The organism is Streptomyces sp. NPDC051684 (assembly GCF_044453445.1).
GTDB lineage: Bacteria > Actinomycetota > Actinomycetes > Streptomycetales > Streptomycetaceae > Streptomyces.
On sequence record NZ_JBITCS010000009.1, the window covers coordinates 1 to 113253 of the forward strand.

Annotated in this window: 100 protein-coding genes, 2 tRNA genes and 1 riboswitch (1 of these 103 only partly in view); of the genes, 49 read left to right on the plus strand and 53 right to left on the minus strand. The window is 70.7% G+C overall.

Annotated features, from left to right (window positions below; all coding sequences use genetic code 11):
• Positions 1-152 precede the first annotated feature (152 nt).
• Together ACIA8D_RS13120 and ACIA8D_RS13125 are read right to left on the minus strand one after the other, a co-directional pair.
• The gene (locus tag ACIA8D_RS13120) at positions 153-677 is read right to left on the minus strand and encodes an NUDIX hydrolase (RefSeq protein WP_399231531.1); all 525 of its coding nucleotides are present in this window, start codon (positions 675-677) and stop codon (positions 153-155) included.
• Entirely contained in the window at positions 674-2146 is a 1473-nt protein-coding gene (locus ACIA8D_RS13125) for a zinc-dependent metalloprotease (protein WP_399231533.1), read from the minus strand. Before ACIA8D_RS13125 ends, ACIA8D_RS13120 begins: the two co-directional genes overlap by 4 nt.
• A 192-nt stretch (positions 2147-2338) precedes the next feature.
• On the opposite strand from ACIA8D_RS13125, the gene ACIA8D_RS13130 reads away from it, so the two are divergent.
• From ACIA8D_RS13130 to ACIA8D_RS13145, 4 genes are all read left to right on the plus strand, one after another.
• Positions 2339-3451, plus strand: a complete 1113-nt coding sequence (locus ACIA8D_RS13130) for an SDR family oxidoreductase (RefSeq protein ID WP_399231534.1) — start codon at positions 2339-2341, stop codon at positions 3449-3451.
• 109 nt (positions 3452-3560) lie between these two features.
• Positions 3561-4025, plus strand: coding sequence for a molybdenum cofactor biosynthesis protein MoaE (locus ACIA8D_RS13135; protein WP_399231536.1), 465 nt, complete (start codon positions 3561-3563; stop codon positions 4023-4025).
• A 103-nt stretch (positions 4026-4128) separates the two neighbouring features.
• Positions 4129-4293: a hypothetical protein gene (locus ACIA8D_RS13140; RefSeq protein WP_266713872.1), complete on the plus strand. Its 165-nt coding sequence runs from the start codon at positions 4129-4131 to the stop codon at positions 4291-4293.
• A gap of 51 nt (positions 4294-4344) precedes the next feature.
• Positions 4345-5433, plus strand: a complete 1089-nt coding sequence (locus ACIA8D_RS13145; protein ID WP_399231538.1) for a PDZ domain-containing protein — start codon at positions 4345-4347, stop codon at positions 5431-5433.
• Between the two features lie 80 nt (positions 5434-5513).
• Here ACIA8D_RS13145 and ACIA8D_RS13150 read toward each other — a convergent pair whose 3' ends face one another.
• Entirely contained in the window at positions 5514-6056 is a 543-nt protein-coding gene (locus ACIA8D_RS13150) for a PPA1309 family protein (RefSeq protein WP_399231540.1), read from the minus strand.
• A gap of 146 nt (positions 6057-6202) precedes the next feature.
• On the opposite strand from ACIA8D_RS13150, the gene ACIA8D_RS13155 reads away from it, so the two are divergent.
• The 4 genes from ACIA8D_RS13155 (at position 6203) to ACIA8D_RS13170 (ending at position 11394) form a co-directional block, all read left to right on the plus strand.
• A complete protein-coding gene (locus ACIA8D_RS13155; protein ID WP_399231861.1) occupies positions 6203-9106 on the plus strand; it encodes a UPF0182 family protein in 2904 nt (967 codons plus the stop codon).
• Positions 9107-9153: 47 nt separating this feature from the next.
• A tRNA-Met gene (locus ACIA8D_RS13160) sits at positions 9154-9227 on the plus strand.
• A 227-nt stretch (positions 9228-9454) separates the two neighbouring features.
• The gene (locus tag ACIA8D_RS13165; protein WP_399231542.1) at positions 9455-11251 is read left to right on the plus strand and encodes a tetratricopeptide repeat protein; all 1797 of its coding nucleotides are present in this window, start codon (positions 9455-9457) and stop codon (positions 11249-11251) included.
• A 69-nt stretch (positions 11252-11320) separates the two neighbouring features.
• A tRNA-Met gene (locus tag ACIA8D_RS13170) sits at positions 11321-11394 on the plus strand.
• Between the two features lie 82 nt (positions 11395-11476).
• On the opposite strand, the gene ACIA8D_RS13175 is transcribed toward ACIA8D_RS13170, so the two are convergent.
• The 4 genes from ACIA8D_RS13175 to ACIA8D_RS13190 all read right to left on the minus strand — a co-directional run bounded on the left by ACIA8D_RS13175 (position 11477) and on the right by ACIA8D_RS13190 (position 14917).
• Positions 11477-12628 carry an ABC transporter substrate-binding protein gene (locus ACIA8D_RS13175; protein ID WP_399231544.1) on the minus strand — a complete coding sequence of 384 codons (1152 nt, stop codon included), beginning with the start codon at positions 12626-12628 and terminating at the stop codon, positions 11477-11479.
• A gap of 32 nt (positions 12629-12660) precedes the next feature.
• Positions 12661-13527, minus strand: coding sequence for an ABC transporter permease (locus ACIA8D_RS13180; RefSeq protein WP_399231546.1), 867 nt, complete (start codon positions 13525-13527; stop codon positions 12661-12663).
• A complete protein-coding gene (locus ACIA8D_RS13185) occupies positions 13524-14282 on the minus strand; it encodes an ABC transporter ATP-binding protein (RefSeq protein ID WP_399231548.1) in 759 nt (252 codons plus the stop codon). Before ACIA8D_RS13185 ends, ACIA8D_RS13180 begins: the two co-directional genes overlap by 4 nt.
• 215 nt (positions 14283-14497) lie before the next feature.
• Entirely contained in the window at positions 14498-14917 is a 420-nt protein-coding gene (locus tag ACIA8D_RS13190) for a Fur family transcriptional regulator (RefSeq protein WP_399231550.1), read from the minus strand.
• Between the two features lie 137 nt (positions 14918-15054).
• Here ACIA8D_RS13190 and katG point away from each other — a divergent pair, with 137 nt between their 5' ends.
• The gene (katG, locus tag ACIA8D_RS13195) at positions 15055-17265 is read left to right on the plus strand and encodes a catalase/peroxidase HPI (protein ID WP_399231552.1); all 2211 of its coding nucleotides are present in this window, start codon (positions 15055-15057) and stop codon (positions 17263-17265) included.
• A gap of 89 nt (positions 17266-17354) precedes the next feature.
• Here the strand turns inward: katG and ACIA8D_RS13200 are convergent, their stop codons facing one another.
• Positions 17355-17756, minus strand: a complete 402-nt coding sequence (locus tag ACIA8D_RS13200) for a cyclic nucleotide-binding/CBS domain-containing protein (protein WP_399231554.1) — start codon at positions 17754-17756, stop codon at positions 17355-17357.
• A gap of 203 nt (positions 17757-17959) precedes the next feature.
• Positions 17960-18760 carry a histidinol-phosphatase gene (hisN, locus tag ACIA8D_RS13205; RefSeq protein ID WP_399231556.1) on the minus strand — a complete coding sequence of 267 codons (801 nt, stop codon included), beginning with the start codon at positions 18758-18760 and terminating at the stop codon, positions 17960-17962.
• Positions 18761-18914: 154 nt separating this feature from the next.
• Between hisN and ACIA8D_RS13210 the strand changes: the two genes are divergently transcribed.
• Complete coding sequence (locus ACIA8D_RS13210; RefSeq protein WP_399231558.1) at positions 18915-19514, plus strand: TetR/AcrR family transcriptional regulator; 600 nt, start codon at positions 18915-18917, stop codon at positions 19512-19514.
• A gap of 454 nt (positions 19515-19968) precedes the next feature.
• Here the strand turns inward: ACIA8D_RS13210 and ACIA8D_RS13215 are convergent, their stop codons facing one another.
• From ACIA8D_RS13215 to ACIA8D_RS13230, 4 genes are all read right to left on the minus strand, one after another.
• Complete coding sequence (locus tag ACIA8D_RS13215; RefSeq protein ID WP_306323389.1) at positions 19969-20292, minus strand: multidrug efflux SMR transporter; 324 nt, start codon at positions 20290-20292, stop codon at positions 19969-19971.
• A gap of 118 nt (positions 20293-20410) precedes the next feature.
• Positions 20411-21421: a ribosome small subunit-dependent GTPase A gene (rsgA, locus tag ACIA8D_RS13220; protein ID WP_399231559.1), complete on the minus strand. Its 1011-nt coding sequence runs from the start codon at positions 21419-21421 to the stop codon at positions 20411-20413.
• A 12-nt stretch (positions 21422-21433) separates the two neighbouring features.
• Positions 21434-22759, minus strand: coding sequence for a 3-phosphoshikimate 1-carboxyvinyltransferase (aroA, locus tag ACIA8D_RS13225; RefSeq protein ID WP_399231561.1), 1326 nt, complete (start codon positions 22757-22759; stop codon positions 21434-21436).
• Between the two features lie 36 nt (positions 22760-22795).
• Positions 22796-23497, minus strand: a complete 702-nt coding sequence (locus ACIA8D_RS13230; protein ID WP_399231563.1) for a M50 family metallopeptidase — start codon at positions 23495-23497, stop codon at positions 22796-22798.
• A gap of 60 nt (positions 23498-23557) precedes the next feature.
• Here ACIA8D_RS13230 and ACIA8D_RS13235 point away from each other — a divergent pair, with 60 nt between their 5' ends.
• From ACIA8D_RS13235 to ACIA8D_RS13280, 10 genes are all read left to right on the plus strand, one after another.
• Positions 23558-24373 carry an SOS response-associated peptidase gene (locus ACIA8D_RS13235; RefSeq protein ID WP_399231565.1) on the plus strand — a complete coding sequence of 272 codons (816 nt, stop codon included), beginning with the start codon at positions 23558-23560 and terminating at the stop codon, positions 24371-24373.
• 108 nt (positions 24374-24481) lie between these two features.
• The gene (locus ACIA8D_RS13240; RefSeq protein WP_399231567.1) at positions 24482-25117 is read left to right on the plus strand and encodes an alpha/beta family hydrolase; all 636 of its coding nucleotides are present in this window, start codon (positions 24482-24484) and stop codon (positions 25115-25117) included.
• A 244-nt stretch (positions 25118-25361) separates the two neighbouring features.
• Positions 25362-26027, plus strand: coding sequence for a sigma-70 family RNA polymerase sigma factor (locus ACIA8D_RS13245; protein WP_399231568.1), 666 nt, complete (start codon positions 25362-25364; stop codon positions 26025-26027).
• Positions 26024-26320 (plus strand): mycothiol system anti-sigma-R factor, encoded by a 297-nt coding sequence (gene rsrA, locus ACIA8D_RS13250; RefSeq protein WP_351338991.1) that lies wholly within the window; start codon positions 26024-26026, stop codon positions 26318-26320. Before ACIA8D_RS13245 ends, rsrA begins: the two co-directional genes overlap by 4 nt.
• Before the next feature lie 144 nt (positions 26321-26464).
• Entirely contained in the window at positions 26465-27796 is a 1332-nt protein-coding gene (locus ACIA8D_RS13255; RefSeq protein ID WP_399231570.1) for an HD-GYP domain-containing protein, read from the plus strand.
• 56 nt (positions 27797-27852) lie between these two features.
• Positions 27853-29091 carry an HD-GYP domain-containing protein gene (locus ACIA8D_RS13260; RefSeq protein ID WP_399231572.1) on the plus strand — a complete coding sequence of 413 codons (1239 nt, stop codon included), beginning with the start codon at positions 27853-27855 and terminating at the stop codon, positions 29089-29091.
• Between the two features lie 126 nt (positions 29092-29217).
• Positions 29218-30198 carry a tetratricopeptide repeat protein gene (locus tag ACIA8D_RS13265; protein WP_399231574.1) on the plus strand — a complete coding sequence of 327 codons (981 nt, stop codon included), beginning with the start codon at positions 29218-29220 and terminating at the stop codon, positions 30196-30198.
• A 168-nt stretch (positions 30199-30366) separates the two neighbouring features.
• Positions 30367-31017 (plus strand): peptide deformylase, encoded by a 651-nt coding sequence (gene def, locus ACIA8D_RS13270; RefSeq protein WP_399231576.1) that lies wholly within the window; start codon positions 30367-30369, stop codon positions 31015-31017.
• Positions 31018-31358: 341 nt separating this feature from the next.
• Positions 31359-32456 carry a multidrug MFS transporter gene (locus tag ACIA8D_RS13275; protein WP_399231578.1) on the plus strand — a complete coding sequence of 366 codons (1098 nt, stop codon included), beginning with the start codon at positions 31359-31361 and terminating at the stop codon, positions 32454-32456.
• The gene (locus ACIA8D_RS13280; protein ID WP_399231580.1) at positions 32453-33838 is read left to right on the plus strand and encodes a cytochrome P450; all 1386 of its coding nucleotides are present in this window, start codon (positions 32453-32455) and stop codon (positions 33836-33838) included. The genes ACIA8D_RS13275 and ACIA8D_RS13280 overlap by 4 nt, the downstream gene beginning before the upstream one ends.
• A 12-nt stretch (positions 33839-33850) precedes the next feature.
• Here ACIA8D_RS13280 and ACIA8D_RS13285 read toward each other — a convergent pair whose 3' ends face one another.
• On the minus strand, positions 33851-34813 hold the full coding sequence (locus ACIA8D_RS13285; protein ID WP_399231582.1) for a helix-turn-helix domain-containing protein: 963 nt from the start codon (positions 34811-34813) through the stop codon (positions 33851-33853).
• A 94-nt stretch (positions 34814-34907) separates the two neighbouring features.
• On the opposite strand from ACIA8D_RS13285, the gene ACIA8D_RS13290 reads away from it, so the two are divergent.
• Positions 34908-35072, plus strand: a complete 165-nt coding sequence (locus ACIA8D_RS13290; RefSeq protein ID WP_399231583.1) for a hypothetical protein — start codon at positions 34908-34910, stop codon at positions 35070-35072.
• Here ACIA8D_RS13290 and ACIA8D_RS13295 read toward each other — a convergent pair.
• From ACIA8D_RS13295 to ACIA8D_RS13335, 9 genes are all read right to left on the minus strand, one after another.
• Positions 35054-35884 carry a class I SAM-dependent methyltransferase gene (locus ACIA8D_RS13295; RefSeq protein WP_399231585.1) on the minus strand — a complete coding sequence of 277 codons (831 nt, stop codon included), beginning with the start codon at positions 35882-35884 and terminating at the stop codon, positions 35054-35056. The genes ACIA8D_RS13290 and ACIA8D_RS13295 overlap by 19 nt on opposite strands.
• Before the next feature lie 79 nt (positions 35885-35963).
• A complete protein-coding gene (locus ACIA8D_RS13300) occupies positions 35964-36980 on the minus strand; it encodes a ribonucleotide-diphosphate reductase subunit beta (protein WP_399231588.1) in 1017 nt (338 codons plus the stop codon).
• On the minus strand, positions 36980-39337 hold the full coding sequence (locus ACIA8D_RS13305; protein WP_399231590.1) for a ribonucleoside-diphosphate reductase subunit alpha: 2358 nt from the start codon (positions 39335-39337) through the stop codon (positions 36980-36982). The genes ACIA8D_RS13300 and ACIA8D_RS13305 overlap by 1 nt, the downstream gene beginning before the upstream one ends.
• Before the next feature lie 148 nt (positions 39338-39485).
• A riboswitch (cobalamin riboswitch) is annotated at positions 39486-39564 on the minus strand.
• A 94-nt stretch (positions 39565-39658) separates the two neighbouring features.
• On the minus strand, positions 39659-40159 hold the full coding sequence (locus ACIA8D_RS13310) for a GNAT family N-acetyltransferase (protein ID WP_399231592.1): 501 nt from the start codon (positions 40157-40159) through the stop codon (positions 39659-39661).
• 103 nt (positions 40160-40262) lie between these two features.
• Positions 40263-41894, minus strand: coding sequence for a monocarboxylate uptake permease MctP (mctP, locus tag ACIA8D_RS13315; RefSeq protein WP_399231594.1), 1632 nt, complete (start codon positions 41892-41894; stop codon positions 40263-40265).
• Positions 41891-42163 (minus strand): DUF3311 domain-containing protein, encoded by a 273-nt coding sequence (locus ACIA8D_RS13320; RefSeq protein ID WP_399231596.1) that lies wholly within the window; start codon positions 42161-42163, stop codon positions 41891-41893. The genes mctP and ACIA8D_RS13320 overlap by 4 nt, the downstream gene beginning before the upstream one ends.
• Positions 42164-42289: 126 nt before the next feature.
• Complete coding sequence (locus ACIA8D_RS13325) at positions 42290-42493, minus strand: YbdD/YjiX family protein (RefSeq protein ID WP_399231598.1); 204 nt, start codon at positions 42491-42493, stop codon at positions 42290-42292.
• Positions 42462-44603, minus strand: a complete 2142-nt coding sequence (locus ACIA8D_RS13330; protein WP_399231599.1) for a carbon starvation CstA family protein — start codon at positions 44601-44603, stop codon at positions 42462-42464. Before ACIA8D_RS13330 ends, ACIA8D_RS13325 begins: the two co-directional genes overlap by 32 nt.
• 161 nt (positions 44604-44764) lie before the next feature.
• The gene (locus ACIA8D_RS13335) at positions 44765-45529 is read right to left on the minus strand and encodes a GntR family transcriptional regulator (RefSeq protein WP_399231600.1); all 765 of its coding nucleotides are present in this window, start codon (positions 45527-45529) and stop codon (positions 44765-44767) included.
• A 408-nt stretch (positions 45530-45937) separates the two neighbouring features.
• On the opposite strand from ACIA8D_RS13335, the gene ACIA8D_RS13340 reads away from it, so the two are divergent.
• The 4 genes from ACIA8D_RS13340 to ACIA8D_RS13355 all read left to right on the plus strand — a co-directional run bounded on the left by ACIA8D_RS13340 (position 45938) and on the right by ACIA8D_RS13355 (position 50692).
• Positions 45938-47242 carry a sugar ABC transporter substrate-binding protein gene (locus ACIA8D_RS13340; RefSeq protein ID WP_399231602.1) on the plus strand — a complete coding sequence of 435 codons (1305 nt, stop codon included), beginning with the start codon at positions 45938-45940 and terminating at the stop codon, positions 47240-47242.
• A 97-nt stretch (positions 47243-47339) separates the two neighbouring features.
• Complete coding sequence (locus ACIA8D_RS13345; RefSeq protein ID WP_399231603.1) at positions 47340-48347, plus strand: carbohydrate ABC transporter permease; 1008 nt, start codon at positions 47340-47342, stop codon at positions 48345-48347.
• Entirely contained in the window at positions 48344-49198 is an 855-nt protein-coding gene (locus tag ACIA8D_RS13350) for a carbohydrate ABC transporter permease (RefSeq protein ID WP_399231605.1), read from the plus strand. Before ACIA8D_RS13345 ends, ACIA8D_RS13350 begins: the two co-directional genes overlap by 4 nt.
• A 9-nt stretch (positions 49199-49207) precedes the next feature.
• Entirely contained in the window at positions 49208-50692 is a 1485-nt protein-coding gene (locus ACIA8D_RS13355; protein ID WP_399231606.1) for a glycoside hydrolase family 3 protein, read from the plus strand.
• A 122-nt stretch (positions 50693-50814) separates the two neighbouring features.
• Here the strand turns inward: ACIA8D_RS13355 and nagB are convergent, their stop codons facing one another.
• Positions 50815-51600 (minus strand): glucosamine-6-phosphate deaminase, encoded by a 786-nt coding sequence (nagB, locus tag ACIA8D_RS13360; protein ID WP_399231607.1) that lies wholly within the window; start codon positions 51598-51600, stop codon positions 50815-50817.
• 242 nt (positions 51601-51842) lie between these two features.
• Here nagB and ACIA8D_RS13365 point away from each other — a divergent pair, with 242 nt between their 5' ends.
• A complete protein-coding gene (locus ACIA8D_RS13365; protein ID WP_399231609.1) occupies positions 51843-52907 on the plus strand; it encodes an SIS domain-containing protein in 1065 nt (354 codons plus the stop codon).
• 343 nt (positions 52908-53250) lie between these two features.
• A complete protein-coding gene (locus ACIA8D_RS13370) occupies positions 53251-54717 on the plus strand; it encodes a sensor histidine kinase (protein ID WP_399231863.1) in 1467 nt (488 codons plus the stop codon).
• A 205-nt stretch (positions 54718-54922) separates the two neighbouring features.
• On the opposite strand, the gene ACIA8D_RS13375 is transcribed toward ACIA8D_RS13370, so the two are convergent.
• Positions 54923-55180 (minus strand): WhiB family transcriptional regulator, encoded by a 258-nt coding sequence (locus ACIA8D_RS13375; protein ID WP_016639615.1) that lies wholly within the window; start codon positions 55178-55180, stop codon positions 54923-54925.
• A gap of 321 nt (positions 55181-55501) precedes the next feature.
• A complete protein-coding gene (locus tag ACIA8D_RS13380; protein ID WP_399231612.1) occupies positions 55502-56470 on the minus strand; it encodes a diacylglycerol/lipid kinase family protein in 969 nt (322 codons plus the stop codon).
• A 126-nt stretch (positions 56471-56596) separates the two neighbouring features.
• Here ACIA8D_RS13380 and ACIA8D_RS13385 point away from each other — a divergent pair, with 126 nt between their 5' ends.
• Entirely contained in the window at positions 56597-57040 is a 444-nt protein-coding gene (locus ACIA8D_RS13385; protein ID WP_399231614.1) for a hypothetical protein, read from the plus strand.
• 82 nt (positions 57041-57122) lie between these two features.
• On the opposite strand, the gene ACIA8D_RS13390 is transcribed toward ACIA8D_RS13385, so the two are convergent.
• From ACIA8D_RS13390 to ACIA8D_RS13400, 3 genes are all read right to left on the minus strand, one after another.
• Complete coding sequence (locus ACIA8D_RS13390; protein ID WP_399231615.1) at positions 57123-58166, minus strand: RNA polymerase sigma factor SigF; 1044 nt, start codon at positions 58164-58166, stop codon at positions 57123-57125.
• Positions 58163-58576 (minus strand): anti-sigma regulatory factor, encoded by a 414-nt coding sequence (locus ACIA8D_RS13395; protein WP_266713954.1) that lies wholly within the window; start codon positions 58574-58576, stop codon positions 58163-58165. Before ACIA8D_RS13395 ends, ACIA8D_RS13390 begins: the two co-directional genes overlap by 4 nt.
• 265 nt (positions 58577-58841) lie before the next feature.
• Positions 58842-59102: a UBP-type zinc finger domain-containing protein gene (locus ACIA8D_RS13400; RefSeq protein ID WP_327671561.1), complete on the minus strand. Its 261-nt coding sequence runs from the start codon at positions 59100-59102 to the stop codon at positions 58842-58844.
• A 51-nt stretch (positions 59103-59153) separates the two neighbouring features.
• Here ACIA8D_RS13400 and ACIA8D_RS13405 point away from each other — a divergent pair, with 51 nt between their 5' ends.
• On the plus strand, positions 59154-60752 hold the full coding sequence (locus tag ACIA8D_RS13405) for a Na+/H+ antiporter (protein WP_399231617.1): 1599 nt from the start codon (positions 59154-59156) through the stop codon (positions 60750-60752).
• Here ACIA8D_RS13405 and ACIA8D_RS13410 read toward each other — a convergent pair.
• From ACIA8D_RS13410 to ACIA8D_RS13420, 3 genes are all read right to left on the minus strand, one after another.
• Positions 60731-61678 (minus strand): 1-aminocyclopropane-1-carboxylate deaminase/D-cysteine desulfhydrase, encoded by a 948-nt coding sequence (locus ACIA8D_RS13410; RefSeq protein ID WP_399231618.1) that lies wholly within the window; start codon positions 61676-61678, stop codon positions 60731-60733. The genes ACIA8D_RS13405 and ACIA8D_RS13410 overlap by 22 nt on opposite strands.
• 43 nt (positions 61679-61721) lie before the next feature.
• Positions 61722-62300, minus strand: a complete 579-nt coding sequence (locus tag ACIA8D_RS13415; RefSeq protein WP_399231865.1) for an N-acetylmuramoyl-L-alanine amidase — start codon at positions 62298-62300, stop codon at positions 61722-61724.
• 148 nt (positions 62301-62448) lie between these two features.
• Positions 62449-62682, minus strand: a complete 234-nt coding sequence (locus tag ACIA8D_RS13420) for a hypothetical protein (RefSeq protein ID WP_399231620.1) — start codon at positions 62680-62682, stop codon at positions 62449-62451.
• Between the two features lie 221 nt (positions 62683-62903).
• On the opposite strand from ACIA8D_RS13420, the gene ACIA8D_RS13425 reads away from it, so the two are divergent.
• The 3 genes from ACIA8D_RS13425 to ACIA8D_RS13435 all read left to right on the plus strand — a co-directional run bounded on the left by ACIA8D_RS13425 (position 62904) and on the right by ACIA8D_RS13435 (position 66250).
• On the plus strand, positions 62904-64310 hold the full coding sequence (locus ACIA8D_RS13425; RefSeq protein WP_399231621.1) for a family 2B encapsulin nanocompartment shell protein: 1407 nt from the start codon (positions 62904-62906) through the stop codon (positions 64308-64310).
• A 112-nt stretch (positions 64311-64422) separates the two neighbouring features.
• Complete coding sequence (locus tag ACIA8D_RS13430; protein ID WP_399231623.1) at positions 64423-65526, plus strand: family 2 encapsulin nanocompartment cargo protein polyprenyl transferase; 1104 nt, start codon at positions 64423-64425, stop codon at positions 65524-65526.
• 124 nt (positions 65527-65650) lie between these two features.
• Positions 65651-66250, plus strand: coding sequence for a GNAT family N-acetyltransferase (locus tag ACIA8D_RS13435; protein ID WP_399231625.1), 600 nt, complete (start codon positions 65651-65653; stop codon positions 66248-66250).
• 21 nt (positions 66251-66271) lie between these two features.
• On the opposite strand, the gene ACIA8D_RS13440 is transcribed toward ACIA8D_RS13435, so the two are convergent.
• From ACIA8D_RS13440 to sodN, 3 genes are all read right to left on the minus strand, one after another.
• Complete coding sequence (locus tag ACIA8D_RS13440) at positions 66272-67171, minus strand: NAD(P)-dependent oxidoreductase (RefSeq protein ID WP_399231627.1); 900 nt, start codon at positions 67169-67171, stop codon at positions 66272-66274.
• A gap of 48 nt (positions 67172-67219) precedes the next feature.
• Positions 67220-68044: a hypothetical protein gene (locus ACIA8D_RS13445; protein WP_399231629.1), complete on the minus strand. Its 825-nt coding sequence runs from the start codon at positions 68042-68044 to the stop codon at positions 67220-67222.
• Between the two features lie 168 nt (positions 68045-68212).
• Positions 68213-68608 (minus strand): superoxide dismutase, Ni, encoded by a 396-nt coding sequence (gene sodN, locus ACIA8D_RS13450; protein ID WP_306323441.1) that lies wholly within the window; start codon positions 68606-68608, stop codon positions 68213-68215.
• Between the two features lie 191 nt (positions 68609-68799).
• On the opposite strand from sodN, the gene sodX reads away from it, so the two are divergent.
• Positions 68800-69243, plus strand: a complete 444-nt coding sequence (gene sodX, locus ACIA8D_RS13455; RefSeq protein ID WP_399231631.1) for a nickel-type superoxide dismutase maturation protease — start codon at positions 68800-68802, stop codon at positions 69241-69243.
• Here the strand turns inward: sodX and ACIA8D_RS13460 are convergent.
• Positions 69147-69776: a CGNR zinc finger domain-containing protein gene (locus ACIA8D_RS13460; RefSeq protein WP_399231633.1), complete on the minus strand. Its 630-nt coding sequence runs from the start codon at positions 69774-69776 to the stop codon at positions 69147-69149. The genes sodX and ACIA8D_RS13460 overlap by 97 nt on opposite strands.
• A gap of 84 nt (positions 69777-69860) precedes the next feature.
• Between ACIA8D_RS13460 and ACIA8D_RS13465 the strand changes: the two genes are divergently transcribed.
• Entirely contained in the window at positions 69861-70631 is a 771-nt protein-coding gene (locus tag ACIA8D_RS13465; RefSeq protein ID WP_399231635.1) for a class I SAM-dependent methyltransferase, read from the plus strand.
• A 138-nt stretch (positions 70632-70769) separates the two neighbouring features.
• Here the strand turns inward: ACIA8D_RS13465 and ACIA8D_RS13470 are convergent, their stop codons facing one another.
• From ACIA8D_RS13470 to ACIA8D_RS13480, 3 genes are all read right to left on the minus strand, one after another.
• Positions 70770-71522 (minus strand): amino acid ABC transporter ATP-binding protein, encoded by a 753-nt coding sequence (locus ACIA8D_RS13470; RefSeq protein ID WP_399231867.1) that lies wholly within the window; start codon positions 71520-71522, stop codon positions 70770-70772.
• 17 nt (positions 71523-71539) lie between these two features.
• Positions 71540-72487, minus strand: a complete 948-nt coding sequence (locus tag ACIA8D_RS13475) for an amino acid ABC transporter permease (RefSeq protein ID WP_399231637.1) — start codon at positions 72485-72487, stop codon at positions 71540-71542.
• Positions 72488-72558: 71 nt separating this feature from the next.
• Positions 72559-73515 (minus strand): ABC transporter substrate-binding protein, encoded by a 957-nt coding sequence (locus ACIA8D_RS13480; RefSeq protein ID WP_399231639.1) that lies wholly within the window; start codon positions 73513-73515, stop codon positions 72559-72561.
• A 564-nt stretch (positions 73516-74079) separates the two neighbouring features.
• Between ACIA8D_RS13480 and ACIA8D_RS13485 the strand changes: the two genes are divergently transcribed.
• The 4 genes from ACIA8D_RS13485 (at position 74080) to ACIA8D_RS13500 (ending at position 77274) form a co-directional block, all read left to right on the plus strand.
• Positions 74080-75294, plus strand: a complete 1215-nt coding sequence (locus ACIA8D_RS13485) for an NADP-dependent malic enzyme (RefSeq protein WP_399231641.1) — start codon at positions 74080-74082, stop codon at positions 75292-75294.
• Positions 75295-75437: 143 nt separating this feature from the next.
• Complete coding sequence (locus ACIA8D_RS13490; protein WP_399231643.1) at positions 75438-76400, plus strand: zinc-binding dehydrogenase; 963 nt, start codon at positions 75438-75440, stop codon at positions 76398-76400.
• A 103-nt stretch (positions 76401-76503) separates the two neighbouring features.
• Positions 76504-76713 (plus strand): helix-turn-helix domain-containing protein, encoded by a 210-nt coding sequence (locus tag ACIA8D_RS13495; protein WP_399231646.1) that lies wholly within the window; start codon positions 76504-76506, stop codon positions 76711-76713.
• Between the two features lie 3 nt (positions 76714-76716).
• The gene (locus ACIA8D_RS13500; RefSeq protein WP_399231648.1) at positions 76717-77274 is read left to right on the plus strand and encodes a Clp protease N-terminal domain-containing protein; all 558 of its coding nucleotides are present in this window, start codon (positions 76717-76719) and stop codon (positions 77272-77274) included.
• 27 nt (positions 77275-77301) lie between these two features.
• On the opposite strand, the gene ACIA8D_RS13505 is transcribed toward ACIA8D_RS13500, so the two are convergent.
• On the minus strand, positions 77302-78294 hold the full coding sequence (locus ACIA8D_RS13505) for a helix-turn-helix transcriptional regulator (protein WP_399231649.1): 993 nt from the start codon (positions 78292-78294) through the stop codon (positions 77302-77304).
• Between the two features lies 1 nt (position 78295).
• A complete protein-coding gene (locus ACIA8D_RS13510; protein ID WP_399231651.1) occupies positions 78296-79279 on the minus strand; it encodes a DUF4097 family beta strand repeat-containing protein in 984 nt (327 codons plus the stop codon).
• A 201-nt stretch (positions 79280-79480) separates the two neighbouring features.
• Here ACIA8D_RS13510 and ACIA8D_RS13515 point away from each other — a divergent pair, with 201 nt between their 5' ends.
• Positions 79481-80320, plus strand: coding sequence for a hypothetical protein (locus ACIA8D_RS13515; RefSeq protein ID WP_399231652.1), 840 nt, complete (start codon positions 79481-79483; stop codon positions 80318-80320).
• A gap of 30 nt (positions 80321-80350) precedes the next feature.
• Here ACIA8D_RS13515 and ACIA8D_RS13520 read toward each other — a convergent pair whose 3' ends face one another.
• Positions 80351-80536, minus strand: coding sequence for a DUF6104 family protein (locus tag ACIA8D_RS13520; protein ID WP_037674049.1), 186 nt, complete (start codon positions 80534-80536; stop codon positions 80351-80353).
• Between the two features lie 178 nt (positions 80537-80714).
• Here ACIA8D_RS13520 and ACIA8D_RS13525 point away from each other — a divergent pair, with 178 nt between their 5' ends.
• The 8 genes from ACIA8D_RS13525 (at position 80715) to fxsT (ending at position 93982) form a co-directional block, all read left to right on the plus strand.
• Positions 80715-81170 carry a CU044_2847 family protein gene (locus ACIA8D_RS13525; protein ID WP_399231653.1) on the plus strand — a complete coding sequence of 152 codons (456 nt, stop codon included), beginning with the start codon at positions 80715-80717 and terminating at the stop codon, positions 81168-81170.
• Positions 81167-83263, plus strand: coding sequence for a trypsin-like peptidase domain-containing protein (locus tag ACIA8D_RS13530; RefSeq protein WP_399231654.1), 2097 nt, complete (start codon positions 81167-81169; stop codon positions 83261-83263). The genes ACIA8D_RS13525 and ACIA8D_RS13530 overlap by 4 nt, the downstream gene beginning before the upstream one ends.
• Before the next feature lie 121 nt (positions 83264-83384).
• On the plus strand, positions 83385-84404 hold the full coding sequence (locus ACIA8D_RS13535) for an AAA family ATPase (protein WP_399231656.1): 1020 nt from the start codon (positions 83385-83387) through the stop codon (positions 84402-84404).
• Between the two features lie 4 nt (positions 84405-84408).
• Positions 84409-87816, plus strand: coding sequence for an SAV_2336 N-terminal domain-related protein (locus ACIA8D_RS13540; protein ID WP_399231658.1), 3408 nt, complete (start codon positions 84409-84411; stop codon positions 87814-87816).
• 33 nt (positions 87817-87849) lie between these two features.
• Complete coding sequence (fxsA, locus tag ACIA8D_RS13545) at positions 87850-88056, plus strand: FxSxx-COOH cyclophane-containing RiPP peptide (RefSeq protein ID WP_399231660.1); 207 nt, start codon at positions 87850-87852, stop codon at positions 88054-88056.
• A 125-nt stretch (positions 88057-88181) separates the two neighbouring features.
• Positions 88182-89399, plus strand: coding sequence for an FxsB family cyclophane-forming radical SAM/SPASM peptide maturase (locus tag ACIA8D_RS13550; RefSeq protein WP_399231662.1), 1218 nt, complete (start codon positions 88182-88184; stop codon positions 89397-89399).
• Positions 89399-90829: an aKG-HExxH-type peptide beta-hydroxylase gene (locus ACIA8D_RS13555; RefSeq protein WP_399231664.1), complete on the plus strand. Its 1431-nt coding sequence runs from the start codon at positions 89399-89401 to the stop codon at positions 90827-90829. Before ACIA8D_RS13550 ends, ACIA8D_RS13555 begins: the two co-directional genes overlap by 1 nt.
• Positions 90830-90970: 141 nt before the next feature.
• Positions 90971-93982 (plus strand): FxSxx-COOH system tetratricopeptide repeat protein, encoded by a 3012-nt coding sequence (gene fxsT, locus ACIA8D_RS13560; RefSeq protein ID WP_399231666.1) that lies wholly within the window; start codon positions 90971-90973, stop codon positions 93980-93982.
• Between the two features lie 74 nt (positions 93983-94056).
• Here the strand turns inward: fxsT and ACIA8D_RS13565 are convergent, their stop codons facing one another.
• The 4 genes from ACIA8D_RS13565 to ACIA8D_RS13580 all read right to left on the minus strand — a co-directional run bounded on the left by ACIA8D_RS13565 (position 94057) and on the right by ACIA8D_RS13580 (position 100748).
• Entirely contained in the window at positions 94057-97866 is a 3810-nt protein-coding gene (locus tag ACIA8D_RS13565) for a multifunctional oxoglutarate decarboxylase/oxoglutarate dehydrogenase thiamine pyrophosphate-binding subunit/dihydrolipoyllysine-residue succinyltransferase subunit (protein ID WP_399231668.1), read from the minus strand.
• Between the two features lie 240 nt (positions 97867-98106).
• Positions 98107-99237 carry an ATP-binding protein gene (locus tag ACIA8D_RS13570; RefSeq protein WP_399231669.1) on the minus strand — a complete coding sequence of 377 codons (1131 nt, stop codon included), beginning with the start codon at positions 99235-99237 and terminating at the stop codon, positions 98107-98109.
• Positions 99234-99971, minus strand: a complete 738-nt coding sequence (locus ACIA8D_RS13575; protein ID WP_266714016.1) for a response regulator transcription factor — start codon at positions 99969-99971, stop codon at positions 99234-99236. Before ACIA8D_RS13575 ends, ACIA8D_RS13570 begins: the two co-directional genes overlap by 4 nt.
• Before the next feature lie 93 nt (positions 99972-100064).
• A complete protein-coding gene (locus tag ACIA8D_RS13580) occupies positions 100065-100748 on the minus strand; it encodes a spermidine synthase (RefSeq protein WP_399231671.1) in 684 nt (227 codons plus the stop codon).
• A gap of 195 nt (positions 100749-100943) precedes the next feature.
• On the opposite strand from ACIA8D_RS13580, the gene lon reads away from it, so the two are divergent.
• Positions 100944-103349 (plus strand): endopeptidase La, encoded by a 2406-nt coding sequence (lon, locus tag ACIA8D_RS13585; RefSeq protein WP_399231673.1) that lies wholly within the window; start codon positions 100944-100946, stop codon positions 103347-103349.
• 27 nt (positions 103350-103376) lie between these two features.
• On the opposite strand, the gene ACIA8D_RS13590 is transcribed toward lon, so the two are convergent.
• The 3 genes from ACIA8D_RS13590 to ACIA8D_RS13600 form a co-directional block, all read right to left on the minus strand.
• Positions 103377-104180 carry a hypothetical protein gene (locus tag ACIA8D_RS13590; RefSeq protein ID WP_399231675.1) on the minus strand — a complete coding sequence of 268 codons (804 nt, stop codon included), beginning with the start codon at positions 104178-104180 and terminating at the stop codon, positions 103377-103379.
• A gap of 70 nt (positions 104181-104250) precedes the next feature.
• Positions 104251-104607, minus strand: a complete 357-nt coding sequence (locus tag ACIA8D_RS13595; RefSeq protein WP_399231677.1) for a hypothetical protein — start codon at positions 104605-104607, stop codon at positions 104251-104253.
• Entirely contained in the window at positions 104604-104972 is a 369-nt protein-coding gene (locus ACIA8D_RS13600; RefSeq protein ID WP_399231678.1) for a hypothetical protein, read from the minus strand. Before ACIA8D_RS13600 ends, ACIA8D_RS13595 begins: the two co-directional genes overlap by 4 nt.
• A 196-nt stretch (positions 104973-105168) precedes the next feature.
• On the opposite strand from ACIA8D_RS13600, the gene ACIA8D_RS13605 reads away from it, so the two are divergent.
• Complete coding sequence (locus tag ACIA8D_RS13605; protein ID WP_399231680.1) at positions 105169-105441, plus strand: GntR family transcriptional regulator; 273 nt, start codon at positions 105169-105171, stop codon at positions 105439-105441.
• A 58-nt stretch (positions 105442-105499) separates the two neighbouring features.
• On the opposite strand, the gene ACIA8D_RS13610 is transcribed toward ACIA8D_RS13605, so the two are convergent.
• The 4 genes from ACIA8D_RS13610 to ACIA8D_RS13625 all read right to left on the minus strand — a co-directional run.
• Entirely contained in the window at positions 105500-107098 is a 1599-nt protein-coding gene (locus ACIA8D_RS13610) for an N-6 DNA methylase (protein ID WP_399231682.1), read from the minus strand.
• Positions 107095-108597 (minus strand): restriction endonuclease subunit S, encoded by a 1503-nt coding sequence (locus tag ACIA8D_RS13615; RefSeq protein WP_399231683.1) that lies wholly within the window; start codon positions 108595-108597, stop codon positions 107095-107097. Before ACIA8D_RS13615 ends, ACIA8D_RS13610 begins: the two co-directional genes overlap by 4 nt.
• A complete protein-coding gene (locus ACIA8D_RS13620) occupies positions 108594-112235 on the minus strand; it encodes a DEAD/DEAH box helicase family protein (protein WP_399231685.1) in 3642 nt (1213 codons plus the stop codon). Before ACIA8D_RS13620 ends, ACIA8D_RS13615 begins: the two co-directional genes overlap by 4 nt.
• 191 nt (positions 112236-112426) lie before the next feature.
• On the minus strand, positions 112427-113253 hold the 3' portion of the coding sequence (locus ACIA8D_RS13625; RefSeq protein WP_399231687.1) for a LuxR C-terminal-related transcriptional regulator. It continues 247 nt past the right edge of the window; 827 of the gene's 1074 nt are visible here — the last part of the coding sequence; the start codon falls outside the window, past its right edge; it ends in the stop codon at positions 112427-112429.

Genomic DNA, 113253 nt, shown 5'->3' on the forward strand with positions numbered 1-113253 from the left:
ACGCTCCGCGTCGCCTCCCTCCTCCGCCTTGCGATCGCACGCACCAGGCCCCGCTCCCTGATCCGGCCTGATCCAAACGACAAGCCCTAGCCGCTCCGGGGACATGCGTAAGGGGCGAGCACCATGTGTGCTCGCCCCTTACGCATGCCTCTCTAGAGCCGCGCCCGCGTGGCCTCCACGAGACGGACCACGGACGTGTCGGCGACGTCCGCCACCTCGTCGTACGGGAACCAGCGCAGGTCCAGGGACTCGTCGCTGATGGCCTCCGTGGCGTCCGCGGGGGCGAGCGCCGCGTACTGCACGTCCAGGTGTTGGGTGCACGGCCCCGGGATCGGATGCCGGTCCAGGCGGACCGGGCCGCCCGCGAGGAGCGTGAGGCCGGGGATGCCCGACTCCTCGGTCGCCTCGCGCAGGGCCGCCGCCGAGAGCGTCGAGTCGCCCGGCTCGCAGTGCCCGCCCATCTGAAGCCACATCTGCAGCTTCTTGTGGAGCGTCAGCAGCACGCGCCCGCGCGACGGGTCGACAACGAGGGCGCTCGCCGTGATGTGCCCCGCGGTGCAGGGCTTCCACAGGCCGTCGGCGTCGTGCTCCGACAGATGGTCCAGATACGTCTGGCGCAGGTCCGGCTGGTCCTCGTAGCTCTTGAGCACGAGGACCGTGTCGTCGTACAGGCTCACTTGTCGGAGTCGCCCTCGCCCTTGTCGCCCTCGCCGCTGCCGTCCTGGTCCTTCTTCAGGTCCGGCTTCTCGGTGGAGCGGCCGCTCGCCGCCTCGCCGAGCATCTTGTCGATCTCGGAGAAGTCCAGCTGCTCGTCACGGTGCACGAAGCCGTCCGGGTCGTCCAGGTCGGACGCCGTCGGCAGCATGTCCGGGTGCGCCCACAGGCCGTCCCGCCCGTCCACACCGCGCGCGTCCGTGAGCGAGGCCCACAGGCGCGAGGCGTCACGCAGGCGCCGCGGACGCAGCTCCAGGCCGATCAGCGTCGCGAACGTCTGCTCCGCCGGACCACCGGTCGCGCGGCGGCGGCGCAGCGTCTCGCGCAGCGCGTCGGCGGACGACAGACGCGGCTTCGCGGCCGCGTGGACCACCGCGTCGACCCAGCCCTCGACGAGGGCGAGAGCCGTCTCCAGGCGGGCCAGAGCGGCCTTCTGCTCCGGGGAGTCCTCCGGCTGGAACATGCCCTGCTGGAGTGCTTCCTGGATCTGCTCGGGGTTCTGCGGGTCGAACTGGCCGACCACGTCCTCCAGCTTCGAGGTGTCGACCTTGATCCCGCGCGCGTACCCGTCGACCGCGCCGAACAGGTGCGAGCGCAGCCACGGCACGTGCGAGAACAGCCGCTGGTGGGCCGCCTCGCGCAGCGCCAGGTAGAGGCGGACCTCCTCCATGGGGACCCCGAGGTCCTTGCCGTACGACTCGATGTTCAGCGGCAGCAGCGCGGCCTTGCCGGCCGGGGCCAGCGGCAGGCCGATGTCCGTGGACCCGACGACCTCGCCCGCGAGCACGCCGATGGCCTGCCCGATCTGCTGGCCGAACATGGCGCCGCCCATGGAGCGCATCATGCCGATCAGCGGGCCCGCCATGGCCTGCATCTCCTCGGGCAGCACATCGCCCATGGCCATGCCGACGCGCTCGGCGACCGGGTCGACGAGTTCCTTCCACACCGGGAGGGTCGCCTCGACCCACTCGGCGCGGCTCCAGGCCACCGACGAGTGCGCGCCCGAAGGCAGCGACGTCGCGTCGTCCAGCCACAGGTCGGCCAGGCGCACGGCCTCCTCGACCGCGGTGCGCTCGGCGGGGCCCACGCTGGCGTCCTTGACGCCGTCCTGCGTGCCCTGCGAGACCGTCTGGCGGGCGATGTCCTTGGCCATGTCCCAGTTCACCGGGCCGCCCTCGTAGGAGAGCATCTGCCCGAGCTGCTGGAAGGCCGCCCCCAGATCGTTCGGATTCATCGAGCCGAACATGGCCGCGAACGGGTTGTCCCCGCCCTCGCCTCCCGGGCCGCCCGCGCCGGGCAGGCCCGGGAACCCGAATCCGAACGGGCCGGCCGGTCCCTGACCGCCACCGCCCTGCTGGTCCTTCTTCTTGCCCTCGTCGCCGTCTTCCGGCTCCTCCGGCGGAAGGCCGAAACCGAATGGGGTGTCACTCACGGGATTCCTCGGCTGGTTGGGCCGCCGGTTTCTGGGCCCGGCGGCGACTGCCCGACTACACACCCAGCGTAGACACCATGACCGGATCGGGCCTCAGTGCTTCGCCGACGAATGGCCTGCGGCAGGATGGATGCCTCCTGGTACGTACGCGTCATACAGGTACGTACTGAAGACAACCGCTGGAGACGCCCGGTGAGTTCCCCAGATCCGCAGGTTCGCGCAGCGCGAAACCCCGCATCCCGTCCAGCCGTCCGCGGCCCCGTCGTCGCGGTCACCGGTGCCGCGTCCGGCATCGGCGCCCTGCTCACCGAGCGGCTCGCCGCGTCGGACGAGATCAAGCAGGTCCTCGCCATCGACGAGCGGCGCGGCGAGTGCGCATCGGCGACCTGGCACGTCCTGGACGTGCGGGACCCGGCCATCGCCGAGAAGCTGCGTGGCGCCGACGTCGTCGTGCACCTGGCCCTCGACCTCGACCTGGAGTCCGACCCCGCGGCCCGCACCGCGTACAACGTGCGGGGCACCCAGACGGTGCTCACCGCCGCGGCCGCCGCGGGCGTGCACCGCGTCGTCCTGTGTACCTCGACGATGGTCTACGGAGCCCTTGAGGACAACGAGCTCCCGCTCGCCGAGGACGCGGAACTGCGCGCCACCGCGGAGGCGACCGGAGTCGGCGACCTCCTGGAGGTCGAGCGGCTCGCCCGCCGCGCCCCGCGCGCGCATCCCGGCCTGAACGTCACCGTGGTGCGCCCGGCGGTGCTCGTCGGCGGCACGGACACGGCGCTCACCCGGTACTTCGAGTCGCCGCGCCTCCTCGTGGTGGCCGGTTCGCGGCCCGCCTGGCAGTTCTGCCACGTGGACGACCTGTGCAGTGCCCTGGAGCACGCGACCCTGGAGAGGGTCGACGGAGAGCTCGCGGTCGGCTGCGACGGCTGGCTGGAGCAGGAGGAGGTCGAGGAGCTCAGCGGCATCCGGCGCATGGAGCTGCCCTCCGCCGTCGCCCTGGGCGCGGCGGCCCGGCTGCACCGGATCGGCCTGACGCCCTCCCCGGCGGGCGATCTCGCCTACACGATGTACCCGTGGGTGGTCAGCGGGAGCCGGCTGCACGAATCCGGGTGGCGCCCCCAGTGGACCAACGAGGAGGTCCTCGCGGAACTGCTCGAGGAGGTCGCGGGCCGGCGCACGGTGGCGGGCCGGCGCCTCGGCCGCAAGGACGCGACGGCGGCCGGCGCCGCGGGCGCGACCGTGGCTCTGCTGGGCACGGCGGCCGTGGTGCGGCGCGTGCGGAAGGCGCGCCGACGCATCTGACACCAGGCCGTCCGCACGGCGCACCTGTAGGAGGCTCCAACCCGGTACTCGCGCGTGCCGGTCGAAAACGCTATTCACGGTTGTCGGCGGCGTGCGGCACGATGAGGGCATGGCACCCACCCAGCACGAGCACCCCGGCGAGCACGCGGCACAGGACCCCATCAAGCTGCTCGCCGTCCGAGAGACGCCGCTCTCCGTGGACGAGGTCTTCACGGCCGTCGGTGACGACGCCGCGGGAGGAACCGCGCTCTTCGTGGGGACCGTGCGCAACCACGACGGCGGGGCCGACGTGGACAAGCTCGGCTACTCCTGCCATCCGACCGCCGAGGCGGAGATGCGCCGCGTCGCCGAGAAGGTCGTCGCCGAGTACCCCGTGCGCGCACTGGCGGCCGTGCACCGAATCGGCGATCTGACCGTGGGCGATCTCGCGGTCGTCGTCGCCGTGTCCTGTCCGCACCGCGGAGAGGCCTTCGAGGCCTGCCGCAAGCTCATCGACGACCTCAAGCACGAAGTGCCCATTTGGAAGCACCAGACCTTCTCGGACGGGACGGAGGAGTGGGTGGGAGCCTGCTGAGGCTCCAGTTGCGTAACCGCCCCCCTGCGGCGAGCGTTGGGACTGCGGATGGTTAATCTGCTGATACGTCAGTGGCAGTCGCTCAAGGGGTCGGGAGGTCGGCATGGCAGCGCTCCTGTGGCTGCTCATCCCGGTTGTCGCTGCGGTGGCTGCCGGATTCTGGGGCATCTGGGCCGGCCGCCAGCGACACAAGACCGGTGACGTCACGGAACTCAGTGGGTACGCGCGCTTTCGCGAGGCGATGGAGAAGTCGCACCAGGGCACCTGACGGGCCCGGCCCCACAGGTGCGCCGACAGCGTCGTCCCGTACTGTCGTTCCATGCCACGCCGCACTGCGACGATGCTCGCCTCGACCCTGATTCTGATCGCGCTCTTGTGTGCGGGGGTACTCATCAAAGTGCCCTACGCCGAGATGTCGCCGGGACCGACGGTGAACACCCTCGCGGACCACGGCGGCGAACCCGTCATCCAGATCAACGGCCACAAGACGTACGACGCGTCGGGCCACCTGAACATGACGACGGTCCGGGTCACCAGCGCCGACTACAACATGAACCTGGTGTCGGCCGTCTACGGATGGCTCGCGCACGACAGCATCGTGGTGCCGCACGAGACGCTCTACCCGGACGGCCAGACCGAACAGCAGTCCTCGCAGCAGAACGCCGAGGAGTTCAGTCAGTCCCAGGAGAGCGCCAAGGTGGCGGCGTTGCAGGAGCTGGGCATCCCCGTGAAGTCCTGGGTGATCGTCTCCAGCGTCGTCAAGGACAGCCCGGCCCAGGGTCGGCTGCACGCCGGTGACGTCATCAAGTCCGTCGACGGCACCAAGGTCACCAAGCCCGCCGACGTCGCCAAGCTCGTCACCAAGCACAAGCCCGGCGAGAACGTCGTCTTCACGGTCGTGCCCGTCAAGGAGGCGGCCGCCGCCGAGAAGGCCGGCAAGGAAGCGACCCGCACTCAGAACGTGACGATCAAGACGGAGAAGGCCGAGGACGACCGCGCGATCGTCGGCATCCAGGCGGGGACCGACCACACCTTCCCGTTCGAGATCGACATCAAGCTCGCCGACGTGGGCGGTCCGAGCGCGGGCCTGATGTTCTCCCTCGGCATCGTCGACAAGCTCACCTCGGACGACCTGACGGGCGGCAAGTTCGTGGCCGGCACCGGCACGATCGACGACGACGGCAAGGTCGGCCCCATCGGCGGCATCGGCATGAAGACCGTCGGCGCGCGCGACAAGGGCGCCCAGTACTTCCTGACGCCGAAGGACAACTGCGCCACCGCGGCCAAGGACACCCCGGACGGACTGACGCTGGTCAAGGTGAACACCCTGGACGACGCGATGGACGCCCTGAAGGACATCCGCAGCGGCAACACGGCCGACCTGACCACGTGCACGGCCAAGGGCTGAGCGAGCGCAAACACCGCACTACGTAGAGGGGCGCCACCGGTCGGATCCGGTGGCGCCCCTCTACGTAGACGTGCGAAAGCTCAATCGGCGAACGTCACCGACAGGGCCTCCGCGAGACCCGGTACGAGGTTCGAGCCCGTGAGGACCTCGGTGGTCGCGTCCTTCTCGCGCAGCCGCAGCGCCGAGTCGCGGGTGCCGTCGCGCAGCACGCCGACCGTCATGCGGACCTCCTGGCGGTCCGGGTGCTCGGAGACCCACTTCGTGAGCTTCTTGCCGCTCAGGCCCTCCGGGACGGACGCCTCCGCGGACGGCGGCAGCATGAGGCGCTCGACCGTCAGCGCGCAGCCCACGACGGCGTCGGGCCACGCGATGGTGCCGAGGAACTCGTCCAGCGGCTTTCCGGCAGGAATCTCGTCCTGCTCGATCGGAGTGAGGCCGGGGGCCTCCTGCTCGCCCTCGAGCCCGAGCTGGGCGGCGAGAGCGGGTTCCTGGGCGCGCAGCGCGGCCGTGTCGACGAGGGCGAAGAGGCGAGCGGGCTGGTCCCAGCCAAGCCCGGCGGCGTACTCGTCGATCTCGAGTACGGCTCGGGTGAGGGGGCTCGCTGCCATGGGAGTGTTGGACATGGTCACAATCCTGCCTCGTTCCTGCCCCGAACCGGGAACTGAGTAAAGCGTGAGTAAGTTGCATAGGTGATGGGTCCGCGATCTCGGGGCCCGACCGACCGACCGATCGAATACCGAACTTCGAGGTGCACACCTTGGCTTTCCAGATGCCGGACCGCGGCGGGGGCCCGACGGGACCGCGGATCAGAGTCGGCCGACCCTCCCGGCGTGCCCGGACGCTGTTGTTGACGCTGGGCGTCCTGGCCGTGCTCGGCATGGCCTTCGTCATGTTCGCCGGATTCTGGACCGATTGGCTCTGGTACCGCTCGGTCAAGTTCTCGTCCGTCTTTACGACCCAACTGTGGACGAAGATCGGGCTCTTCTTCGTCTTCGGACTGCTGATGGCGCTCGCCGTCGGCGTCAACGTGTGGCTGGCGCATCGGCTGCGCCCGCCGCTGAGCGCCATGTCGATGGAGCAGCAGAGCCTCGATCGCTACCGGATGGGCATCGCGCCCTTCAAGCGATGGCTGCTCGTCGGCGTCACCGCCCTTGTGGGCCTGATCGCGGGAGCCTCGGCCGCCAGCCAGTGGCGTACGTGGCTGATGTTCGTGAACGGCGTGCCGTTCAACCAGAAGGACCCGCAGTTCCACATGGACGTGTCCTTCTACGCGTTCGATCTGCCCTGGTACCGCTTCCTGCTCGGCTTCGGGTTCGCGGCGGCCGTCATCGGCCTGGTGGCCGCGGCGCTGACGCACTACCTGTACGGCGGGCTGCGGATCACCAGCCCGGGCGCGCGTGCCACGGCCGCGGCGACGGGGCACCTCTCCGTCCTGCTGGGCGTGTTCGTGGCCCTGAAGGCGGTCGCGTACTGGCTCGACCGGTACGGGCTCGCGGTGAAGCAGAGCGACTTCAAGGCGACGGACAACTGGACGGGCCTGAGGTACGTCGACGCGAACGCGTATCTGCCGGCGAAGACGATCCTGTTCTGCATCGCCGTCATCTGCGCGATCCTCTTCTTCGCGACCCTGTGGCGGCGCACCTGGCAGCTGCCGGTCATCGGCTTCGGCCTCATGGTGCTCTCGGCGATCCTGATCGGCGGCCTGTACCCGGCCATCGTCCAGAAGTTCCAGGTCCAGCCGAACGAGCAGTCCAAGGAAGCCCCGTACATCAAGAAGAACATCGAGGCGACCCGTAAGGCGTACGGCATCGACGGTGCCAAGCCCGTGGACTACAAGGGCAAGGGTTCGGACGACGCCAAGAAGCAGCGCACGGAGTCCGACTCGGCGGCGAGCTACCGGCTCAACGACCCGAACATCGTGTCGCCCACCTTCCAGCAGCTCGAGCAGCAGCGGAAGTACTACCAGTTCCCGACGACCCTGGACGTGGACCGCTACAACGGCCAGGACACCGTGGTCGGCCTGCGCGAGCTGAACCTCAGCAAGCTCGACAAGCGCAACTGGATCAACGACCACTTCGTCTACACGCACGGCTACGGCGCCGTGACGGCGAAGGGGACGGAGACCTCCGGGGGCGCCCCGCAGTTCACCGAGTCGGGCCTGCCGACCACCGGCAAGCTCGGCAACTACAACCAGCGCATCTACTACGGCGAGAAGACCTCGCAGTACTCGATCGTCGGCGGTCCGCAGAAGGAACTGGACTACGAGCAGGACGACGGCACCCAGAAGACGACCAGCTACAAGGACAAGGGCGGCGTCAATCTGGCGAACCCGCTCAACCGCGCCGCGTACGCCGTCGCCTTCAGTGAGCCGCAGATCCTCTACTCGGGGGCCATCGGTGACGGCTCGCGGATCCTCTACAACCGCACTCCCAAGGAGCGCGTCGAGGCCGTCGCGCCGTGGCTGACGATCGACGGAGACCCGTATCCGACGGTCGTGAACGGCAAGATCAAGTGGGTCATCGACGCCTACACGACGTCGAACGGCTATCCCTACGCGTCCCGTACGACGCTGGGCGACAGCACCGCCGACTCGCTCAACGAGGCGGACAGCCAGCGCGCCGTGGTGGCCCAGCAGAACCAGGTCAACTACATCCGCAACTCGGTGAAGGCGACCGTCGACGCGGGCACGGGCGAGGTCAAGCTCTACACGTGGGACGACAAGGACCCGGTCCTGAAGACCTGGAAGAAGGCGTTCCCCGGCACGGTCGAGGACAAGAGCGCGATCCCGGCCTCCCTGAAGGAGCACCTGCGCTACCCGCAGGACATGTTCAAGGTCCAGCGTGAGCTGCTGAGCCTCTACCACGTGACGAACTCGAACCAGTTCTACAACGCGTCCGACGCGTGGCAGGTGCCGAACGACCCGACCAAGAAGGACAACAGCGCGGTCCCGCCGTACTACCTGTCCATGAAGATGCCGGGTCAGACCAGCCAGCAGTTCTCGCTGACGACGACGTTCACGCCGAGCGGCCGGCCCAACCTGAGAGCGTTCATGGCGGTCGACGCCGACGCGACCAGTAAGGACTACGGCGCCATAAGGCTCCTCAGAGTCACCGAGGACAAGGTCGCGGGACCCGAGCAGGTGCAGAACACGCTCAACTCCTCGAACACCGTGGCCAACTGGGTGCGCGACATGAAGGGTGCCGACTCGACGGTCCTGTACGGCAATCTGCTGACGGTGCCGCTCGACAAGGGCTTCCTCTACGTAGAACCGATCTACGCCCAGGGCCGCAATGCCGAGTACCCACTCATGCGCAAGGTCGCCGTCTCGTACGGCAACAAGATGGGGTTCGCGGACTCGTTGTCCGAGGCGCTCAACCAGGCCTTCGACGTGCAGGGGGATACGACGCCGGCCGAGCCGGAGAAGCCTGGCGGGGACACGAGCGAGACGCCGGAGAACTCGACGGTGAAGGAAGCGCTCGCGGACGCGGACGAGGCCTTCAAGGACGGCCAGAAGGCCCTGAAGGACAACGACTGGACCGCCTACGGCGAGGCCCAGGACCGGCTGCAGGAGGCCCTGCAGCGCGCCGAGGACGCCCAGAACAAGGCGGACAAGGCGGCAGGGGACAACAAGAACGACAAGGGCAGCGACAACAAGGAGGCGGCCGGCGGCTGACTGGTCGGGTGATCCCTCCGCGCCGTGGTACGGTTTCTGCACAACGGCGCGGGGTGGAGCAGCTCGGTAGCTCGCTGGGCTCATAACCCAGAGGTCGCAGGTTCAAATCCTGTCCCCGCTACTGATATCGAAGGCTCGGAAGCTAAGGCTTCCGGGCCTTCGGTGCGTCGGGGCCCCCTCCGTCATGAGTCCCTGGCATGTGCGAAGCATGTGCGAACGATGCTCCCCTCGGGGGGAGTTCAGGAATCCGTGTTTCACTTGTCTCCCTGTGGGCATGTCGACAAAACGCTGAAGTGACCTCACTGGCTGCGGTATACGAGGTGTACCCAGGTTGCAGGTGGTGCGACGATGGACGTTATGGGGGACAAGGCAACTCTGTTGGAGACAGGGCGGTTTGTGCAGCCGACGGATCGGGACGAACCCGGCGAGGCTGCGGAAGAAGCACGCCAGCGGCTGGCCGCGGAGGCCGGCGACGTCGAGGCGATGAGCGTCCTCGGCGCCATGCTGCTGCGCCGCGGAGATCTCGACGGAGCCGAGCCCCTCCTTCGTGCTGCCACCGGCGCCGGTGACCGGGCCGCGGCCAACAACCTCGGAGTCCTGCTCCACACACGCGGCTACGCGGACGAGGCCGCCGGATGGTGGCGCGTCGCGGCCGTCGCGGGCTCCGCGCCCGCCGCGCACGCCCTGGGCCGGCACTTCCGCGAGCGCGGCGACGAGCCCGCCGCCGAATACTGGCTGCGCCAGGCCGCCGAGCACGGCCACACCCTGGGCGCGTACGCGCTCGCCGATCTTCTGGAGCACCGCAGCGACGTCGGCGCCGAGCGCTGGATGCGGGTCGCCGCGGAGCGCGGCCACCGTGAGGCCGCGTACCGGCTCGCCCGCGCGCTCGACCGGAAAGGCGGTACCGACGTGCTCGTCTCCGGGGACGGCGGCAACCCGGCGGAAGAGGCCGAGCAGTGGTACCGGCAGGCCTCCGCGCGCGGGCACCGGCGGGCCGCGCTGCACCTCGGTTCGATCCTGGAGAAGCGCGGTGAGCTGAAGGAAGCCGGGCGCTGGTACCTGACGTCCGCCAAGGACGGGGAGGCGCGCGCCGCGTGCGCCCTCGCGTTCCTGTTGCGCGACGCGGGCGACGAGGAGAGCGCCGCCGTGTGGTGGCTGCGGGCCGCCCAGGACGGCGACGGCAATGCGGCGAACGCGCTGGGCGCCCTGCACGCCGAGCGAGGCGAGACGCAGACCGCCGAGCGCTGGTACCGCGCGGCCATGGACGCGGGCGACAACAACGGCGCGTACAACCTCGGCCTGCTCTGCGCCGAGCAGCAGCGCACCGCGCAGGCCGAGGGCTGGTACCGGCGCGCTGCCTACGCGGGGCACCGCGAGGCGGCCAACGCGCTGGCGGTGCTGCTCCTGCAGAACGGGGACGCGGTCGGCGCCGAGCCCTGGTTCTCCAAGGCGGCGGAGGCCGGCAGCGTCGACGCGGCGTTCAACCTGGGGATCCTGTACGCGAGTCGGGACGACGAGGCGGCGGCGCTGCAGTGGTACGAGCGCGCCGCGGCCGGCGGGCACACGGAGGCCGCGCTGCAGGCCGGGATCGCGCGGCAGCGCGAGGGCGACGAGCCGGCCGCCGAGCGGCACCTGCGGTGTGCGGCCGGGGGTGGCAGCGGAGAGGCCGCGTACCGGCTCGCCTCGCTGCTCGATGTGCGGCGCCCGCCTGCCGTCCGGCACGAGCTGGGGGAGCCCGTCACCGAGAAGAGCGAGTGCGAGGAGTGGTACGAGCGGGCCGCCGAGCACGGGCACCGGCGCGCGCAGGTGCGGGTCGGGATGCTGGCCGCCGCGCGGGGCGATGTGGTGGAGGCCGCGCGGTGGTACCGCGAGGCCGCGGAGGCCGGGTCGCGCAACGGGGCGTTCAACCTGGGGCTGCTGCTCGCCCGGGAGGGCAGCGAGCCGGAGGCGGCCCTGTGGTGGACGCGGGCGGCCGATGTGGGGCACGGGCGCGCGGCGCTCCGGCTCGCGCTGCTGTGCGCGCGGCGCGGTGATCTCGCCGAGGGGCAGAAGTGGGCGTCCCGGGCGGTCGAGCTCGGTCCCGCGGAGGTGGCGGAGCGGGCGGGGCGGCTGCGGGACGCGCTGCGGCAGGAGCTGTCGGCGTAGCCACGACGGTGATCGCCCATGGGATTTGCGCTGGTCGGGCGGCGTACCGTAAAGTTGTGAACACAACGGCGCGGGGTGGAGCAGCTCGGTAGCTCGCTGGGCTCATAACCCAGAGGTCGCAGGTTCAAATCCTGTCCCCGCTACTGAAAGTCCTGAGGCCCGGATCCCCTGTGGATCCGGGCCTCAGGCGTTTTCGCGGGTGTTCTCAGGGCTTCCCGGGCGTTCTCAAGACTTGTGGCCGACCGCCTCCTCGTACAGCTTCCTGTTCACCGTCTTCGACTCGGGCAGCGGATCGCCCTCGGAGACGCCGGCCGCCTTGTAGGCCGCTTGCAGCCGGTCGGTCGTGCCGGAGCGGATCTCCCAGTCCATCCGCAGCGAAGGCGTCTCCTCCAGGACCTTCTTGTCCGTCTTCAGGAGGCGCGCCAGCTCGGCGACGAACGCGGGGTCCTTCTTGTAGTCGCCCTGGAAGTACGTGTTCACCGTGCGGATGTAGGCGCGCAGCAGTGCGACGCCCGCGTCCGGGTCCTTGCTGAGCAGGTTCGGGCCGAACAGCATCCCGCCGAGGGGCTCACCCTGCGGCTGGCCGCCGAGGAACGCGTAGCGCTTGTCGCCGTCGACCTTGCGCCAGATCGGGTCGAGGAGCCAGGCCGAGTCGACGCCGCCGTTCTGCAACCCGGTCAGCACGTCCGCCGAGCCGAGCTGCTGGAACTGGATCTTGTCGAGCCCGCCGCCGTGCTCCTTCAGGGCGATGTTCATCGGATACGAGGCGACCGAGCCCTTGCCGATCAGCGTGCCCATCTTCTTGCCCGACATCCGGACCCGGTCCGCGCTCTGCCCCTTCTTGAGGCGTACCCACAGGCCACTCTTGGACTTGGGGTCGGGGGAAAAGTTGCCGGACACCCACTTGATGTCGAAGCCGCCGAGGATGCCGTTCATGACCGCGGCCTCAGGGGCGGCCCACTGGGCGTCGATGTCGCCCTTGGCGAGGAGGGGGAGGGCGTCGGGCGTGGGGAGGACCTTCAGTTTCACATCGAGGCCCTCCTTCTTGAACTCGCCCTTCTTGACGGCCATTTCGAGCGGGGCCACGTACTCGGCGCTGAGCGTGCCCGTCGCGATTGTCAGCTTGCGGGGCTTGCTCAGCTTCTGCGGGGTGGGCGCGCCCTTGTCGCAGCGGGCCGGCTCGCGGTCGGCGGAGCGGTCCGCCGGATCGGTCCAGGAGCCCTTGCCGCAGCCCGCGACCGCCTTGATAGCGCGGGGCTTGGCCGCGGTGTCCGACGACGTGTCGTTCTTCGCGCAGGACGTCGCGCCGAGCAGCAGGGCGCCGACCGTGAGCAGGGTCGTACCCAGGTATGTCGTACGTACGTATCTGGTGCGCATGGAGCCTCCGTACAAGAATGCCGATGCCGAGGTCAGGACTGGCCGCGACCGCGGTCGCGTGGGGCCCAGGGGGTGAGGAACCGGCCCGCGAGGCGGACCAGTTCGGAGAAGAGGACACCGAGGGCGGCGACGCAGACGATGCCGACGAACATCACGTCGTTCTGGAAGAGGGCGCGGGCGTCGAAGATCAGATGGCCGAGGCCGTCGTTCGCGGCGATCTGCTCCGAGGCGACGATGACCAGGACCGCGACGCCCGCCGCGATGCGCGCGCCGACCAGGACGGCGGGGAGCGAGGCGGGGAGGAGGACGTGACGGAACATCTGCCACGCTGAGGCGCCGAAGACCTGGCCGGCGTCCCGGTGGCCGGTGGGGACCGAGATGACCGCCGCCATCGTCGAGATCCACACGAAGAAGAAGACCGTCGCCGCGACGAGCGCGATCTGCGGGCCCTCGCCGAGGCCGAACATGTTGAGGAAGATCGGGAGGAGGGCGAGTTTCGGCACGACGTAGAGGGCGTCGAGGAGGGGTTCGAGTGCCGCGCGGACCAGGGAGATCGAGCCCATGAGGAGGCCGAGGAGGTAGCCCGACACCGTGCCGATGACGTACCCGGCGAGGACGCGCTTCAGGGTGGCCCAGACGTCCGGCCACAGTTCGCCGTCGGCCGCGCGCTGCCAGCCGTCGGCGAGGATCGTGGACGGGGCCGGGTAGATCCGCTCGTCGATCCAGGACTGGGAGGCCGCGAGCTGCCAGAGCAGGATCAGGACCACGGGGACCGCGACCGCGAGGGAGAGTTCGAGGGCGCGGCGCCTGCGCCGGGCGCGGGTGGGGTGGAGTTCCTCGGGGCCGGGAGCGCGGACCAGCAGGTCGTCGGTGGCTTTGGTCGAGGTGAGCGCACTCATGCCGGGACCGCCTCCTGGTGCACCTCGCCGCGCAGCAGGTCCCACAACTCGCCCTTGAGGGAGGTGAATTCGGGGGTGTCACGGATGTCGCCGGAGCGCGGACGTTCGAACGGCGGTTTGCGCTCCGCGATCACGCGGCCCGGGCGGGCCGACATCACCAGGACCCGGTCGCCGAGGACGATGGCCTCCTCCAGGCTGTGCGTGATGAAGAGCGTGGTGGTCCGCGTCGTCTGCGTGAGCGCAAGCAGCTCGTCCTGGAGGATCGTGCGGAGCTGGGCATCGAGGGCCGCGAAGGGCTCGTCCATGAGGAGGATCTCCGGCTCCACCGCCAGTGCCCGCGCGATGGCGACGCGCTGGCGCATGCCGCCGGAGAGGGCGGACGGGTAGGCGTCGGCGAAGTCGGCGAGGCCCATCCGGGCGAGCCAGTCGCGGGCGCGGGTGTTCGCCTCCTTGCGCGGGACCTTCTGGATGTCGAGGCCGAAGCGGACGTTGGCCAGGACGGTCTTCCAGTCGTAGATCCCGTAGTCCTGGAAGATCATGGCCGCCGGGCGGGGGCTGGTGGTGCGGATCTCCAGGGTGCCGCCGGAGGGGCGGGTGAGGCCCGCGGCGATGCGGAGCAGGGTGGACTTTCCGCAGCCCGAGGGGCCGACCACGCAGACGAACTCGCCGGGGGTGACCGTCAGGTCGAGCGGTCCGAGGGCGTGCGTGCTGCCGAAAGTCCTGGTGAGTGCGCGGGCTTGGAGCTTGGGATGCATGGGCCCTCCGGGGTGCGGCGGATTCTCGTGGGCGACCGCGAGAATATGACGACCCGTCAGATTGCGGAAGGGGGTGCGTGGTTGGCACATACATGGAGGGGGTGGGTGGGCGGCGGTGTGGCAGTCGGTGATCGCGCGACGGCCGGTGGTCGCACAGCAAAAGGGCCCGCACCTCGCGGTGCGGGCCTTGCGGAGCGGTCGACTGGAGGGTGGGGCTACGCCTTCGCGGCGCAGCTCGGGCACAGTCCCCGGTAGGTGACCTCGACGTCCGAGATCGTGAAGCCGAAGCGCTCGTCGGACGGCAGCGCCGTCAGCGGGTTGCCCGTCGGGTGGACGTCGCGGATCTGGCCGCACAGGTCGCAGACCAGGTGCTGGTGCGGGCGGTGCGCGTTCGGGTCGTAGCGCTTGGCGCGCTTGTCCGTCGCGACCTCGATCACCTCGCCGAGCGAGACCATCTCGCCGAGTGTGTTGTAAACGGTGGCCCGTGAGATCTCCGGCAGCTTCGCGGTCGCGCGCGCATGCACCTCGTCGGCGGTGAGGTGTACGTGGTCCCCGTCGAGAACCTCGGCCACGACGCGCCGCTGCGCGGTCATCCGCCAGCCGCGTCCGCGCAGCCGTTCCAACAGGTCACTCATAAGGACCAGCCTAACAGTCAGGGGGCCTTGGCCCCGATTGGATGTGACTTTGGAGCTTTCCTTGACTTAGACATTGTCCATTGTAGGATCAGGCTCGGCTATAGCCAAGCGACAGGACGACTCGGGAAGGGCACCCAATGTCCGAGAAGAACGAAGAATTTGTCACGGACCCCAACGCGGAGGCGGGCGGTTGTCCGGTCGCGCACGGCCGAGCCGCGCACCCGACGCAGGGTGGCGGCAACCGGCAGTGGTGGCCCGAGAGCCTCAATCTCAAGATCCTTGCGAAGAACCCGGCCGTGGCGAACCCGCTGGGTGAGGAGTTCGACTACGCCGAGGCGTTCAACTCCCTGGACCTCCCGGCGGTGAAGCGCGACATCGCCGAGGTCCTGACCACCTCCAAGGACTGGTGGCCCGCCGACTTCGGTCACTACGGCCCGCTGATGATCCGTATGGCCTGGCACTCCGCCGGTACGTACCGGATCAGCGACGGCCGCGGCGGTGCGGGTGCGGGTCAGCAGCGCTTCGCCCCGCTCAACAGCTGGCCGGACAACGGCAACCTGGACAAGGCCCGCCGCCTGCTGTGGCCCGTGAAGAAGAAGTACGGCCAGAACATCTCCTGGGCCGACCTCCTGATCCTCACCGGCAACGTCGCCCTGGAGACCATGGGCTTCGAGACCTTCGGCTTCGCCGGCGGTCGCGAGGACGTGTGGGAGCCGGACGAGGACGTCTACTGGGGCCCCGAGCAGATCTGGCTCGACGACAAGCGCTACACGGGCGACCGTGACCTGGAGGACCCGCTCGGCGCGGTCCAGATGGGTCTCATCTACGTCAACCCCGAGGGCCCCAACGGCAACCCGGACCCGATCGCCGCGGCCCGCGACATCCGTGAGACGTTCCGCCGCATGGCGATGAACGACGAGGAGACCGTCGCCCTCATCGCCGGTGGCCACACGTTCGGCAAGACGCACGGCGCGGGCGACGCAGACCTGGTCGGCGCCGAGCCCGAGGGCGCGCCGATGGCGCAGATGGGCCTCGGCTGGAAGTCCGGCCACGGCTCCGGCAAGGGCCGCGACGCCATTACCTCCGGCCTCGAGGTGACCTGGACCGAGACGCCCACCCAGTGGAGCAACTACTTCTTCAAGAACCTCTTCGAGTACGAGTACGAGCTCACGCAGTCGCCGGCCGGCGCCAACCAGTGGGTGGCGAAGAACGCCGAGGCGATCATCCCGGACCCCGAGGACTCCTCGGTCAAGCGTCTGCCCACGATGCTCACCACGGACCTCTCGCTGAAGTTCGACCCGATCTACGAGCCGATCTCGCGGCGCTTCTACGAGAACCCCGAGGAATTCGCGGACGCGTTCGCCCGTGCCTGGTACAAGCTGACGCACCGTGACCTGGGTCCGGTCGTCCGCTACCTCGGCCCGGAGGTCCCCTCCGAGGAGCTGCTCTGGCAGGACCCGCTGCCGGCGCGCGAGGGGGAGCCCATCGACGCCTCCGACGTCGCGGCGCTCAAGCAGCAGATTCTCGCCTCGGACCTCACGGTCCCGCAGCTGGTGTCCGCCGCGTGGGCCTCGGCCTCCTCCTTCCGCGGCGGCGACAAGCGCGGCGGCGCCAACGGTGCCCGGATCCGCCTCGAGCCGCAGCGCGGCTGGGAGGTCAACGACCCGGAGAGCCTCGCCCAGGTGCTCCGCGTCCTCGAGGGCATCCAGGAGTCCTTCAACTCCGGCGCCAAGAAGGTCTCCCTGGCCGACCTGATCGTGCTCGCGGGCTCCGCGGCCGTCGAGCAGGCCGCCAAGGACGGCGGCGTCGAGGTCGAGGTGGCGTTCACGCCGGGCCGTGTCGACGCCTCGCAGGAGCAGACGGACGTCGAGTCCTTCTCCGCCCTGGAGCCGAAGGCCGACGGCTTCCGCAACTACGTGGGCAAGGGCAACCGACTCCCGGCGGAGTTCCTGCTCACCGACAAGGCGAACCTGCTGACCCTGAGCGCGCCCGAGATGACCGTCCTCGTCGGCGGCCTGCGCACCATCGGGATCAACGCGGGCGGATCGAAGCACGGCGTCCTGACCGACCGTCCGGGCGTCCTGAGCAACGACTTCTTCGTCAACATCACCGACATCGACACCCAGTGGAAGTCGACGACGAAGGCGCAGGACGAGTTCGAGGGCACCGACGCCTCGGGTCAGGTCAAGTGGACCGGCACCCGTGCCGACCTGGTCTTCGGCGCCAACTCCGAGCTGCGCGCGCTCGCCGAGGTGTACGCGAGCGACGACGCCAAGGAGAAGTTCGTGAAGGACTTCGCCGCGGCGTGGGCCAAGGTCATGGACCTGGACCGGTTCGACGTGCGCTGAGTGCGTCTCTTGAGTGCGTGAGCACTTGAGTGAGTGAGTGAAGAGGGCCGGTTCCCTGCGGGGGCCGGCCCTCTTCGTCGTATCCGCGGCTACGCGGGGAGTGGTGCGTGGTCGCGCCGGGCCGGGGCCCAGCGGCGGATGATGTCGCGGACCGACACGATGCCGACCGGCTCCTGTCCTTCGAGGACGATGAGATGCCGGAAGCCGCCGTGCGCCATGGCGGCGGCGGCCTCGTCCACGGTCCACGACGGGGCGGCGAAGACGACGTCCGTCGTGGTGTGGGCGCCTGCGGTCTCCAGGTCCGGATTCTGGTTCTGGCCCAGGGCGTTGAGGATGTCGCGCTCGGTCAGGATCCCGATGCCGCAGCCGTCCGGGTCGAGGACGACGGCGGCGCCGATGTGGCGCGCGGACATCAGCCGGGCCGCCTGGCGCAGGGTGTGGTTGGGGCCGATGGTGAGGACCATCGTGCTCATGGCGTCACGGACGAGCATGGATGGAGCCACCTTCCTGTGTGAGGCACTCGTGGCACCGGTCCCGTGCGGTACGAGAAACGGTTCACAAGTTCACAAGTGGGGGGACTCTCAGAGTTGCAGGTAAAGGGAGTGTCAACAAGGGGGCGCGGGAGGCGAGTTCAGGCGCACGGGTGGCTCAACCCGTGGTGCGCGAGTGGCTCACCCCACCGCGTGCGGGTCGTTCACACCGAGGCGCGCAGGTAACTCAGCAGCTGGTCGTGGAGCAGGCCGTTCGAGGCCGCCGCGTTGCCGCTGTGCGGGCCCGGGCGTCCGTCGAGCCCGGTGTAGCTGCCGCCCGCCTCGGACACGACGATCGCGGGCGCCGCCATGTCCCACAGGGAGAGCTCCGGTTCGGCGCACATGTCGATCGAGCCCTCGGCGACCATCATGTACGGCCAGAAGTCGCCGTATCCGCGCGTGCGCCACACGGCGCGCGACAGGTCGAGGAACCCGTCGAGCCTGCCCTGCTCCTCCCAGCCGGTCAGCGAGGAGTACGCGAACGAGGCGTCCTCCAGGCGGCCCACCTTCGAGGCGTGGATGCGCGACGCGGAGGTCAGGCTGCGGCCCGTGTACGCGCCCGCTCCCTTCGCCGCCCACCAACGACGCTGCAGCGCGGGGGCGGAGACGACGCCGACGACCGGCTGGTAGCCGCCCTCGCCCGCCTCCATGAGGGAGATCAGCGTCGCCCAGACCGGGACGCCGCGCACGTAGTTCTTGGTCCCGTCGATCGGGTCGATGACCCAGCGGCGCGGGCCCGTGCCCTGAATCCCGTACTCCTCGCCCAAGATCGCGTCCCGCGGTCGCGCCCGTTGGAGGTTGCCGCGGATCAGCTCCTCGGCGGCCTTGTCCGCCTCGCTCACCGGAGTCATGTCCGGCTTGGTCTCCACCTTCAGGTCGAGCGCCTTGAACCGGTCCATCGTCGCGGCATCGGCGACGTCCGCGAGGACGTGGGCGAGCCGCAGATCATCTTGGTAGTCGGGCATGAGTGAACAGTATCGATCGTGGTACGCCGACTGCTACAGGGACCGATCCGACGGCAGGCCCGGTGTGCTCGGCGGGAGGCCTTGACACTGCGTACGGGCGCGTCAACTCTGGCCACACAGGCCTTACGAAACCCGGCGAACCGGGGAGGCGACGATGCCTGCAGCGCGGGAATCCCTATTGGACGCGGCCTACACGGCGCTCGCGCGGCGACCGTGGGGCGGCGTGCGGATGGTCGACGTGGCGGCGGTCGCCGGGGTCTCCCGGCAGACCCTCTACAACGAGTTCGGCAGCAAGGAGGGGCTTGCGCGGGCCCTCGTGCGGCGGGAGGCCGACGCGTATCTCGCGGGCGTGGACCGGGCGTTGAAGGAGGGCGGGCTCGATTCCGTGGCAGAGTGGACCGTCGCCAGCGCGCGGCGCAATCCGCTGGTGCGGGCCGTGCTCACCGGATGCTGGAGCGAGCGGTTGCCGTCGCCGACGTTGTCCGCCGTGCCGTCCTCGTCGTCCGTGCCGGCGCAGCGGCGGGCGGACGGGCCGTTGCCGGGGCCCGGTGACTTCGTGGCCTCGGTGCGGGATCGGAGTGTGGCCGCGCTCGGGGTGCCGGGGGTGGGCAAGAGCGAGGCGGAGGCGCTGGCGCGGGACTGTGAGGTCGCGGTGCGGTTGGCGTTGTCGTGCGTGTTGGCTCCGCCGGTTGGTGAGGGGGGTACGGGGCGGCTCGTCCGCGAGACCCTGAACCGGCCGCGCGGCGCGACCTGACCCCTGGCCGGGTCTCGTCGTCGCTCTGTTGCGCGGCACCGTGGGCCGCCTTGCCCACCCTGCCGCCCAAGGCGGGGTGGCGGTCGGCCGTCTTGGGTGGGGAGCCGTGGTGGCGGCAGGTTGCCGGCCGCGAGGTGCGGCGCCCAGTGGGGCCGATGCCCCTGCAGGGGGCGGGTGGGCAGTTCAAGCCTCTGCGGCGATTGAGCAGCGGGGTCCGGGGCGGAGCCCCGTGGTGTGAGGCGGAGGGGCGCGTCACGGCGCGCCCCCGTGGCCGGTGAACCCCCGGCAGGGGCTAGGGCCTGTCGTTTGGATCAGGCCGGGCTCGCGGGGCCTGGCACGCACGCTCGCGGCGTTGTCGTCGGTCGACGACGCTCCGCGTCGCCTCCCTCCTCCGCCTTGCGGTCGCACGCACCAGGCCCCGCTCCCTGATCCGGCCTGATCCAAACGACAAGCCCTAGTGGGCCGAACCCGAGAGTTGCAGGCCGATCACGCCCGCGATGACCAGGCTGATCGAGACGACCTTGAGGACCGAGACCACGTCGCCGAGGAAGATCATGCCGTAGATCGCCGTGCCGGCCGCCCCGATACCCGTCCACACCGCATACGCGGGCCCCACATCGAGCTTCTTCAGGGACAACGTGAGAAGCCCGAAACTGCCGAGTGCGAACGCGGCGAACGCGACCGTGGGCCACAGTCGCGTAAAGCCGTGCGAGAGCTTCAGGCAGACGGCGAAGCCGGTCTCCAGGATCCCCGCGACGATGACCAGCAGCCACGCCATGTCCTTGTGCCTCCCGCGTTCCACTGATCTCGTACGGCTTACGAGTTCGACGATCTTGCGTCCGGCTTGGTGCGATTATGCCCTTACCGAGGCGGCACGGCAGTAAACAAGGCTCAGCTCAGTCGCCCTCGCGCCGCTCGCGCGTAGCGAGCAGCCGCCGCAGCGAGTACAGCCGGGCCGGATCCGCGTTCCCCTCCGCCACGTAGACGTCCAGCGCACAGTCCGGCTCGTCGTGGCTGCACGCGCGCGGGCAGTTCTCCGTGCCCGGCTCCAGGTCGGGGAAGGCGTGGATGACGCGCGACGGGTCGACGTGGTGCAGGCCGAAGGAGCGCACGCCGGGTGTGTCGATGACCCAGCCCGCGTCCCCGGACAGGGGCAGCGCGAGGGCCGATGTCGTGGTGTGCCGGCCGCGGCCCGTCACCGCGTTGACATGCCCTGTCGTACGCCGCTGATCGTCCGGCACCAGCGCGTTGACCAGCGTCGTCTTTCCGACGCCGGAGTGCCCGACGAACGCCGTGACCTTCCCGTCGAGCTGCTCGCGCACCCGCTCCACGGCCGTGCCGTCCTCCAGCTCCGCGCGGCTGGTGACGACGTACGGGATGTCGAGCGCCCCGTACAGCTCCAGCATCTTGTCCGGCGGGGCCAGGTCCGACTTCGTCAGGACGAGGAGCGGTTCGAGGCCGCCGTCGAACGCCGCCACCAGACAGCGGTCGATCATGCGCGGACGCGGCTCGGGGTCGGCGAGCGCGGTGACGATGGCCAGCTGGTCGGCGTTGGCGACGACCACCCGCTCGTACGGATCGTCGTCGTCCGCGGTGCGGCGCAGCACGGAGCTGCGTCCCTCGATGCGGACGATGCGCGCAAGGGTGTCCTTCTTGCCGGACAGATCGCCGACGACGGAGACCCGGTCGCCCACGACCGCCGCCTTGCGCCCCAGTTCACGGGCCTTCATGGCGGTCACGGCGACGTCGTCGATGAGGACGGTGAGCCGCCCGCGGTCGACGGTGAGGACCATGCCCTCGGCCGCGTCCTCGTGCTTGGGACGGATGTTGGAACGCGGCCGGTTGCCCTTGCGGTTCGGGCGCTGGCGGATGTCGTCCTCGTCGGTGTGCTTGCCGTAGCGGCGCATCGCGGTGTGCCCCTACGCCCGGTCGGTCCCGAGCATCGCGGCCCACATGTCGGGGAAGTCCGGCAGCGTCTTCGCGGTGGTCGCCACGTTCTCGATCTGCACGCCGTCGACCGCGAGGCCGATGATCGCGCCCGCGGTGGCCATGCGGTGGTCGTCGTACGTGTGGAAGATCCCGCCGTGCAGCCTGCGGGGGCGGATGTGCAGACCGTCGGCGGTCTCCGTCACATCACCGCCCAGCTCGTTGATCTCCTTGGTGAGGGCGGCGAGGCGGTCCGTCTCGTGCAGTCGCAGGTGGGCGACGCCGCGCAGGGTGGACGGGGAGTCGGCCAGGGCGGCCACCGCGGCGATGCCGGGGGTCAGCTCGCCGACCTCGCTCAGGTCGACGTCGATGCCGTGCACGCTGCCGGAGCCGGTGAACTCGAGCCCGCGCTCGGTCAGTTCACAGCCGCCGCCCATCTGCGTGAAGATGTCGCGCAGCGCGTCGCCGGGCTGCGTGGTGTGCTCCGGCCAGTCCGGGATCGTCACCTTGCCGCCGGTGATCAGGGCCGCGGCCAGGAACGGCTGGGCGTTCGAGAGGTCCGGCTCGATGGTGATGTCCCGGCCGAGCAGGGCGCCGGGCGTGACCCGCCACACGTTCGGCTCGCCGCCCGACTCCGGGGTGTCGACCTGGGCACCGACCGCGCGCAGCATGTCGACCGTCATCCGGATGTGCGGCATCGAGGGCAGCGCCGAACCGACGTGCCGGACCTCGACGCCCTGGTTGAAGCGCGGCCCCGACAGCAGCAGGGCGCTCACGAACTGGGAGGACGACGAGGCGTCGATCTCGACCGGGCCGCCCTCCAGGGCGCCCCCGCCGTGCACGGTGAGCGGCAGCGCGCCGCGCCCCTCGTCGTCGATCCGGGCGCCGAGCGCGCGCAGCGCGTCGATCACGCCGTGCAGCGGACGCTCGTACGAACGGGGGTCGCCGTCGAAGCGGATCGGGCCGTCGGCGAGCGAGGCGACCGGCGGCAGGAAGCGCATCACGGTGCCCGCGTTGCCGACGTCGACCGTGGCCGGGCCCTGGAGGCCGGACGGGATGACGCGCCAGGCCTCACCGGACCCGTCGGGGCCCACGCCTTCCTCGATGCCCACGCCCATCTCGCGCAGCGCGGCCGCCATCAGCAGCGTGTCGCGGGAGCGCAGCGGGCGGCGCAGCCAGCCCGGCTCCGCGGCGAGCGCGGCGAGCACGAGCGCCCGGTTGGTGACGGATTTGGACCCCGGCACCTGAACAGTCGCGTCGACGGCTCCGCTCGCGAGAGGGGCGGGCCAGAGGGCGGTGTGGGCCGGGTTCGTGGTCATGCCCCAACTCTAGTCGGCCCTCGGGAAGGCACCTGCTCACAGCCCCAGCAGCCAGCGGCCCCCGCCGATCAGTGAGCACAGCGAGACGGCGTGGAAGAAAAACAGCCACATGCCCGCGGGGACATGCGTGAGGCGCGAGAGCTGATCCGCGTCGGAGTCACCCGCTCCGCCCCTGCGGCGCTTGCGCTGGAGCTCGAAGGCGGGACGTACGCCGCCGAGCAGCAGGAACCAGACGACGGTGTACGCGAAGGCGGCCTGCACCTGCGGCCCCGCGAGCCAGGAGACGAGGACGAAGGCGCCGCCGGTGATCACCACGGTCAGCGCCCCGTACGCGTTCCGGATCATCACCAGCATCACCACGAGCAGCGCCGTGGCCAGCCACAGCAGCAGCGTGATGCGCCCGTCGGAGAGCAGCGCCGCGCCGCCGAGGCCGAGCAGCGGCGGGGCCGTGTACCCGGCGGCCGCGGTCAGGACCATGCCGAGCCCGGTCGGCTTGCCCCGGCTGACGGTCAGGCCGCTGGTGTCGGAGTGCAGCCGGATGCCGTCGAGCTTGCGGCCCATGACGAGCGCGATCAGGCCGTGACCGCCCTCGTGGGCGATCGTGATGGCGTTACGGGTCAGCCGCCAGACGGCGTGCGGGACGATCGCGGCGAGCGCGACGACGGCTGTGGCGATCGTCACCCACTGGTCGGGGTCGGACTGGGTTCCGAAGATCCGGTCCCAGAGGCTGGAGTCCATGGGTGGAGGCTGCTCCCGTTCGGGTTCGGTGGCGGGTCGGCATCTGGCACTGTGGCACGTATGTGCGGACGTTATGCATCGAGTCGCAGGCCCGAGGATCTCGCAGGAATCTTTGAGATCGAGAAGTGGGAGCCGGAGGAGGCCTATGAGGCCGACTTCAACGTGGCTCCCACCAAGGAGGTCTACGCGGTTCTCGACCGCCCGGTGAAAGACGCCGACGACCGCCGTCCGGTTCGCCAGCTGCGCAAGCTCAAGTGGGGGCTGGTGCCGTCGTGGTCCAAGACCCCGGAGGGCGGCGCCCGCATGATCAACGCGCGGGCCGAGACCGTGGACGAGAAGCCCTCGTACCGCCGGGCCTTCACCACGCGGCGCTGCATCCTGCCCGCCGACGGCTATTACGAGTGGGTGACCGCGGCCTCCGAGCGCGACCTGGAGGTCGAGGGCAAGAAGAAGCGGCCCCGCAAGCAGCCGTACTTCGTGACGCCCGCGGACGGCTCGGTCTTCGCGATGGCGGGGCTCTACGAGTTCTGGCACGACCGCACGCTCCCGGACGAGCATCCGCTGGCGTGGTGGGTGACGTGTTCCGTGATCACCACGGAGGCGGAGACCGCTCCGCTCGGTGTCGCGCCGGAGGACGGGCCGCGCACGCTCTCCGACATCCATCCCCGGATGCCGTTGATGCTGACGCCGGACCGGTGGGACGACTGGCTGGATCCGGCGCGTACGGACGTCGAGGACCTCCGTACGCTCCTCGCCCCTCCTCCGGAGGGGCTGATGCGGGCGTATCCCGTGTCCACGGCGGTGAGCAATGTGCGCAACAACGGGCCTGAGCTGTTGAAGGAGCTGGAGGGGCCGGAAGAGGGCACGCTCTTCTGATGTGTGCGGTCGACCGGGGTTGACGTCTCGGGGCTCTGCCCCGGACCCCGCGCCTCAATCGCGGGCGGGGCTTGATTTGGCCGATCGGCGCCGGGGCACCATGGCCGGGTGACACGAAGCGAAATCATTGCCACCGAAACCGGCGACGCCCGCATCACCTGGCACTCCGCCAAGAATCCGACGCTCACGCTCGGCGTCAGTCACGGTGCCGGGGGCGGTATCGAGGCCCGTGATCTCGTGGCGCTCGCCGGCGTCCTGCCCGCCCACGGAGTGACCGTCGCGCTCGTCGAGCAGCCCTGGCGCGTCGCGGGGAAGAAGCTCGCGCCCGCGCCGAAGACGCTGGACAAGGGGTGGCGGGACATCTGGCCCGCCCTGGCGAAGCCGGGCCTCCCGGTCATCGCCGGAGGCCGCAGCGCGGGCGCCCGCGTCGCCTGCCGCACCGCGGGCGAGCTCGGGGCCGCCGCCGTCCTCGCGCTCAGCTTCCCGCTGCACCCGCCGGGCAAGCCGGAGAAGTCCCGCGCCGACGAACTCCTCGGCGCGGACGTGCCCACCCTCGTCGTGCAGGGCGGCAACGACCCGTTCGGCAAGCCCGCGGAGTTCCCCGAGGGCGGCACGTACGAGCTCACCGAAGTCCCCTACGGGGACCATGGCTTCGCGGTGCCGAAGCGCGCCGACATCACCCAGGACGAGGCCCTCGACGTCATCACCGGGGCCGTCGCGAAGTGGACCCGGTCACTCGTCTAGCGGCCGGGAATGTGGAGGCCGGGACTGCTGTTGTGCGGACTGTCGGTGCACAGAGTTCGTACGAGAGGAAGTCCGCCGCATGGGTTCAGTCGCTTGCCCCAGCCGTGCCACCGCTCCTGACCTGGAGTGGAGCGTGCTGAGCGCGGCCAAGACCGCTTCTGTTCGGGCGGCGGGCGGACCGGATCGTCGTCTATCCTCCGATTCGAGCGGGGTCTCGTTCGTCCCCGCGACGTCGCTTGAGGAGGTGGGTCCGGTCACAGGGACCGACGCAGGGACCGAGTACGGCCAGGCGGACGAGCGCCCGGAGAGCACGGCGGAGCGCAACGCGCGCTTCGAGCGGGACGCGCTGGAATTCCTCGACCAGATGTATTCGGCGGCCCTGCGCATGACGCGCAACCCGGCCGACGCCGAGGACCTGGTGCAGGAGACGTACGCGAAGGCGTACGCCTCGTTCCACCAGTTCCGCGAGGGCACGAACCTCAAGGCGTGGCTGTACCGGATCCTCACGAACACCTTCATCAACTCGTACCGCAAGAAGCAGCGCGAGCCCCAGCGCAGTGCCGCCGAGGAGATCGAGGACTGGCAGCTGGCCCGGGCCGAGTCGCACATGTCGACCGGTCTGCGCTCCGCCGAGTCGCAGGCGCTCGACCACCTGCCCGACTCGGACGTGAAGCGGGCCCTGCAGGCGATCCCCGAGGAATTCCGCATCGCGGTCTATCTCGCGGACGTAGAGGGCTTTGCGTACAAGGAGATCGCGGACATCATGGGAACACCTATCGGTACGGTGATGTCCCGGCTGCACCGTGGCCGTCGTCAGTTGCGCGGCATGCTCGAGGACTACGCCCGTGACCGCGGGCTCGTCCCGGCCGGTGCCGGTCAGGCGAACGAAGCGAAAGGCTCGGGCTCATGAGCTGCGGAGAGCCGCACGAGACGGACTGCAGTGAAGTCCTGGACCATCTCTACGAGTTCCTCGACCACGAGATGCCGGACAGCGACTGCACCAAGTTCGAGGTGCACTTCGAGGAGTGCTCCCCGTGCCTGGAGAAGTACGGCCTGGAACAGGCCGTCAAGAAGCTGGTGAAGCGGTGCTGCGGTCATGACGACGTGCCCACCGATCTGCGGGCCAAGGTCATGGGGCGGATCGAAGTGATCCGCTCCGGCCAGGCCACGCCCGAAGAGGGCATGGGCAACCCGCTCGCCTGAGCCGACGGGGCCCTTCAGGGCTCCGTTCACCCGATCGTGCGAATCCGGGGCCCGGGGCCCCGGCAATCCCCGCGATGCCCCGCGAGCGCCTTCCCGCCCGTCCTATCCTCCCTGAACTGGACGCCTTGGGGAGGGAGTTGGCGCATGCGGTCGGTTCCGCCCGTGGCCAGCGCGTATGTGCTCCTGACCGCCGGTGTCGCCGCGTTCTGCGCCGCGCCCGCGTTCTCCGCCGTCACATGGTGGCCCCGCGTCGCCCTGCTCGCGTTCCTCTACGCGGGCTGTGAGCAGCTCGGCCGCTGCCGGCTCGTCGGGCGGCGCGCACCCAAGGGAATGGGCACCTTCTTCCCCGTGCTGCTCGCCGGGGCCTTTCTGCTGCCTCCTGCCGCCGCCGCGCTCGTCGCCCTGCCCGGCGCACTGCTCGCCTCCGTCGAGCGGCGGCCCGCCTGGCTGCGCAAGCTGTGGCGCGCGGCCCAACTCGCCCTCGCCTGCTGGGCCGCGGCGCGCGTCTTCGGCGCGCTCGACGGACCCGAGGCGGTCGCCGACCCCCGGTTCCCGTACGCGCTCGCGCCCGGCGGCGCCGCGGTCCTCGCGTTCTGCGCCGTGCTCACCGTGCTCGACGGGGGAGTGCTCGCCACCGCGGAGCGGGTTCCGCTGCGCAGCGCCTGGCGCGGGCTCTTCCTGCGGATGCTCGCGCCGGTGGCCGCGCATGGGCTCGCGGGGCTGGTGATGGCGACGATGTGGACGAGTTCGTACGGCCCGATCGCCGCGCTGCTCGTGCTCCTGCCGATGTACATCTCCTGCTGGGTGTTCGCCCAGTACCAGCGCGAGCGGTCGGCCCACCAGGCCACGATCCGGGCGCTCGTGCAGGCCGTCGACATCAAGGACGGGTACACGCGCGGGCACAGCGAGCGGGTCGGCCAGGCGTCGATGATGATCGCCCGCGAGCTCGGTCTGGAGGGCGACCGGGTGGAGGCGCTGCGGTTCGCCGGGATCCTGCACGACGTGGGCAAGCTCGGCGTGCCCACGCGGCTGCTGCGCAAGGACGGGCCACTGACACCCGAGGAGCGCGAGGTCATTCAGCTGCACCCGGAGTACGGGCACGAGATGGTGCGCGGGATCGCGTTCCTCGGCGAGGCGCGGGCCGCGATCCTGCACCACCACGAGCGGCTCGACGGGAGCGGGTACCCGTACGGGCTCGCGGGGGCGCAGATCCCGGAGTTCGCGCGGGTGGTGGCGGTGGCGGACGCGTTCGACGCGATGACGTCCACGCGCACGTACTCGCGGGCCCGGCCGGTCGCGGTCGCGCTGGCGGAGCTGGAGCGGTGCGCGGGTTCGCAGTTCGACCCGGTGATGGTGGGGGCGCTGGTGCGGGTGCTCGAGCGGGACGGCTGGCATCCCGTGGTGACGGCGGACGAGGCGGCGGTGCCCGCGCCACGTCCGGAGAGCGTCGCCGCCCCGCCGGCGGCGTCCCTGTGACGGGGGCCGATCCGGAGCACCGCGCCGAAAGGGCCGCCCCGACCGGGGCGGGGCGGATGCCCGGGTTGCTCGTGGTGGTGTTCGGGATCGCCGTGGCGCTCGCCGCCGTGGCCGTTGGGGACACCGTGTGGCACGGCGTGGTCGAGCGGGGGAACGCGCTGGCGTTCGGGGTGCTCGTCGCCGTGGGGGAGCTCGCCCGCCGGGGCGGCGCCGAGGACCGGGAAGCCGCGCCGCTCGGGGCCGCGGGGGCGCTCGCGTACGCGTTGCTCGGGGAGGTCGCGGGGCGGCCCACGCACCACGGTGCGTTGCAGGTCGTCGCGATCGTCGCCGCGGGCACGCTCGTCGGCTGCATACCGCACGTGGCGCGCGGCAAGGGCGCCTCGCTCGACGATGTGACCCGGCGCCTGCTCACCGTCGCGTTCGCCGCCGTCTGCTTCCAACCGCTCTACAACCAAGGTGTGTTGGCGAAGTGGTTCGGCGACGGGGCGTACTACGCGCTGCTCATCGTGGGCCTGCTGGTGCTGACCGCGCTGTGCGACGCCGTGCTCGCCGCCGCCATGGCGCACGCCAGGACGCGCTGGCCGTTCGGCCCGCTGCTCCGTGACGAGCTGCGGGCGATGCTCGGGATCGGCTCTGCGGTGTGCGCGACGGGGGCCGTCATGGCGCTCGCCGTCGCCGTCGCCGGGCTGTGGGCGCTGCCCCTGATCAGCCTGCCGCTGCTGCTCACCCAGTTGGCGTTCCGGCGGTACTCCGTGGTCAAGGCCACGTACCGGCAGACCATCACCTCATTGGCCCGCGCCACCGAGATCGCCGGCTACACCCCGCACGGGCACGCCCGCCGGGTGGCCGCGCTCAGCCGGGCCGTCGGCCGCGACCTGGGGCTCTCCCAGCCGGACCTGTCGGTTCTGGAGTACGCGGCGCTGATGCACGACATCGGGCAGCTCTCGCTCGTCGACCCGGTGGCCGAGGGCGCCACCGCCGCGCTGCCGCCCGCCCAGCAGCGGCGGATAGCCCTGCTCGGCGGCGCCGTCGTCCGCCAGACCGGGGTGGACACCCAGGTGGCCGTGGTGGTCGAGCGGCAGGCCGACCCGTACCGCGAGCAGCCGCTCACCGCCCGGATTGTGCGGACAGCGAACGCGTACGACGAGATGGCGAGGGAACAGGGACCACAGGGGCCGCTCAGGGCCCTGGAGAGCCTGCGTCTGGCCACGGGCCGGGAGTACCAGCCGGAGGTCGTGGAAGCGCTGGCCAGAGTGGTCTGCACGCCCGGTCTGAGCCTAGGGTCGGTTGGGTAACCCATGGGTAATGAGCGGCCGTGCGACCGTACGTGGTTGGATGCGAAGCAAGGCAGGAAAAACGCAAGGCACGCGGAAAACTCGGCGTCCGGGGGCACAGGCCTCGAGTATCGGCAGGCGGGAATCGTGAGGATCTTCGGCAAGGGACGGCACCGGCCCTCCGCCTCCTGGCGGCAGGCCACGGATCGCGCGTTCACGCTGATCGGCGACGGCCGGTACGAGGACGCGGGGGCGCTGCTCACACGGGCCGCCGACCTGGAGCCCTGGCTGTCGGAGTCCTGGTTCAACCTCGCGCTGCTGCACAAGTTCCGGCACGACTGGGAGCAGGCCCGCACCACGGGCCTGCGGGCCGTCGCCCTGCTCGAGAAGGAAGGCGGGGCACCGGACTGGTGGAACGTGGGCATCGCCGCCACCGCCCTCCAGGACTGGCCGCTCGCGCGCAGGGCCTGGCAGGCGTACGGGCTGAAGGTGCCGGGTGGCGCCGCCGCTGCCGGGGAGCCGACCGGGATGGACCTCGGGAGCGCCGCCGTGCGGCTCTCGCCGGAGGGCGAGGCGGAGGTCGTGTGGGGGCGCAGGCTCGACCCCGCGCGCATCGAGCTGCTCTCCATCCCGCTGCCGTCGTCCGGGCGGCGCTGGGGCGAGGTCGTGCTGCACGACGGCGTCCCGCACGGGGAGCGGACCACGGCGTCCGGGCACTCGTACCCGGTCTTCGACGAGATCGAGCTGTGGGCGCCCTCGCCGGTGCCCACGTGGGTGGTGCTCCTGGAGGCCGCCACCGAGGACGACCGGGACGCGCTGGAGCGCCTCGCCGCCGACGCGGGCTTCGCCGCCGAGGACTGGTCGTCCTCCGTGCGGCTGCTGTGCCGTACGTGCTCGGAGTCGCGGATGCCGTCCGACGAGGGCGACGGCACGCATCTCGACCCGCACGACCACAGCGAGCCGGGGCATCCGGGGCCGCTCGGACACCGGACCGACGGGCAGCTGTGGGTGCCGGAGCGGGAGTGCGGGGTGGCCGCGCCGGCCTCGCTGGTGCGGGGACTGCTCGACGGGTGGGTGGCGGATTCGCCGGACTCCCGTGACTGGCGGGATCTCGAAGAGGTCTGTTAGGCGCGGGGCGCGTTCTCGGTGGTCGCCCCCCTCCGCCCCCTCTCGTCCCGTCCCCGGGGGCCGCGCCCCCGGACCCCCGAAAGATTGCGCAGTTCCCCGCGCCCCTGAGGGCCCCCGTACTCTGTAGGGGTTCGACCCTCGTATTTCCCAGGAAGGCTTTCGTCCCCCATGGCTCAGCAGGACACCGATCAGCAGCACGCCGGCGTGCTTCCCGTGGATGACGAGGGGTTTGTCGTCGACAGCGAGGACTGCGAGGCGCGGGAGGCGGCGTACCGGGAGCGCGGCACGTCGCGGCCGATCACCGTCGTCGGGAACCCGGTGCTGCACAAGGAGTGCAAGGACGTCACCGAGTTCGACGACGAGCTGGCCAAGCTCGTCGACGACATGTTCGCGAGCCAGCACACCGCCGAGGGCGTCGGCCTCGCCGCCAACCAGATCGGCGTGGACCTGAAGGTCTTCGTGTACGACTGCCCGGACGACGACGGCGTGCGGCACACCGGCGTGGTCTGCAACCCCGTCCTGCGCGAACTGCCCGCCGAGCAGCGGCGCCTCGACGACTCCAACGAAGGCTGCCTGTCCGTGCCGACGGCGTACGCCGAGCTCGCCCGCCCCGACTACGCGGTCGTCGACGGCCGGGACGAGAAGGGCAACGCGATCACGGTGCGCGGCACCGGCTACTTCGCCCGCTGCCTGCAGCACGAGACCGACCACCTGTACGGGTACCTGTACATCGACCGGCTGTCGAAGCGGGAGCGCAAGGGCGCGTTGAAGCAGATGGAGGAGGGGACGCCGCGTTACCCGGTGGTCCCCAACGCCTGAGCAACTGTCTTTTCCCCATGGGGGAGTTGAGGCGTCACCGCGGCGCCCGGTACGGAAGTGGCCTCCGTCCGGGCGCCGTTCGCATGTGCGGGCAGGGGTGGGGTGCCCGGTCGCGTACCGCCCGAATCCGGTCATGGCACGTGAAGAATCGGGAAGTGTGGGGTAGTGAGGGGAGCAAATGCGTTCCCACAGCGGTCAGTTATGGTGCTGAATAGAAAGCGCGGGGTTACACGACGGCGCGCGACCGGCACAGCGGGAGGCGCGCGCCGCAGGCCACAGAGAGGGGTTACTACGTGCCTGCTTTCTCACATACGTCGGTTCCGGCGGCTGTGGCGCTTCCGGTGATCGAGAGTGCGTTTCCTCGCCGGCTGCACCCGTATTGGCCGAAGCTCCAGGGAAGGACCAGGTCCTGGCTCCTCGAAATGGGGCTGATGCCGCCCGACAAGGTGGCCAAATATGCCGACGACCTGTGCTATTCGGACCTCGTCGCGGGCTACTACATCGGGGCGCCGGACGAACTGCTCGCGACGATCAGCGACTACAGCGCGTGGTTCTTCGCCTGGGACGACCGGCACGACCGCGATGTGATCCACGGCCGCGCGGCCAACTGGCGGCGGCTCGTCGCCCAGTTGCACGCGGCGACCGAGGCGCCCGAGCTCCATCTGGGCCATGGGGATCCGCTGGTCGCGGGCTTCGCCGACTGCCTCCAGCGGTTCTACGGCTCGCTGAGCCGTACCTGGAACGTGCGGTTCGCCCGCCACTTCCACCCGGTGATCGACGCGTACGACCAGGAATTCAGGAATCGGACGACGGGAACCGTGCCCGGAGTCGACGCGTACATAGAGTTGCGCCGGCAGACCTTCGCGCACTGGATCTGGATAGACCTGCTCGAGGCGACCGCGCAGTACGAACTCCCGGCATGGGTGCGGAAAACGCCGGCGTTCATGCGTGCGGCACTTGCCGTCCAGGACTTCTCGGCTTGGTACAACGATCTGTGTTCACTCCCCAAGGAACTCGCGGGAAACGAATTCCACAACCTCGGGATAAGCCTCATCGAGCACGAGGGGCTTTCCGTTGCCGAAGCCTCCGCGGAAGTGCGGAGCCGGGTCATCGGATGCGTCGACGATTTCCTTGAGGCGGAAGTCGAGGTCGCGAACATCGCGAACGGCGTCGAGACGCTCGGAGAAAAGGGGAAAGACCTCTCCGTGGCCATGAGGTCATGTCTGGAGAACATGCGGAACTGGTTCAGTTCCGTCTACTGGTTCCACCACGAATCGGGCCGCTATCAGGTCGACGACTGGGAGGACCGCAGCAATCCGCCGTACGTCAGCGACGAGCCGGGCGGCGTCGATGCCGTGCCCGGCGCGGGACGCATCCCGAGGCAGGCCCCCCACCGGATCCCCGACGGGGTCCCCGAACAGGCAGGTGAGTGCGCATGACCGTGGAATCCACGCTGCCGCCCCCGGCGCCCGGCCAGGCGGGAGCGTCGCTGCCGCCGCTCGCACCCGGCGGCGCGCCGCTGATCGGCCACGCCCCGCAGATGCTCCGCGACCCGCTGGCCTTCCTGACCCGGCTGCGGGAAGGCGGCGATCTGGTCCGGCTGCGGCTCGGCCCCAAGACCGTCTTCGCGGTCTGCGACCCCGTACTGGTCGAGAAGCTCCTGAAGAGCCCGGACTTCCTCATCGGCGGCGCGATGTGGGACGCCCTGGAGGTGCTCCTCGGTGAGGGCGTGGCGAGCAGCAACGGGCAGAAGCACCGGCGCCAGCGGCGCGCCATCCAGCCCGCGTTCCGTGCCGAGCGGATGGCCGACTACGCCACGTTGATGGCGGAGGAGGCGCGGGCGACGGCCGATCGCTGGCAGGACGGGCAGACCGTCGACATCAACGCCGAGATGTTCCGCCTGGCGGCCCGGATCACGGCCCGCGCCATGCTGCACATCGACGCGAAGGACGACCGCGCGGACCGCCTCGGCGAGACGATGGGCACGGTCTTCGCCGGCATGTACCGGCGGATGATCCTGTCGTTCGGGCCGCTGTACCGGCTGCCCCTGCCGGCCAATCGGCGTTTCGAGCGGGCGATGGCCGAATTGCACCGCATGGTCGACGAGATCATCGTCGAGCGAAGGGCTCAGGCGGCCGAGGGAATCGACACCGGAGACCTTCTCGCGGCATTGCTCGACGCGCACGACGATGACGGGGAAGCGGTCACCGACCAAGAGATCCACGATCAGGTTCTGGCCCTCCTGTTGGCCGGTGGGGAGAATGTCTCCAAGACGCTGGCATGGACGCTCGGACTCCTCGCCGAACACCCGGACCACGAAAGCCGGTTGTACGAAGAGGTTGAATCCGCTACCGGTGGTGGCAGGCAGGTGGCTTTCGGGGACCTGGGGAAGCTCGCATATATGCGTAATCTCCTTACCGAGTCGATGCGCATTCGCCCCAGCGTGTGGATATTCACGCGCATATCGGCGGTCGATACGACCCTCGGTGGCTATTGCATTCCGGCCGGGACGGACATCGTCTACAGCCCGTACGCGATGCAACACGACCCGCGCTCGTTCGACGACGTGGACGTCTTCGACCCCGACCGCTGGCTGCCGGAGCGTGTCACGGACGTCGCAAACGTGGCGCACCAGCCGTTCGGCACCGGCAACCGCAAGTGCCCGGGCGACCACTTCAGCATGGTCGAACTCTCCCTGATCCTCGGGACGTTGGTGTCCCGGTGGCGGTTCGAGACGGTCCCCGAGACGGAGGCGGTGGCGAAGCTCGGGATCACCATCGGCCCCAAGAACGGCAACCTGCGGGTGAGGGCCCGCGGCTGACCCCCTGGCGCCCTAGGAGGCGAGCTTCACCCGGAATGTCCTTCTGAAGGCGTTGGGGGTGGTCCCCAGCGCCTTCATGAACTGGTGGCGCATCGCCGCCGCGTTGCCGAACCCGGCGCGCGCGGCGATCGCGTCCACCGTCTCGTCCGTGCGCTCCAGCAACTCCTGGGCGAACAGCACCCGTTGGCGCAGCAGCCAGCGGTACGGGGTCGTGCCGGTCTCCTGCTGGAAGCGCCGGGCGAAGGTGCGCGGGGACATGTGGGCCCGCGCCGCGAGCTCCTCCACGGTGGCCGGTTCGTCCAGGTGCCGCTCCATCCAGGACAGCACCTCGCCCACCGTGTCGCAGCGCGTCGCGGGCAGCGGGCGCTCCACGAACTGGGCCTGGCCGCCGTCCCGGTGGGGCGGTACGACCATGCGGCGGGCGATCGTGTTCGCGACCTCGGCGCCGTGCTCGGTGCGCACGATGTGCAGGCAGGCATCGATGCCCGCGGCCGTACCGGCGGAGGTGATGACCTGACCCTCGTCGACGTACAGGACGTCCGGGTCGACGCGGGTGCGCGGGAAGCGGACGGCGAGCTCGCGCTCGTAGCGCCAGTGGACCGCGCAGCGGCGCCCGTCGAGCAGGCCGGCCTCGCCGAGCACGAACACGCCCGAGCAGACGCTGAGGACGCGCGCGCCCCGGTCGACGGCGCGGCGCAGCGCGTCGAGCAACTCCGGCGGATAGCCGTCCTGTGGCTGGGAGGAGGCCGGGACCGCGATGAGGTCGGCCTCGTCCAGGCGGTCGAGGCCGTACGGGGTGGAGACGGTCATGCCCGGCACGTGGGTGCCGAGCGTGGGACCCGCGGCGGAGACGGCCGCGAAGTCGTACACGGGTAGCCCGGCCTCGCTCCGGTCGAGGCCGAACACCTCGCAGACGACGCCGAGTTCAAAGGGGTGCACGCCGTCGAGCAGCACGACGGCCACGTTTTTCAGCATGCCTGCCAGTGTGCCGCAGGCGTGGCAGTAATTCGAGGGTTGCTGACAGTCCTGCCACTGCCGCGCGGTTCGGAACGGGCGGACAGTGGAGGACATGAACACAGCGATGAACTACCTCGCCGTCCTCTTCGTCTTCCTCCTCCTGTCCGCCCCGTCCCTCTACGGCATGGCGTACGACCGCCGCATCGACCGGCAGCTCCGGGCCGCGTCGGCCGGACGCGCCGACCACCGAGGCTCCCGCTACGAGAGGGCGGCCTGACCGGGCCTGTGCCCGAAGACCAGTAGATGCGAGCTCGCGACGAGCAGCTCCGGATGGGACTCGGCGAGCCTCGCGGCCGCCAACGCCGACACGAACAGATCGGATTCCTGAGGGACTTGCAGCCCGGTGGCGGCCTCGGCGGCCTTCAGCATCGAGTCACCGGGCCCCTCCACCCCGTACAGTCGGGCGCCGTCGATCCCGGCGCCCCGCACCTCCGCCGCCAGTTCCTCGGCGCGGTGGAAGTAGGCGAACGTGAACTCCCGCCCCTCGTTCACCCCGCTCGCGAGCACCCGCCCCGAGCGCTCCTCACGCCCGTCGAGATGCAGCCGCCCGTGCGCGGCGTGGTCGAACAGCGCCGCGAACCGCTGGATCCCTGAGGCCACGACAAGACCACCGGGCCGCACCACCCGCAGCGCCTCCGCCAACACCCGAGCTCGGTCAGGCAGTTCGGGCAAGTGGTACAGCGGGCCGAGCAGCAGCACGACGTCGTACGACGCGTCGGCGGCGCTCAGCGAACGGGCGTCGCCCACCTCGACGGTGCACCCGGCCCCCGCCGCTTCCCGTACGTGCCGCTCCACGGGGTCGACGAGATGGACGCGGTACCCGTCCTCGACCAGCCAGCGGGCGTGTGCGCCGGGACCGCCCCCGACGTCGAGCACCCTGGCGGGGGCGGTGGGCAGATATCTGCGCAACAGCTCTTGCGTACGGACGAGTTCGAGCACGCCCGCGGCGGAGGAGGCCAGCCGGGCGTGCTCGTCGAAGCGGGTGGAGTAGTAGGCGAGGACTTCGTCTGCGACCTGAGGTGTCGTCATGCCCCGCAAGTCTGACCAGGGGGTGGTGGGCGGCGCATCTCAATATGCGTCGCCCACCGAAGCACCCCGGCGGATCCGGTCAGAAGTCCTCGTCGAACCCCACCGAGCCCTCGACCGCCACCTGGTACGCCGAGGGGCGGCGCTCGAAGAAGTTGGTCAGTTCCTGGACGCCCTGGAGTTCCATGAAGGAGAACGGGTTCTCCGAGCCGTAGATCGGGGCGAAGCCGAGGCGCTGGAGGCGCTGGTCGGCGACGCATTCCAGGTACTGGCGCATCGAGTCGGTGTTCATGCCCGGCAGGCCCTCGCCGCACAGGTCGCGCCCGAACTGCAGCTCCGCGTCGACCGCCTCCCGCAGCATGTCGGTGACCTGCTGCTGGAGCGCGTCGTCGAAGAGTTCCGGCTCCTCCTTGCGGACCGTGTCGACCACGTCGAAGGCGAAGGACATGTGCATCGTCTCGTCGCGGAACACCCAGTTGGTGCCGGTGGCGAGGCCGTGCAGCAGGCCGCGGCTGCGGAACCAGTAGACGTAGGCGAACGCCCCGTAGAAGAACAGGCCCTCGATGCATGCCGCGAAGCAGATGAGGTTGAGGAGGAAGCGGCGGCGGTCCGCCTGCGTCTCCAGGCGGTCCATCTCCTCGACCGAGTCCATCCACTTGAAGCAGAACTCGGCCTTCTCGCGGATGGAGGGGATGTTCTCCACCGCCGCGAACGCCGCCGTCCGGTCTTCCGGGTCGGGCAGGTAGGTGTCGAGCAGCGTCAAGTAGAACTGGACGTGCACGGCCTCCTCGAAGAGCTGGCGCGAGAGGTAGAGGCGCGCCTCGGGGGAGTTGATGTGCTTGTAGAGCGTGAGGACGAGGTTGTTCGCGACGATCGAGTCGCCCGTCGCGAAGAACGCCACGAGCCGGCCGATCATGTGCTGCTCACCCGGCGACAGCTTCGCGAGGTCGGCGACGTCCGAGTGGAGGTCGACCTCCTCCACGGTCCAGGTGTTCTTGATCGCGTCGCGGTAGCGCTCGTAGAAGTCCGGGTAGCGCATGGGGCGCAGCGTCAGTTCGAAGCCCGGGTCGAGCAGGTTCTTTTCCGGAGAAGTGGTCATTACTGGCAGGCCTCGCAGGACTCGGGGTTTTCCAGGGAGCAGGCGACCGCGTCCGGGTCCGGCGTCGCGGTCTGCGCGGGGACGGTGCTGTTGCCCGCCGCCCGCGCGATGCGCGTCGCCGGGCGCGAGCGCAGGTAGTACGTCGTCTTCAGGCCCGACTTCCAGGCGTACGCGTACATCGAGGAGAGCTTGCCGATGGTCGGCGTCTCCATGAACAGGTTCAGGGACTGGGCCTGATCGAGGAACGGGGTGCGCGCCGCCGCCATGTCGATGAGGCCGCGCTGCGGGATCTCCCACGCCGTGCGGTACAGGGCGCGGACCTCGTCGGGGATCCAGGTGAAGCCCTGCACCGAGCCGTTGGACTCGCGCAGCGCCTCGCGGGTCTGGGCGTCCCACACGCCGAGCTTCTTCAGTTCGTCGATCAGGTAGCCGTTGATCTGGAGGAACTCGCCGGACAGCGTCTCGCGCTTGAACAGGTTGGAGACCTGCGGCTCGATGCACTCGTAGACGCCGGCGATCGAGGCAATCGTGGCCGTCGGCGCGATGGCGAGGAGCAGGGAGTTGCGCATGCCGACATCGGCGATACGTTCCCGCAGCGCCGCCCAGCGCTCCGGCCACGTCAGCTCCACGCCGTAGTGGTCCGGGTGCAGCACGCCGCGGGCCGTACGGGTCTGCTCCCAGGCGGGGAGCGGGCCGTTGCGCTCGGCGAGGTCGGCAGAGGCCTCGTACGCGGCGAGCATGATGCGCTCCTGGATCCGCGTGGACAGGGCCCTCGCCTCCGCCGAGTCGAACGGCAGGCGCAGCTTGAAGAAGACGTCCTGGAGGCCCATCGCGCCGAGGCCCACCGGGCGCCACTTCGCGTTGGAGCGGCCCGCCTGGTCCGTCGGGTAGAAGTTGATGTCGACGACGCGGTCGAGGAACGTGACGGCCGTGCGGACCGTCTCGTCGAGCCGCTGCCAGTCGATGTCGCCGGTCGCCGTGTCCACGAAGGCGCCGAGGTTGACGGACCCCAGGTTGCAGACGGCCGTCTCCCCGTCGTCCGTCACCTCCAGGATCTCCGTGCAGAGGTTGGACGAGTGGACCGTGTTGCCGGGCTCCGCCGTCTGGTTGGCGGTGCGGTTGGCGGCGTCCTTGAAGGTCAGCCATCCGTTGCCGGTCTGCGCGAGGGTGCGCATCATGCGGCCGTACAGATCGCGGGCCGGGATGGTCCGCTGGGCCTTCCCCTCGGCCTCGGCCTTGCGGTACGCGACGTCGAACTCCTCGCCCCACAGGTCGACGAGCTCGGGCACGTCGGCCGGCGAGAACAGCGACCACGGCTGGTCCGCGTTCACCCGGCGCATGAACTCGTCCGGGATCCAGTGCGCGAGGTTCAGGTTGTGGGTGCGGCGAGCGTCCTCACCGGTGTTGTCGCGCAGCTCGAGGAACTCCTCGATGTCGGAGTGCCACGTCTCCAGGTAGACCGCGGCGGCGCCCTTGCGGCGGCCTCCCTGGTTCACGGCGGCGACCGAGGCGTCGAGCGTCTTCAGGAACGGGACGATGCCGTTGGAGTGCCCGTTCGTGCCGCGGATCAGCGACCCGCGGCTGCGGATGCGGGAGTACGAGAGGCCGATGCCACCCGCGTGCTTCGAGAGGCGGGCGACCTGGTGGTACCGGTCGTAGATCGAGTCGAGCTCGTCCAGCGGGGAGTCGAGCAGGTAGCAGCTCGACATCTGGGGGTGCCGGGTGCCCGAGTTGAAGAGCGTGGGGGAGGAGGGCAGGTAGTCGAGGCGGCTCATCAGGCCGTAGAGCGCGGCGACCTCGTCCAGGGCGCGGGCGCTGTCGTCCTCGGCGAGGCCGCAGGCCACGCGCAGCATGAAGTGCTGCGGGGTCTCGATGACGTGCCGGGTGATCGGGTGGCGCAGCAGGTAGCGGCTGTGCAGGGTGCGCAGGCCGAAGTAGCCGAAGCGGTCGTCGCCCGCGACGTCGATGAGCGCGTCGAGGCGCGCCGCGTGCACCCATACGAACTCGGCCGTGCGGTCCGCGATCAGCCCCTCGCGGTGGCCGACCGCGACCGACTCCGTGAAGGACGTGACGCCCTGCGTGGCGGCCTCGGCGGCGATGGAGCGGGTGAGCAGGCGGGCGGCGAGCCGGGAGTAGGCGGGGTCCTCGGAGATCAGCCCGGCTGCGGCCTCGGTGGCGAGATCGCGCAGCTCGGCCTCGTCGGCCCGCGCCGAACGGCCGCGCAGCGCGGCGGCGGCGATCCGGCCGGGGTCGGCGTCGGGGAGGTCGGCGGTCAGCTCGGTCAGGGTGCGCAGCAGGGCTGCACCCGGGCCGTCCTGGGGGGTGGCTGAGACCGGTTCGGCGGGCGCGATGGTCACGTGGAGGCTCTCCCTCGCTCGGCTCGGGGCCTGCGGGGAGGAGGCGGCAGCGCGGGCGCGCGAAGGCGGGCCCTCGTCCACCGGCCCTTTCCGCGAGGCCCGGACGTCGTCGACGCCCGGGCCGGACGGCTCGGGCGTGCCGTCGACAGGTCATCGGACTCACGCGGGCGTTTTTGTACGCCTACGTACACCGTTGCGGGACAGTTCCGGATTCGCACCGGATTCCCCTGTGGTGACAGCGAGAGCGAGCATACATGTTGTGCCGGGCTTTCGCGTCAGCCCCATATGTTGTGTCGGCGTTCCTTTCTCGCGCCAAAGCCGTCAGTCGGCCGCCAGCTTCAACTCGTACGCCCGCAGCGTCACTTCCGGGATCGGCGCCCAGTCGCGGTCCGGGATCCGGGTGAAGCCCAGGCGTTCGTAGAGGCGGTGCGAGGCGGTCGCGAGCGGCTGCGTGCACAGCACCACCGCCGACTTGCCGGCCGCGCGCGCCCGGTCGATCACGGCCCGCACGAGCGCCTCGCCGACGCCCTTGCCGCGCGCCTCGACGTCGACCGCGAGCATCCGGAACTCGGCCTCGCCGGCGCGGGAGACCTCCGCGTACGGGTGGTCGTGCGCGGGGACGTAGGTGACGCTGCCGAGGACCTCGCCGCCCGGTCCCTCGGCGACGAGCACCTCGGCCTGCCGCGCGCGTTTCTCGACGTCGCGCAGTTCGGCGGCGTACCAGTCGTCCTCGCCGAACGCGAGGAGGCCGCTCCCCAGGTAGGCGCGGGCACTCAACTCGCCGAGCACGGCGTACTCATCGGGGCGCACTGTTCTGATCACGACGCCATGGTTACGCGACCCGCGGCCGTGGTCGCAACGGTTTCCGGAAAATGCCTCGGGCCCCTCCGCGATGGAGGGGCCCGAAGTCTTCAGTTGTACGTGCCTAGTGACCCGACGCCTCCGCGCCGACCTTGGGCAGTTCGACCTGGACGCCCTTGTCGCCCGCGTCGGCCGTGTAGTCGGCCGGCGAGGTCTCGTCGACGCCGTCCGGGGCCTTGACCGCCTTGAGGACGAAGGTCAGGACGACGGTGACGACGACGTTGAGGACGAACGCCGTCATGCCGATGTAGCCGATCTGGCCGATGCCGGGGATCTCCGCCGACGAGCCGCCGAAGTGCTTCTGCGTCGGCGACGCGACGCCGTACGCGGCGAGCGTGCCGTACACCATGCCGACCGCCCAGCCGGCGAGCAGCGCCCAGCGGTGGAACCAGCGCGTGAACAGGCCGCCGACCAGGGCCGGGAACGTCTGGAGGATCCAGATGCCACCGAGCAGCTGGAAGTTGATCGCGACGGTCTTGTCCATGGTCAGGACGAAGGCCAGCGCGCCCACCTTCACCAGGAGCGAGACCAGCTTGGAGACCTTGGTCTCCTGCGCGGGCGTCGCGTTCGGCTTGATGAAGTCCTTGTAGATGTTGCGCGTGAACAGGTTCGCCGCGGCGATGGACATGATGGCCGCGGGGACCAGCGCGCCGATGCCGATGGCGGCGAAGGCGACGCCCGTGAACCAGTCGGGGAACATGTCCTCGAACAGCTGCGGGATTGCCAACTGGCCGTTCTGCACCTTGATCCCGGCCGCGATCGCCATGAACCCGAGCAGCGCCAGCAGGCCGAGCATCAGCGAGTACAGCGGCAGGATCGTGGTGTTGCGGCGGATCACGTTGCGGCTCTTGGAGGAGAGCGTCGCCGTGATCGAGTGCGGGTACATGAACAGCGCCAGGGCGGAGCCGAGCGCGAGCGTCGCGTACGTCCACGTACCCGAGGATCCGGGCGCGAGCCCCGCGACCGGTTTGCCCGCCGCCTCGTTCGCGGCGTCGAACTTGTCGCCCGCCGCCGAGAAGATGTGCTCGAAGCCGCCCAGCTTGATCGGGATGTAGATGATGGCGACCGCGATGACCAGGTAGATCAGGCCGTCCTTGACGAACGCGATCAGCGCGGGGGCCCGCAGGCCCGACGAGTACGTGTACGCGGCCAGCACGCCGAAGGCGAGCAGCAGCGGCAGGTCCTTGATGAACCAGTTGGTGTTCTCGCCGCCACCGACGCCCATCACGTCGAGCACGGCCTGGATGCCGACCAGTTGGAGCGCGATGTACGGCATCGTGGCGAGGATGCCGGTGATCGCGACCGCCAGCGAGAGCCCCTTGGAGCCGAAGCGCCCGCGCACGAAGTCCGAGGTCGTCACGTACCCGTGCTTGTGCGAGACCGACCACAGGCGCGGCAGGAACGTGAAGATCAGCGGGTAGACCAGGATGGTGTACGGCACCGCGAAGAAGCCGGAGGCGCCGGCCGCGTAGATCGCCGCGGGGACGGCGACGAAGGTGTACGCGGTGTAGAGGTCGCCGCCGAGCAGGAACCAGGTGATCCAGGTGCCGAACGAGCGGCCGCCCAGGCCCCATTCGTCGAGCGAGGCCTCGTTCTCGGCCTTCCGCCAGCGCGCGGCGAGGAAGCCCATGACCGTGACGGCCACGAAGAAGAAGATGAAGACGGTGAGTGCGACACCGTTGACGCCGCCGTTCACGCGCCCGCCCCTTCCGAAGTGGCCGAAGTGGCCTTACGGGCGCGCTGATCGCGCTGCCACAGCTTGTACGCGATCATCGTGAGCGCGGTCGAGATGAGCACCCAGAGCATCTGGTACCAGTAGAAGAACGGGATGCCGATGAAGGCCGGGTCGACCTTGGCGTACGAGCTGACCCAGAGCATCGCGACGAACGGTGCGACCAGACAGAGTGCAATGATCACGCGTACCGGCGTGACCACCGGTTGTTTCACTTCAGGCGCATCGGACATTCGCGGTTCCGTTCCCCTCGCTCATCAGAGATCCCACTTATCTCACGTTTAACGTGCGGGAAATCTAAGCGAGAGTCTTGATCTACGGAACCCCTGTCCGAATAACGGATGGGTACACGGCCCCGGTCAGCAGCAGCGGAACCCCTGTCGGGGGTCCGATTCCTGGCGGTCCGTCCGCATGCGCTCGAACTCGCGCCGGGACGGTACGGACGCCCCCGGGTGGGTCTGCCCGAGGTGCGTCACGTACCGCTCGTAGGCGCTCTCGTCCGTCAACTCCCGGACGAACCAGCGCACATACCTAGCCACCCGTAGCACTGCCGACGCCGGCATCGCGCGCCTCCGCCTTCTCCTGCTGTGTGGGGACGAGCCCGGCCGGTGCCACCAGCGTGGACTCGACGTACGGTGCCTCGCTCAGCTTCGAGGACTGCGGGTTCCGTACGTGCTTCACGCATACCCGCAGCGCGTCGAGGACCACCACGACGATGAGGAGCGCGAGCGCGGCCGAAAGGACGCCGTCCACCGTGGAGTTGGTGACCACGGTGTGCATGTCGTCCATGGTCTTCGCGGGTGGCAGGACCTTGCCCGCGTCGATGGCGTCCTGGTAGTTGGAACGCTGCTGGAAGAAGCCGACCCGCGGATCGGACGAGAACACCTTCTGCCAGCTCGCCGTCAGCGTCACGACGGTGTCCCAGACCAGCGGGACCCCGGTGATCCACGCCCACTTGAGCCGCCCCGACTTCACAAGCAGCGTCGTGCAGACCGCGAGGGCGACCGCGGCGAGCAGCTGGTTGGAGATGCCGAAGATCGGGAAGAGCTGGTTGATCCCGCCGAGCGGCTCGTGCACGCCGACCCACAGGAAGTACCCCCACAGGCCGACCACGACGGCGCTGGTGAGGATGAGTCCCGGCTTCCAGCTGATGTTCTTGAACGGCTTGTAGACGTTGCCCAGCATGTCCTGGAGCATGAAGCGGCCCACGCGGGTGCCGGCGTCGAGCGCGGTCAGGATGAACAGCGCCTCGAACATGATCGCGAAGTGGTACCAGAAGGCGCGCAGTCCGCCCCCGGTCACCTGCGAGAAGATCTCCGAGACACCGACGGCGAGCGTCGGCGCACCGCCCGTACGGGACAGCAGGCTCGACTCCTCGACGTTCTTCGCGGCCTGCGCGAGCTCCGCGGGGGAGATCGAGTACCCGAAGTTCGCGACGGCCTGGGACGCGGACTGCACGCTGTCGCCGATGACGCCCGCGGGCGCGTTCATCGCGAAGTACAGGCCGGGGTCGATGATCGACGCGGCGACGAGCGCCATCACGGCCACCGACGACTCCATCAGCATGGAGCCGTAGCCGATCATCCGGACCTGCGTCTCCTTCTGGATCATCTTCGGCGTCGTGCCGGACGAGATCAGCGCGTGGAAGCCGGACAGGGCGCCGCACGCGATGGTGATGAAGACGAAGGGGAACAGCGAGCCCGCGAAGACCGGCCCGTCGCCGCGCGAGGCGAAGTCGGTGACCGCGTCCATCTTCAGCGTCGGCAGCGCGATCACGACGCCGATGGCGAGCAGCGCGATGGTGCCGAGCTTCATGAACGTGGACAGGTAGTCGCGCGGCGCGAGCAGCATCCACACCGGAAGCACCGAGGCGACGAACCCGTAGATCACCATCCAGATGACGAGCGTGGACGGCGCGAGCGTGAAGGTGTCCGCCCAGGAGGACTCGGCGACCCAGCGGCCCGCGATCAGCGCGATGAGCAGCAGCGCGACGCCGATCAGCGACACCTCGGAGACCCGTCCGGGCCGCAGCACGCGCAGATAGAAGCCCATGAGCAGGGCGATCGGGATCGTCATCGCGATGGAGAAGGTGCCCCAGGGCGACTCGGCCAGCGCGTTCACCACGACCAGGGCGAGCACTCCGAGCAGGATGATCATGATGGCGAACGCGGCGACCAGGGCGGCGGCCCCGCCGAACGGGCCGATCTCCTCGCGCGCCATCTGCCCGAGCGAACGCCCGTCGCGCCGCGTCGAGAAGAACAGCACGACCATGTCCTGGACGGCGCCCGCGAAGATCACGCCGACGATGATCCAGATGGTGCCCGGCAGATATCCCATCTGCGCGGCGAGCACGGGGCCGACCAGCGGGCCCGCCCCCGCGATGGCGGCGAAGTGGTGCCCGAGGAGCACGCGCCGGTCCGTGGGATGGAAGTCGATGCCGTTGTTGAGCCGCTCGGCGGGCGTGGCCCGCTTCGCGTCGACCTTCAGCACCTTGTTCGCGATGAACTTCGCGTAGAAGCGGTAGGCGATGGCGTACGACCCGAGGGCGGCGGCCACCATCCACGCGGCGGAGACCTCCTCGCCGCGGGAGAGCGCGAGTACGGACCAGCCGGCCGCGCCCACCAGGGCGACGACGGTCCACAGAATGATGGTTCTAGGAGAAGCGGTACGCACCGGTCTGTCCTCCCCGTCCATGCGACGACGGGAGGACCGTAAGCCAGAGGGTGTGAGCTGCGCTACACCGCGTGCGGGAAAGCATCTACTCCGTTACCGGGCAAGGGAGTTGAGGCCGCGCGGACGGCCGGTCCGGCTGCTGCTTCAGTCCGTGGGCCGCTTCAGTCCGTGGGCCGCTTCAGTCGGGCCACGAACTTGTACCGGTCGCCGCGGTAGACCGACCGCACCCACTCCACCGGCTGCCCCGAACCGTCGATCGAGTGGCGGGAGAGCATCAGCATCGGCAGGCCCACGTCCGTGCCGAGCAGGCCCGCCTCGCGCGGTGTGGCCAGCGAGGTCTCGATGGTCTCCTCGGCCTCGGCGAGGTGCACGTCGTAGACCTCGGCGAGCGCCGTGTAGAGGGAGGTGTACTTGGCGAGGCTGCGGCGCAGCGCCGGGAAGCGCTTGGCCGACAGGTGCGTGGTCTCGATCGCCATCGGCTCGCCGCTCGCGAGGCGCAGCCGCTCGATGCGCAGGACGCGGCCGCCCGTGGTGATGTCGAGGAGGTGTGCGAGCGTCTCGTCGGCGGTGACGTAGCCGATGTCGAGCAGCTGCGAGGTCGGCTCCAGGCCCTGGGCCCGCATGTCCTCGGTGTACGAGGTGAGTTGCAGCGCCTGGGAGACCTTGGGCTTGGCGACGAAGGTGCCCTTGCCCTGGATCCGCTCGAGCCGGCCCTCGACGACGAGCTCCTGGAGCGCCTGGCGGACGGTGGTGCGGGAGGTGTCGAACTCGGCGGCGAGCGTGCGCTCGGGCGGGACGGGGGTGCCGGGCGGCAGTGTCTCCGTCATGTCGAGCAGGTGCTTCTTGAGGCGGTAGTACTTGGGCACGCGTGCGGTGCGGACGGGCGCCCCGCTCTCGTTCTCCGCACTGCTGACGTCGGTGCTCATGCTCCGCCTTCCCGGCTCCGGTGCCGATGCGACCTTTTTCGCCCCCGTCGGCCACGGCTCACATCGTGGCACGGCTCGCTCGGAGGAACTCCCTTTGAGCCTTCTCGCACGCACCGTGATCCCTTCTTATACCGCCCGCTGAACGTCTGGTCTAGTCCACCCGCCGGAGTTGCTTGAAGGGCCCAACGGCCGTGCCCCGTCTGGCGGGTGTCGTTCCGATAACGGACACGGGGACCTCTCTCGACGACCCTTGACAGCCCTATTGGTCTGGGCCAAGCTCCCCGTACTGGTCTACACCATTAAAGATCAGGTCCCAGTCCCATCAGCCGTATCCGCGTACGCAGGTGCGTGTGCGCCGTATGTCATCGCTGTGGGTGGGGGGTTGCAGGGATCCCTGAGGAGGGTGACATGAAGCGCAAGCTCATAGCGGCCGTTGGCGTCGCGGCCATGATGTCCGCGGTCGCGGCGTGCGGGGGCGACGGCGGCAGTGACGCCGGCAAGGACCCGAAGGACCGCACCGGCGCCGTCACGGTCTGGCTGATGGTGGACGCGCAGAGCACCTGGCCCGGGCTCGTCAAGGACGTCAACGCGCAGTTCAAGAAGAAGTACCCGAAGGTCAAGGTCAACGTCTCGTACCAGCAGTGGGCGGACAAGGCCAAGAAGCTCGACACCGCCCTGGGCGGCGACAAGTTCCCGGACGTCGTCGAGCTCGGCAACACCGAGACCATGCAGTACATCCTCAACGGGGCGCTCGCCGAGATCGACCCGAAGAAGTACGACAACAGCGACTCCTGGATCAAGGGCCTCAAGGACACCTGCTCCTTCGAGGGCAAGATGTACTGCGTCCCGTACTACTCCAGCGCGCGCGTCGCCATCTACAACAAGGACCTGCTGAAGTCGGCCACCGGCTCCGCCGAGCTGCCCACCGACGAGGCGGCCTTCCTCAAGGCGATGGACAAGGAGACGGCAAAGCAGGGCGCCAAGGACAAGCGCTTCTCCTCGCTGTACCTGCCGGGCCGCTACTGGTACGCCGCCATGTCCTACGTCCAGGCGTACGGCGGTCAGATCGCCACGTACGACGACGGCACCAAGAAGTGGAAGGGCTCCCTCTCCGACGCCAAGTCGCAGGAGGGCATCCAGCACTTCATCGACCTGGTGAAGAAGTACAACAAGGGCGACATCACCAAGGACGAGCAGGACCACGCCAACGTGATGGCCAACGAGAAGGCCGGCGTGCTGTACGGCAACGGCTGGGAGGCCGGCTCCGTCGTCGACGGCAAGGCCAACGGCAACCCGAAGCTGAAGGACAAGATCGCCGTCGCCTCCATGCCGGGCCCGAACGGCAAGACCCTGCCGTCCTTCGTCGGCGGCTCCGACCTCGCCGTCACGCAGAAGTCGAAGAACGCGGACCTCGCCCAGGACTGGATCTCCATGTTCACGAGCGAGAAGTCCCAGGAGGTCCTCACCGCCAAGAACGTGCTGCCGAGCAACACCAAGCAGTTGCAGCCGCTGAAGGAGAAGAAGGAGACCGAGGCGGCGGCGAACGCGGTGGAGAGCGCCTGGTTCACGCCGATCGCCCCGGGCTGGACCGCGATCGAGAAGGAGGAGGTCCTGAAGAACATGCTTCTCGACATCCTCAAGGGCAAGTCCGTCGCGTCGGCCACCAAGGCGGCCGACGCGAAGATCGACGAGCTGATCAACAAGGAGTCCTGAGCCTTCGGGGCTCCGGAGCGAGGGGCGGGGCCGGCACCGACCGGCCCCGCCGTTCCCCCTCTTCTCCGCTTCGCTGAGAACGAGAAAGGTCAGCCACGTGACTGCCGCCGACACCAAGGCCGCCGGGCCGCCGCCCCTCGCGGCGGGCTCTCCGGAAGGGGAGGTGCTCACCAAGGGCACCAAGGGCCCCCGAGGCCCCGGCCGCCCCCCGCGGAAGAAGGGGGCGTCGCTCCCTTACCTCCTGATCCTGCCGGCGATCGTCGCGCTGGCCGCTGTCTATGCGTACCCCCTGGTCAAGACCGTGATCATGTCCTTCCAGGACATGGGGCGCCGCGAGCTGTGGACGGGTGAGAGCCCGCCGTGGGTCGGCCTGGACCAGTTCACCAACATCCTCGGCGACGCGGAGTTCTGGCAGGTCACCGTCCGCACGGTGGTCTTCATGGTGGTCTGCGTCGCGCTCACCATGGCGATCGGCCTGCTGATCTCCCTGCTGATGCTGCGCCTGACGACCTGGGTACGGCTGACGCTCACCACGGCCCTGATCGCCGCCTGGTCGATGCCGCTGCTCGTCGCCTCCTCGATCTTCCGCTGGCTCGCCGACTCCGACTACGGCCTAATCAACACGCTCATCGCCAAGGTCGCCGGCGAGGACTTCCTCGGACACAACTGGTTCCTCGACCCGCTCCAGGGCTTCTCGATCATCGCCGCGCTGGTCATCTGGGGCGCCGTCCCGTTCGTCGTGATCACCCTGTACGCGGCCCTCACCCAGGTGCCCGCGGAGCTCGAGGAGGCCGCCCAGCTCGACGGCGCCACCGCCCTCGGCGTCTTCCGCTTCGTCACCTGGCCGGTCATCAAGCCCGTCTTCATCATGGTCACCACGCTCTCGGTGATCTGGGACTTCAACGTCTTCGGGCAGATCTGGCTGCTGCGCGGCAACAAGCCCGAACCGGACTACGAGACCCTCGGTCTCTACTCCTTCTCCAAGGCGTTCACCTCGACGTCCTTCAGCCAGGGCACCGCCATCGCCCTGATCACCGTGCTGCTGCTCTCCGGGGTGGCCGTGTACTACCTGCGCCAGCTCATGAAGACAGGAGAGGTCGAATGAGCGCCTCCACGGCGGGGCTGCGCCCCGACCGCAAGAAGACCAGGCTCGGCTACAACGTTCTCGGGCTCGTCATCGCCGTCGTGATGGCCTTCCCGGTCTACTGGCTGATCATCTCGGCACTGCGCCCCAACCACGAGATCCGTTCCTACGACCAGACGCTGTGGCCGTCGTCGATCACCTTCGACAACTTCGCCCGCGCCGTGAAGCAGCCGAACTTCGGCACCGCGATCCAGTCCAGCCTCATCATCTCGATCACCGCCGTCGTCGGCGGCATGGTCATCGCGACCCTCGCGGCGCTCGCCATCGGACGCTTCCGATTCACCGGCCGGCGCGCGCTGCTCATGGCGCTGATCCTGGTCCAGATGCTGCCGCCGACCGCGATGCTCATCCCCATCTACACCCAGCTCAACGCGATGGGCGGACTCAACGAGTACTGGGGCGTCATCGTCGTCTACCTCGTCTCCACGCTGCCCTTCGCCACGGTGATGATCCGCGGCTTCGTGGTCAACATCCCCGTGGAGCTGGAGGAGTCGGCGATGGTCGACGGCTGTACGCGCATGGGCGCGTTCCGCCGCGTCGTCTTCCCGCTGCTCGCCCCCGGCCTCGCCGCCTCCTCGATCTTCGCCCTCGTCAACGCGTGGAACGAGTACCTGTTCGCGTACATCCTGATGAACGAGGACTCGAAGTACACGCTTAATGTGTGGCTGATGACGTTCACGACCGAACGAGGCACCGATTACGGCGCGTTGATGGCCGCGTCCACGATGATCGCTCTGCCGGTGGTGGTCTTCTTCATGTTCATTCAGAAGAAGATGGCCACGGGACTCACTTCCGGCGCCGTGAAGGGATAACGCCACCAGATGACGACATTGACACGTGGTTCCGACACTCTGACGCGCGACGCCCTCACCGTCCTGCAGCCCGGGTTCACCGGCACATCGGCGCCCGACTGGCTGCTGCGCCGGCTCGGCGAGGGGCTCGCGTCGGTCGGGCTGTTCGGGCGCAATATCGCCACGCCCGAGCAACTGGCGGCCCTCACCGCCCAATTGAGGTCCGAGCGCGGCGACGTCCTGGTCGCCATCGACGAGGAGGGCGGTGACGTCACCCGTCTGGAGGTCCGCACCGGCTCCTCCTTCCCGGGCAACCACGCGCTCGGCGCGGTCGACGACACGGCACTCACCCACGCGGTGGCCGCCGAGCTCGGCCGTCGGCTCGCGGAGTGCGGGGTCAACCTCAACTGGGCGCCCTCCGCCGACGTCAACGCCAACCCGGACAACCCGGTGATCGGCGTACGTTCCTTCGGCGCGGACACCGCCCTCGTGGCCCGGCACACCGCCGCGTACGTCGAGGGACTGCAATCCGCCGGCGTCGCCGCCTGCGCGAAGCACTTCCCGGGGCACGGGGACACGGCGGTCGACTCGCACCACGACGTGCCGCGCATCGACGTCGGCCTGGACGTGCTGCACGCCCGTGACCTCGCCCCGTTCCGCGCGGCCATCGCGGCTGGCTCGCGGGCCGTGATGAGCGCGCACATCCTGGTGCCCGCGCTCGACCCGGAGTACCCGGCAACGTTGTCGCGTCGCATCCTCACCGGCCTGCTGCGCGAGGAGTTCGGCTACGAGGGCCTGATCGTCACGGACGGCATGGAGATGCAGGCCATCTCCGCCACGTACGGCATCGAGCGCGGCAGCGTCCTCGCCATCGCCGCGGGCGCCGACGCGATCTGCGTGGGCGGCGGGCTCGCCGACGACGACACGGTGCTGCGGCTGCGCGACGCCCTCGTGGGCGCGGTGCGCTCCGGTGAACTCCCGGAGGAACGCCTCGCGGACGCGGCGGCGCGGGTCCGCGCGCTGTCGACGTGGGCGACGGCGTCGGCCCGCCCCGGAACCGCGGCGGTCCGCCCCGAGGTGGGGCTCGACGCGGCACGCCGCGCGGTCACGGTGACGCGCGGGGAGCACGCGGCGGCGGCGACGGGGCCCGTGCACGTCGCGGCCTTCACGCCCGTCGCCAACATCGCGGTCGGCGACGAGACCCCCTGGGGCGTCGCTGCCGAGCTCGAACGCCTGCTGCCCGGCACCACCACCGGCTCCTACACCGGCGCCGACGCGGGATCCGCCGCACTTGCCGCCGCGGGGGAGCGGCGCGTGGTGGCGGTCGTCCGCGACGAACACCGGCATCCGTGGATGGCCCGGGCCCTGGACGAGCTGCTGGCCGCGCGGCCGGACACGGTCGTCGTCGAGATGGGTGTGCCGCAGGCTGCGCCGCGTGGTGCGTTGCACGTCGCTACGTACGGTGCGGCGCGGGTGTGTGGGGTCGCTGCGGCGGAGGCGATCACGGGGGCTTGAGCCCAGCCGGGGCTTCGGGGCTCTGCCCCGGACCCCGCTGCTCAATCGCCGCAGGGGCTTGAAGGGCCTGCTCAATCGCCGCAGGGGCTTGATATGCCCCTGCGGCTTGGCACGCGAGCGGCCTACAGCCCCTGCCACTCCGGCTTGTTGGCGTATGTGTGCCGGAAGTAGTCCGCGAGCTTCAGCTTCGACGCGGCCGCCTCGTCGACCACCACCGTCGCGTGCGGGTGCAGTTGCAGCGCGGAGGCCGGCACCACGGAGGCGACCGGGCCCTCGACGGTCGCGGCGACCGCGTCCGCCTTGCCCTCACCGGTGGCGAGCAGCACGAGGTGCCGCGCCTCCAGGATCGTCCCGATGCCCTGCGTGATCACATGCCGCGGCACCTGGCTCAGGTCCCCGTCGAAGAACCGCGCGTTGTCCGCGATGGTCTGCTCGGTCAGCGTCTTGATCCGGGTCCGCGAGGCGATCGAGGAGCACGGCTCGTTGAAGCCGATGTGCCCGTCCGTGCCGATCCCGAGGAGCTGCAGATCCACGCCCCCGGCCTCGACGAGCGCGTTGTCGTACGCCTCGCAGGCGGCCTGCACGTCGGCGGCGCTGCCGTCGGGCCCCATGAACGCCGCCTCGCTCAGCCCGAGCGGCTCGACGACCTGTCGCAGCACCGTCGCCCGGTACGACTCGGGGTGCCCGGTCGGCAGCCCCACGTACTCGTCGAGCTGGGCGATCCGCGCCTTCGACGCGTCGACCGCGCCGGCGCTCACCTGGGCCGCCAGGGCCTCGTAGATGGGCAGCGGGGTCGAGCCGGTGGCCACACCGAGCAGCGCGTCGGGCTTGCGCCGCAGCAGCTGGGCCATGGCCTCGGCGATCAGCTCGCCACCTGCCTTGGCGTCCGGAACGATCACAACTTCCACGCTGGGCCTGCCGTTCTGGTCAGAGGAGACGGGATGACATGTGGTATAGACCAATCTAACAGAGCGCGACCCCGCCGGTCAGGCCCTTCACCACACCTCTTCGTCCATGCTCGGCGCTGCGCCGGGGCCCGGCACCTCGAAGCCGCCCGGTGGGCGGCGCGGGCGCGGTGCGGCCACAGTGGAAGGTGCCCGGGGCCCCTCGACGGCGGCCCGGCCCCCGTCGCCCCACCGGAGGTGCCCGTATGACCGCCACTCCGTCCGTCCCGGAGCGCCCCGGCCGGATCATGACGCGGGAGATGCACGAGCAGCCCGACGTGCTGCGGCGCCTACTCGCCACCGGCGCCCCGCGCATCCGGGAGGTGGCCCGCCGGGTCGCCGACCGCGCCCCCCGCTTCGTCCTGCTCACCGCCCGCGGCACCTCCGACAACGCCGCGCTCTACGCCAAGTACCTGCTCGAAATCCGCCTGGGCCTGCCCTGCGGTCTGGCCTCGATGTCCACCACGACGGCCTACGGCGCCCGCCCCGATCTGCGCGACGTCCTGGTGATCACGGTCAGCCAGTCCGGCGGCTCGCCCGACCTGGTCGCCTCGACCAAGGCCGCCCGCGAGGTAGGCGCGATCACCCTCGCCGTGACCAACAACCCGGACTCCCCGCTGGCCGCCGTCTCCGAGCACCACATCGACATCATGGCCGGGCCGGAGAAGGCTCTGCCCGCGACGAAGACGTACACCGCCTCGCTGCTCGCCCTGTACCTCTTCGTGGAGGGGCTGCGGGACGGCGACGGGGCCGCCGCCGCCGTGCTGCCCGACCATGCCGACCGGATCCTGGCCCGCCAGGACGAGGTCCGCACCCTCGCCGCCCGCTACCGCTTCGCCGGGCGCATGGTGATCACCTCCCGCGGCTACGGCTATCCGACGGCCAAGGAAGCGGCCCTCAAGCTGATGGAGACCAGCTACATCCCCGCCCTCGCGTACTCCGGCGCCGATCTGCTGCACGGCCCGCTCGCCATGGTCGACAACATCTCCCCGGTGATCGCCGTGGTCACCGACGGCCGCGGCGGGGACGCCCTCCAGCCCGTCCTCGACCGGCTGCGCGGGCGCGGCGCCGATCTGATGGTGGTCGGCCCCGAGGCCCAGGTGGCCGGCGCCAGCGCCGGCTTCGTGCTGCCGACCGCCGGGGTGGCGGAGGAGGTGCAACCGGTGCTCGAGATCCTCCCGCTCCAGCTGCTCGTCTACGAGGTGACCATCGCCCGTGGCCAGGACCCCGACGCCCCGCGCGCGCTGGCGAAGGTGACGGAGACCAGGTGAACCGAATCCGCCCGGCACTCGTGAGGAAGGTCGTACGTTGAGCAAGTGCGGATGCGGAGAACAAACCTCTGCCGACGCATGGACATGGAGAATGGTCTAGTCCACAATGCGTAACTGTGGCTTCCGCCCTCCCCGCACAGGAGGACGGACAGAGGACCCGACGCTCTCTGCCCTGACCGCGTCGGATCCTCGATCGGCAGCCGGGACCGCACACCTGGAAGCCGGTGCACCTGAAGGGCTGCGGTGCTAGGGGAAGGGCTGAGGGTCCCGACCCCCGGCGCCGCGGCCCGTCGGTCTTTTCGGACCCCCGTGCCCCGCCGGTTAAGCTCGGCTCGTGCCCTCCATGAACGATCTCGTCCGCCAGCACACCGCCCTCGGTGACTCCGATCTCGAGTGGCTCCATCTGCTGGTCTCGGAGTGGCAGTTGCTCTCCGACCTCTCCTTCGCCGACCTCGTCCTGTGGGTCCCCACCCATGACGGCACGCGATACGTGTCCGTGGCCCAGATGCGGCCCAACACCGGTCCGACGTCCTACCAGGACGACATGGTCGGCCACCTCGTCCCGCGCGGCCGCCGCCCCATGCTGGACGTCGCGCTCGACGAGGGCCGCATCGTGCGCGAGGGCGACCCCGAGTGGCGCGAGGAGGTCCCGGTGCGGGTGGAGTCCATCCCCGTACGCAGGGAGGGCCGGATCCTCGGCGTCATCGCGCGCAACACCAACCTGCTCACCGTCCGTACGCCCTCGCGCCTGGAGCTGACCTATTTGCAGTCGGCCTCCGACCTCGCGCAGATGATCGCGGCCGGCACCTTCCCGTTCCCGGACCAGCAGGTCGACATGGACGCCTCCCCGCGCGCGGGCGACGGCCTGATCCGGCTCGACGCGGACGGCGTGGTCCAGTACGCCTCGCCCAACGCCCTGTCCGCGTACCACCGGTTGGGCTTCCAGGCCGATCTGGTCGGCCACCACCTCGGCACGACGACCGCCGAACTCGCCCCGTCCCGCGGCCCGGTGGACGAGGCGCTCGCCAAGGTGGCCAGCGGCTGGGCGCCGCGCGAGTTCGAGATCGAGGGCGAGGAGGGCTCGATCCAGCTGCGCGCGATCCCGCTCAAGCCCAAGGGGCCGCGCATCGGTTCGCTGGTCCTGCTGCGCGACGTCACCGAACTGCGTCGCCGCGAACGCGAGTTGATCACCAAGGACGCGACCATCCGGGAGATCCACCACCGGGTGAAGAACAATCTCCAGACGGTCGCCGCGCTGCTCCGCCTCCAGGCCCGCCGCATCGGCTCCGACCGGGGACGCGAGGCGCTGGAGGAGGCGGTCCGCCGGGTCGGTTCCATCGCGATCGTGCACGAGACGCTCTCCCAGAACCTGGACGAGCGCGTGGAGTTCGACGAGATCGCCGACCGGGTGCTCGCCATGGTGGCGGAGATCTCACCGGGTCAGGTGGTGGGCCGGCGCACCGGTCACTTCGGCATCCTCGACGCCGAGGTGGCGACCCCGCTGTCCATGGTCCTCACCGAAGTGCTGCAGAACGCGCTTGAGCACGGCTTCCGGCAGGGCGACACCGGCACCGTGGAGGTCTCGGCCGTGCGCGGCGGCACCAGCAAGGAGGCCCGACTCCTGGTCACCGTCCAGGACGACGGCGTTGGTCTGCCGGAGAACTTCGACCCGAAGCGCGCCGGGAACCTGGGCCTGCAGATCGTACGCACGCTGGTGGAGGGCGAGCTCGGCGGAACGTTCGACATGGTGCCCGCACCGGAGCGCGGCACGCAGGTCATCCTCGACATCCCCGTACGCAGCAGCAAATAGCTCTGCGGGGCACGCACTTCGGTGCCCGAACAGCAGTGAGCCCCGGACCGCTGAACGGTCCGGGGCTCACTGTTCGTCTCCTAGCCCGGGCTGTGTCCCGGGCTGAGCCTGGGGAGCATCGGGGGTACTGCGCGCTGCGGCTCGGGGGCGGGAGATGCGTACTCGATGTACGCGCCGCCGGGCTCAGGCTCGAACGGGGTGGGGATCAGGCGGAGGCCTGACGGGCCCGGTTGCGAGCGGCGCGGCGCTTCATCGCGCGGCGCTCGTCCTCGCTGAGGCCACCCCAGACGCCGGAGTCCTGGCCGGACTCGAGCGCCCACTGCAGGCACTGCTCCATGACGGGGCAGCGGCGGCAGACGGCCTTGGCTTCCTCGATCTGCAGCAGCGCAGGACCGGTGTTGCCGATGGGGAAGAAGAGCTCGGGGTCTTCCTCGCGGCAAACGGCGTTGTGACGCCAGTCCATGGCTGCTACCTCTCCTTGGTATGACTGTGCAAGTTGCTTGTGAATGTGAACGCTTTCACGAATCCCTCAACAAATGAACCGGACGAACGTCACATCTGCGACGGATGTCCGTTGCTTTGAGGAGGGGATTCGGGCTCTCTGTGGGGCCGATGTTTCGGGCCGTCCCGAGCGCCATGTAGAGATTCGCAAACCTCGGCGGCGGATACAACCCCTTCCGGAAAGTTTTTTTTGATTCCTCGGTGTCGGCTAGGTCACAGCCGTACTTCTATGGGGTGGATGCCAGCCCAAACGTTCGAGATGAAGGACTTTAGTCCCTTCCACTCACACAATCACACGCAGTGCACGGCGTACGCCTGTGAACGTCACGCTGGTCCGCAGTCCCAGGTGGTCACCGTCCATCTGAAGGGGCAGGGGCGCCTTCGAATGCAAGGTGAAGTCCGTCAGGTCGTGGAGCGTGACCGCGTTCTTTCCGTGCGGTCCGCGTTCGGGCGTCGAAGCCAGCAGCTGGGTGCCGTAGCGGGCCACCGCGGGAGTGGAGAGTTTCTTGAGTCCCAGCACGTCAAGGCCGGTGTCGAAGGACGCCTGGGGTGTCGGATACAGCGGCCGGTTGCCCAGGAAGGACCACGGCGAGGTGTTGCTGACTATGGAGACCACGAGATCGGTGACCGGATCCTCACCCGGCCGTTCGAGCGTGATCGTGCCGTGCCGGCGGTCGGCCTCGCCGAGGAACTGGCGCACCACCTGTCGCACGTACAGGGCATGCGTCGAACGCTTGCCGCGCTCGCGCTGCTGCTCGACCCGGCCGACCACGCCCGCGTCGAAGCCGAGGCCCGAGGCGAAGGTGAACCAGCGGGACGGCACGCCCTCGTCCTCCGTGCCCGCGGTGCCCGAGGCGAGGCCGAGGCCCACCGTGCGCCGGCGGCCCTCGCGCAGGGCGTCCAGGAGCTGTCCCGTGGCCTCCACGGGGTGGTTCGGCAGGCCGAGGGCGCGCGCGAAGACGTTCGTGGAGCCGCCCGGGACGACCGCGAGGCCGGGCAGCCTGTCGAGGTCGGGGCCGTGGTGCAGCAGGCCGTTCACGACCTCGTTGACCGTGCCGTCGCCACCGAGGGCGACGACCAGCTCGATGTCCTTGCTCTCCGCGGCCTGCCGGCCGAGGTCGCGCGCGTGGCCCCGGTACTCGGTGGTCACGGCCTCGAGCTTCATCTCGCTCGCCAACGCGTGGATCAGGACATCACGCGTGCGCGCGCTGGTGGTGGTTGCCGCCGGATTGACCACGAGGAGTGCACGCATGCAAGGCAGCGTACCCAGCGCCCTTGATCGGGCCCAGACCGAGGTGGGCGTCGGGCAGGGGTTCGCGCGGTTTCCGCGTGGGGTCCGGGCTTCGGGGCGGCTTCGGCGGGCGGCTACGCTGCAAAGGTGACCTCAGAGCAGAACCCCGCCCCCGAACCCGTCGAAGACGACGCCCCGCGTCCCGGCCGGCTGACCGCCGCCGCGGCCCTCGCCGGGCTCGAAGGACTCGCGCTCGTCGTGGGCGGCGCCTACATGCTCGTCGCGGGCCTCGCCGGGCACCCCGACAACCCGGAGCAGGCCGTCACCGGCGGTGTCACGCTCATCGTGCTCGCGCTGCTGCCGCTGTTCGCCGCTCGCGGACTGCTCGCCCGCAAGAGCTGGAGCCGCGGCCCCGCGATCATCACGCAGATCATGGCGCTGCCCGTCGCCTACACGCTGTTGCAGGCCGACAGCATGGCCATCGGGGCCGGCATCGCGCTCGCCGCCGTGTCGATCGGCGCGCTGGTGCTGCTCGTCAACCGGGAGACCACGCGCGCCCTGGGCATCCGTACGCCGGGGTCCTCCCAGTAGGGCGCGACCCAACAGTGCGATGAGAAGGCGCCCGGAGCGGATTCCGCTCCGGGCGCCTTCTCATCGCATGCATGTGCGTGGCTCACTCCTCGACGAGGAGCCTGTCCCGGAGCTGGGCCAGCGTGCGGGCCAGCAGCCGGGAGACGTGCATCTGAGAGATGCCGACCTCCTGGGCGATCTGCGACTGCGTCATGTTCCCGAAGAAGCGAAGGAGCAGGATCCGCTTCTCGCGCGGCGGCAGGTCCTCCAGGAGCGGCTTGAGCGACTCGCGGTACTCGACGCCCTCCAGCGCCTCGTCCTCGGCGCCCAGCGTGTCCGCGACCGCCGGGGACTCGTCGTCCGTGTCCGGGACGTCCAGGGACAGCGTGGAGTACGCGTTGGCCGACTCCAGGCCCTCCAGGACCTCCTCCTCGGAGATGGCCAGCTTCTCGGCCAGTTCGTGGACCGTGGGGGAGCGGCCGTGCAGCTGGGACAGCTCCGCGGTCGCCGTCGTCAGGGCCAGGCGCAGCTCCTGGAGGCGGCGGGGCACGCGCACGGCCCAGCCCTTGTCGCGGAAGTGCCGCTTGATCTCGCCGACGACCGTCGGCGTCGCGTACGTGGAGAACTCCACGCCGCGCTCGGGGTCGAAACGGTCGACCGATTTGATCAGCCCGATCGTCGCGACCTGGGTGAGGTCGTCCAGGGGCTCGCCGCGATTGCGGAAGCGGCGGGCCAGGTGCTCGACCAGCGGCAGATGCATGCGCACGAGCTGATTGCGCAGCTCGGCGTACTCCGGGCTGTCGGCCTTCATGGTGCGCAGCTCGATGAACATCGCCCGCGCACCGCTGCGGTCCCGTGGATCGTGTCGGTCGTGCTGCTCACCGTGTCGCTCGTGGTCGCTCATCAATCCCGCCCGTCGCGCGTCCGATCCCCCTGAGCCCCCGCGAAGTACGGCCCCCGGGGGCGGCGCTGCCTGCTGTGCCGCGTCGGTCGCCGGGTCCGCCGTGTCCGCAGCGTCCTCTGGGTGTGGCCGGGCCTGCTGCTCGGGGAGGCCGGTGGTCGGCCGCTGCATCCCGCCTGTGCCGTCGGCCGGGAGATCCCGTGTGCCGCGCTTGTCTTCCCGCACCGGACCGTCCCCGTTCCTCACGTCGGGCCGGGGCCCGCGCCGCGCTTCTTGTAGAGGCTGATGGAGACGGTCTTGTCCTCGGCCACCGTGGAGTCGACCTGGCCCGCGAGGGCCGACAGAACCGTCCACGCGAACGTGTCGCGCTCCGGGGCCCGGCCGTCGGTCGTCGGCGCGGAGACCGTCACCTCCAAGGAGTCGTCGACCAGCCGGAACACGCAGCTGAGGACGGAGCCCGCGACGGCCTGCTGAAGCAGGATCGCGCAGGCCTCGTCGACGGCGATGCGCAGGTCCTCGATCTCGTCGAGGGTGAAGTCCAAACGCGCTGCGAGGCCGGCCGTCGCCGTACGCAGCACCGACAGGTAGGCACCCGCAGCCGGGAGTCGGACTTCCACGAAGTCCTGATTTCCGGGGTCGCCTGCGATCTGGGACACCCTCACCTCCAAGGTGGTACAAGCACTTTCGGGCTCCGGAGGCGTCGTCCCCCGGGTGATGCGCCACTTATATCTGCGGTGACGCTACCGCGCGCCCGACTTTCCTGTCCCGGGGACCCCCGGCCCATTGCTGTCACTCATAGTAAGCCTACGGGTACGGACAGTGGCTAGAGGGTGTGCGGGCTCAATTGGAAAGAGCGGGCGCCGGTTTGAGTTACCCAGGCGTCAGTGCATCGAACCCCGCAGGGGCCGGGCATCCGCCGGGTCAGACGAGAATCGAGTCGACAAAGCACCAACGCCAGCTCTCACCAGGCTCGAAGGTGCGCATCACCGGATGGCCGGTCTCGGCGTGGTGAGCCGTCGCATGCTTGTACGGCGACGAGTCGCAGCACCCGACGTGACCGCAGACCAGACACAGCCGTAGTTGCACAGGGTGACTGCCGACGGCCAGGCACTCCAAGCAGGTCTCGCTCAGAGGCGCGGGCTCGGGGTGCGGCAGCGCGGCGACGTGCGAGCACTCGTTCATGATGGCCAGGTTACGACGGCGGGCGCGGAGCAGGGCGGTGGAAGGCGGGTCATGGACGTATTGCCTCTGGTGGGTCTGGTCGCCGCGAGCGCGGCCGTGGCGGGAGCGGCGCGCCGCACGCCCGTTCCCGCGCCGCTCCTCCTGGTCGCCGTCGGTCTGATCGCGTCCTACGTGCCGTGGGTCCCGCAGTACGTGCTCGACCCGCACATCGTGCTGCCGCTGATCCTGCCTCCGCTGCTGCACACCGCCGCCCTGGAGAGCTCGTACCTGGACCTGCGGGCGAACATCAGGCCCGTCGCGCTGCTCTCGGTGGGCTACGTCCTGTTCGCCACGATCGCGGTGGGCTGGCTGGCGTACGAGCTGATCCCGGACCTGCCGCTCACGGCCGCGCTCGTCCTCGGGGCGGTGATCGCGCCGCCGGACGCGGTGGCCGCCACGGCGATCGCGCGAAGGGTGGGGCTGCCCTCCAGGATCACCACGATCCTCCAGGGCGAGTCCCTCGTGAACGACGCGACCGCGATCACCGCCTACAAGGTGGCGCTCGCCGCGGCGGTGGGCGAGGGCGCGAGCTGGGCGGGCGGGATCGAGGAGTTCCTGGTGGCGGCCGTCGGCGGGGTCGGCGTGGGGCTGCTCCTGATGGTGCCGCTGCACTGGTTGCGCACGCACCTCAAGGAGGCGCTGCTGCAGAACACGCTCTCGCTGCTGATCCCCTTCGTCGCGTACGCGGTCGCGGAGCAGGTGGGTGCTTCCGGGGTGCTCGCCGTCGTCACGGTGGCGCTCTACCTCGGGCACCGCTCCTGGCAGGTCGATTTCGAGACACGGCTCCAGGAGACCGCGGTGTGGAAGGTCGTCGCGTTCATCCTGGAGTCGTCGGTCTTCGCGCTCATCGGGCTTCAGCTGCGCTTCGTCCTCGAAGGCCTCGGCGAGTACAGCGTGTGGCAGGCCGTCTGGTACGCGGTCGGGGTGTTCGTCTTCGTGGTCGTGATCCGCTTCGTGTGGTCGTATCCGGCCACCTATCTGCCGTGGTGCATGTCGTCCCGCATCCGCGTGCGGGAGAGCGACACGGACTGGAAGCGGCCGTTGGTCGTGAGCTGGGCCGGCATGCGGGGCGTGGTGTCGCTGGCCATCGCGTTCTCCATCCCGCTGGTCACGGAGGACGGGGAGCCGTTCCCCTCGCGCAACCTGGTGCTCTTCCTGACCTTCACGACGGTCATCGGGACGCTCGTCGTCCAGGGGCTCACCCTGCCGCCGCTCATCAAGTGGCTGAAGCTGCCGGGCCGGGACACGCAGGCCGAGACGCTCGCCGAGGCCCAGGCGCAGAACGCCGCCTCCGTGGCCGCGGAGGAGCGCGTGGAGGAGTTGATGCGGGACCAGCGCAACTGCCTGCCCTCGCCCCTCCAGGACCGGCTGCGCACCGTCCTGGAGCGGCGCCGCAACTCGGTGTGGGAGCGGCTCGGACAGGCCAACCCGGTGACCGGGGAGTCCGCCGACGACACGTACCGGCGGCTCGCGCGGGAGGCGATCGCGGCCGAGCGCGAGGTCTTCGTACGGATGCGGGACGAGCGGCGGATCGACGACGAGATGCTGCGGACGCTGCTGCGCAAGCTGGACCTGGAGGAGGCCGCCGCCTACCGGGAGGTCGACGGCTGAGCGCCCTCGAAGGGGGCGCCCGTGATCACCGCCGCGAGGGTCGTGCCGCGCGGGAACGCGCCCTCCTGAGCGAGGGCGACAAGTGCGTACAGCGCTTTGGCGACATACAGGTGTTCCACGGGGACGCCGTGGCGGTCCTCGAAGTCCTCGGCGAACGCGGCGAGTTCGGCGGGCACGCGCGCGTAGCCGCCGAAATGGAACCGGTCCTCCACGCGCCAGGAGCCCCGCGGGCCGCCGAACGCCGCCTCCTGGAGGGTGCGGACGTCGTCCCCCAGGAACCCGCCCTTGAGGACGGAGACGCCCACGGCGCGCTGGCCGGGGGCCAGTCCGGCGGCGAGCCCGGCGAGGGTGCCGCCCGTGCCGCAGGCGAGCGCGACGACGTCCGCCTCACCGCGCAGTTCCCGGCCGAGGTCCGCGCAGCCCTGGACGGCGAGGGCGTTGCTGCCGCCCTCGGGCACCACGTACGCGTCCGCGGCGCCGGCGGCGTCGAGGAGCCCGGCGAGCACGTCCGGCTCGCTCTTGCGCCGGTACGTCGATCTGTCGACGAAGTGGAGGCGCATCCCGTCGGCCGCGCAGCGCGACAGGGACGGGTTGAGCGGTCGGTCGGCCAGCTCCTGACCGCGGACGACGCCGATGGTGGGCAGGCCGAGCAGGCGGCCGGCCGCGGCCGTGGCCCGCAGATGGTTCGAGTACGCGCCACCGAAGGTGACGATGGCCCGGTCCCGGGCCGCCGCGGCGTCGAGGTTCCGGGCGAGCTTGCGCCACTTGTTGCCGATCAGATCCGGGTGGATCAGGTCGTCCCGCTTGAGCAGCAGCCGCACGCCGCGGTCCGCGAAGCGCTCGTCGTCGACCTCCACGAGGGGAGACGGGAGGCGGGGGCGCGGGCCGGGGCCGATGGGGCGGGACACCCGGCCATTGTCGGACATCCGGCCGCGTTCCCGCCCGCGCGGCGGCGGGCGGCTGCCTGAGCTACTTGAGCCGGTCCCCGATGCGCTTGCGCATCGACGCCATCGTGAAGCCCTTGGGGTCGATCTTTCCCGGCTGCCACTCCAGATGCCCGATGACCGAGCGCTCGGTCCAGCCGTGGTGGCGGCAGATCGCCGCGGCCGCCTTCTCGATGGCCTCCAACTGGGCGGCGGGCCACGGGTCGTCGCCATTGCCGAGGTTCTCGCACTCGAAGCCGTAGAAGCGACTGTTGCCGTCCGTGTTCGCCTCGTTGTCGTGCGGCAGACGCTTCTCCGCGATCACCGCGCGCAGCACGTCGTCGTCGCCCAGGCCCGCGTGGTTCGCCCGCCCGTAGCCGACCAGGTGGACGCGGCCGTCCTTCGTGATGACCCCGTGGCACAGGGGTCCCGGCAGGTTCGCGTGGCCGTCGCGGCAGATGCGCACGGTGGCGGCGCTGCCGGAGGTGGCCGTGTGGTGGATCATCACCCCGTTCAACGGTCCCCAGGCACCGATGTGATTGCGGTTGTGATGCTTCCAGTCACCGACCTCGACCACCGTCAGACCCTCGTCCTTGAGGGCCTTGATGAAGCTGCTTGCGGACATGGGTGGGGCCACGGCCGCCTCCTTCGCGGGAGCGACGGCCGCCGACTGCGTACCGCCTCGTACGTTTTGCTTTTACCCGGAACTGCCGTTCAGGGACCTACTGTTCGCATAACGTGCACAACGTTCGCGGCGTCGGCGGCCAGGTCGCTCAGCCGCGCAGGACCCCGTCCCCGTTCACCGCGATGTGCGACTCGAGGGCCTGCAGCGCCTGCTGCGTCGCCTCCGGGCTGCCGGTGCCCTTGCGCTCCGCGTAGTACGCCGCGCCCAGCCGCTTGAGCAGGTCGCCGCCCGCGCGCTGCGCCTGCACCTCGTCCAGCTTCTGCTTGCCCTGCGTCAGGCCGCGCTGCGCCTGCTCCTTGGCCCGGTCCATGAAGCCCGCCATCGTGATCACCCTTCTCGTCTTTACCGTTTCCTGACCAACGCGCGCCGGGATCTTCGAGTTCCGGCCGGCGTCACCGGATGGACCGGACGAGTGCGAAAAGTGCCCGCCCAATGCCCCGCCCGTCCGCCATCCATTCCCGCTCATTTGTGTAATGGCGCGACTCCTCTCCGTGCTGAAGGCTTGTCCGCGCAGGTCAGTTCATGATCGGGAGGGCATTGCACATGTCGGTAGGCGAAGAGGTCCGCGAGCAGACCCCCGGACCGCAGAAGAGTCTGGGTACGTCCGCGGCGCGGAACCTGGCCACGACCACCAAGTCCGCACCGCAGATGCAGGAGATCAGCTCCCGCTGGCTGCTGCGGACGCTGCCCTGGGTGGATGTGAAGGGCGGCACGTACCGGGTCAACCGACGGTTGAGCTACTCGGTGGGGGACGGACGCGTCACGTTCGTGAAGACGGGGGACGACGTCAGGGTGATCCCCGCCGAGCTGGGGGAGCTGCCCGCGCTGCGGGGATTCGAGGACGAGGACGTGCTCGGCGAGCTCGCCCGGCGCTGCACCCAGCGGGAGTTCGAGGCCGGCGACACGCTCGCCTCCTTCGGCAGCCGGGCCGACGAGGTGTTCCTGCTCGCGCACGGCCGCGTCGAGAAGGTCGGCACCGGGCCCTACGGGGACGACGCGGTGCTCGGCGTCCTCGCCGACGGCGCGTACTTCGGCGACCAGGCGCTGCTCGACGAGGAAGGCATCTGGGAGTACACGGCCCGAGCAGCCACCGCGTGCACCGTGCTCACGCTCCCGCGCGGCGACTTCGAGCAGGTCGCCGAGCGCACGGGGGCGCTGCGCGACCACCTCCAGGGGCTGCGCGCGCTGCCCGAACAGCGGTCCAACACCTACGGCGAGAAGGAGATCGACCTCTCCGCGGGGCACGTCGGGGAAGCGGTCCTGCCCGGCACGTTCGTCGACTACGAGGCCGCGCCGCGCGAGTACGAACTGAGCGTCGCCCAGACCGTGCTGCGGATCCATTCGCGCGTGGCCGACCTCTACAACCAGCCCATGAATCAGACGGAGCACCAGCTCCGGCTCACGGTCGAGGCGTTGAAGGAGCGCCAGGAGCACGAGCTCATCAACAACCGGGAGTTCGGCCTGCTCAACAACTGCGCGTACGAGCAGCGCCTCCAGCCGCACGACGGGGCGCCGAGCCCCGACGACCTGGACGAACTGCTCAGCAGGCGGCGCGGATCCAAGCTGTTCCTCGCGCACCCGAAGGCGATCGCCGCGTTCGGCCGCGAGCTCAACAAGCGGGGCCTGGTCCCCGAGAGCACCGACGTCGGCGGGACCCGCATCCCGACCTGGCGCGGGGTGCCGATCTACCCGTGCGACAAGATCCCGGTCACGGAGGCGCGGACCACGTCCATCATCTGCATGCGTACGGGAGAGGAGGACCAGGGCGTCATCGGGCTGCGCCAGTCCGGCATCCCGGACGAGATCGAGCCGAGCCTGTCCGTGCGGTTCATGGGCATCAGCGAGCAGGCGATCATCTCGTACCTGGTGTCGACGTACTACTCCGCGGCGGTCCTGGTGCCCGATGCGCTCGGGGTGCTGGAGAACGTCGAGGTCGGCAGGTGGCGGTGACGAGCCGCGCCCCGTTCGCCGTGTCCGCCTCCGACCGGGCGGGTACACCGAGGAGGTACGCGCCCACTCGCAGCGGAACCGCCACCGTCCGCACCCTGTCAGGGGTGAGTCCATGACACAGCCGGTCGTGAGAGAGCAGACGCGCGTGGCAGCAGAGGCGACCGATGCGGCCGCGGCGGAGGGGTTCGAGGCGCAGGAGGCGGCGGCGATCCTGGCGCAGGCCAGGGCCGCGGTCGACCCCGAACTGCGGCGGGCGGTCGAGGCCCTGCCGGACTCGATGCGCCGCGTCGCCCGCTACCACTTCGGCTGGGAGCACGCCGACGGCACGCCCGCCACGGGGAACGCGGGCAAGGCCGTACGGCCCGCCCTCGTGCTCGCGGCGGCGCGGGCCCTGGGCGGGCGGCCCGAGCGGGCGGTGCGGGCGGCGGCCGCCGTGGAGCTGACGCACAACTTCACGCTGCTGCACGACGACGTGATGGACCGGGACGCCACCCGCAGGCACCGGCCCACCGCGTGGGCGGTGTTCGGGGACGCCGACGCGATCCTCACGGGCGACGCGATACAGGCCCAGGCGCAGCGCATGCTCGCCGAGGAGGGGCATCCGGCGGCCTCGGCCGCGGCCGTCCGGCTCGCGGCCTGCGTGGTGGAGCTGTGCGAGGGCCAGGCGGTCGACGTCGCCCTGGAGGGACGGGACCCGGCGGACGTGTCGCTGACCGAGACGCTGGCGATGGCGGAGGCCAAGACCGGGGCGCTGCTCGGCTGCGCCTGCGCGGTGGGCGGTCTGTACGCGGGGGCCGGCGACGAGGAGGTCGAGGCGCTCGACGCGTTCGGGCGCTGCGCCGGTCTCGCGTTCCAGCTGATCGACGACGTGATCGGGATCTGGGGCGACCCGGCCCGCACCGGCAAACCGGCCTGTGCGGACCTGGCCGTACGCAAGAAGTCCCTGCCCGTGGTCGCCGCGCTGGCCTCCGGTGGTGTCGCGGCGGACGAACTGGCGGCGCTGTACGGGCCGCCCGGACCCAGGAAGGAAGGAGCGGCGGAGCTGGAGCGGATCGCGCTGGCCGTGGAGCGGGCCGGTGGCCGGGACTGGGCGCAGGCCCAGGCCGCGGACCACATGTCCCGCGCGGTGGACCGGCTGTCGCAGGCGGTCCCGGCGCCGGAGGCGGCGGACGGACTGCTGTCCCTCGCCGAGTTCGTCACGCGCCGCGGTTACTGACGCCCGCCGTCCGGGGGCGCCGCCGTCGTGTGCGGCGCCCCGGACGGGGCGGCGGGGCCCGGGAAGATCGCCTAGAGTGCCAACGGCCGTGCAGGACAAGCTGGTTGGGCGAGGGGCGGAACGGATGGGCGTGGGCATCAGGCGGGCGGGGGAGGCGGACCGCGATCTCGTGGTGCGGCTGCTCGACGAGGCGTTCATGGACGACCCGGTCAGCGGCTGGGTGTTCCCCGGTGAGCAGCGGCGCCGGGAGCGGCACGCCGGGCTCATGGGGGCGTTCACGGACGCGACGTTCGCGGACGGGTTCGTGGATCTCGCCGAGGACGGTTCGGCCGTCGCGCTGTGGGTCGACATGCCGGCCGATCCGCACGACGAGGGCGACGAGGACGTGCCCGCGCAGGTGCGGGCGGCCGTCGACCCCGACAACGTACGGGTGGAGCAGATCGCGCGGTGGACGGCGCAGGCGCATCCCGTGGGCCGGGCGCACGCCTACCTGTGGATGATCGGCGTCACGCCCGAGCGGCAGGGGCAGGGCCTGGGGACCGCGCTGATGATGCCGGTGCTGGAGCGCTGCGACCGCGCGGGGCTGCCCGCCTACCTGGAGGCCAGCAACCCGCGCAGCCGGGAGCTGTACGAGCGCCTCGGCTTCGTCTTCACCGGTACGGCGATCGAGCTGCCGGACGGGCCGACGATCTGGCCCATGTGGCGGGAGGCCGACGCCGGTTGACCCCGTCGCCACGGCGGCCGGTCAGGCGTCGGGGAAGCTCGCGAAGTACGTCGCGGCCATGTCCTCGTCCCCGTGCCCCTGCTCGGACGCGCGGCGGAAGCGGTCGCGGGCGGCCGCCACCGCGTCCACGCGGATGCCCGCGCGCTCGGCCGCGGCGAGCACCAGGCCCGCGTCCTTCGCCGCGTTGTCCACGGAGAAGCTGGGCGTGAGGTCGCCGCTGCGGATCGCCGCGGACTTGGTCTGGAAGTACGCGTTGTCCAGCGGGCCGCCGGTGATGGCGGCCACCAGGTCGTCCGCGTCCACGCCGAGCCCGCGGGCCAGCGCGAGGGCCTCGCCGACGCCTGTGGTCAGCGCGAGCACCCAGGAGTTGAGGGCGAGCTTGAGACGGCTCGCCGGGCCGGGGGCACCGTCGCCGACCCACAGCGTGCGGGAGCCGATGGCGTCGAAGAGCGGCTGGACCGTCCCGCGTGTGGTCTCCGCGCCCGCCGCGAGCACGGTCAACGTGCCCTGCTCGGCGGGCTGCCGGGTGCCGAGCACGGGCGCGTCGACGAGCAGGAGCCCGGCGCGGGCCGCGTACTCGGCGAGCTCGTCGATGCCCTCGCCGACGGTTCCGGACTGCACCCACACGGTGCCGGGCTTCGGCGTGGCCTCCCGGACGACGTCCAGGGTGCGCGGCCCGTCCGGCAGGACGGTCACGACGACATCGGCGTCCCGGACCGCGTCGGACGCGCTGTCCGCGACCGCCACGCCGTCGGCGGCCAGCGGCTCGGCCTTCGCACGGGTCCGGTTCCAGGCCCGCACGGTGAATCCGGCGCGGGCCAGATTGCGGGCCATCGGCGCGCCGATCGTGCCGGTGCCGAGGACGGCGACGGCGTGGTGGCCGGCGCCGGGGCCTGCGGCGGACGGGGCGGTACTGGTCATGAGCGAACTCCCTGGGTGCGGCGGTGTCCTCCGGGCGGTGCTTCCGCCTCAGACGCTAGCCCGGACCGAGGCCTCCATCGCGGTCACGAACGCTTCCCGCGTCGCGTCGTCCACCAGGTCGAGCGAGAGGTACGGGTTGAGGTCCTCCAGCTCCACGAGGAGCAGTTCGCCGTCCGGGGCGCGGCAGGCGTCGACGCGCTGGATGCCGTGCGGGAGCGTGTTCCACTCGACGAAGGAGCGGGCGAACTCCCGGTCCGCGGCGGTCGGTTCGTAGGGGCGCAGCTCCCAGCGGCGCGCCGGATCGGGCGCGTACAGGGCGTAGAGCAGCTGGTCGTCGACGAAGTAGAAGGAGACCTCGTACTGGAAGTCGATGCGCGGCTGCACCAGCAGGCCGTCCCCGTACGGGAGCCCGTCGAGCTCGGCCGGGGGGACGACGCGCAGGCCGATCGAGTCCGCGCCCAGCTTCGGCTTCGCGATGTACGTGTCCGTCCTCGGCAGCCGGTCCAGGTCCGCCGCCCGGTCGACCGTCGGGATGACCGGGTACCCGGCCGCGGTCAGGTCCAGGAGGTACTGCTTTCCGGCCATGTCGGCGCGCCCGGTCAGCGGGTTGTAGACGTTCGTGCCGCGCTCCAGGGCCCGCGCGCGGAACGCGTCGTACGCCTCCTGGTAGCCGAGCACCGGGCCGCTGTTGCGGACCACGACGACGTCGAAGCCGTCCATCAGCGCGGTCGCGTCCAGCGGATGGCACAGGGCGAGGTCGAACGCGGAGCGCAGCCGGGACGTGAGGTGGATGTCCTCGTCGCAGTAGCGGCGCCCCTGGGCGGGATACGCGAGATCGGTGACGTAGAGGACGCGGGGGCGCGAGGAGGACAAGAAGGGACTCCCGATGGTGCCAAAGAGTGATGCGGGCGAGCTTGGTGCGAGCGGTGACGACGAAGGGGCCCGGTCGGGCGGCAGTGCCGTCCGACCGGGCCCCTTCGGGTGTTCACGGACCCGCGGGGGTGCACCGCCCGCCGGTCGCCGGTGTGAACAGGGCCTGGGTCAGGCCTTCTTGGTCTCCCAGAAGATCTTGTCGATCTGGGCGATGTAGTCCAGCGCCTTCTGGCCCGTGGCCGGGTCCGACGAGCCCTTGGCGGCCGAGAGGGCCTTCAGGGTGTCGTTGACCAGCTGGTGCAGTTCCGGGTACTTCTCGAAGTGCGGGGGCTTGAAGTAGTCGCTCCACAGCACCGAGACGTGGTGCTTCGCGAGCTCGGCGCGCTGCTCCTTGATGCCGATGGCACGCGTCTGGAACTGCGGGTCGTCGTTGCCGGCCATCTTCTCCTGGACGGCCTTGACCGACTCGGCCTCGATGCGGGCCTGGGCCGGGTCGTACACGCCGCAGGGGAGGTCGCAGTGAGCGCTGGCCTTCACCTTGGGGGCGAACAGGCGGGAAAGCATGTAGCTGTTCCTTCCTCGTGATCGTCTTCTCGGGTGCGACATTACTCCGTGAGGAACGGCTTTTCTCGGGTGCCCCCGGCGGCTTAGGACAAAAGTCCGGGGTAGAACCGGGACTGGTGGAGGATGGGACGGTAAGGGCACCGGGCCGACGGGCCGGCGGGAGCAGCGGTGGGAACCGGGGAGGTTTTCTGATGCCCGAGGCGATCGAGGAGATGCGCGAGGCGAAGGTGCCGTATCAGATCATTGAGGTGGAAGGGCCCTCCATGGTCCCGACGCTGTACCCCGGTGACTGGATGCTGGTGCAGCACGGCGCGCGGGTGCGGGCGGGCGACGTGATCGTCCTGCGCCACCCCTTCCAGCAGGATCTGCTGGTGGTGAAGCGGATCGCGGAGCGGCGCGAGGGCGGCTGGTGGGTGCTCGGCGACAACCCGGGCGCCGGCGGCGACAGCACGGTGTACGGGGTGGTGCCGGACGAGCTGGTCCTTGCGAAGGTGCGCGGCAGACTGCGGCGCCGCAGGCCGTGGGCCGAGGGGGAGGGTCAGCGCTCGGTGACGGCGGTGCTGTCCTGGTTGTTCTCCGCCGTACGCCCCGTGCTGGGGGACCGGTCGGCCTCCAAGCGCTTGCGGGCGCGGTAGGCGGCGACGTTGGCGCGGGTCGCGCAGCGGTCGGAGCAGTAGCGCCGGGAGCGGTTGGTGGACGTGTCCAGGTAGGCGTTGCGGCAGGGCGTCGCCTCGCACAGGCCGAGGCGGTCGACGCCGTACTCGGTGAGGTGGAAGGCGAGGCCCATCGCGGCGATGGCGGCGTAGCCGGCCGTCGCGTTCGACGGGTGGTCGGACAGGTGCAGGTGCCACAGCGGGCTGCCGTCGTCGGCGCGGTGGTTGTGGCCGGAGATCTGCGGGCTCACCGGGAACTCCAGGAGCAGCGAGTTCAGCAGGTTCACCGCGAGTTCCTCGTCGCCCCCGTCGGCCGCCTCGAACACCGAGCGCAGCCGCCCTCGTACGCCCCTGAAGCGGGTCACGTCGGCGTCGGTCGCGCGGCGGGCCGCGTCCTTGCTGCGGCCGAAGAGTTCGCGCACCGCCTCCACCGACGTCAGGGAGTCCTTGCCACGCTCCGGCTCCTCGGTGTTGACGAGGCGCACGGCGTAGTCCGAGTAATAGGCCAGTTCCACTTGTAGTCCTTACCGGTGCGCTCTATCGTCGTGTCGAGCGAGGGTAATACTCGCTCGCGCCTTAAGGGTATTACGGGAGGGTTCATGTCCGAGACAGCTGCCACCACTCGTACCACCGACTGGCGGGCCTGGCAGGAGAGCTGGGACCGGCAGCAGGAGTACTTCATGCCGGACCGCGAGGAGCGGTTCCGCGTCATGCTCGACATGGTCGAGGCGTTTGTCGGGTCCGCGCCCCGGGTGCTCGATCTCGCGTGCGGGACCGGGAGCATCACGGACCGGCTGCTCACGCGGTTCCCCGAGGCCACCAGCGTGGGCGTCGACCTCGATCCGGCCCTGCTCGCCATCGCGCGGGGCACGTTCGAGGGGGACGAGCGGGCCACGTTCGTGACCGCCGACCTCAAGGACCCGCGGTGGACGAAGGCGCTGCCGCACGAGTCGTACGACGCCGTGCTCACCGCCACCGCCCTGCACTGGCTGCACTCCGGACCCCTCGCGACGCTCTACGGTCAGGTCGCCGGGCTCGTCCGCGACGGCGGCGTCTTCATGAACGCGGACCACATGATCGACCAGACGACGCCGCGGATCAACGCCGCGGAGCGGGCGCAGCGGCATGGGCGGATGGACTCCGCCAAGGCCGGTGGGGCGGTGGGCTGGGCCGAGTGGTGGCAGCTCGCGGCGGCGGATCCGGTGCTGGCCGGGCCCACGGCCGAGCGGTTCGAGATCTACGGGGACCATGCGGATGGGGACATGCCGTCGGTGGGCTGGCATGCGGAGGCGCTCCGCGCGGGTGGGTTCGGGGAGGCGCGGGCCGTGTGGGCGTCGCCGTCCGACTCGCTGGTACTGGCCGTGAAGTGACGGGATGGGTGAGCCCCCGCGGCGACGGCGGCGTGGTCGCGGGGCGCTGCCCCGGACCCCGCTGCTCAATCGCCGCAGGGGCTTGAGTTGTGCACAGTTGGGCTTGAAATGCCCAGCTGCCGCTCACGAAGCGGAGCGTTACAGCACCTTCGACAAGAACGACTGGGTGCGTTCCTGTTGGGGGTTGGTCAGGACCTCGCGGGGGTCGCCGGATTCGACCACCACGCCGTCGTCCATGAAGACGAGGCTGTCGCCGACCTCGCGGGCGAAGCCCATCTCGTGCGTGACGACGACCATCGTCATGCCGGACTCGGCGAGGTCGCGCATGACGTCGAGGACCTCGCCGACCAGCTCGGGGTCGAGCGCGGACGTCGGCTCGTCGAAGAGCATCAGCTTCGGTTCCATCGCGAGCGCCCGGGCGATCGCGACGCGCTGCTGCTGACCGCCGGAGAGCTGCGAGGGGTAGCTGCCGGACTTGTCGGAGAGGCCGACGCGGTCGAGCAGCTCCTGGGCCCGCGCCCGGGCCTCGGACCGCGACTGCTTCTTGACCTGGACCGGCGCCTCCATGACGTTCTCGAGCGCCGTCATGTGCGGGAACAGGTTGAAGCGCTGGAACACCATGCCGATGTCGCGGCGCTGCAGCGCGACCTCGCGGTCCCGCAGTTCGTAGAGCTTGTCGCCCTGCTGCCGGTAGCCGACCAGGTGCCCGTCGACGTAGAGCCGGCCGGCGTTGACCTTCTCCAGGTGGTTGATGCAGCGCAGGAACGTCGACTTCCCGGAGCCGGACGGGCCGATGAGGCAGAACACCTCGCCCTGCTTGACCTCCAGGTCGATGCCCTTGAGGACGTTCACGTGGCCGAAGGACTTGTGGACCTGCTCGGCCTTGACCATGGCGTGCTGTTCGTCGGTCATGCCGCGCCTCCGTTCGGACGGCCCAGGGAGAACAGGCTGCCGCGCACCTTCTGCCAGGGCGTGGCGGCCAGCTGACGGCTGGTGCCGCGGGCGTAGTGCCGCTCGATGTAGAACTGGCCGACGCTGAGGATCGAGGTCATGACCAGGTACCAGGCGGCGGCGAGGAAGTACATCTCGACCGGCGAGCCGGACTGCTGGCCGATGTCCTGGGCGGCCCTGAACAGATCGGGGAACTGCACGGCGGACACCAGGGAGGTCGTCTTCAGCATGTTGATGACCTCGTTGCCCGTGGGCGGCACGATCACGCGCATCGCCTGCGGGATGATCACCCGGCGCAGCGTCTTCGCGTGGCTCATGCCGAGCGCGTGCGAGGCCTCGGTCTGACCCTCGTCGACCGACTGCAGGCCGGCGCGGCAGATCTCCGCCATGTACGCGGCCTCGTTGAGACCGAAGCCGAGCAGCGCCGTCAGGAACGGCGTCATGAAGGACGACCAGTAGTCCTTGTAGATCGGCCCGAGGTTGATGTACTCGAAGACCAGGCCCAGGTTGAACCAGACGAACAGCTGGACCAGGACCGGGGTGCCGCGGAAGAACCAGATGTAGAACCAGGCGATGGAGCTGGTCACCGGGTTCTTCGACAGGCGCATGACGGCGAGCAGGATGCCGCCGACGATGCCGATCACCATCGACAGGACCGTCAGGAGCAGGGTCTTCCCGGCGCCCGTGATGATCCGGTCGTCGAAGAAGTAGTCCGGGATGGCGCCCCAGTTGATCTTGCCCTGCGCGAACGCGTAGACGATCAGGGCAAGGACGGCGACGGCGATCAGCGCCGAGAGATACCGGCCGTAGTGCCGCACCGGGATCGCCTTGATGGCTGCCGGTGCGGCCGCGGGCGGCGGGGTGTCCTCGGGGCCGCCGCCCGTCTTGTCTATGTCAACAGACACGGATGTTGCCTTTCACGACGTCGCGGACGTCCATGACGTGTGCCGCGCGGTCAATGACGTGGAACGTGCGGTCACTTGCCGCCGTTGAGGGTCGCCGACTTCACGGCACCCGCCTCGACGCCCCACTTCGCGATGACCTTGTCGTACTCGCCGTTCTTGATGATCGCGTCGAGCGCGGCCTTGATCGCGTCACGCAGCTGCTTCTGGTCCTTGGAGACCGCGATGCCGTACGGGGCGGCCTCGACCTGGTCGCCGACGATCTGGAAGTCCTTGCCGCCGCCCGAGGTCTTCACCGCGTACGCGGCGACCGGGAAGTCGGAGGAGCCGGCGTCCGCGCCGCCGGAGCGCAGGCGGGTCTGCGCCTGCTGATCGTCGTCGAAGGCCTGGATGCCGATCTTCTTGCCGCTCTTGCACTTCTTGGCCTGCGCCTTGGCGAGGTCGTGGGAGACCGTGCCGCGCTGCACCACGATCTTCTTGCCGCACAGGTCGTCCCAGGTCTTGATGCCCTGGGTCTTGCCCTTGGGCGTGTAGATCGAGACGCCGGCGTTGAAGTAGTCGACGAAGTCGACGCCCGCGCCGACCTTCTTGCCGGTGTCGGAGTCGATGCCGTTCTGCCGGTCCTTGGTGTCGGTCATGGCCGACATGGCGAGGTCGTAGCGGTTCGACTTGAGGCCGGTGACCAGCGTGTCGAAGGTGCCGTTCTGGAACTCGAACTTCACACCGAGCTGCTTGCCCATCGCCTTCGCGAGGTCGGGGTCGATGCCGATCGCCTTGCCGGACTTGTCCTTGAACTCGACGGGCGCGTAGGCGATGTCCGAACCGACCCGGATGACGCCCTTGTCGCGGATCTCCTTGGGGAGCTTGTCCGCGAGCGGTGCGGACTTCGAGCTGTCCTTGGTGCTGTCGGACTTGGTCTGGTCACCGCAGCCGGTCAGCAGCAGCGTGCCGGCGACCGCGATCGCGCCGACCGCGGCTATCCGGGACTTCGCGGACTTCGCGGTCGTGCGCTGGGTGGTGCTTGCGGTCATGGTTGGTTCCTCCGGCCGGGTGTGGGAGTTGCCGTGCTGGTCGCCTGGCACGCACCTTCGGGTGTCGCGACCTCGTGTGATGAGGCATCTTGCCATTCGGACTCGCCGATTCAGGAGGTCAGCCATGTCAAAATCGGATAACGGGTGACCGAAGAGTGCCAACGACCCCCGGTTTCAGCGTGCATGGGGGGTACAGCTTCTGCGGCGCTTCCGGCCCGCGGCTGGAGATCCTCCGGTGGACCGCCCGCTGTCTCACCATTCGGGCGGAATTCCCTCGTTTTGGGCGATCGACTTGCGGACTTGTCCAGATATTCGGCTATGAGTCATGTCACCGAGGCGTGATCGATCACGGGCGGGCTCGTCGCCGACACCGCCCGTCAGGTAAGAAGGTTCTTTACACCCCTCATCCGGGGCTCAGGGCGCGCGTGCGGCGCGCCCGTCGCGCAGGTGCCCACAGGGCGGCCCACCACAGGACCGTCCGGCGCGTGCGCGGTGCCCGCCCGTCCCTCAATCAGGGACGGAACCACCCTCAACCTGTGCAACATGACTTAAGGGGTCAGAAAAGTGGCAGCGGAGATCGTCAACCCTCGCAGCGACGCGAGTACCGGCAACGAGGGCTCCGACGAGCCCTTCGATCCGGCTTTCGCGCTGCACCGTGGCGGCAAGATGGCCGTGCAGGCCACCGTGCCGGTCCGTGACAAGGACGACCTGTCCCTGGCGTACACGCCCGGCGTCGCGAAGGTGTGCAGCGCGATCGCCGAGCAGCCGGAGCTCGTCCACGACTACACGTGGAAGTCGAGCGTCGTGGCCGTCGTGACGGACGGTTCGGCCGTCCTCGGACTCGGTGACATCGGTCCCGAGGCCTCCCTCCCGGTGATGGAGGGCAAGGCCATTCTCTTCAAGCAGTTCGGCGGCGTGGACGCGGTGCCGCTCGCGCTCTCGACGAACGACGTCGACGAGATCGTCGACACCGTCGTGCGCCTCGCCCCGTCCTTCGGCGGCGTGAACCTCGAGGACATCTCGGCCCCGCGCTGCTTCGAGATCGAGAAGAAGCTCCAGGAGCGCCTGGACATCCCGGTCTTCCACGACGACCAGCACGGCACCGCCGTGGTGACGCTGGCCGCCCTGAAGAACGCGGCCCGGCTCAGCGGGCGCGCCCTCGGCGACCTGCGTGCCGTGATCTCCGGCGCCGGTGCGGCGGGCGTCGCGATCGCGAAGTTCCTCCTCGAGGCGGGCCTCGGCGACGTGGCGGTCACGGACCGCAAGGGCATCGTCAGCCGGGACCGCGAGGACCTCACGCCGGTCAAGCGCGAGCTCGCCGAGATCACCAACAAGGCGGGCCTCTCCGGCTCCCTCGAGGACGCCCTCGCGGGTGCCGACGTCTACATCGGCGTCTCCGGCGGTACGGTCCCCGAGCCCGCGGTCGCCTCGATGGCGGACGGCGCCTTCGTGTTCGCGATGGCCAACCCGAACCCCGAGGTGCACCCCGACGTCGCGCACAAGTACGCGGCCGTCGTGGCGACCGGGCGTTCGGACTTCCCGAACCAGATCAACAACGTGCTCGCGTTCCCCGGCATCTTCGCCGGCGCGCTCCAGGTCCGGGCCTCCCGGATCACCGAGACGATGAAGATCGCGGCCGCCGAGGCGCTGGCCGCAGTGGTCGGTGACGAGCTGTCCGCCGAGTACGTGATCCCGTCGCCGTTCGACGAGCGGGTGGCTCCGGCCGTCACGGCGGCGGTTGCCGCCGCCGCTCGCGCGGAGGGTGTGGCGCGCCGCTGACATCGGCTGCGTTCGGCTCGTTCGGTGAAGGCCCCGCCTCTTCGGCGGGGCCTTTCCCGTGCGTGCGGCGTTCCTGGCTACGGGACGTGTGTCACAGGTGACGGTGGTTCCCCGGCCGGGGAGCGGCGCCTATCGTCAAGGTCATGTTCGCCGCCTACGCAGCCCGCATCGACCGTGATCAGCCGCTGAACGGCCTGGAGTTGGGGGAGCGGCCCGCCCCCGAGAACCGGCCCGGCTGGACCACCGTGAACGTCAGGGCCGCCTCCCTCAACCACCACGATCTGTGGTCGCTGCGCGGGGTCGGTCTCGGGGAGGAATCCCTGCCGATGATCCTCGGCTGCGACGCCGCCGGGATCGACAGCGAGGGCAACGAGGTCGTTCTGCACTCCGTCATCGGCCAGACCGGATACGGGGTCGGGCCGCGCGAGAAGCGCTCGATCCTCACCGAGAAGTACCAGGGCACCTTCGCCGAGCAGGTCACCGTGCCCGAGTGGAACGTGCTGCGCAAGCCGAAGGAGCTCTCCTTCGAGGAGGCCGCGTGCCTGCCGACCGCCTGGCTCACCGCGTACCGGATGCTCTTCACCAACGCCGGCGTACGGCCCGGTGACTCGGTCCTCGTGCAGGGTGCGGGCGGCGGGGTCGCGACGGCCGCGATCGTGCTCGGAAAGGCCGCGGGCCTGCGGGTCTTCGCGACCAGCCGGGACGAGGCGAAGCGCAAGCGGGCCCTGGAGCTCGGCGCCGTGGAGGCCGTGGAGACGGGGGCGCGCCTTTCGCAGCGGGTGGACGCCGTGATCGAGACGGTGGGCGCCGCCACCTGGTCGCACTCCGTGAAGTCCCTGAAGCCGGGCGGGACCCTGGTCATCTCCGGGGCGACGAGCGGGCCGAACCCGCCCGCCGCGGAACTGAACCGGATCTTCTTCCTCGAACTCAAGGTCGTCGGCTCGACCATGGGGTCCAAGGACGAGCTGGAGGACCTGCTGTCCTTCTGTGCCGCCACGGGTGTCCGGCCGGTGATCGACGAGGTGCTGCCACTGGACCGGGCCCGCGAAGGCTTCGAGAAGATGGCCGGTGGCGAGCTGTTCGGGAAGGTCGTGCTCAGCGTCTGAGCCGAGCAGGAAAGGGCTCCCGGCGGGTTGCCGGGAGCCCTTTTTCGTACCCACCATGTCAACCAGGGTTGACGTCGCCGGACTGTCAACCTAGATTGACAACATGACTGATGCGACGGATCTCGCCGAGCAGGCGGGGGCCCGCGATCCGCGGGTCGGGCTGCGCGCGGTCGCCGCGCTGCGGCGGCTCCTTGAGCAGCTGGAAGCGGTACAGGTGCGCAGTGCCCGCAATCAGGGCTGGTCGTGGCAGGAGATCGCGGCCGAACTCGGGATCAGCCGGCAGGCCGTGCACAAGAAGTACGGGAGGCGATGAGCGATGTTCGAGAGGTTCACCAAGGGCGCCCGGGACGTGGTGAAGGGCGCCGTCGCCCGGGCCGAGAGCGAACGCGCGGAACACGTCGACGAGGGCCACATGATGCTCGCGCTCCTCGACGGCAGCGGGACGCGCGGCGCGTTCGCGCTCGGCGCCCTCGGCGCGGACACACAGGAGCGTCGCGCGTCCATCGGGCGGGCGCTTGCCGTCGCGCGGCGCAGGGCGGGACTCTCGCGGGCCGACACCGAGGCCCTCGCGGGGATCGGCATCGACGTGGAGGAGGTCGTCGCCCGGGTCGAACAGGCCCATGGGGAGGGCGTGTTGACCGGCGGCCGCCGGATCGGCGGGCGGCGGCCCCTCACCCGCGAGGCCAAGGGCGTGCTCGAATCCTCCCTGCGCATCGCCCTCGCCCACCAGGACCGGTCGATCGGCGACGAGCACCTCCTCCTCGCCCTCGCTTCCCGCCCGGGCGTCGCCTCCGAGGTCCTGTCCGAGCACGGGGTGACCGTGACGGCGGTGGAGCGGGTGCTGTACGGGGGCGGGGCGGCGGCGGCCGGCTGACCCGCCGCCCTTTCCCCCCGAGGCCCGCTACGCCTTCGGCGTCCGCAGGGCCGCCGCGATGTGGGCCGCCGCGTCCGACAAGTGGTGCCGGGCCTCGCCGAGTTGGGACGCCGTCACCCCGTGGTCGCGCGCCGCGTCGCGGATCTCGTCGCGGAAGCGGTCCAGGAGGCGGTCCAGGTCGCGGGCCGGATCGCCGCTGGAGTGCTCCTCCGAGGCCCACGACGGGACGTATTCGGCGGGGACCTCGTCGTTCGGCGGGCGGTACTGGGGCTCGGTCGGGGCGGTGTGCCCGGCCTCCTTGCTCCAGGACTTGCCGAACTCGCCGAACTCCTTGGCCAGTTCGGTCAGGCCCTCGCGCACGCCCGTCGGCCAGTCGCCGCGCGTGAAGTGGTCCTGCACCTGCTCCTGCACACGCTTGGCCATGCGCTGGAAGTCCTCCGCGGCCTGTGCCCGCACCTGCTCCTGCGACTCCTTGGCCTGGCGGCGCGCCCGCTGGGCCTCCTCGCGGGCCCGGCGGCTCTCGTCCTTCGCCCGCCGCGCCTGCTCCTTCCACTCGTGCTTGGCGCGCCGCACCTCCTCCTTGGTGGCGCGCCACGCCTCCTTGTCCGTGAAGTCGCCGGGGCCGGGGCCCGTGCGGGTCTGGGACGCCGCCGCGCGCACCTCGCGACGCAGATCGCCCGCCGCGCCCCGCACGTCGTCGCGGATCTCCGCCGCCAGCTCGGCCACGGACTCGCGGATCTCCAGCTCAAGGTCGGCCAACTCGCCGCTGCGGTCCGCCAGTTCGGCCCGGCCCGCCTCGGTGATCGCGTAGACCTTCCGGCCGCCCTCCGTGGTGTGGGTGACCAGGCCCTCCGACTCCAGCTTGGCCAGGCGCGGGTAGACCGTGCCGGCCGAGGGTGCGTACAGGCCCTGGAAGCGCTCCTCGAGGAGGCGGATCACCTCGTACCCGTGGCGCGGCGCCTCGTCGAGCAGCTTCAGCAGGTAGAGACGCAGGCGCCCGTGGGCGAAGACGGGGGGCATGTCAGAGCACCTTCTTGTCGTCGGGACCGTCGCTGTCGTCGGGGCGGTCGGTGCCGGCCGGATCGTCGGCGTCGGCGGGGTCGGCGGGGTCGGTGTCCTGGGGCTCGGGGGAGTCCTGAGGTCCGCGGGCGTCCTGAGGTCCGGGGGAGTCCGAGAGTTCCGCCGGGTGCGGGGCCTCCTCCGAAGGGGGCCTGCGCAGCAGGGCGATCGACCCGGAGACCGTCGTCGCCTTCAGCTTGCCGGTGCCCGCGCCGAGCCGGCCGGTGATCTTGTGGGCGCCCCAGGCGCCCGCCACGCGCAGATCCTCGAAGGCGTTCGACACCGCTCCGCTCGCCGTGTTCGCCTCGACCTCCGTGTCCGCCGGGTGCGGGATGCGGATGGCGATCTCGCCGGAGACGCTCGTCAGGCTCACGTCCGTGGGCCCCGCGGGGTCCAGGTCCACGATCATCGATCCGCTCACCGTGTCCGCCTTCACGGAGGAGCCCGAGCCCTCGACGACGGTCAGGTCGCCGGAGACCGAGTTGAAGCGGAGGCTGCCGGTGACCGCCTGGGCCTCGACGCCGCCGGAGACCGTGCTGGTGTGCACCGGGCCGGTCACGCCCACGAGCGTCGTGTCGCCCGTGACGCCCTTCACCTCCGTGAGCCCCTCGGTGCCCGAGACCACCGCGCCCGCCGAGACCACGCCGACCTCGACCCGCGTGTTCGCCGGGACCGCGAGGGAGACGACCGCGCTGCGGTGCCAGCCCTTGCGGTCGAGCCACTTGAGGAAACCTTTCCAGGGCAGGTCGTCGTACGCGACGGTGAGCGTGCCGTCCGACTGCGTGACGCGCAGGGGCGGGCCCTCGATCTCCGACACCTCGAGGCGGGCCGGCCCCTCGGCCGTCCCCACCACATTCACCGCACCGCTCACGATGCGTACGTGCAGCGCCGACACCGGCTCGTCGAACACGAGCTTCCGCGGCTCCGTGACGGACCACTCGGGCATGGTGCGACCTCCTCGACGACCGGAGCGAACGCGCCATATCGCGTCCTCTGTCAAACACGATATATCGCGGACGTGGAAAGTCAAGACTGTCGCGAAACTCCGGGCCCCGACGCCCGGCGGGCCGCCGGTACGGCATCGGCAGGTCGCCGGTAGGTCGTCCAATTGCTGCGGATATCCACCTATTTGCTCTAGCGTGGGTCCATGTCGTCCCTCGAACCCGCCGGTGCGCTGCTGCTCTGCCGCGCCGAACCGTCCGTCGTCGGGCCCGCCGCTCAACTGCTGCGCGAGCGGATGCTGCTCACCCGCGCCGGACGTGAGTGGAGCGTCCTCGTGCCCGAGGCGAAGCCGTGGCTGTCCATGGAGGACGGCGGCGGCGAACCCGTCGACCGGGTCCTCGGCGGCTGGGCGGGCGCGCTCGCCGTCGGCGCGACCTGGCCGGTGCTCGCGCTGTGGTGGGACGCCGACCGCAGCGGGTTCACGCTGGCCTCCGGGTTCCGCCGCCCGGTCGGCTACGAATGGCTCGCGAACGGCACCCCGGTCGGTGAGGCCGAGGCGCTGCGCACCTTCGCGGCCCGCCTCGGCCTGGACCCCGTACTCGATCTGCAGGCGCTCGAGGCCCTCGCGAAGCCCGACACCGGCGACGGCGCGTCCGACGCGCGCGCCCGCCTGCTCGGCCTTCTCGCGGTGCTCACCCGCGCCGGGCTGACCCTCCCCGCGGGGCTGACCCCCGGCGAACCCGCCGACCGGCTGCGCGAGGTCGCCCGGATCCAGCAGGACGCGCAGCAGGTCACGTGGTCGGGCTGGCGCGACGCCGTGCACGCCGAGCTCGACGTCGTGGAGGCCACGAGCGTCGGCCCCTGGCTGCGCGGCCCCAGGGCACGACTGCTTGCCGCCGCCCAGCTCGCGGCGGGGCTGCCGCTCACCGTGCACGGCCTGCGGCGGCGCAGCGGCGGCTGGACCACCGCCGGGGCGCTGCTCCTGCTGCACGGGGCGCTCGGATTCGCGTACGAGAGGGTGCGGGCGGCGCGCAAGGCCACCTGAGCCCCGCTGAGGTTCGGGCCGCCTGGGGGCCTACTCCTCGTCGTCGTCCTCGTCGTCGAGCCGTGCCAGCCAGGTGGCCAGCCGCTCCACCGGCACCTCGAAGTCCGGATTGAGGTCGACGAACGTCCGCAGCTGCTCGGCGAGCCACTCGAAGGTGACCTCCTCCTCGCCGCGCCGCTTCTCCAGCTCTTCGATGCCGCGGTCCGTGAAGTACATGGGGCTGTTTCTCCTGCGTGCGGGGCCCGCGCGGGCGCGCGGGCGTGGTGTGACTGACCACCAAGCCTATGGGGAGGGCCGGCGTCGGGGCCCGGCCGAGGGGTAGCCCCCGCTCAACCGGGGAAGGACCCTTGTCCCGCAAGGGAGGTCACGGGGGAACGGGAAACGGGGGAGCGGTATGGAGCGGCAAGGGGCGCGAGGAGAAGCACGGGAAGTGACCAGGGTCGCGCGGATCGCGCTGCCCGACGGGACCCCGGTGTGGGCCCGAATATCCGGGGACGCCGAGGAACTGGGCCTGCGAGACGGCGAGTTGTCGTACTCCGACACCGGGTTCACGGACCGGGTGGAGGCGAGTGTCGAGAGTCTGCACGCGCTCGTGACGGGGGTCGCGCGCTCCCTCGCGCGGCCGCTGCGCGCCGTGCGCCCCGACGAGGTCAGCGTCGAGTTCGGCGTCGAGCTGACCGCCAAGGCGGGCAAGGTCGTCGGACTGCTCGCGGACGGCGAGGCGAAGGCCGGCATCAAGGTCACCCTCACCTGGAACGAGGGCCCTCCCGACCTGGAGAACCCGGGCGCGCCGCCCGGCGCCCCGGCGCACGGGGGAGCCGATCCGACCGTCGCCGGGGCCGGGGCATGACCCCAGTGCGCGACGGGGGCGCACCGGGCCAACGGGATGCCGCCCTCCTTGCGCTGCGTGAACTCGTCATGGCGGCCACGGTGCGCATTCATCGCACGGGGGCCGGGTATGCAGCCGACGAACCCGGAAGCTTCGTCGGGAGCGGCTTCTTCGTCGCCCCGAACTGGGTGTTGACCTGCGCACACGTGGCACGCGGCGGGGAAGGGGGCGAGCTGGCGGTGGCCTACGAGAGCGGACCCGGCCGCGGCACGTCCCACGTACCGGGGGAGGTCGTCGCCACGCTCCCCGAGGGCGTCGACCAGGCGGTGCGCGGCGGCTGGCCCGCCCCCGACCTCGCTCTCATCCGGCTGCGCGAGCCCGTCGACCACGAGTGCGTCTACGTGGCCGAGCGGCCCGCCGCGTACTACAGCGAGGGGGAGGTCTTTTACGCGGGCTGGACCGTGGTGGACGGACGGGTCTGCCGGCTCGACGGGCCGATCGCCGTCAAGGGCACCATCGGCGACTGGTCGTCCGGCGTACAGCTGCGGCTCGGGGAGAACGACCTGCCGTACGGGATCTCGGGCGGCCCCGTCGTCGACCCGGTGCGCGGCGAGGTCATCGGCGTACTGAAGTCGCGGGCGGACCACGGGCGGGGCGGCACGTCCATCGGGATCGAGCAGCTGCGCACGCTGCCCGCGCCGGTGCCCGGGCAGTCGGTGCGGGCCGAGCACGACGACCTCTACCAGGCGGTCTGCCACGCCCACGACCGCTACCACCGGGACCGCCAGCGGCAGTCGCAGCCCGCCCGCAACACCTGGGCCGATGTGCAGAGCCGGCTCGGCGCGCGGCCGGGGCGCACGCTCACCGCGGGCGAGCGCGTCCAGTTGCTCGGCCGGCTCGCCGACCTGCCGCCGCCGGTCAGTACCCGCGGTCTGCTCGACATCCTGGAGTCGCTCCCGGAGTTCGAAGGGGGCACCCCGCTGCCCTCGCCGCGCGGCTGGCGGGACGGGCTCGGCGCCCTGTACGAAGGCGCGCACGACGAGGGCGTGCGCGCTCTCGTGCTCGACTACGCGGTACGGGTCATGACGGCCGAGCGCCCCTTCGTCACCCCGAGCACCGCGGGCGCCGAGCAGGCCCTGTGGGAGTGGGTGCGGCAGGCCGGCGAGGAACGGCTCGACATGGGGCGCAGGCGGCGTATCGAGAAGCTGCGCACCGACCGTCTGAGGGAGCGCAGACCACCCGGCGCGGCCCCCGAGCCCGCCCCCGACCGGACGGCCCGGCCCGCCGCGCTGCTCGAACTCGTCGAGCGCGGCTGGGAGCGGGACCACTGGGACTGGCAGGTGTACGTGACCCGGCCGGGCGGCGCGCGCGACTGCGTGCGGCAGGAGGATCGCACCCCGACCGACGCTCTCCCGGCGCGGCTCGCCGCGCCCCTCGCGGAGGCCTTCCGGCAGTGCGACGAACCCGGGTGGCCCGCGACCCTCCAGGTCGTGCTTCCGCACACCCGTCTCGATCTGCCGGTGGACGGCTGGCGGCTGCGGCCCGACGAACCGCCGCTCGGCGTGCGCGGCCCCGTCGTGCTGCGCTGCGGCGACCGGGACAGGCTGCCCGGCGAGCCCGGCTTCGAGGACTGCGCCCCGGCGTCGTCCGAACCGGACGCCGACCGCGCGGACCGCTGGCGCTGGCTGCACGCGCACAGCGCCCGGGCCGAGTTCCTCGACTGCGACGCCGGGGTGCCCAGGCCGGTTCCCGAAGGCTTGGAGCTGCGCGATCTGTCGCCCGCGTCCGTACCGGTGATGTGCCGCTATGGAGAGCACCGCTACGAGGACGACACCGAGGCGCTGGCCCGGATCCTGCTGGGCGGCTTCGGTGTCGCCCTGTGGCGCCGCGGTCCGGCCCGCTCGGCGGCGGTGTGCGGCGAGTTCCACCGGGGCGCCGCCGTCACGGTCGCCGACCCGCGCGGGGCCCGGCAACTGCCGGAGCGCGTCCACGAGTTGCGCAGAAAGCTCCTGGCGAGCCACACGGAGGCGTTCTGGGCCGACGGCATCGCGCTCTTCTACGACGATCCGGACCAGCCCCTTCCGGGCTCGGGCGAACTCCTGGAGGCGCCGTGACGCCAGCACGCCCCTTCAGGCCAGCTCCCCACGGAGCCCTTACCAGCGCCACGAACCATCGATACCGTGAGGCACGTCCCTTCGGCTGCCCTGCTGGACGAGTGACGACGAGGACCGGACCATGACCGAATCCAGTGAGTGGCTCATCTACCGTGGCGCCGGCGAACCCCACGAGGGCCTCGACCGCCTGCCCCCGCCGCCGCCCTGGCGGGACTTCTCGGGGCGGGGCTCCAACGGTGGAGACGGTTCCGAGGACCGCAGGCTCGGCGCGCACCGGCACCTGGCGGAGCTGCACAGGCCCGGCGCCGAAGAGCTCGAAATGATCAACGCGGCGCTGTATCTGCGCCGCCCCCTGCTCGTGACGGGCAGCCCCGGCGCGGGCAAGAGCACACTCGCGCACTCGGTGGCGTACGAGCTGGGCCTGGGCAACGTACTGCGCTGGTCCATCGTCAGCCGGTCCACGCTCCAGGACGGGCTCTACCACTACGACGCGATCGCCCGCCTCCAGGACGTGCAGATCGCGGCGCAGGGCGGATTCGGCTCGGCGGCCGGGTCGCCGGGGGCCGTCGAGGGGATCGGGAGCTACATCAGGCTCGGGCCGCTGGGCACCGCGCTGCTGCCGTCGCCGACACCGCGCGTGCTGCTCATCGACGAGCTCGACAAGAGCGACATCGACCTGCCCAACGACCTGCTGAACGTACTGGAGGAGGGCGAGTTCGCGATCCCCGAACTGGAGCGGGTCGCCGACCGGTTACCGGACGGCGAGGCGGAGGTGCTCACCGCCGACGGCGTGAAGGTCCGCGTCCGCGACGGCCGGGTGCGCTGCAACGCCTTCCCGTTCGTGGTGCTCACCAGCAATGGGGAGCGCGACTTCCCCGCCCCGCTGATGCGCCGCTGCATCCACCTCGAACTCGGCAGGCCCGACCACAACCGGCTCGCCACCTTCGTCCGCGCCCACCTCGGCGACGAGGCGGCACGCGCGGGCGACGATCTGATCAACCGGTTCCTGGAGCGCTCGCGCAGCGAACTCCTCGCCACCGACCAGCTGTTGAACGCGATCTATCTGACCGACGCCGCCGCCCCCACCAGCCGCGAGTCCTTCGCCGACCTCCTGATCCAGCGACTCGACCGCCCGAGGTGAAGCGGTGACTCCCGACGCGACGGCGCGTCAGGGTCCCGGTTCGCCCTCGGAACCCGGACGCCAGGGCGGCGACCCTGTCGCCGAACTCATCGCCAGGCTGCGGCGGATCGGGCTCGACCCCGACGCCGAAGGGCTGTGCGACGCACTGTGGCTGGCCAGGTACGCGCGCCCCGCGCAGACCGTGGAGCAGTCGGAGCCCGCCCCCCTCGGGCGGCCCGGCTACGCAGGCCCTCTGCCGACGCAGGTGCCGATCACCCCGGCCCCGGAGCCCGTGGAGCGCGAGCCCGAGCCGCCGGCTCCCCAGGTGTACGGCGAGGGCGGCGAACGGCGCGTCGCGCTGTACCCCGTCCCGCGCTCCGGCAACGGTCGCGCACGCGGCGGCGGCCGCACCGCACCGCTCCCGGTCGGCGTCCCCGCGGCGCCCGCGTTCCCCGCCCCGCTCGAACTCCAGCGCGCCCTGCGGCCGTTGCAGGGCTACCGCAGCGCCGCCCCACCGCTGCGCTCGGTGCTCGACGAGACGGCGACCGCGGAGCGCACCGCGCGCGCGGGCGGCCTCGTGCTGCCGGTCTTCCGGGCCGTGACCCGCGCCGACGCCCGGCTCAGCCTCGTGATGGACGCCTCCTCCTCGATGCGCGTGTGGGACCGGATGTTCACCGAACTGGAGCAGGTCTTCGGCCAGTTGGGCGCCTTCTGGGACATCCAGGTCAGCTATCTGCACGAGGGCCCGGACGCGCAGGCCGCCGTCAGCCGCAGCCCCGAGCTGTACGGGGCGCCCCTGCACTCCACCGACCGGCTCAGCGACCCGTCGGGGCGCCAGGTCACCCTCCTCGTCAGCGACTGCGCGGGCCCGCTGTGGCGCAGCGGCCGGGCCCACCGGCTCCTGCACCAGCTGGCGCGGCAGGCCCCCGCCGCCGTGCTCCAGCCCCTGCCGCAGCGCATGTGGAACAGGACCCGGCTCCCGGTCTCGTACGGGGAGTTGAGCCGCGGTGAGGCGCTGGGCGGCGCCGCGGCGCTGCGCGTGCGGACGCCTTCGGGACCCTCGGCGCAGGCGCGCGCGGGCGCGCTCCCGGTGCCCGTGCTGCCGCCCGAGCCGGTGGCGCTCGGTGCCTGGGCGCGGCTCCTGTCGGGGGCCGGCGCCGGGCCGGTGTCCGGGGCCGTCGGCTGGGTCAGGGCGGACCAGCGGCGGGCGTCGGCGGGGCGGCAGGCGCAGCGGCCCTCCGTGCTCGAACTGGTCTCCCGGTTCCGCTCCACCGCCTCGCCGGACGCGAGCCGGCTCGCCGGATTCCTGGCGGCGGCCCCACTGTGCCTGCCGGTGATGCAGCTGGTGCAGCGGACGATGCTGCCCGGTTCGGGCCCGTCCGAACTGGCCGAGGTGCTGCTCAGCGGGCTGCTCACACGCACCAAGGAGGAGCACGGGGGCGACGGCGGCGACGGTGTGCAGTGGTACGAGTTCGCGCCGGGCGTGCAGGAGTCGCTGCTCGGGCCGCTCGGCAGGGACGAGGCCGTGCTGGTCCTCAAGCACTGCTCCGAGTACATCGAGGCCCGCTTCGGCAAGGGCGGCCCCAACTTCCCGGCCCTCGCGCTGGCCCAGCTCGGCGACGGCGACGACGCCGGGGGCGGCGGGGATTCGGCCACCGACCGCCCCACGGTGACCGGCACCGGATACCGGCCGCCGCACACCGTGGGCGGCGACAGCGGGGACGCCGGCGCGAACGGCGCCGACCTGGTCCCGCAGCCCTTCGCCGAGGTCGCCGCGCGGGTCCTGGAGCGCTTCATGCCGCTGCCCGAACAGTTCGCGCTGTACGGGCGTCCCGGACAGGACGGCGCCCAGGAGGCGCCGCCCACCCACCCCGCCGTCACCCGCGCCCGCGCTCTCGCCGCCCGCTTCGACGGCGAGCGCATGGTGCAGGACCTCATCGACGCGGTGCAGCTGCTGCGCGGCGCCGCCGAGCACGAGTCGCCCACGGAGCGGGACTTCGAGCTGTGGGCCGAGTACGCCCACTGCGTGCTGCGCCTGTGGGAGGTGCAGGGCGGCGCCGAGCTGCTGCGCGAGGCCGAGCAGGCCGCCGAGCGGGCCGCCGCCCACCCGCACGCGCTGCGCGAACGTGCCGTCCTCGCGCGCGTGCTCTCCACCGCCGCCACGGACCGCAGGCGCCGCGGCGACCGGAGCGGCGCGCTCGAACTTCTGCGCAGGGCCGACCGGGAGTACGCGGTGGCCTGTTCGGTGCCCGACCTCGCGGAGCAGGAGGCGCTGCGGCTCACCCTGGAGCGCGTCGGCGCCCTGGAGGCGCAGTGGCGACTCGGCGGCGACAGCGCGCTGCTCCAGGGCGCGGTCGGCATGCTGGAGGCGTTCGTCGACACCTGGCAGGGCCGCAGCCACCCGCCCGAACTCCCGCTCGCCCACGGCCGGATCCTGCTGCGGCTGTCCGGCGCCGCCGCCGACGGCGAGCAGGCCGTCAAGTACGCGGAGCAGGCGGCGGGTTCGCTGCGCACCGCCCTGAACAGCGAGGCGGGGGACCCGGGCGGCGTGCCACGGGTGCGGGTGCTGCTCGACCTCGTGGACGCCCTGCTCGTCTGCGGCGACGGACTCGACGAGGCGGCGGCGCGGGTCGACGAGGCCCTCGCGGCCGCCCGCGACCAGCGGCTGCGCGCCGCCGTCCTGCTGCGGGCCGCCCGCGTGGCCCGCGCCCGCCACGCCGAGTCCGGCGACCCCCGCGAACTCCAGGAAGCCGCGGGCCACTTCGAACAGGCCGCGCACTGGATGCCGCGGGACTCCGCAGCCCACGCCGACGCGCTCGCCGAGTGGGGCGAGGTACTGCTGAGCCGGGCCGGCGCCGCGCCGGCCACGCCCGCCGAACAGGACGCGCTGTCGCGGGCGATCCGGGTGCTGCGGGACTGCCGCGCCCAGACCCCGGCGGGCAGCGCCCGGCTCGCCCACCGGCTGCTGCTGCTCGGCCGCGCCCTGATGCTGCGCTACCGCGCGCGCGGGGACCGCGTCGACCTGCGCGAGGCCGAGTACCTCCTGGGCCTCGCCGCCGCCGAGGCGGACGACTTCCTGCCCGCCGCGCGCAGCTGGCTCGAACTCGGCCAGGTGCAGTTCGAGGTGTTCCGCAGCCTCGGCCGCCCGGCCCGCCTCGACGAGGCCGTCGACGCGTTCCGGTACGCCGCCGAGTCGGCCCGCGGCGCCGAACGGGAGGCCGATACCGAGCGGTCCCGCCAGGAAGCCGTGCTCCTGGGCGCGCAGGCACATCACTTGCGGGGTATGTCCTACGAAGCGGCGGCGCGGCCGCGTGCCGCCCGTGAGGCCTATCGGGCGGCGCGTCGTGAGTGGTCGAGGCTGCCCGAGGACACCGTGACCAGGAGCGGACCGACGGCACGGCAGACAGCGGAGCGCCTCGCCGAGCTGGACTGACACCGGGCCGTCGGCCGGGGAGAGGGGAACGTCATGGACGCATGGGGAGAACCGAGGACCGCCCGCCCGCAGCCGCCGCGGCAGGCGGAGCACGTCGAGCCCTGCCCGGACCCGACCGAGCTGAGCCTCGCCGACCTGCGCAAGGCCGAACACCCGGTACTGGACGAGGTGTTGGAGGATCTGCGGGAGCGCGAGGAGCGGCCGGGCGAGATGCTCTGGGGGTTCAGCAGCGCGCTGTGACGCCCCGACCGGTTTCGGTCGCCGCGCGCGAGCGAACCGGACAACGTTGAACCGACCACGTTTGTGCCGCGCGCCCCACCGGGAAGGCGCCCCGTACGCGCGAGCCCGTACTGCGGGCGCACGGCATGGGGGGTACCGGAGTGGCTGGAGTCGCTGGAGTCCCCGAGGGGACCGCCGCACGGGCACCATGCCGCCCGGCCGTCCCCTTCCGGCAGTTCGTCGTCAAAGTGCACGGGCGCTGCAACCTCGCCTGCCGCTACTGCTACCTGTACGAGGGCCCCGACCACACCTGGCGGAACCGGCCCGCCGCCGCGCCGCCCGAGGTCCTCGACCGCACCGCGACCCGGATCGCCGAGCACGCGCGCGTCCACGCACTCCCGCACCTCTCGCTCGTCCTGCACGGCGGTGAACCGCTGCTCGCGGGCGCCGCCACGCTCGGCCGCTTCACCGCCCTCGTCCGCGAACGGGCCCCCACGGGGTGCCAGGTGCACGCCGTCGTGCAGACCAACGCCACCCTGCTCACCGAACGGCGCCTCGCGACCCTCGCCCGGCACGGCGTCCGCGTGGGCATCAGCCTCGACGGCGGCCTCGAGGCCCACAACGCCCGCCGTGTCGACCACGCCGGACGCCCCTCCTGGACCGCCGCCGCCCGTGGGGCGCGCCTGGCCGCCGAGCGCTTCCCCGACACATACGCCGGGATCCTCGCCGTGATCGACCCCGCGCAGGACCCCGTCGAGACGTACGAGTCGCTGCTGACGCTGCGTCCGCCGGCGCTCGACCTGCTGCTGCCGCACGGCAACTGGTCGGCGCCGCCGCCCAGCTGGGAGCCCAGCGGAACCGTGTACGGCAGCTGGCTGTGCGCCGCCTTCGACCGCTGGTGGGGAGCCGGGCACCGGGAGACCCGGGTGCGGCTCTTCGAGGAGTGCCTCGCGCTGCTTCTCGGCCTGCCCTCGTCCGTCGAACCGCTCGGCCTCGCGCCCTTCGACGCCGTCGTCGTCGAGACCGACGGGACGATCGAGCAGGTCGACTCGCTCAAGTCCGCCTACGACGGCGCCGCGTGGACCGGACTCGACGTCTTCCGGCACGACTTCGACGCGGCGCTCGCCCACCCCGCCGTCGCCGCCCGGCAGGCGGGCGCCGCCGCGCTCGGCGCCGACTGCCGGGCCTGCCCGCTGCTCGACGTCTGCGGCGGCGGCCAGTACGCCCACCGCTACCGCGCGGGACACGGGTTCGCCAACCCGTCCGTGTACTGCGCGGACCTGCAGCGCTTCATCCGTCATGTGGCGGCGGTGCTCACCGCGGACACGGTGCCCGCCGCCCACCCCGAAGGGGACCACCCGTGATGCTTCCGGCACTCCCGGACCACGCCCTGAGCGAACTCGGCCGCACCGAAGGCGGCCCGCAGGCCCTCGCGCTGCTCGTCCGCGCCCAGGACACCCGCAGACTGCTCACGCTGCGCGCCGTGCTCGACGCCGCGACGGAAGCGGACCCGCGCCTGTGCCCGCCGTCCGCCCGCAGGCGCCTCAGGGAGGACTGGGCGCTCATGGAGGCGGCGGACGCCACGACCCCGCGGCCCGCCGACTCGCCCGCCCGCGAACGCCTCCTGCACCCGCTGGTCGGCCCCTGGGCCCAGCGCTGCCTGACCTTGCTGCGCACCGACCCGGACCGCCCCGGAGCCCCCGAACGCGGTCGGCGACTGGCGGACGAACTCGCCCACTTCAGCGCCCTCGCCGCCGCGGCGGCCGCCCGCGCGGGCATCCCCTTCACCGTCCGCCTGACGGCCCGCGACGGACTCCTCGGCCTGCCCTCGCTCGGCGCGCTGCGCACCTCGGAGCCGGACGACACCGCGTACGAAGTGGCGTGCAAGTACGGCCAGGTGAAGATCCGAAGCCGTGGCCGGGCCCCCGTCGTCGTCCGTCTGGAGCGCGGCACCGGAGCCTGGTCCGACGACCCCGCCTGGACGCCCGCCTACGCGCTGCCCGGCCTCACCGCGGGCGCGGACCCCACCCCGCTCGACGACCTCGACCCGTACCGCGGGGCGGAGGGCGGCGCGCACTACCGGGGCGCAAGCGAACCCGCGACCCTCGACGACGCCGAGCGCAAACGCTGGCTGCACGCCTGGTCGGGCACCGCCGTCGAGCTGCGCCTCGGTGGCGAGCAGCGCCTCGCGGAGGCCGTCGCCCTGCTGCGCTGCCTCGTCCCGCTCACCGCCCCGCCCGGCTCCGACCCGTACGACGCCACCGCGGGCACGTGCAGCGGCACCCGGCGCGAGGCATTCGGCGCGGTCCTCAGCAGCACCCCGCCCACCGCCCCCGTGTTCGCGGCGACGCTCGTCCACGAGCTCCAGCACACCAAGCTCCTCGCGGTCGCCCAGCTGGTGCCGCTGCACCGGGCGGGCGGCGCGGCCCGCTACTTCGCGCCGTGGCGCCCCGACCCGCGCCCCTTCGACGGGCTGCTCCAGGGCGCGTACTCGCATCTGGCGCTCGCCGACTTCTTCCAGCGGCGCGCGCTGCGCGTCGGCAGGACCGCCGAACGCGAGTCGGCGTGGGCCGTGCACGCGCGCTGCAAGGAGCAGGTCGGCGCCGCGCTCCCCGCCGTCGTCGGCTCGACGGACCTCACCGAGCAGGGCCGGCGGCTCGTGGACCAGATGGTCGCCACGTACGAGCGACTCGACGAGCACCCGGCGCCCCGCGGGCACGCCGCACGCGCGCGTGCCTACGTGGACGCGGCCCGAACCCTGTTCTCCGCGCGCCTGATGCGGTCAACTGGGTGATATTCGGGCCCGGTTGGAGCGAAGATCGGGGCATGAGCGGGAAGGGATGCGAGCGCGGCGCACACAGGCGGGGCAGGGCCGTCCCGACCCTGTCGCGGTGTCGCGCCGAGGTTCGACCATTACGTGCCGGGAGGCCGCTGCATGTCCGCAATCCGTAGGCCGGTCGGAGCCACCGGCAAGGGGGCCGGGAAAACCACGGTCACCATCAGCTTCGCCGGGTTCAACCGGGCCTGGGCGGCCTGGATCGGGGACCGGCTCGAGCGGCGCGGCCTGCGGGTCGTGTACGCGCGCTGGGACTCCCGGGCCGATGTGCCGCTCGCCGACCTGCTGGGCGACCTCAAGCTCGCCGAGGGCCGCATCCTCGTCATCGTCAGCGAGTGGTACTTCCAGCTCGGCCCGCGCACCCACGAGGAGTGGAACGCGGCGCTGCGCCACGTCGTCGCCCCCGACGCCGCCCGGTTCGCGGCCGTCTCCGTCACCACCGCGCCGCTGCCCACCGCCACGACCGTGCTGGCCGCCACCCAGCTCACCAACATGGGCGCCGACGAGGCGGAGCGCCGCCTGCTCGACCGGCTCGACCTGCCGACCGACCCGCTGCCGGAGCCCGCCGCGGGGGAGCGGCGCGGGCCGCGCTTCCCCGCCTCCATGCCCGAGGTGTGGGGCGGAGTGCCGCGCCGCAACACGCGCTTCACCGGCCGCGAGCCGCTGCTCAACGACGCGTACCACCTGCTCCAGGGCGCCGAGCCCGGCGCGGGCGTGCTCACCATGCACGGCATGTCCGGCGTCGGCAAGACCCAGCTGGCCGCCGAGTACGTCTACCGCTTCGGCTCCGAGTACGACGTCGTGTGGTGGGTCAACGCCGAGGGCCGGGTCACGTACCGCCGCCTGATGGCCGAACTCGCCCCGAAGCTCGGCCTGTCCACCGGGCCCGAGTACGGCGAGCGGCTGCGCGCCGTGCGCGACTCGCTGCGCCGCGGCGACCCGTACGGGCGCTGGCTGCTCGTCCTGGACGGCGCCGACGAACCCGACCAGATCTGGGACCTGGTGCCCACGGGCCCCGGCCACGTCCTGATCACCTCCCGCAATCCCGAGTGGAGCGAGCACAACAGCAAGCTCCTCGAAGTGCCGGTCTACTCCCGCGAGGAGTCCGTCGCCTTCATCCGGCGCCGCGCGTCCCGGCTCTCCGAACCCGACGCCGACCAGCTCGCCGAGGCCCTGGAGGACCTGCCGCTGCTGCTCGACCAGACGGCGGGCTGGCTCAACGACTCGGACATGTCCGTCGAGGAGTACATCGGGCTCCTGGAGGGCGGCATCGACCAGGACGTCGTCAAGGTCTCCGCCGACTTCCCCGTCGCCTTCCAGACCGCCTGGTCGATCCTGCTCAACAAGCTGCGCGACACCGTCCCCGAGTCCATCGACCTGCTGCGCCTGTGCACGTTCTTCGCGCCCGGTTTCATCCCCGTGCGCCTCCTGCGCGAGATGCCGCACGACGAGCTGCCGGAGCAGGTCGCCGGGCTGCTCAACGACCCGCTGCTGTGGAACAAGGCGATCAACCAGCTGCGCCAGTACTCCGTCGTCCGCCTGGAGTCCCACGAGACGGTGGGCGACGAGTCGGCCGCGGCGGGCGAGTCCCTGTACCTGCACCGCATGGTCCACCAGATCGTCCACAAGGACATGCCCGATGAGGACCGGCGCGAGTTCATCGACGTCGTCCGCAGGGCGCTCGCCGCCGCCGACCCGGGCCGCGCCACCGACACCCGCCTGTGGGACGAGTACGCGGCGATCGTGCCGCACCTGAAGTACGCGGACGTCCTGAACAGCACGGACCGCAAGGTCCAGAACATGGTCCTCAACTGCCTGCGCTACATGTACTTCACGGGCGAGTACGTCTCCGGCATCAAGCTCGGCGAACGCGCCCTCGCCACCTGGAAGCGCCGCCTCGGCGACACCCACCAGCGGGTCTGGGACCTCTCGTACCACCTGTCCAACCTGCTGCGCGCGGCAGGCGAGTACGAGCGCGCCGAGGAGATCGGGCGGACCGCCGCCGACCACCTGCTGGCCGAGCGCGGTGCCCAGGACCTGGACTATCTGCGCGCCAACATCGGCCGCGGCGCCGACCTGTGGGGCCTGGGCCGCTACGAGGACGCGCGGGAGCTGTACGACTGGCTGTACCCGGCCTACCGCGAACTGCTCGGCGAACAGGACTCCCGGACCCTCAACGCCCTCAACAACCTGGGCTTCGCGCTGCGCCTGCTCGGCCGCTACAAGGACAGCCTCGACATCGACCGCCGCACCCTGGAGGCGCGCAGGCTGCTCCTCAAGAGCCGCCATCCGTGGGCGCTGTTCTCCGAGATCCACTACGCGACGAACCTGCGCCTGCTCGGCCGCTACACCGAGGCCGAGTCCATGCAGGCCAAGAACGTGCGGGAGTACCGCCTCGTCATGGGCGGCGACAACCCGCAGACGCTGCTCGCCGAACACAACCTCGCGCAGTGCCTGTACCGGCTCGGCGACCACGGCAGGGCGGGCCCGATGTTCACCCGCGTCCGGGAGCGCTACGAGCGCCAGCTCGGCGACAACGACCCGCAGACGCTGGCCGCCGCCGTCAGCCACAGCTGCTTCGCCCGCGAGCACGGCGACATCGACCAGGCTCGGGAGACCAGCGAGTACGTCCTCGCGCGCTACGAGGAGAAGCTCGCCGAAGGCCACCCGTTCATCGCGGGGGCCCGAGCGAACCACGCGCTGATCCTGCGCAGCGTGGGCGAGCGCGATCTGGCGCACGACCTGATCGAGCGGGCGATGACCGACATGGCGGCCGCGGTGGGCGAGAACCATCCGTGGACCGTGGGCTGCGCCGTGAACGCCTCGGCGCTGCGCAACCTCGTCGGGGACACCGAGTCCGCGGCCGGGCTGAGCGCCTCGGCGGCGGCCCGCGCCGCCGAGACCCTGGGCCGTACGCACCCGCTCACCCTCACCGCGCGCGTCGCGCACGCGGCCGACCTGCGGGGCCTCGGCCACCGGCAGGAGGCGGAGAAGACCGAGCAGGAGGCCCTGTCCGATCTGACCGCGACGCTGGGCAAGCAGCACATCCACACCCTGTCGGCGCGGGCCCGCAACCGGCCGCACTGGGACTTCGAACCCCAGGTGACGTGAGCGCCTGAACACGGCCGAAGGCCCGGCCCCCTTTCGGGGACCGGGCCTTCGGTCCGTCGCTGTGCTCCGGGGCCCTACGCCTCGAAGACCTCGCGCACCAGCTGCTCCTGCTCGGCCTGGTGGCGCTTGGCCGAGCCGACCGCCGGGGACGAGCCGTGCGGCCGCGAGACGCGGCGCAGGCGCTCACCGTGCGGGACGTCGGCGCCGACGGCCAGGTCCAGGTGGTCGATCAGGTTGAGCGCGATGAACGGCCAGGCACCCTGGTTCGCCGGCTCCTCCTGCGCCCAGATGTACTTCTCGGCGTTCGGGAACTTGGCGATCTCCGCCTGCAGCTCGGCACCCGGCAGCGGGTACAGACGCTCGACGCGGATGATCGCGGTCTCCGAGTCGCCGCGCTTCTGCCGCTCGGCCTCGAGGTCGTAGTACAGCTTGCCCGCCACGAAGACGACCTTCTTGACCGCGTTCGGGTCCACCGACTCGTCGCCGATGACCGGACGGAAACCGCCCGTCGTGAACTCGTCCACCTTCGACGCGGCGGCCTTGAGGCGCAGCATCGACTTCGGCGTGAAGACCACCAGCGGCTTGTGGTGCGGGTTGTGCACCTGCCACCGCAGGAGGTGGAAGTAGTTCGACGGCAGCGTCGGCATGGCGACCGTCATGTTGTTCTGCGCGCACAGCTGCAGGAAGCGCTCGACACGGGCCGAGGAGTGGTCCGGGCCCTGGCCCTCGTAGCCGTGCGGCAGCAGCAGCGTGACGCCGGAGGTCTGGCCCCACTTCTGCTCGGCGGCCGAGATGTACTCGTCGACGACGGTCTGCGCGCCGTTGACGAAGTCACCGAACTGCGCCTCCCACATCACGAGGGACTCGGGACGCGCGAGCGAGTAGCCGTACTCGAAGCCCATGACCGCGTACTCGGAGAGCAGCGAGTCGTAGACGTTGTAGCGGGCCTGGTCCGGCGACAGGTAGAGGAGCGGGGTGAAGTCCTCGCCCGTCTTGTTGTCGATGAGGACCGCGTGGCGCTGGCCGAAGGTGCCGCGGCGCGAGTCCTGACCGGAGAGCCGGACCGGCGTGCCCTCCAGGAGCAGCGAGCCGAGGGCGAGGGTCTCGCCCATGCCCCAGTCGATCGTCCCGTCCTCGATCATCGACGCGCGGCGCTGCAACTGCGGCAGCAGTCGCGGGTGCACCGCGACGTGGTCCGGGATGTTGACCTGGGACTCGGCGATGCGCTTGACGACCTCCTGGGAGATCGCCGTCTGCACGGCCACCGGGAACTCGGCCTGCGGGTCGGGGACCTCGGCGGCGGCCGGGTGCGAGACGGCCTCGCGGACCTCCGTGAAGACCTTCTCCAGCTGGCCCTGGAAGTCCTGGAGCGCCTGCTCGGCCTCTTCCAGGGTGATGTCGCCGCGACCGATGAGGGACTCGGTGTAGAGCTTGCGCACCGAGCGCTTCTTGTCGATCAGGTCGTACATCAGCGGCTGCGTGAACGCCGGGTTGTCCGACTCGTTGTGACCGCGGCGGCGGTAGCAGATGAGGTCGATGACGACGTCCTTGTTGAACGCCTGGCGGAACTCGAAGGCCAGACGGGCAACGCGGACGACGGCCTCGGGGTCGTCGCCGTTCACGTGGAAGATCGGCGCCTCGATCATGCGGGCCACGTCCGTGGCGTACATGGAGGAGCGCGAGGACTCCGGGGCGGCGGTGAAGCCGACCTGGTTGTTGATGACGATGTGGACCGTGCCGCCCGTGCGGTAGCCGCGCAGCTGCGACATGTTGAGCGTCTCGGCGACCACACCCTGGCCCGCGAAGGCCGCGTCACCGTGCAGGGCGACGGGCAGGACCGTGAAGTCCGTGCCGCCCTTGTTGATGATGTCCTGCTTGGCGCGGGTGATGCCCTCGATGACCGGGTCGACCGTCTCCAGGTGGGACGGGTTGGCGGCGAGCGAGACGTTGATCTGCTCGCCATCCAGGCCGGTGAAGGTGCCCTGGGCGCCCAGGTGGTACTTCACGTCGCCGGAGCCGTGCATCGACTTCGGGTCGAGGTTGCCCTCGAACTCCCGGAAGATCTGCGCGTACGACTTGCCGACGATGTTCGCCAGGACGTTCAGGCGGCCGCGGTGGGCCATGCCGATGACAACCTCGTCGAGACGGTTCTCCGCGGCGGCGTCGATGACCGAGTCGAGCAGCGGGATGACGGACTCGCCGCCCTCCAGGGAGAACCGCTTCTGACCGACGTACTTGGTCTGCAGGAAGGTCTCGAAGGCCTCCGCGGAGTTCAGCCGGCGCAGGATGCGCAGCTGCTCCTCGCGCTCCGGCTTGGCGTGCGGGCGCTCGATGCGGTCCTGGAGCCAGCGGCGCTGCTTCGGGTCCTGGATGTGCATGAACTCGACGCCGGTGGTGCGGCAGTACGAGTCGCGCAGCACGCCGAGGACGTCGCGCAGCTTCATCATCGACTTGCCGGCGAAGCCGCCGACGGCGAACTCGCGCTCCAGGTCCCACAGCGTGAGCCCGTGCTCGGTGATGTCGAGGTCGGGGTGCTTGCGCTGCTGGTACTCCAGCGGGTCGGTGTCGGCCATGACGTGGCCGCGGACCCGGTAGGAGTGGATCAGCTCGAAGACGCGGGCGGCCTTGGTGACGTCGTCGTCGTGCGAGGCGTCGATGTCCTTGAGCCAGCGGACCGGCTCGTAGGGGATCCGCAGGGCCTTGAAGATCTCGTCGTAGAACTCGTTCTCACCGAGGAGGAGGTTCGCGACGATGCGCAGGAACTCGCCGGAGGCGGCGCCCTGGATGACCCGGTGGTCGTAGGTCGACGTGAGCGTCATGACCTTCGAGATGCCGAGCTTGTTCAGGGTGTCCTGGGAGGTGCCCTGGAACTCCGCCGGGTAGTCCATGGAGCCGACGCCCATGATGACCGACTGTCCGGGCATCAGACGCGGGACCGAGTGGACGGTGCCGAGGCCGCCGGGGTTGGTCAGGGAGACCGTGACACCGGTGAAGTCGTCCATGCCGAGCTTGCCGTCGCGGGCGCGCCGGACGATGTCCTCGTAGGCCTGCCAGAACTCGAAGAAGTTCAGCGTCTCGGCCTTCTTGATGCCCGCGACGACCAGCTGGCGGTCGCCGTTGGGCTTCACCAGGTCGATGGCCAGACCGAAGTTCACGTGGTCCGGCTTGACCAGGGTGGGCTTGCCGTCCTTCTCCTGGAAGGAGTAGTTCATCGACGGCATGGCCTTGATGGCCTGCACCATGGCGTACCCGATGAGGTGCGTGAAGGAGATCTTCCCGCCCCGGGCGCGCTTCAGATGGTTGTTGATGACGATGCGGTTGTCGAACAGCAGCTTCACCGGGACCGCGCGCACGGACGTCGCCGTGGGGACCTCGATGGACTTGTTCATGTTCTTCGCGACGGCGGCGGCGGGACCGCGCAGCGTCACGAGCTCGGGGCCGGCAGGGGCCTCGGTCGTCACTTCTTCAGCCTTCTTCGGTGCAGGGGTGGCAGGCTTCGCGGCCTGAGCGGGCGCGGCAGCGGCCGGCTTCGGCGCGGCGGGCGCGGCCTCGGCGGCGGGCTTCGCGGCGGCAGCCTGTGCGGGAGCTGCGGCTGCGGGCTGCGCGGGCGCGGCGGGGGCCTGCGCTGCGGGTGCGGCCGGGGCCGCGGGCTTCTCGGCCGGCTTCGGGGTCGACGCGGCCCCCGCGGCCGCGGCACCTGGCTTGTAGTCGGCGAAGAAGTCCCACCAGGCTCGGTCAACCGAATTCGGGTCCTGGAGGTACTGCTGATAGATCTCGTCGACGAGCCACTCGTTGGGGCCGAAGGCCGCTGCAGGGTTCTTGCCCTGCCCGGCTTGGTCGGTCTCGGGGGAGATGCTCGAGTTACTGGGGGACTGTGGCGACACGGCGGTAACCGCCCTCTTCCGCTTCTCACAAGGTGATGGACAGCGGGAATAAAGGCTACGCCTCCATTCACGGGACGTGCAGACCGGGCCGGTGATCCGTCACGTAAGTCACACTGGAAGTCGCGTTTCGGGCCGAGAAATGGCGGGAAACAAGCGAGGTTTCGGTACGTTCGGATGCGCGCCCGGCGTGTTCGTGTGTGCCCGGCGCGCTCTTGACCCTTGCCTGACCGAAACCCTACGTCAACTTTGCGTTCCGGGCTCTCCCGGAAGGGTGACCTTGATCCGGCAGCCCCGAGCGGATTCGGCCACCCGGATCTGCCCGCCGTGCAGTTCCACGGCCCAGCGGGCGATGGCGAGGCCGAGGCCCGTGCCGCCGTCGCCCTTGTCGCCGGTGGCGTCGCCCTGGTTGAAGCGCTCGAAGACCTTGTGCCACTCGGACTGCGGGATGCCGGGGCCCTCGTCGAGCACCTCGAGGTCGAGCGACTCGGGGTAGGGGCCGCGGCGGGCGAGCACGGTGACACGGCCGTGCTGCGGGGAGTGCTTCACCGCGTTGTCGATGAGGTTCGCGACGACCTGGTGGATGCGCTCGGGGTCGGCGAGCGCCGTCAGCTCCGGCGGCGAGACGTCGAGGTGCAGATGGACGTCCGTACGCGTGTGGGTGCCGGATCCCGAGGCGATGCCGGCGCGCTGGGAGACCGCCATGTTGGCCTCCTTCAGGACGCCCGACAGATACGGCCAGACCTCGAAGCGGCGGCTCTTCAGCGGCACGACGCCGTTGTCCAGGCGGGACAGGTCGAGCAGCGTGTCGACGAGGCGGCCGAGCCGCTCCGTCTGTTTGAGCGCCGTGCGCATCGTCTCGGGGTCGGCGGCCATCACGCCGTCGACGACGTTCTCCAGGACCGCGCGCAGGCCCGCGATGGGCGTGCGCAGCTCGTGCGAGACATTGGCCACGAGCTCTTTGCGCTGCTGGTCCTGGGCCGCCAGCTCGTCGGCCATGCGGTTGATGGTGACCGCGAGGTCACCGATCTCGTCGCGCCGGCCGGCGCCGCGCACCCGGCGCGAGTAGTCGCCGTTGGAGATGAACCGGGCGACCGTGTTCATCTCGTCGAGCGGGGCCGTCAGCGAGTGCGCCACGAACTGCGTGATCAGCAGCGTGGCGATGATCGAGAACACCGTGATGAAGCGCAGCTCCGTCGCCGTGTACATCGCCACCATGAGCAGGCCGGTGGTGATGAAGACGGAGACGACGACGAGCGTGCCCAGCTTCGCCTTCACGGAGAAGGGGCGCAGACCGCCGGACGCCCACTGAGGGTTGAACGGCGGCCGGTGCGGCCGCCCGCCCGATGCCCGAGTCCGGTCCCCGTCGCTCACGGGTTCGGCGTCTCCAGCGCGTAGCCCACGCCGTGCACGGTGCGGATGCGCTCCGCGCCGATCTTCCGGCGCAGCGCCTTGATGTGACTGTCGACGGTGCGGGTGCCCGAGGCGTCCGCCCAGTCCCACACCTCGGCGAGCAGCTGCTCACGGGAGAGGACCGCGCGCGGCGTGTTCGCCAGGCACACGAGGAGGTCGAACTCGGTGGGAGTGAGGTGCACGTCCTCGCTCCGGACCCGCACGCGGCGCTGCGCGTGGTCGATCTCCAGTTCACCCAGTCGCAGTATGCCGCTGCGCGGCGTCGTGGCGGCCAGCGCGGCACGCTCGACGCGGCGGAGCAGCACGTGCACGCGCGCCGCCAGTTCCCGCATGGAGAACGGCTTGGTCATGTAGTCGTCGGCGCCGACACCGAGGCCGACGAGCATGTCCGTCTCGTCGTCGCGCGCCGTGAGCATCATGACCGGCACCGGGCGCTGGGCCTGCACGCGGCGGCAGACCTCCAGGCCGTCGAAGCCGGGCAGCATGATGTCGAGGATCAGCAGGTCGGGCTGCCAGGCCTCGGCCGTGTCCACCGCCGCCGGACCGTCCTGCGCGGTTTGCACGAGGAATCCCTCGGCACGCAGCCGGGCGGCGATGGCATCGACGATGGTCGGATCGTCCTCGACGACAAGGACCCGTCGCTGGGCTCCCTGTGTCGTCGTGGTGGTGTTGTGGGAGGTGTGTGTCTGCTCCATCGCCCCGCCCCTGAGTGCGCGCCGTCGTGACGCGCTTGACGCTTGAATAATCGGGTTTCGGACGTCAGCGTACGGGGAGTTACCGCCGGTCGGCTACGTGGGCCTCAGGGCGAGGTGCACCACGTCAGGGACGCCCCGGACAACCGGGATCTCTTCGGTGCGCACCGCCTGGAAACCGGCATTCCGCAAGGTTTCTTCGAAATTTGCTGACGGCTGTGCGGACCATACGGCGAGAACACCGCCCGGGTCGAGTCGGTCCATGCAGGCGGTTAGGCCGGACAGCCCATAAAGGGTGTCGTTGTCCTCGGTGACCGTCCAGTCGGGGCCGTTGTCGATGTCGAGGCAGAGCGCGTCGTAGGTGTCCGTGGCCGTGCGCAGGTGTCGTACGAGGTCGGCCTCGACGATGGCCGTCCTGGGGTCGGCGAGGGCGGGCGCGGACAGTTCGCGCAGCGGGCCGGACAGGTGCCAGTCGATGATCGAGGGCTCCCGCTCGACGACCGTGATGCCGCCCCAGCGCGGGTCGGCGGCCGCGTGCGCGAGGGAGAAGCCGACGCCGAGGCCGCCGATGAGGACGCGCGGTTCCTCCCGGTCGTCGAGGGCCGCCAGGGCCGAGTCGACGAGCCGCCGCTCGGAGCGGCCGTCGGAGGTGTCCATCAGGAACGTGCCGTTGGCGATGATCTGGAGCAGGTCGCCGTGACGGCGCAGGACCACCTCGCCGAAGGGGCCTTCGCGGCGATCGAGGACGACGGGTGGATCGGGGTCGTGCAGGGTCGTCATGGCCGCCATTCTGGCCGACCGGTGGGGTGGCCGTGGGGGTTTTCTGTGGTCCACGTCTCACATGGCGCTCGTCACAGAGGGCGACCCGGGTCGGTCGAAGCCGTGATCGCTGACAGCGAACGCCCGTCCCGGAACATCTGGAGGCCGTCGTGCATTGAGTCCATGTAACTCAACTTGACTGCCAAAGGGGAGATCATGGCTTCGACGTCCACACCGCTCACCCTGCCCGTGCTGCCCCTCGACGACGAGGTCGTGCTGCCCGGAATGGTGGTGCCCCTGGACCTCAGCGACACCGACGTACGAGCCGCGGTGGAGGCCGCGCAGGCCGCCGCGCGTACTGGACCCAGCAAGCCGAAGGTGCTTCTTGTTCCACGTATCGACGGCACGTACGCGAACACCGGCGTGCTCGGCACCGTCGAGCAGGTCGGACGCCTCGCCGACGGCGACCCCGGCGCGCTGATCCGCGGCGTCGGCCGCGTGCGCATCGGCGCCGGCACGACCGGCCCCGGCGCTGCCCTGTGGGTGGAGGGCCTGACCGTCGAGGAGGAGGTGCCGGACCCCCTGCCCGGCGCCATCACCGAACTCGTCAAGGAGTACAAGGCGCTCGCCACGAACTGGCTGAAGAAGCGCGGTGCCTGGCAGGTCGTGGACCGCGTGCAGCAGATCGACGACGTCTCCGCGCTGGCCGACAACTCCGGCTACTCGCCGTTCCTCACCACCGCCCAGAAGGTCGAGCTGCTGGAGGCCGCCGACCCGGTGGAGCGGCTCAAGCTCGCGACCCAGCACCTGCGCGACCACCTCGCCGAGCAGGACGTCGCCGAGACCATCGCCAAGGACGTCCAGGAGGGCGTCGACAAGCAGCAGCGCGAGTTCCTGCTGCGCCGCCAGCTCGACGCCGTCCGCAAGGAGCTGCGCGAGCTGAACGGTGAGAAGGCCGACGGCGAGGAGTCCGACGACTACCGGGCGCGCGTCGAGGCCGCCGACCTCCCGGAGACGGTCCGCGAGGCCGCGCTCAAGGAGGTCGAGAAGCTGGAGCGGTCCAGCGACCAGTCGCCCGAGGGCTCCTGGATCCGCACCTGGCTCGACACCGTCCTCGAACTGCCGTGGAACGAGCGGACCGAGGACGAGTACGACATCCAGGGCGCCCGCGGCATCCTCGACGCCGAGCACGCGGGCCTCGACGACGTGAAGGAGCGGATCACCGAGTACCTGGCCGTGCGCAAGCGGCGCGCGGACCGCGGCCTCGGCGTGGTCGGCGGGCGGCGCGGCGGCGCCGTGCTCGCGCTCGTCGGCCCGCCCGGCGTCGGCAAGACCTCGCTCGGCGAGTCCGTCGCGCACGCCATGGGCCGCAAGTTCGTCCGCGTCGCGCTCGGCGGCGTCCGGGACGAGGCGGAGATCCGCGGCCACCGGCGTACGTACGTGGGGGCCCTGCCGGGCCGCATCGTGCGCGCCATCAAGGAGGCCGGGTCGATGAACCCGGTGGTCCTGCTCGACGAGGTCGACAAGGTGGGCTCCGACTTCCGCGGCGACCCGGCCGCGGCGCTGCTCGAAGTCCTCGACCCGGCGCAGAACCACACCTTCCGCGACCACTACCTGGAGGTCGAGCTCGACCTGAGCGACGTCGTCTTCCTGGCGACCGCGAACGTCCTGGAGGCCATCCCGGAGGCGCTCCTCGACCGCATGGAGCTGGTCAGGCTCGACGGCTACACCGAGGACGAGAAGGTCGTCATCGCCCGCGACCACCTGGTGCCGCGCCAGCTGGACCGTGCCGGGCTCGCCCCCGAAGAGGTCGTCATCGGCGACGACGCGCTGCGCAAGCTCGCCGGCGAGTACACGCGCGAGGCCGGCGTACGGAACCTGGAGCGGTCCGTCACGCGGGTGCTGCGCAAGGTCGCCGCGCAGCACGAACTCGGCGAGCGGGAGCTGCCGTTCACCGTCGGCGAGGGCGATCTGCGTCCGCTCATCGGGCGGCCGCACCACGTGCCCGAGTCGGCGCAGGACCCGGCCGAGCGACGCACGGCCGTGCCGGGCGTGGCCACGGGGCTCGCGGTGACCGGGGCCGGTGGTGACGTGCTCTTCGTGGAGGCGTCCCTCGCCGACCCGGAGACCGGCGCGGCGGGGCTGACCCTCACCGGTCAGCTCGGCGACGTCATGAAGGAGTCGGCGCAGATCGCGCTCTCCTTCCTGCGCTCGCACGGCGCCGAACTGGAGCTGCCCGTCGCCGACCTGAAGGAGCGCGGCGCGCACATCCACTTCCCGGCGGGCGCCGTCCCGAAGGACGGACCGAGCGCGGGCGTCACGATGACGACGGCGCTGGCGTCCCTGCTGAGCGGGCGGCTTGTGCGTACGGATGTGGCGATGACCGGTGAGGTGTCACTGACCGGGCGCGTGCTGCCCATCGGTGGCGTCAAGCAGAAGCTGCTCGCCGCGCACCGGGCCGGGGTCACGACCGTCATCATTCCGAAGCGGAACGAGGCGGATCTGGACGATGTTCCTGCGGAGGTGCTGGAGAAGTTGGAGGTGCATCCGGTGTCGGACGTGCGGCAGGTCCTCGAACTGGCGCTGGTGTCAGCCGAGTTGGGGGTTCCGGTCGCGGCGTGACCCTCGCGGGGTGCGGCGTGCCGCGCGTCAGGTTCCGGCCTGTGCCGGAGGCTGGGGCGCGGCCGCCTCCCCGCCCTGCGCGGGGACACCGGCGGCCCTCGTCGACCCGGCCGGTTCACCGTGCAGGGCGCGCGCGAGCGCGAGGGCGATGTGCTCGATCCAGTCGATCGCGTCCCCGGCCTCGGCCGCGGTCAGCGGGCGGCGGCGCGTGTGGTCACCGTCGAGCAGGTCGGCCTCGTGGGCGATCTGGTTGCGGCGGCGCAGCAGCGTGACGTACTTGCCGCGCAGGGACTTCTCGTCGAAGGACGTGCGGTGCCGGAACCGCCGGTTGACCCACTTCGCCGCCTCGCGCCACACTTTCGCGTCCGTCGCCAGGGCCATCATCTTGGCGATGGCGTCGGGGTTCTGGAGCGCCCGGTACGCCACGTCCTCGCGGATCCGCTCCACGACGGCGTCGGCCAACCGCACCTCGCCACGCTGCACCGCCTCCATGCGGTGCAGCGGCAACGGGTACTCGCGCAGCCGCCTCGGCATGTCCGGGCTCGCCTTGACGGCCTCCTCGGTGACCCGCCGCAGCGTCTCCTCCTGCACCCAGTGCTCAAGCGCCCCGATCGCCTGGACCCACGCGGCCCGGTAGAAGTCCTCGGTGTCGACGCCGCGCGGACTGAGCGCTTCCAGGATCTTGCCCGCGTCCACCATCCGGCGCGCGTAGGTGAGATTGGTCAGGAAGGAGTCGAACTGCGCGGTCTGTGCGACCTGCGGCAGTTGAGAGGACTGAGAGGACTGAGAGGACTGCGGGGGCTGAGAGGGCTGAGGGGACGGAATCGTCATGCGAGGACCTTTGTGCTGCGCCGGGGCGAGTGAGTCGTTCACGGTCGTCCCTGCGCAGCACGTCGGCCCGTCAATCCTCGGAGTGGCCCTGAGCGGAAGTTTGGCCGGATCCCGCCGTCAGCCTGGCTACGCGCGTGTCCTCGCGCGCGAGTCGTACGACATCGGTGAGGCATTCGACCAGCCGTCGGCCGACGTAGCGCAACTCGTCCCGGTCGCTCGTCCCTGCGGAGAGGAGGGCCTCGGCGTGCCCTACGAGCTGTTCCGCCATGGACAGTTGGGCTTCCGCGTACACCGTGGTGCGCCGGGTGACGGGGCCTTGCGGCCCGTCCGGCACGTCCGGGCTGTCCCGCACGACGTAGCAGGCCTTGCCGTCGGGTGCGGTCCAGGGCAGGCGCTCGATCGCGGAGCGCTGTTCTCCGTAGTTCACGCCGCCACCCCCGACCCGACGCGCACGCCGTGGATGGTGCGCGGGCCGAGGTCGACGCCGTACGCGGCCAGCCACAGCGCCCGCCGCCGGGCCCGCTGCGCGCGCCGTTCGTCACGTTCCGTGACCTCTTCGCGTTCCGCGATCTCGTGGGCGATCAGGTAGGGACGTACGAGCGGGCTGGCTTCGCCGGGGAGGGGCGGGTCCCAGCGGGGGCGGGAGGGGGCGTAGGGCGGCGATGTCGGGAGTGGGGCCGGGGCGGCGTGCGCCGGGGCGGGGATGCATTCAAGTGGGGCTCGGCGACGGCCGGTTGGCGGGAGGAGCAGCCGCATCAGCGGCAGGAGAAGGAGGGCGATAACGTGGACCATGTCGACCTGCTTTCAATGGGACAGGTTGGCCATGCCCCCGGGCCGGTGCAAACGGTTGCGGGGGTCTTTCCTTGGTTACGGACTGTACGCCTCATGTGACTCGCATTGCAGCGACATAGAACTCCCTGCACCATGTTGAAACTTAGTGGCGTTTGTTGTCGTAGCGGGGTTGGTCCTGCCCGCCTATTGTTCGTTCATGGTCGAGAACGACGAATGGCGCCCCAGCCCTCGGTCGCGGGTCTACGTCTATGTGCAGATCGCCGAGCACATCAAGGGGCAGATCCGAGCCGGTGAACTTGCCCTGGAAGAACCGTTGTTGCCGGAACCCGAGCTGTCGAGCCGGTACGGCGTAGCCATCAACACCCTGCGCCGCGCCATCCGTCACCTGCGCGAACAGGGCATCGTCGAGACCGTTCCGGCGAAGGGGACGTTCGTCATCGCGATGCCGGAAGGCTCGGAGAGCAAGTAGACAGGGGGCACGCCTGGCTTAGGCGTGCCCCCTTGTCGTGCCGCTCGCAGCGTGGCGATCAGGTCTCGTCCTCTGACGCCGCCTCGACCTCGCCGCCCAGGGACTTGGCGATGGCCGCGAACTCGTCGAGGGCGGACTGGAGATCTCGGACGATCTCCTCGGCGATCACCTCGGGGGGAAGGTCTGAGTCCGCGTCCTCCAAGGCCGGGTCCTTGAGCCAGGTGACGTCGAGATTTACCTTGTCGCGGCTGGTCAGTTCCTCGTACGAGTACTTGCGCCACGGCCCGAACTCGACGTTGCCCTCGGCGTCTTCCTTCTTCGTCTCGACGCGGGCGCCGACCGGCTCACCCGGCTTGTACGCGGTGACAAAGTCGTCGAGGTGGGCGCGGGTCAGCGGGCGCTGCTTCAGCGTGAAGTGCTGGCCGGTGCGGAAGTCGTAGAACCAGGTGTCAGTGGTCAGCGGCTTGCCGTCGGTGCGCGGGGACTTCTTGTCGAAGAAGAGGACGTTGGCCTTGACGCCGCCCGCGTAGAAGATGCCGGTGGGCAGGCGCAGGACGGTGTGGAGGTCGAACTCGGCGAGCAGCTTGCGGCGGACCTTCTCGCCGGCGCCGCCTTCGAAGAGCACGTTGTCGGGGAGGACGACGGCCGCACGGCCGCCGATGGCGGTCAACGACATGATGTGCTGCAGGAAGTTGAGCTGCTTGTTGGTGGTGGTCGCGGTGAAGTCGTCGCGGTCGTACTGGGCGTCCTCCTTCTCCACGTCGCCGTCCTGGCCGATCACGGTGATCGCGGACTTGCGCCCGAAGGGCGGGTTGGCGAGGACGAGGGAGGCGTGACGCCCGGAGGGCTTCTCGGCGAGGGCGTCGCCGACGGTGATGAGGCTGGGGCCGTCGCTCTTGCCGATGCCGTGGAGCAGCATGTTCATCGCGGCGAGGCGGGCGGTGCCGGTGACCAGCTCGTTGCCCCAGATCTTGTCGCCGGTGTCGAACGCCTTGCGCTCTTCCAGCGGCATGGTGCTGATGTGGTGCTGGTTGATGTATGAGTAGGCGGCGATGAGGAAGCCGCCGGTGCCGCAGGCCGGGTCGGTGATCGTGTCGTTCGGGCCCGGCCGGGTGACGTCCACCATGGCGTCGATGAGGGGGCGCGGGGTGAAGTACTGTCCGGCGCCGGTCTTGGTGTCGGAGGCGCCCTTGTTGAGGAGGCCTTCGTAGGCGTCGCCCTTGAGGTCGGCGCCGCCAACGGTCCAGTCCTCCTTGCCGATCAGCTCGACGACGAGCTTTTCGAGCAGGGCGGGCTTGGTGATGCGGTTCTGGGCGCCGGAGAAGATGGTGCCGATGGTGGTGTTGGGGCGCGTGCCCAGGGCGGTGAGGGTGGCGTTGTAGTGGGCTTCGAGTTCGGCGCCGCGCTTGCCGACGAGGGAGGCCCAGTTGTATTCGGCGGGGACGATGTCGCTGAAGTCGCGGGGGTTCCAGGGGTCGCTCTGGATCTCGTCGACCATCTTGAGGAACAGCAAGTAGGAGAGCTGTTCGACGTACTCGATGGTGGACATGCCGTTGTCCCGCAGGACGTTGCAGTAGTTCCAGAGCTTCGCGACGAGGTGGTTGGTCTGCGCGGTGGCCTTGGCCGGCGTGGCGGCGGGCGGCGTGGTCTCGGTCACTGGAAGAGCTCCGGCTGCGTGGAGGTGACGGGGGCGCGGGTGGGTTCGGGGGCGGTCGCCTCGGCGGCGGGCGGCTTGGGGGTGGGGGTGGCGCGCTTGCGGGGCTGGCGGGTCTTCTTGGCGCTGGCTGCGGCGGCGGCGGCTCGCTCGGCGGCGACGCGCTCCAGGGCCACGGAGGCGGGCTCGTCGGCCGGGTCCTGGGGGACGAGGGCGCCGGTGAAGGCTTTGCGGAGGAGGGCGTTGCGGAGGGCCTTGGCTCGCTTCTGAGCGGTTTCTACGCCCTGTTGGGCTCTGTCGAGCAGAGCAATTCGTTCCCGGATGGCGCGCAGGATTTCCTCCTGCTCCTCTTGGGGTGGAACGGGAACGGGCAGGCATTTGATCTTTTTGAGGCTGATCGATGCAAGGTTCACGCTCTGTTTGCCGTTCTCCTCGAACCAACGTCCCATTCCGTTGGCGTAGTGAGAGAGGAGTTCCGGCTTGATGATTCCATTTTGCACGCGTGCTCGGAAAACGTGGTTCTGGTGAATGGCGCCCGCGACCTGTTCTTCCCAGATCCACCCGCGACCGAGCTTGTTCCGGTCTCCGCCCTCGTTGAGGAGGACATCCCCCTTTTTGAGGCGCAGCCGTGACGCTTTGTCCGCCGGTACTCTGATCCTCGTCACAACATCGAGGTTGAGGTGACCGCGTTGCACATTAGCGACGCGGAGATAGGGAACTTCCGGCACTTCCGGATCGGACTGCCTCTTCTTGTCCTTGGTCACGCCTCCCACGACCTCCGCGATTTCGCCGAGGCGATGCCAGAACCAATCGGCTGGGATTCGAGGCAACTCGCCGTCGATGGTGCCAGCCGGTTCAGGTGGGGCAGCTGCGGCCGATTCCTCTGCCAATGTCACAGAGGCCGTGTAGTCGGTGACTCGCGCTCGTAGTGCAAGGATTCTGCGCTCTGCGGAAACGAGGCTGGTTGAGGCCGCATCCAACCGCGAAAGCTGCTCTTCCAAGATCTCAACGATGCGGTGCTGCTCCGCGGGCGGAGGTACTGGGACGGTGACTTCTCGGAGCCTCTGCTGGGGGAGATGCTTGATTGTGCTCCCCGTTGCCAGCTTCGCCAGGGCGCCCGTTGTGGCGGCGTACTCCAGGTAGTACCGCAGGTAGCTCAAACTCAGAGCTGTCGACGGGCGAACTCTGTGCAGTGCCTTCTGGTACGCGATCTCATCATCTCGCATCCAGATGGCGGCCCGTCCGATCTCGCCCCCCTCGCATACCAGCAGGTCGCCCTTACGCACCGAGAACCGCTCGATCTCGTCTTCTGGGATGGCCATCTCCAAGACATCTGCGAAGTCGATGCGTCCCCACTGGACGTTCACATTCCGCAAATATGGGCGCGTTGAGGCGTCACCTTGCTTCTTCTTGTCCAGCATCTTGCCGAGTGCCGTTTCAGCAAGGTCTCCCAATGGGGCCAATACCCAACCCGACGGCAACCCGCCAATACTGTCGCTCAAGCCACTTCCCGATTCAGCTCATCCAGCAATTCCAGCGCACGACCCGCGTCGTCCCCGAATGCCGCCACGAAACCGCGGCCGCGGCCACGGTCGGAGAACGGGGCGGAGTCGAAGTCGTCCCGCTCGATGCCGACACCCACCGCGATGACGTCCATGATCCGTTCCAGGTACCAGAGTTGTATGTCCGTGAATTCGGCGCCCGCCTGGCGTTGGCGTTGCAGCCAGCCCTCGAAGCGCTCCTCGACCACCGTACGGTACGGGCGGAGTTCGGCGTCGACGCCGAGTTCGTAGCGGACCAGGTTCATCAGGTCGCCGAGGCCCGCCGCCTTACCGGGGGAGCCGGCCGCCTTGCCGAGTTCCTCGTACTGGTCCCAGATGACGCCCGTCGTCCAGGAACGGTTGCCCGCCTTGAGTTTCGTGGCGAGTTCCTTCAGGTAGGCCCGCGCCACCTCGGGGCGGTGCTTCGCGCCGCTGCCCAGGATGACCTGGAGGACGGCCTCCTCGCCCGCGGAGCGCATCCGCTCCTGTTCCTCGGAGAGCAGGTCCCGCCATTGCGACAGCGTGCGCTCGGCGCGCTGGGCCGCCGTCGTCTCGTCCGTCGCCGTGATGGTGACCTCGGTCGTCTCGTCGTAGGTGAGGTCCTGCTGGTGGCGGATCCGGAGGATGGTGCGGCGCAGTTCGGGGTTGACGGTGAGTGGTTCGATCGCCCGGTGGATCAGCGCGCGGGCCGCGTCCGCGCCGCCCTCCCGTACAGCGCGGTCCTGCGTGTCGACGTCCGACGCGTCGGTGATCTGCCGGGCGAGCCGGGACAGGGAGAGTCCGCCCGTCGCCGTCTCGATGAGCTGCTGCTCGTCCGGGGAGAGCTGGCGGTCGACGCGGGCCAGGCGCCGGGCCAGGGTCTGCGCGTCGTCGGCGTTCAGGCTGCGGCTGCCCGCCTTCTCCATCAGCTTCTTCAGCGACGGGCCGCCCGCGCCGGGCGCGAGCAGCGGGCGCGCGTCGACCAGCGGGGAGTCCGTGACGCCCACCGCGTCGACGATGACGAAACGGTCCTTGACCAGGTCGTCGGCCGCCTCCGGCGTCACCGCTTTCAGCTCGTCGGCGTCGACCGTGCGCGCGCCGCGTCCCTTCATCTGCTCGAACAGGGTCGGGCTCTTCACCGAGCGCAGGAAGATCACCGCTTCCAGGGCGCGGACGTCCGTGCCCGTCGCGATCATGTCGACCGTCACCGCGACCCGTAGCCGCGGTGAGTTGCGCAGGTCGTTGATGAGCGCGTCCGGGTTGTCGCCGTTCTCACGCGAGCGGTACGTGATCTTCTTGGCGAACTCGTCGCCACGGCCGAAGACTTCCTTGACCTGCTTGATCACCTCGTCCGCGTGGTCGTCGCCGGCCGCGAACACCAGCGTCTTCGGAAGTTCGGCGCGGCCGGGGAACCAGCGCTGCCAGTTGTTCTTGTAGAGCGTCAAGGTGGCGCGGATCTCGTCCGGTGCGATGACCGTGCGGCCCAGCTTCGCCGTCGTGTAGACGAAGTCGTCCTCCAGCTCCTCCAGGCGCTTCTCCCGCGTCGCCCGGTCCAGGATCCTGACCGTTGTCCCCTTCTGGATCCGCGCGCCCCCGGCCGCCCGCAGGTCCGTCGTGACGCGGACGACATCGAAGTCGACGTTCACCCCGTCCGCCACGGCCTGCTCGTAGGTGTACTGAGAGACCGTGTTCCGGTTGAAGAAGCCCCGGGTCTGCGGGGTGGGGGTGGCGGTGAGGCCGACGACGTGGGCGTCGAAGTACTCCAGGACGCCGCGCCACAGGCCGTAGATCGAGCGGTGGCACTCGTCGACGACGATCAGGTCGAAGGACTCGACGGGAACGTCCGGGTTGTACTCGACGCTCACCGGCCGGTCCGTCAGATAGCTGTCCTCCTGCGACGATTTCGGGTCGTCCGCCGCGTCGGCCGCCGACGGGGAGTCGTCGAGCGGCTCGCCCTTCAACAGCGCGTACATGCGCTGGATCGTCGAGACGACCACGGACGACGTGTCCTGGATGCCGGTGCCGCCCAGCATGTCGACGCTGTAGAGGTCGGTGAACCTGCGGTTCTCGTCCGGCGTGACGTACTTGTCGAACTCGGCCCGGGCCTGACGGCCCAGGTTGTTGCGGTCGACGAGGAACAGGATGCGGCGCGCCCGCGCGTGCTTGAGCAGCCGGTACGCCTGCGTGACGGCGGTGAAGGTCTTGCCCGCGCCGGTCGCCATCTGGATCAGCGCGCGCGGCCGGTCCTCCGACAGGGAGTCCTCCAGGCCCGTGATCGCCTCGATCTGCGCGAGCCGCAGCCCGTGCGGTTCCAGGCGCGGCATGGCCGAACGCAGCGCCGCGCGGTACGTGGGCACCGTCTCGTTCTCGTCCGCGCGGCGCATCCACGAACGGAAGGTCTCCGGACGGTGGAAGGCGAACACCTCGCGGGAACGGGCGTGCGGGTCGAGGCGGTTGAGGAAGTACGTCTCCGTGCCCGTGGTCGCGTAGCGGAAGGCGAACGGCTCGGACTGCCGCCACACGGCCATCGCGTGCTCCTTGAGCACCCCGCGCGCGTACCGCTCGTTCTGCGCGAGCGCGCCCGCCAGCGGGGTCCCCTCGCGCTTGGCCTCGATGACGCCGACGATGCGCCCGTCGACGTACAGGACGTAGTCGGCGCGGCCCGTGGCCAGCGTGAACTCCCGCACGGCGACGCCCGGCCCCGCGAGCGGGTTGAGGTCCTCGCGGTCCTGCACGATCCAGCCGGCCCGGCCGAGCAGCTCGTCGATGCGGGTCCGCGCCTGCACCTCGTTGAGCGGCGCCGGGCTCTGCGCGCGCAGCAGGATGGCGTCACGTGCCGCGCGTTCGACGCGGCGCGGGTTGCGGCGCTCGTGCTCGAAGCGGCGTTTCTGCTCGGCGCGCAGCTCCTCGATCTCGGCGCGGTAGCGCGCCGCCTGCTCGGCGGCCTCCTCGCGGGCCCGCTGCGCGGCGGCGATGAGGTTCTCGGCGTCGGTACGCGCCCTGCGCTCCGCCTCCAGCCTGCCGCTGACCTCGCTGAGCCGCGTCCGGGACTCCACCAGGGTCGCCCGGTGCGAGGCCAGCGCCTCCTCAAGCTCGGCGCGCTCGGCCGTGTCCGTGCCGTGCCGCGGCTCCGGCAGCGTCGGCGGGACGAACGCGGCGACCTCCCGTACGCCCTCGATCGCCCGGTAGAAGAAGTCACCGAGCTGGAAACTGATCTGGACGGCTTCGAGCGCCTTCGTCGTGTCGAAGAGATGGTTGTGCGCGGCGTCGTTGCGGCCCCGGCGCAGCACGTCGAACGCGGCCCGGGTCTGCCCCGGCAGGGCCCGCGCCCGGTCGAGGGCCGTCAACCGGTCGACCTGGCGGTCGCCGTCCACGCGGACGCCGAGCCGCTGGACGAGCTCCGCGGCCAGGACCTCGCCGAACTGGCCCGCGCTCACATAGGACGCGTTGGGGTTGGTGAAGACGGTCTGCTCGGCCTCGGAACCGTAGATCGCGAGAAGGGGCTGAAGACGGTAGAGCCGCCCGAAGTTCGGCGACTTCCTCGCCGAACGCCGCAGCGGTTCCGGCAGGTTCGCCGCGTTCGGATGGCGTCCCTCGTGGTGCCTGCGCTGCTGTCCCACGTCTCGGTGCCCCCGCTGTTGTCTCTGGTGCCTGCGCTGCTCTGGCGTCCTGACTCCCGGCCGTCCGGGGTGGGTCGCCCGGGGCGTCAGGGGCCGTCAGGGTACGGCGCGCGAGCGCGGCGCGGACCCCGAACCGACGATCTTTGGCCAACGGCGCGGGGGCCGGGAGACCGGCGGACGGCCGGTGCCCGTCACCCACCCGCCGGGCTGGAGTCGGAGTCGAGGTCGGAGTCGGAGCTGGGGTCGGAGCCGGCGCCGGAGCCGGAGTCCAGCCACCCCCGCAGCCCCGCCCGCACCCCCGCCTGGAACCGGGTCTGGGCGTCCAGCATCCGCATCAGGCGGGTGATCCGGCGCCGCACCGTGTGCACGTGCACGTCGAGGCGCCGGGCGATCGCCTCGTCCTTCAGGCCCGAGGCGAGCAGGGTGAGCATCTCCCGTTCCTCGGCGGTGATCTGGTCGTGCGCGTCGGCGCCGATCGGCACCGCCCGCTCCCACACCGCCTCGAACAGCGGCAGCAGGGCGTGACTGAGCAGCGAGTCGCTCACCACCAGCGCGGAGGCCGTCGGGTCCGCCGCGTCCGTCGGCGGCAGCAGCGTCACCCGCCGGTCCACGCTGAACAGCTTCGTCGGCAGATCGGCGCCCACCCGTATCCGTACCCCCTGCGCGGCCAGGTCGTTCAGGCCGCGGGCCCGGCCCGCGAAGGCCAACCCCTCCCGGTCCACGACTGCCCGCACCCGCGCCCCGCGCCGCACCGGGGCGGCCATGTCGAGCGGCGTCGGCATGCCGTCCGGGCGGCTGGACGCGTACGGCGGGCGGTCCAGGAGGGCGACCTCCTCCGTCGCCGAGGCGAGCATCCGCGCGATCCGCTCGGCGATGGCCTCCCGGCCGCGGACCGTCTCGATGCCGATCGCGGGCGAGTCGGCTCCGGCACGCGCGGTGCTGAGAAACTGCGCGGCGAGCCGGTCGACGGACCCCGTCAGTTCCTCCAACTCCGCGGTGCGGCGCAGGAGTCGGGCCT

What these genes read in the sequence shown, in the direction of transcription:
- ACIA8D_RS13375 (WP_016639615.1), bottom strand. Translation starts at nt 55,180, where the DNA reads ATGGACTGGCGTCACAACGCCGTTTGCCGCGAGGAAGACCCCGAGCTC.
- fxsT (WP_399231666.1), top strand. Translation starts at nt 90,971, where the DNA reads ATGTCCGCAATCCGTAGGCCGGTCGGAGCCACCGGCAAGGGGGCCGGG.
- ACIA8D_RS13180 (WP_399231546.1), bottom strand. Translation starts at nt 13,527, where the DNA reads ATGAGTGCGCTCACCTCGACCAAAGCCACCGACGACCTGCTGGTCCGC.
- ACIA8D_RS13135 (WP_399231536.1), top strand. Translation starts at nt 3,561, where the DNA reads ATGGCACCCACCCAGCACGAGCACCCCGGCGAGCACGCGGCACAGGAC.
- ACIA8D_RS13285 (WP_399231582.1), bottom strand. Translation starts at nt 34,813, where the DNA reads ATGCTGAAAAACGTGGCCGTCGTGCTGCTCGACGGCGTGCACCCCTTT.
- sodX (WP_399231631.1), top strand. Translation starts at nt 68,800, where the DNA reads ATGCCCGAGGCGATCGAGGAGATGCGCGAGGCGAAGGTGCCGTATCAG.
- ACIA8D_RS13415 (WP_399231865.1), bottom strand. Translation starts at nt 62,300, where the DNA reads ATGTCCGCAAGCAGCTTCATCAAGGCCCTCAAGGACGAGGGTCTGACG.
- lon (WP_399231673.1), top strand. Translation starts at nt 100,944, where the DNA reads ATGGCTTCGACGTCCACACCGCTCACCCTGCCCGTGCTGCCCCTCGAC.
- ACIA8D_RS13280 (WP_399231580.1), top strand. Translation starts at nt 32,453, where the DNA reads ATGACCGTGGAATCCACGCTGCCGCCCCCGGCGCCCGGCCAGGCGGGA.
- ACIA8D_RS13365 (WP_399231609.1), top strand. Translation starts at nt 51,843, where the DNA reads ATGACCGCCACTCCGTCCGTCCCGGAGCGCCCCGGCCGGATCATGACG.
- ACIA8D_RS13255 (WP_399231570.1), top strand. Translation starts at nt 26,465, where the DNA reads ATGCGGTCGGTTCCGCCCGTGGCCAGCGCGTATGTGCTCCTGACCGCC.
- ACIA8D_RS13470 (WP_399231867.1), bottom strand. Translation starts at nt 71,522, where the DNA reads ATGGTCAAGGCCGAGCAGGTCCACAAGTCCTTCGGCCACGTGAACGTC.
- ACIA8D_RS13510 (WP_399231651.1), bottom strand. Translation starts at nt 79,279, where the DNA reads ATGCCCGAGTGGTCCGTCACGGAGCCGCGGAAGCTCGTGTTCGACGAG.
- ACIA8D_RS13290 (WP_399231583.1), top strand. Translation starts at nt 34,908, where the DNA reads ATGAACACAGCGATGAACTACCTCGCCGTCCTCTTCGTCTTCCTCCTC.
- ACIA8D_RS13600 (WP_399231678.1), bottom strand. Translation starts at nt 104,972, where the DNA reads ATGGTCCACGTTATCGCCCTCCTTCTCCTGCCGCTGATGCGGCTGCTC.
- ACIA8D_RS13465 (WP_399231635.1), top strand. Translation starts at nt 69,861, where the DNA reads ATGTCCGAGACAGCTGCCACCACTCGTACCACCGACTGGCGGGCCTGG.
- rsrA (WP_351338991.1), top strand. Translation starts at nt 26,024, where the DNA reads ATGAGCTGCGGAGAGCCGCACGAGACGGACTGCAGTGAAGTCCTGGAC.
- ACIA8D_RS13430 (WP_399231623.1), top strand. Translation starts at nt 64,423, where the DNA reads ATGACACAGCCGGTCGTGAGAGAGCAGACGCGCGTGGCAGCAGAGGCG.
- ACIA8D_RS13355 (WP_399231606.1), top strand. Translation starts at nt 49,208, where the DNA reads ATGACGACATTGACACGTGGTTCCGACACTCTGACGCGCGACGCCCTC.
- ACIA8D_RS13405 (WP_399231617.1), top strand. Translation starts at nt 59,154, where the DNA reads ATGGACGTATTGCCTCTGGTGGGTCTGGTCGCCGCGAGCGCGGCCGTG.
- ACIA8D_RS13150 (WP_399231540.1), bottom strand. Translation starts at nt 6,056, where the DNA reads ATGTCCAACACTCCCATGGCAGCGAGCCCCCTCACCCGAGCCGTACTC.
- ACIA8D_RS13320 (WP_399231596.1), bottom strand. Translation starts at nt 42,163, where the DNA reads ATGTCCGATGCGCCTGAAGTGAAACAACCGGTGGTCACGCCGGTACGC.
- sodN (WP_306323441.1), bottom strand. Translation starts at nt 68,608, where the DNA reads ATGCTTTCCCGCCTGTTCGCCCCCAAGGTGAAGGCCAGCGCTCACTGC.
- ACIA8D_RS13335 (WP_399231600.1), bottom strand. Translation starts at nt 45,529, where the DNA reads ATGAGCACCGACGTCAGCAGTGCGGAGAACGAGAGCGGGGCGCCCGTC.
- ACIA8D_RS13190 (WP_399231550.1), bottom strand. Translation starts at nt 14,917, where the DNA reads ATGAGTGACCTGTTGGAACGGCTGCGCGGACGCGGCTGGCGGATGACC.
- ACIA8D_RS13550 (WP_399231662.1), top strand. Translation starts at nt 88,182, where the DNA reads ATGGGGGGTACCGGAGTGGCTGGAGTCGCTGGAGTCCCCGAGGGGACC.
- ACIA8D_RS13495 (WP_399231646.1), top strand. Translation starts at nt 76,504, where the DNA reads ATGACTGATGCGACGGATCTCGCCGAGCAGGCGGGGGCCCGCGATCCG.
- hisN (WP_399231556.1), bottom strand. Translation starts at nt 18,760, where the DNA reads ATGCCCGACTACCAAGATGATCTGCGGCTCGCCCACGTCCTCGCGGAC.
- ACIA8D_RS13410 (WP_399231618.1), bottom strand. Translation starts at nt 61,678, where the DNA reads ATGTCCGACAATGGCCGGGTGTCCCGCCCCATCGGCCCCGGCCCGCGC.
- ACIA8D_RS13505 (WP_399231649.1), bottom strand. Translation starts at nt 78,294, where the DNA reads ATGCCCCCCGTCTTCGCCCACGGGCGCCTGCGTCTCTACCTGCTGAAG.
- ACIA8D_RS13340 (WP_399231602.1), top strand. Translation starts at nt 45,938, where the DNA reads ATGAAGCGCAAGCTCATAGCGGCCGTTGGCGTCGCGGCCATGATGTCC.
- ACIA8D_RS13370 (WP_399231863.1), top strand. Translation starts at nt 53,251, where the DNA reads ATGAACGATCTCGTCCGCCAGCACACCGCCCTCGGTGACTCCGATCTC.
- def (WP_399231576.1), top strand. Translation starts at nt 30,367, where the DNA reads ATGGCTCAGCAGGACACCGATCAGCAGCACGCCGGCGTGCTTCCCGTG.
- ACIA8D_RS13200 (WP_399231554.1), bottom strand. Translation starts at nt 17,756, where the DNA reads ATGCTCGTCCGTGACGCCATGAGCACGATGGTCCTCACCATCGGCCCC.
- ACIA8D_RS13260 (WP_399231572.1), top strand. Translation starts at nt 27,853, where the DNA reads ATGCCCGGGTTGCTCGTGGTGGTGTTCGGGATCGCCGTGGCGCTCGCC.
- ACIA8D_RS13555 (WP_399231664.1), top strand. Translation starts at nt 89,399, where the DNA reads ATGCTTCCGGCACTCCCGGACCACGCCCTGAGCGAACTCGGCCGCACC.
- ACIA8D_RS13490 (WP_399231643.1), top strand. Translation starts at nt 75,438, where the DNA reads ATGTTCGCCGCCTACGCAGCCCGCATCGACCGTGATCAGCCGCTGAAC.
- ACIA8D_RS13325 (WP_399231598.1), bottom strand. Translation starts at nt 42,493, where the DNA reads ATGCCGGCGTCGGCAGTGCTACGGGTGGCTAGGTATGTGCGCTGGTTC.
- ACIA8D_RS13185 (WP_399231548.1), bottom strand. Translation starts at nt 14,282, where the DNA reads ATGCATCCCAAGCTCCAAGCCCGCGCACTCACCAGGACTTTCGGCAGC.
- ACIA8D_RS13425 (WP_399231621.1), top strand. Translation starts at nt 62,904, where the DNA reads ATGTCGGTAGGCGAAGAGGTCCGCGAGCAGACCCCCGGACCGCAGAAG.
- ACIA8D_RS13500 (WP_399231648.1), top strand. Translation starts at nt 76,717, where the DNA reads ATGTTCGAGAGGTTCACCAAGGGCGCCCGGGACGTGGTGAAGGGCGCC.
- ACIA8D_RS13420 (WP_399231620.1), bottom strand. Translation starts at nt 62,682, where the DNA reads ATGGCGGGCTTCATGGACCGGGCCAAGGAGCAGGCGCAGCGCGGCCTG.
- ACIA8D_RS13435 (WP_399231625.1), top strand. Translation starts at nt 65,651, where the DNA reads ATGGGCGTGGGCATCAGGCGGGCGGGGGAGGCGGACCGCGATCTCGTG.
- ACIA8D_RS13165 (WP_399231542.1), top strand. Translation starts at nt 9,455, where the DNA reads ATGGACGTTATGGGGGACAAGGCAACTCTGTTGGAGACAGGGCGGTTT.
- ACIA8D_RS13480 (WP_399231639.1), bottom strand. Translation starts at nt 73,515, where the DNA reads ATGACCGCAAGCACCACCCAGCGCACGACCGCGAAGTCCGCGAAGTCC.
- aroA (WP_399231561.1), bottom strand. Translation starts at nt 22,759, where the DNA reads ATGACCACGAACCCGGCCCACACCGCCCTCTGGCCCGCCCCTCTCGCG.
- ACIA8D_RS13155 (WP_399231861.1), top strand. Translation starts at nt 6,203, where the DNA reads ATGCCGGACCGCGGCGGGGGCCCGACGGGACCGCGGATCAGAGTCGGC.
- ACIA8D_RS13535 (WP_399231656.1), top strand. Translation starts at nt 83,385, where the DNA reads ATGACCGAATCCAGTGAGTGGCTCATCTACCGTGGCGCCGGCGAACCC.
- ACIA8D_RS13295 (WP_399231585.1), bottom strand. Translation starts at nt 35,884, where the DNA reads ATGACGACACCTCAGGTCGCAGACGAAGTCCTCGCCTACTACTCCACC.
- ACIA8D_RS13530 (WP_399231654.1), top strand. Translation starts at nt 81,167, where the DNA reads ATGACCCCAGTGCGCGACGGGGGCGCACCGGGCCAACGGGATGCCGCC.
- ACIA8D_RS13230 (WP_399231563.1), bottom strand. Translation starts at nt 23,497, where the DNA reads ATGGACTCCAGCCTCTGGGACCGGATCTTCGGAACCCAGTCCGACCCC.
- fxsA (WP_399231660.1), top strand. Translation starts at nt 87,850, where the DNA reads ATGGACGCATGGGGAGAACCGAGGACCGCCCGCCCGCAGCCGCCGCGG.
- ACIA8D_RS13300 (WP_399231588.1), bottom strand. Translation starts at nt 36,980, where the DNA reads ATGACCACTTCTCCGGAAAAGAACCTGCTCGACCCGGGCTTCGAACTG.
- ACIA8D_RS13605 (WP_399231680.1), top strand. Translation starts at nt 105,169, where the DNA reads ATGGTCGAGAACGACGAATGGCGCCCCAGCCCTCGGTCGCGGGTCTAC.
- ACIA8D_RS13520 (WP_037674049.1), bottom strand. Translation starts at nt 80,536, where the DNA reads ATGTACTTCACGGACCGCGGCATCGAAGAGCTGGAGAAGCGGCGCGGC.
- ACIA8D_RS13400 (WP_327671561.1), bottom strand. Translation starts at nt 59,102, where the DNA reads ATGAACGAGTGCTCGCACGTCGCCGCGCTGCCGCACCCCGAGCCCGCG.
- katG (WP_399231552.1), top strand. Translation starts at nt 15,055, where the DNA reads ATGTCCGAGAAGAACGAAGAATTTGTCACGGACCCCAACGCGGAGGCG.
- rsgA (WP_399231559.1), bottom strand. Translation starts at nt 21,421, where the DNA reads ATGCGCCGCTACGGCAAGCACACCGACGAGGACGACATCCGCCAGCGC.
- ACIA8D_RS13350 (WP_399231605.1), top strand. Translation starts at nt 48,344, where the DNA reads ATGAGCGCCTCCACGGCGGGGCTGCGCCCCGACCGCAAGAAGACCAGG.
- ACIA8D_RS13215 (WP_306323389.1), bottom strand. Translation starts at nt 20,292, where the DNA reads ATGGCGTGGCTGCTGGTCATCGTCGCGGGGATCCTGGAGACCGGCTTC.
- ACIA8D_RS13515 (WP_399231652.1), top strand. Translation starts at nt 79,481, where the DNA reads ATGTCGTCCCTCGAACCCGCCGGTGCGCTGCTGCTCTGCCGCGCCGAA.
- ACIA8D_RS13590 (WP_399231675.1), bottom strand. Translation starts at nt 104,180, where the DNA reads ATGACGATTCCGTCCCCTCAGCCCTCTCAGCCCCCGCAGTCCTCTCAG.
- ACIA8D_RS13525 (WP_399231653.1), top strand. Translation starts at nt 80,715, where the DNA reads ATGGAGCGGCAAGGGGCGCGAGGAGAAGCACGGGAAGTGACCAGGGTC.
- ACIA8D_RS13210 (WP_399231558.1), top strand. Translation starts at nt 18,915, where the DNA reads ATGCCTGCAGCGCGGGAATCCCTATTGGACGCGGCCTACACGGCGCTC.
- ACIA8D_RS13175 (WP_399231544.1), bottom strand. Translation starts at nt 12,628, where the DNA reads ATGCGCACCAGATACGTACGTACGACATACCTGGGTACGACCCTGCTC.
- ACIA8D_RS13235 (WP_399231565.1), top strand. Translation starts at nt 23,558, where the DNA reads ATGTGCGGACGTTATGCATCGAGTCGCAGGCCCGAGGATCTCGCAGGA.
- ACIA8D_RS13575 (WP_266714016.1), bottom strand. Translation starts at nt 99,971, where the DNA reads ATGGAGCAGACACACACCTCCCACAACACCACCACGACGACACAGGGA.
- ACIA8D_RS13380 (WP_399231612.1), bottom strand. Translation starts at nt 56,470, where the DNA reads ATGCGTGCACTCCTCGTGGTCAATCCGGCGGCAACCACCACCAGCGCG.
- ACIA8D_RS13140 (WP_266713872.1), top strand. Translation starts at nt 4,129, where the DNA reads ATGGCAGCGCTCCTGTGGCTGCTCATCCCGGTTGTCGCTGCGGTGGCT.
- ACIA8D_RS13440 (WP_399231627.1), bottom strand. Translation starts at nt 67,171, where the DNA reads ATGACCAGTACCGCCCCGTCCGCCGCAGGCCCCGGCGCCGGCCACCAC.
- ACIA8D_RS13145 (WP_399231538.1), top strand. Translation starts at nt 4,345, where the DNA reads ATGCCACGCCGCACTGCGACGATGCTCGCCTCGACCCTGATTCTGATC.
- ACIA8D_RS13580 (WP_399231671.1), bottom strand. Translation starts at nt 100,748, where the DNA reads ATGACGACCCTGCACGACCCCGATCCACCCGTCGTCCTCGATCGCCGC.